This window comes from Pseudomonas sp. M2 (assembly GCF_015751845.1).
Classification (GTDB): Bacteria; Pseudomonadota; Gammaproteobacteria; order Pseudomonadales; family Pseudomonadaceae; genus Aquipseudomonas; species Aquipseudomonas putida_E.
The window spans coordinates 4235420-4348239 of the sequence record NZ_JADOUD010000001.1; the positions used below are offsets into that span (position 1 = coordinate 4235420).

Consider the following 112820-nt stretch of genomic DNA (forward strand, 5'->3'; position numbering starts at 1 on the left):
CACTGGCCGCAAGCCGTGCGCGGCCTTTTCAGTGCGGTACCTGCCAGCCGCCCCCAAGCGCCTTGTACAGCGCCACGCTGCCCTGCAGGCGGGCCAGGCGCAACTGCGCTTGCTGGTCCTGGGCCAGGTAAAGCGTGCGCTGGGTTTCCAGCACGGTCAGCAGGGTCTCGGCGCCAGCCCCATAGCGCTGTTGTGCCAGGTCGAAGGCCTGGCGTGCCTGCAACACTTCCTCGTCCTGCCACAGCCGTTGACGCTCCACACCCTCAATGGCGTTAAGGGCTTTTTCAACATCGGCAAAGCCGGCGAGGATGCTGCTGCGATAGTTTTCCAGCAGTTCGTCCTGCTCGGCTTCGGCCAGCGCGCGTGAGGCGCGCAGCCGGCCGTTGTTGAAGATGGGCGCGACCAGGCCGGCGGTGAGTGTGTAGTAGGAACTGTCGAGCACCTGGGCAAAGGTGTTCGCGCCCGTGCCAAGGTTGGCGCCAAGCGTCAGCTTCGGCAGCATGGCCGCCCTGGCCACCTGCACATTGGCGTTGGCGGCGGCCAGGCGCGCTTCGGCAGCGGCGATGTCGGGGCGGCGAGTCAGCAGTTCGCTGGGAACGCCGCTGCCGATTGCCGGCCACTGCACAGTGGTGATCGGTTGGTGGCTGACCGGCAAGGCCTGCACCGGGTCACCGAGCAAGGTGGCGAGGGTGATGCGGCTGTCTTGCCGCTTTTGCTCGAGCAGCGGCACCTGGCGCTCCTGAGCCGCCACCAGGCTACGCTGCTGGGCCAGTTCAAGGCGGGTGGCGGACCCTGCACGCTGGCGGGTTTCGACCAGGTTGAGCACCTCACGTGCATTGCGCAGGTTAAGGCGTGCGATGCGCAGCTGTTCTTCCAGGGCGATGCCTTGCAGGTAGCTGTCGGCAACCGCACTGACCAGGGTCAGCTCCACTGTCTGGCGGTCGAAGCGGCTGGCGTCGAGGCCGTGCAGCGCGCTCGCCCGAGCCGCGCGCAGGCCGCCCCAGAAGTCGAGTTCGTAGCGGGCGGTAAGTTGCAGGCCGAAGGCTGTGTAGGTGGGCTCGCTGCTACTGACGTCCAGCTGGTCAGACCCTTCGCCGTGCAGCAGGCGTTGGCGGCTGCCATCGAGGCCCCCTTGCACCTCTGGCAGCAACGGCGCGCCAGCGATCACGGCGCGGGCCTGGGCCTGGCGTACGCGGGCCGCGGCAGCGGCGAGGTCATGGGCGTTGTGTTGTGCGCGCCTGACCAGTTGGTCCAGCTCGCTGCTGGCGAACGCCTGCCACCAGTGCCCCGATGGCAGTGCGATGGCGGGCGCAGCTGCCTCGCCTTGCCAGTGTTGCGGTGCGCTGATGCCGCTTGAGGGCGCAGGGGGTGTATTGCAGGCGGTGAGGCCCAGGCACAGGGTCAAGAGGCTGATGCGGCTTGGCAATGTCATGGATTATTCGCTGGTAAGGGCTTTGACCGGGTCGAGTCGGGCGGCCTTGCGTGCTGGCATGAAACCGAACACCACGCCGGTGATGGCGGCGCAACCGAAGGCGCCAAGGATGGCGGGCAGGGCGAAGGCGACGGCGACTTCGGCGAGTATCAGCGCGCCGCCGATCAGCAGCGCCAGCACGATGCCGGTCAACCCGCCGACCATCGACAGCATGACCGCCTCGCTGAGGAACTGGCGCAGGATGTCGCGCTGGCGTGCGCCGGTGGCCATGCGGATACCGATTTCACGGGTGCGCTCGCGCACGGTCATGAGCATGATGTTCATCACGCCGATACCGCCGACCAGCAACGAGATCGCAGCGATCGCCCCGAGCATCAGCGACAGGCTGTTTTGTGTGCGTGCCTCGGCCTGGATCAGTGCCGCATCGTTGGTCAGCTCGAAATCGTCCTTGCCTTGATGGCGCTTGCGCATCAGGCGGTGGATCGCTGTTTCTGTCTCGGCGACCCGGGCCGAGTCGGCTGCGGCGATGATCACGTATTCCGGGTCGTGGCTGCCGAACAGGCGCATGGAGGCGGCGGAATAGGGCACCACGATGCGCTCATCGCTCTTCTGGTCACCCGAACTTGCGCCCTTGCCGGCGAGCAGGCCGACGACCTGGAACGGCACGTTGCCGATCAGCAGGTACTGGCCCAGCGCGTCGGTGCCGGGTGCCAGCAGTTTGTCGCGGACTTTCTGGCCGATGACCGCCACGGCAGCGCCACTTCGTTCGTCGGCTTCGCTGAAAAAGCTGCCCTGCACGACCGGCCAGTTGAGGATGGCGGGGAATTCGACGTTGTTGCCGCCAACGTAGAACCTCTGGTTGTTGTTGCCGTGGCGCACCATCAGGTCGCCGCCGATGACCGGCATGACGCGCCGAACCTGGGGCAGTTCGGCGATGGCGGCGACGTCATCGAGGGTGACGATGCCGCCTGGCTCGCGCAGCGTCGGCGGGCGACCGTTGAGGTAGAGGATGTTGGAGCCGAACGCGGCCATCTGTGCCATGACCTGGCGTTTGCTGCCTTCGCCCACGGCCAGCATGACCACGACCGAAGCCACGCCAATGACGATGCCAAGCAATGTCAGGGCGGTGCGGAACCGGTTGATCCACATGACCCGCCACGCTGCCTGCAAGGCCTCGAGCAGCTCGCCTTTCCATGCGCCACGCACGGTCGCGCCGCGGTCCAGGCGCTGGCGCAGGTCATCGGCCTGCAGGCCTTGTTGTGCAGCAGCGGGAGGCTGGTCGCAGGCCGAGTCGCTGATCATCAGCCCGTCGCGGATTTCCACCACCCGGCGTGCCCGCGCCGCCACCTCGCGGTCGTGGGTGATCAGGATGATCACATGGCCCTGGCTGGCCAGCTCGTCCAGCAGGGCCATGACCTCGGTACCGCTGTGGCTGTCCAGGGCGCCGGTCGGCTCGTCGGCAAGGATGATATGGCCGCCATTCATCAGCGCGCGGGCAATCGACACGCGTTGCTGCTGGCCGCCGGACAACTGATGCGGGCGGTTGCCGGTGCGGCTGGCCAGGCCAAGGCGCTCAAGCAGGGCGGCTGCGCGGGCGTGGCGCGCGGCGGGCGGGGTGCCGGCGTAGATGGCCGGCATCTCGACGTTTTCCTGGGCTGAGCCTGAAGGGATCAGGTGGTAGCCCTGAAACACGAAACCAAAGGCTTCGCGGCGCAGCCAGGCCAGTTCGTCACTGCCCAGGTGGGCAACGTCCTTGCCGGCGAACAGGTAGTGGCCCGAGGTGGGGCGGTCGAGGCAGCCGAGGATGTTCATCAGCGTCGACTTGCCCGAACCCGACGCACCGACGATGGCGATGAACTCGCCGGGGTGGATGTTCAGGCTGATGCCGCGCAGTACGTCGACCTTGGGGGTGTCGATACCACCGTAGGATTTGCGGATGTCGCGCAGTTCGATCAGGGGAACGGCCATTCAACCTCCGCTGGCCAGGGGCGCACCGATGACCAGGCGCTCGCCTTCGCTTAGGCCATCGAGCACTTGCGCCCGCAACCGGTCGCTGAGGCCGATGCGCACTGTGCGTTGTTCGACCTTGCCATCCTGGCCCAGTACCTGGGCCAGGCGCAGGTGATCGGCCTCGGTGTCGTCCAGTGCTGCCAGCGGCGCTGTGAGTACCTGGCTGGCCTGGCCGGCGACGAAGAACACCTGGGTGGTCATGTCGGCCATCAACGCTCCATCGGGGTTGTCGACGTCGAGCAGCACGGTGTACTGCACCACCTGGCTGCCTGTCGTACCGGCGATCGCGCTGGCAGGGCCGCCGCCGCCCTGGCTGGTGTGCGCCAGCGGCTTGGGCGGAATCGGCAGGATCTGCCGCACGGTGCTGTTCCAGCGGCGTTTGCCGCCGGCCAGGGTGGTGAAATAGGCGGTCATTCCAGGTTTGACTTTGCCGATGTCGGCTTCGGACACCTGGGCCCACACGGTCATCGGCGAGAGCTTGGCGATTCGCAGAATCAGAGGCGTCTGCTGCTGGGCGTTGAGGGTCTGGCCTTCACGGGCATCCACCGCTACCACGGTACCGTCCATCGGCGCGTAGATGCGTGTATAGCCAAGCTCCGCCTCGTCGCTGCGCAGGTTGGCCTGGGCCTGACGGATCTGCGCCTGGATCATGTCGATGCGGGCCTGGGTGACCTTGAGCTGGGCGTCGGCCGCCTGCAGGTCTTCCTCGCGTGTGGCGCCTGCACCAGCCAGTTCGCGCTGGCGTCGATACTGCTGCGTGGCCAGCAGGTACTGTGCGCGCTGCTCGGCCAGTTGCGCCTTGAGGTTGTCGATCGAGAACCGTCCGGCGTCCAGCCTGGCCTGCTGGGTAGAGGGGTCGATCTCTACCAGCAACTGCCCCGTGTGCACCTGATCGCCAGCCTCCACGTGCAGCTTGCGGATCTGCCCGGAGGCCTGGGCGCCTACATCCACATACCGTCGTGGCTGCAGTGTACCCAGGGCGGTGACGCTGCTTTCGATGTCCGCGCGGGCGACTGCGACGGTACTCACGGGCAAGGCGCCCAAAGGGAGCACCTTCCAGGCCAGAAGGCTGCCAAGGGCCAGCAAGCCGAGGCTGCCGGCCAGCAGCTGGCGGCGGGTGTTGGGTATGCGTCTCATGCGGACTTCCAGCCAAAGGGTGGCCACACGCAGCCAGGTCAAGGTGCGCACGGAGGTGCCAGTTAAACGAAGGCGCGCGGGGCGGATTTAGATGGGCTGGCGCTGGGGGGAGGAGAGTTGCTGAGAATCATTATAATTTGTAAGATCCCACACTGATATCACATGACCCTGTCCGAGCCTGTCAGGACGTACCCCAGGTGCCGTCGTGGAACATTACTATCGCGAATTGGTGAGCTTCCTCTCCGCGCGCCTGGGCAGCCGCCAGGCCGCTGAAGATGTGGCTCACGATGCCTATCTGCGGGTGCTCGAACGCACCGGTACGCAGCAGATCGAGCACCCGCGCGCGTTCCTTTACCGCACGGCGCTGAACCTTGTGATCGACCGTCATCGCCGCCACCTGCTGCGCCAGTCCGAACCGCTGGAGGTGCTGGACCTGGACGAGCGCTGGCACACCCCGGCCCCCACCCAGAACATGCAGTTGGACCAGCGCCTGGCGCTGATGCAAAAAGCACTCGATGAATTGAGCCAGCCCTGCCGTGACAGCTTCCTGTTGCGCAAGCTCGAAGGCCTGTCGCATCAGCAGATCGCCGAGCACCTGGGCATCTCGCGCAGCCTGGTGGAAAAGCACATCGTCAACGCCATGAAGCACTGCCGCGTGCGCATGCGCCAGTGGGAATCCTGAAAACCGGTGGTGTGCCGGTGAAAATTCTGTGTGCTGGCAACTTGATTTCTAACTGTTTCAAGACAACTATCTAGATTGACCCCGCCAGGCGCCGCCCTGGTGGTTGCCTGTTACTGGCGCAGTTTGGTCAGGGAGTGTGTCCCTATTCACCTGACTGCCCAGGTCCGACAATGACCAACAAGACCCTGCGCATCCTGATCGCCGACGAGCATCCGTCCCAGCGCTTGCAGCTGGAGAGGCTGCTCAATGGCCTGGGCTATTACCGGATTGCCCCGGTGGACTCCTTCGACGAGCTGCAGCGCCTGGTGCACTGCGCGCTGCAGCCGTTCAACCTGCTGGTGGGCAATATCGAACTGGCCAGCCATGCAGGTGTCGACCTGGCGCGCTTTTGCCGGGTGAGCACGCAGATTCAGCATGCCTTGCTGTATCACTCGCGGCATCTGAAGGTCCCAAGCGTGCCGCAGACCGAGCGCCAGGCGGTGAATGTGAGCCTGCCGCAGGTGCCGGACAACGAGGCCCTTGAGTCCTTCATGGCGCTCATCGATGGCCCAGTGGTGGTCGGCAAGCTGGCCTTGCCGTCCGGCCTTTCCAGTAGTGGCCCGCCGGCCTACCCGCGCAGGAACTTCGCCCACACGGTCTTCAGCCGATAGCCGCAGCGGACGGGGCAAGGGGGCAGCTATTTGCTATCCTCTTGCCCTTTGCCGATTTGCGGACCTGTGCCATGACTGCCATCGATACCGCTCGCCCGCCCCGGTTCAGCCGTGGCGACCACCGGACCCTGGGCCTGGCGGCGCTGGGCGGCGCGCTGGAAATCTATGATTTCATCATCTTCGTGTTCTTCGCCCTGACCCTCAGCCAGCTGTTCTTCCCACCCGAAATGCCTGAGTGGCTGCGCCTGCTGCAAAGCTTCGGGATTTTCGTCACCGGCTACCTGGCGCGGCCGCTGGGTGGCATCGTCATGGCGCACTTCGCCGATCACCTGGGCCGCAAGCGGGTATTCAGCCTGAGCATCCTGATGATGGCGCTGCCGTGCCTGCTGATCGGGGTGATGCCGACCTATGCCGAGATTGGTTACGCGGCGCCGCTGATCTTGCTGGCGTTGCGCATTCTGCAGGGCGCTGCGGTCGGTGGTGAGGTGCCCAGTGCCTGGACATTCGTTGCCGAACACGCACCGCAAGGGCGGCGGGGTTACGCCCTGGGCTTCCTGCAGGCCGGGCTGACCTTTGGCTATTTGCTGGGGGCACTGACCGCGACACTGTTGGCCCAGGTGTTTACCGCCCAGGAAATCCTCGATTACGCCTGGCGTTACCCGTTCCTGCTTGGCGGGGTATTTGGTGTGATCGGCGTGTGGTTGCGCCGTTGGCTGAGTGAAACACCGGTGTTTCTGGCCTTGCGCGAGCGCAAGGAGCAGCCGGTGAAGTTCCCGCTGCGACGGGTGCTGGGCGAGCATCGTGGGGCGTTGATCCCGGCTGCGCTGCTGACCTGCGTGTTGACGTCGGCGGTGGTGGTGCTGGTGGTGATCACACCGACGGTAATGCAGCAGCGCTTCGGCATGACCGCCGCGCACACGTTCGCCCTGAGCAGCGTAGGTATCGTTTTTCTCAATATCGGTTGTGTGCTCGCCGGGCTGCTGGTCGATCGCCTGGGCGCCTGGCGGGCGCTGATGATCTACAGCGTGCTGCTGCCGCTGGGTATCGGTGCCTTGTATGCGAGCCTCGTGGGCCAGTGGGGCATGACGTGGCTGGCTTACGCGTTGGCTGGGCTTTGCTGTGGTGTGGTGGGTGTGGTGCCGTCGGTAATGGTCGGGCTGTTCCCGGCCCAGATCCGGGTGTCGGGCATTTCCTTTACCTACAACGTGGCCTACGCCTTGTGGGCCAGTACCACGCCGTTGGCGTTGATAGCGTTGATGCCGTGGAGCCCGTGGGTGTGCGTTGGCTTTTGTCTGCTCATGGGCGCGGTGGGGCTGCTCACGGCCCTCTACTTTGGCCGCCGGGAACCTTTGGCATTCGCGGCCGAGCCCATGCCGCTCATGTGCGGTGACAAATGAACGGGTAACGCCTGGCGGGCAGTGAGGCAGACTTCCGGGTGGGGGCTATTGGAATAACCTATTAGCCAAATTTAACCTGGAAGGTTAATTTCTCATGGAAAAGAGAACGCCTCATTGTTCGCTGGAGCGGATCAGGGCCTTGGTCAGCGCTGGGCGCATCAGCCCGACAACCGCCTCTTTGCGGGGCGCCCAGGCACTCGGGATGGATTACCCGGACATGCTCGAGATAATCAACGGTCTGGAGCGCAGAGACTTTCACAAAAGCATGACATGTCACGGTGATTACCGCGTATGGCAGGACGTTTATCGCCCCCTTACGGGCAAGGGATACGTGTACCTGAAACTGTCTGTGGTGGATGACGTGCTCATCGTGTCTTTCAAGGAGTTGTAATCATGAAGTGTCCAGTTTGTGGGGGGGCGGAGCTTGCACCTGATACCCGGGACATGCCCTATCGATACAAAGGTGAAGCGACCGTTATCCCAAATGTCAGTGGCGGATACTGTACAGCCTGTGGGGAGGCGGTTCTCAGCCATGATGAAGCGATGCGCATCAGTACTTTGATGTCCGCATTCAATCGCCAAGTCAATGCCGCGGCAGTGGACCCCGACTTCATTGTCGCTGTGCGCAAGAAATTCGACCTCGACCAGCGTGAAGCCGGCGAGATCTTTGGCGGTGGGGTCAATGCGTTCTCTCGCTACGAAAATGGGAAAACCAGGCCGCCGGTTGCTCTGGTCAAACTGTTCAAGCTGCTCGACCGTCATCCGGAGTTGTTCGAGGAAGTCCGTACGGCCTGAGGCAGCCCTGAACGAGAAAGCCCCCGGGCCGTGAGGCCAGGGGGCTTTTTCTTGCTGCAAGGGCCGGGCTTACATGTTCGGGTAGTTCGGCCCGCCAGCGCCTTCAGGGGTAACCCAGGTGATGTTCTGGGCCGGGTCCTTGATGTCGCAGGTCTTGCAGTGCACGCAGTTCTGCGCGTTGATCTGGAAGCGCTTGCTGCCGTCTTCCTGGCTGACCACTTCGTACACGCCCGCCGGGCAGTAACGCTGGGCTGGCTCGTCGTACAGCGGCAGGTTGCTGGCGATCGGGATGCTCGGGTCGGTCAGCTTCAGGTGGCAGGGTTGTTCCTCTTCATGGTTGGTGCTGGAGAGGAACACCGAGCTGAGCTTGTCGAAGCTGAGCTTGCCGTCTGGTTTTGGGTAGTCGATCTTTTTCGAGTCGGCCGCAAGCTTGAGGCAGGCGTAGTCCGGCTTGGTGTCGTGCAGTGTGAAAGGCAGCTTGCCAGCGAACCAGTTCTGGTCGATGTAGTTGAACGCACCACCGAGGATCGGGCCGAACTTGTGCAGCGCCGGGCCGAAGTTGCGGCTGGCGAACAGTTCTTCATGCAGCCAGCTGGCTTTGAAGGCGTCGACATAGGTAGTAAGCGCATCGCCGCCTTCGCTGCCAGCGATCAGCGCATCGGCCACGGCTTCGGCCGCGAGCATGCCGGACTTCATGGCGGTGTGGCTGCCTTTGATCTTGGCGAAGTTCAGGGTGCCCAGGTCGCAACCGATCAGGGCGCCACCGTTGAACACCATCTTGGGCAGCGAGTTCAGGCCGCCCTTGCAGATGGCGCGGGCGCCGTAGCTGATGCGTTTGCCGCCTTCGAGGTACTGCTTCATCACGGGGTGATGCTTGAGGCGCTGGAATTCGTCGAAAGGCGACAGGTAAGCATTGCTGTAGGACAGGTCGACGATCAGGCCGACCACCACCTGGTTGTTTTCCAGGTGATAAAGGAACGAGCCGCCGGTGTTTTCAGCGCTCATCACGTCCAGCGGCCAGCCGGCGGTGTGTACCACCAGGCCTTGTTCGTGCTTGGCCGGGTCGATTTCCCAGATTTCTTTCAGGCCGATGCCGTAGTGCTGGACGTCGGACTCGCTGTCGAGGTTGAAGCGCTTGATCAGTTGCTTGCCGATATGGCCGCGGCAACCTTCGGCGAACAGGGTGTACTTGGCGCGCAGTTCCATGCCCGGGGTGTACAGGCCGTCCTTCGGGTTACCCTCGCGGTCGACACCGAGGTCACCGGTGACGATGCCGCGGACCACGCCGTTTTCATCGAACAGCGCTTCCTGGGCGGCGAAGCCCGGGTAGATTTCCACGCCCAGGTTCTCGGCCTGCTGGGCCAGCCAGCGGCACAGGTTGCCCAGCGAGATGATGTAGTTGCCCTGGTTGTGCATGGTCTTGGGCACGAACAGGTCAGGGACCTTGGTCGAGTTGCCGGCGTCCTTGAGCACGTAGATGTCGTCGCGCTTGACCTCGGTGTTGAGCGGTGCGCCGAGTGCTTTCCAGTCGGGGAACAGCTCGTTCAGGGCGCGGGGCTCGAACACTGCACCGGAGAGGATGTGGGCGCCGACTTCGGAGCCTTTCTCGACCACGCAGACGCTGATCTCGCTACCGGCTTCGGCGGCCTTCTGCTTCAGGCGGCAGGCGGCTGACAGGCCTGCCGGGCCAGCGCCGACGATGACCACGTCGAATTCCATGTATTCGCGTTCCACTGGTTCTCTCCTACTCATCAAGGCTCGTGCTGTTGCTTTGTCTTATGGGTGTGGCGTGATCATGCGCGCCGCGCTTCACGGGAGCGGAGCTGTAGCGGCACAGAGGATGGACTACACCGTTTTGTCTTGGCCGCGCATTATATCTACACCACTTGGCGGGTCCAATACAAACGTTTGTTTGAATTTGCCGCAGGCCAGTAAAATCAAAGGAACGCGGCTGGAGGGTGACCGATTTGCCGTATTGACCGGATTGGGTGTTGCGGTCAAGATACGAGCGGTTTTACGTTCGCCGTAGGCTCATCGCCGGGCGCAGGTACACCTCTAAAGACCAGGTGTGGGGTAAGGCTTTCGGGCCAAAACACGGTTTGTAGTGGAGTTTACACGCCACCACAGGAAATGACCCGCGGGTATTTGCCGCAAGAGTCTCAACAGGACTGATCGGTCACCGTGAAGATTGCACCTCGCGCATCGTTTTCAGAGGTGCCCTTGTACCCACGCGCATCGCAGGGCTTAGCCCCAGGCGACTATCTATTCACCGGAGAGTAACGAGGAATCCATGAAGGTTCTTGTAGCTGTCAAACGAGTGGTCGACTACAACGTCAAGGTTCGCGTCAAAGCGGACAACTCCGGCGTCGACCTTGCAAACGTCAAGATGTCCATGAACCCCTTCTGCGAAATCGCCGTGGAAGAAGCCGTGCGCCTGAAAGAGAAGGGCGTGGCAAGCGAGATCGTCGTCGTCTCCGTCGGCCCGGCCACTGCTCAGGAGCAGTTGCGTACTGCCCTGGCCCTGGGCGCCGATCGTGCCATCCTGGTCGAAGCTGCTGACGAACTGAATTCCCTGGCCGTGGCCAAGGCGCTCAAAGCCGTTGTCGACAAAGAACAGCCGCAGCTGGTGATCCTCGGCAAGCAGGCCATCGACAGCGACAACAACCAGACCGGCCAGATGCTGGCGGCGCTGACTGGCTACGCCCAGGGCACCTTCGCCTCCAAGGTTGAACTGGCTGGCGACAAGCTGAACGTCACCCGTGAAATCGATGGCGGCCTGCAGACCGTATCGCTGAACCTGCCAGCGATCGTCACCACCGACCTGCGCCTGAACGAGCCGCGCTATGCGTCGCTGCCGAACATCATGAAGGCCAAGAAGAAGCCGCTGGAGACCCTGACTCCAGACGCGCTGGGCGTATCGCTCGCCTCCACCAACAAGACCTTGAAAGTCGAAGCGCCTGCTGCCCGCAGCGCGGGTATCAAGGTCAAGTCGGTGGCCGAACTGGTCGAGAAGCTGAAGAACGAAGCGAAGGTAATCTAAATGACTATCCTGGTTGTCGCTGAATACGAGAACGGTGCCGTAGCCCCGTCCACCCTGAACACTGTCGCCGCAGCCGCCAAGATCGGTGGTGATGTGCATGTGCTGGTCGCTGGCCAGAACGTCGGTGGCGTTGCCGAATCCGCTGCCAAGATCGCTGGCGTTGGCAAGGTACTAGTTGCCGACAACGCAGCCTACGCCCACGTCTTGCCCGAAAACGTCGCGCCGTTGATCGTCGAGCTGGCCAAGGGTTACAGCCACGTACTGGCCCCGGCCACCACCAACGGCAAGAACATCCTGCCGCGCGTTGCCGCGCTGCTGGACGTCGACCAGATCTCCGAGATCATTTCGGTTGAATCCGCCGACACCTTCAAGCGCCCGATCTATGCCGGTAACGCCATTGCCACCGTGCAATCGAGCGCTGCTGTGAAGGTGATCACCGTGCGTACCACCGGCTTCGATGCTGTGGCCGCCGAAGGTGGCTCCGCTGCCGTTGAAGCGGTAGGCGCCGCGCACGATGCCGGTATCTCCGCCTTTGTTGGCGAAGAACTGGCCAAGTCCGACCGTCCAGAGCTGACCGCTGCCAAGATCGTCGTTTCCGGTGGCCGCGGCATGGGCAATGGTGACAACTTCAAGCACCTGTACAGCCTGGCCGACAAGCTCGGCGCTGCCGTGGGTGCCTCGCGCGCTGCGGTCGACGCAGGCTTCGTACCCAACGACATGCAGGTCGGCCAGACCGGCAAGATCGTTGCCCCGCAGCTGTACATCGCCGTCGGTATCTCTGGCGCGATTCAGCACCTGGCCGGCATGAAGGACTCCAAAGTGATCGTTGCGATCAACAAGGACGAAGAAGCGCCGATCTTCCAGGTGGCCGACTACGGCCTGGTCGCTGACCTGTTCGAAGCGGTTCCGGAGCTGGAAAAGCTGGTCTGATCCGCCTGCTTCACTTATAAAGAAGCCCGGCCCTTGTAACGAGGGCCGGGTTTTTTTATGCGGGCAAGGAGTGAAGGATGGCGTTTCGTGAAGCAGGCAAGGTGCTGGTGTGCACGATGGCGATGCTTTCACCGCTGGCGATGGCGGCTGGCAAGTGTGAGCGTCTGGTGGCGACTGGCAGCCCGGATGCTCCACCTTACTCCTGGCAAGACCCGAAAGACCCGAAACACCTGATTGGCGCCAACGTCGATCTGTTGCGCAAGGTGGCCGGGGAGCTGGGGCTGAAAGTGGAAGTCCTCAATGCCGGCAGGCGCGATCAGGCGCTGGAAGAGGTGCGCAGTGGGCGCATGGATCTGTTGCTCGACACCCCCCTGCAGGTGGAGCAGTTGACCGCACTGGATTACATCCACCCGCCCTTGCAGCTCAATGAATACCTGGTCTGGACGCGGCATGATGCTGACGTGGAATTCAACGGCCCCGCGGATCTGGCCAGATACCAGGGTAGCCTGTCGGAGCGCGCCCGCCTGACCCCGGCTTTCAGTGCATTCGCCAAGGCGCAGTTAAAGCTGGTACCGGCGCAGAACCTGACCCAGGCATTCCAGAAGCTGGTGCTGGGCCAGGTCGACTACGTGCTGGCTGGGCGTTACTCGGGCATGGCCATGACCCAAAGCCTGGGTATGAGCAATGACCTGATCGCCCGCGGCCTGCCGGTCGACCGGCCAGGGCTGTACTTGGCTGTGTCGCACAACTCGGCTTGCAATGACACCTGGTTGCGTGGGCAACTGGCAAAAAAGCTGACAGAATTGCCGATCTCTGGTGCGTCTGAAGCCGTGCTGCAACGTAATGTCGAGCGCTGGAAAGCGCAGATGGACGTGCAGGCGGACGCCCCCAAACAGTAGGAAGAGTGCGTGAGAACCCAATCACTGATCCTTGCCGTGGCCATGCTCGGCCTGGCCGGCTGCGCCAACGACCCGGCGCCCAATGAACAGATGCGTATTTCCGAGCAGGCGCTGGAACAGGCCAAGGCGGTCGGTGCCACCGACCAGGTCGAGGCGCTCAAGCTTGCCGAAGACAAGCTCGCCCGAGCCAAGAGCGACATGCTGACCGAGGACTACCGCAACGCCCGCATGCGTGCCGAGCAGGCCGAACTCGACGCCCGCCTGGCCGAGGCGCGCGTACTGAACCAGAAGAGCGAGGAGCAGCTTGACGTATTGCAGTCGCGGGTCAAGCGCTTGCGCAAACAACTGGAGATGCAGCCATGAAGTGCTTCAAATCCATGGCGGCGTTGGCATTGCTGGCGCTGGCTGGCGGGCTGCAGGGGTGCGCCAGTCAGCGCAGTGCAGCGGCGCTGGACGATGCTTCCGTGGCCTTCCAGAAGGTCAAGGATGATTCCGCTGTGCTGCGCAGCGCACCGCGTGATGTGATCCGCGCCGGTGAGTCGCTGGCCCGCGCCGAGCGCTTGTCCAGTTACATCGGCACCGGCAGTGACGTGCGCCACTATGCGTATCTGAGCCAGCGTTACAGCGAAATTGCCGGTGAGCACGCGAAGTTGGCGCTGAGTCAGGAGCGTCTGGCCAAGCTCGACCTTGAGCGTCAGCGCCTGCAGCTGGCCCTGCGCGAGGCCAAGCTGGCCAGCGTGCAGCAGCAGGGTGAATGGGTGGAAGCGCAGATTGCGGCGCTGGCCTCGCAGCAGGCTGATCGCGGGCTGGTGATGACCTTGGGTGATGTGCTGTTCGACACTGGTCGTGCGGACCTCAAGAATTCGGCCAGTCGCACGGTGCTCAAGCTGGTCCAGTTCCTTCAGCTCAACCCGCGCAGGGTGGTGCGGATCGAGGGCTATGCCGACAACACCGGCGCGCCGGAAGATAACCTCAAGCTGTCGCGCGACCGGGCGCAGGCAGTGGCCGACATGCTGGTCGACCTGGGTGTCGACGAAAAGCGTCTGCAGGTTGAAGGGTATGGCGATCAGTACCCGATCGAGGCCAATGCTTCGGAGCGGGGCAGGGCGCAGAACCGCCGGGTGGAGATCGTCTTCTCCGATGACAAGGGCAGGCTTGCTCCGGCACGCTGACCGCTGGCGCCTCTTCGCGGCTTGAGAAGAGGCGCGCTGGTTAACCCTTTCGATAGCGGCCACGCCACTGTAATGTCGACTATTGTGCAATCTGTCCCAGTACACTTTGCAACTGTTACGGTATCCTCTACCGTAAGTGAGTCGTACAAGAACAATGAGCCGTCCGCGCGTCGAGATATCGCCATGACCAACCTGCTGCTGTATCAGCGTATCGCCCAGCAACTGGCCGATGACATCCGCCGTGGTGTCTATCAGCCAGGCGAGCGCGTGCCGTCCGTGCGCAAGATGAGCGCCCAGCTCAACGTCAGCCATGCCACGGTACTGCAGGCCTATGCCAATCTCGAAGACCAGGGGCTGATCCGCGCCCGGCCGCAGTCTGGCTACTACGTGCACCAGACCCCGGCGTTGACTGCGCAGACGCCGGATATTGCCAGAGTCGAGCGCCCTGGCCTGGTCACCCGCGCGAGCATCATCCAGCAGGTGCTGACCGAGGCCCGTCGTGATGGCGTGTTTGCGTTCGGCGCCGCCGTTCCTCATGTCGACTACTTGCCGGTGCGGGCCTTGCATCAGCAGATTGCCAAGGTCACCCGTTTTCACAGCCCGCGTGCTTTCAGCTACATGTTCAGCCCGGGCTTCGAGCCGTTGCGCCGGCAGATCGCTATCCGCATGCGTGATGCGGGCGTGCTGGTCGATCCCAGTGAAGTGATCGTTACCCATGGCTGTGTCGATGCCCTGCAAATGTCACTGCGCGTACTGACCCGCCCGGGGGATCTGATTGCTGCGGAGTCGCCCACCTATTACGGCCTGCTGCAGCTGGCTGATTTGCTCGGGCTGAAGGTGATCGAGATCCCCAGCGACCCGTCCACCGGCATCAGTCTGGAAGCGCTGCAACTGGCGGCCAATCAATGGTCGATCAAGGCGCTGGTACTGACCACACGCCTTAGCAACCCGCTGGGCGGCACTATCCCCGAAGAGCGGCAGAAGCAGTTGTTGCGCCTGGCTTCGGACTTCGACATCCAGATCGTCGAGGACGACATCTATGGCGAGTTGATGTTCGAGCAGGGCAAGACCAAAGCGCTCAAGGCATTCGACCGGCTGGACCGTGTGATCTACTGCTCGAGCTTTTCCAAGACATTGTCACCTGGCGTGCGCGTTGGCTGGATGGTAGCGGGGCGATACCAGGACGAAATCCAGCGGCTGCAGACCTTCACCACCCACTCGGCCTGCAGTGTCACGCAGATGGGGGTGGCGGCTTACCTGGAGAACGGTGGCTATGATCGCCACCTGCGGTATATCCGCCAGGAGTACCGCAAGAACCTCAGTGCCTACCAGTTGGCGGTGCAGCAGCACTTCCCTGAGGGTACGCAGATGACCCGGCCCACGGGGGGCTTCATTCTGTGGGTCAGCCTGCCGGGGCGGGTCAACACTCAAGAGCTGCATGTGCGTGCGCTGGAGCAGGGGATCAGTATCGCCCCTGGGCTTATCTTCAGTAATACCGAGCAGTTCAACCACTGCATCCGTCTCAACTGCGGTATTCCATGGAACAAGGAAGCCGAACGGGCGGTGATGACGCTGGGCATGCTGGCCCAGCAATTGTGCAGGGAGTCTGTAACTGCGCTTTTGTAAGGCTTGCCAGGCGCAGGCGGAACAGAGAGCATACGCACTCTTGAAGCCTGCCTATCGATGTCCATGAAACTGTTGCGTCGTATTGCCCTGGTTTTTTGCCTCACGCCAGTGTGTTTGACCTCTGGTGTGGTCCACGCTGCGCAGCCTGCCAAAGCGGACAACGCCAAGGCGTCGCCTGCGCACAAGCCAGCCAGCAAGGCGGCAACCCAGCAATTGCCCGCGGCGCACCTGGATCTGAGCCTGCCTGCCGAGATGGTCAACCAGCTTGAGCCCAGCGTCGGCAGTTCGGCCGTGCGCCGAAAACCCTTGCTGCCGGCCATGTTTACGGACAAACCGCACGCCGGTGACAGCCCGTTCCAGCTCAATGGTCGCTTGATCAGCAACGAGATGCAGCTGCAGTTGCGCAATGACAGCCGGCGTGATGTGGAAGGGGCGGCGATCGAGTTTGAGTTCCGCCAATAGCCTGGGCGAACTGACTGCCGGGTCACTGCAGATTTCATCGGGCCAGCAATTTCAAACGTATGTTTGAGCGGTTAGTATCCAGGGACGTTCGTCCCGTTTTGTTTCAGGGAGTCCTGATTTTATGAAATGCCGTGAGGGTTGCGGTGCCTGCTGCATCGCCCCGTCCATCACTTCCGCAATGCCGCGCATGCCAGACGGCAAGCCGGCTGGCATGCGCTGCCTGCACCTGACCGCCGACAACCTCTGCGACCTGTTCGGCAAGCCCGAGCGGCCGGCGGTCTGTGGTGGGTTCAAGGCGGATATCGAGGTGTGCGGCAATGATCGCGACGAGGCAATCAGGATTCTCGGTTGGTGGGAGCAGATGACGGCGGCGTGACAAGGCTGGATCTTCGACAACAAGGATAAAGATGATGAGATCGTTCAAGCGTATTGCACTGCTATGTGGCGTGGGCTTGCTGATGGCGCCGGCCGCCTGGGCCGAGAACTGGCAAGTGGCCAAGGACGAGGAGGGGATCAAGGTCTCTCTCAGTGAAGTGCCGGGTTCCAAGTACAAGGCCTACCGTGGTGTGACCTTGATCAAGGCGCCTTTGGCCAAGGTGCAGGCATTGCAGGAAGACGTGGCAGGCGCATGCACCTGGATACATGAGTGCAAGTCTCAGAAGCTGCTCAAGCATGAAGGTGATCAGAGCTGGACCTACACCCAGTTCAACACGCCTTGGCCGGTAACGCCGCGCGATTCGGTGTTGCATGTCACTAACGTCAAAAGCGCTGATGGCAGCCTGACGCGTAACCTCAAGGAAGAGCCGACCTATTTGCCCGAAGAGAAGGGGTATGTTCGGGTGGCGAAAGTCGAAGGCTTCTGGAAGTTGGTGCCCAAAGGGGAGAGTACAGAAGTGACCTATCAGGTACATACCGAGCCGGGTGGCAGTGTGCCTGCGATGGTAGCCAACAAGTTTGTAGTGGATGCGCCGTTCAATACCCTGAAAAGCTTGCGTGAGCGGGCAGAGAAGAACTGAAGCCAGGGCAGGGGCAAAGCAATGAAAAAGGCTGCCCGAGGGCAGCCTTTTGCGTTCGGCTTCAAAAGCTTACTTGCGGTCCTTCAGCTCAACGATGTCACGCGGCAGTTCGCCGGTGTACAGCTGGCGCGGGCGGCCAATCTTGTACGGGCTGGAAAGCATTTCTTTCCAGTGCGAGATCCAGCCCACGGTACGTGCCAGGGCGAAGATCACGGTGAACATGCTGGTCGGGATGCCGATCGCCTTCAGGATGATGCCCGAGTAGAAGTCGACGTTCGGGTACAGCGAGCGCTCGATGAAGTACGGATCGGTGAGCGCGATCTCTTCCAGGCGCATCGCCAGTTCCAGCTGCGGGTCGTTCTTGATGCCGAGTTCGCCCAGGACTTCGTCGCAGGTTTTCTTCATCACGGTGGCGCGCGGGTCGCGGTTCTTGTACACGCGGTGACCGAAGCCCATCAGCTTGAACGGGTCGTTCTTGTCCTTGGCCTTGGCGATGTACTTGTCGATGTTCGAGACATCGCCAATTTCATCGAGCATGGTCAGCACGGCTTCGTTCGCACCGCCGTGGGCAGGGCCCCACAGTGCGGCGATACCGGCGGCGATACAGGCGAACGGGTTGGCACCCGAAGAGCCGGCCAGGCGGACGGTGGAGGTGGAGGCGTTCTGCTCGTGATCGGCATGGAGGATGAAGATCTTGTCCATTGCCTTGGCCAGCACCGGGCTGATCGGTTTGATCTCGCACGGGGTGTTGAACATCATGTGCAGGAAGTTTTCCGCGTATGACAGGTCGTTGCGCGGGTACATCATGGGCTGGCCCATGGAGTACTTGTAAACCATCGCGGCCAGGGTCGGCATCTTGGCGACCAGGCGCACCGCGGAAATTTCGCGGTGTTGCGGGTTATTGATGTCCAGCGAGTCGTGGTAGAACGCCGACAGGGCGCCGACTACGCCGCACATTACGGCCATCGGGTGGGCGTCGCGGCGGAAACCGTTGAAGAAGGACTTCAGCTGCTCGTGAACCATGGTGTGGTTCTTGACGGTGCTGACAAACTGGGCCTTCTGCTCGGCGTTGGGCAGTTCGCCATTGAGCAGCAGGTAGCAGGTTTCCAGGTAGTCCGATTGCTCGGCGAGCTGCTCGATGGGGTAGCCGCGGTGCAGCAGTACGCCCTTGTCGCCGTCGATGTAGGTGATCTTCGACTCGCACGAAGCGGTCGCCATGAAACCAGGGTCGAAGGTGAAGTGACCAGTGGCCCCCAACCCGCGGACGTCGATTACATCAGGACCAACGGTGCCGGTTAAAATGGGCAGCTCGACGGGGGCAGCGCCCTCGATGACCAACTGCGCTTTTTTGTCAGCCATGTGGCCTCCTATTAATGCTTGAAATCATCAGACAGACCCCCCACGCAGGGCCCGCACCACTATAGAGAAGTAAATTCGAATGTCAATTTGCCTAAAGGCTGGTTGAAACCCGCTCTGAGGCCTGATTTTTCACGAAATTCTCGCCCATTTACGCCTTTTGCTCGCTAAAGGCAATGCGCTATTTGGGCTACCCCGTCACGTTGTCATAAGCAGCCTAACTGTCTATACTCGGCACCCGACCGCCAGGGGCTTGCAAGCCCGAACTGCTGGGGGTCGCCGTTCCCTGGGTGGTGGGTACCTGACCAGTACACTTACCAACAACTTTGCCCTGATTCGCTAGGGGCTCTTCAGTGTGAAAAAAGCCGTGAAAAGCCAACGACCTGTAAACCTAGACCTAAGGACCATCAAGCTCCCTGTCACAGCGTACACGTCCATCCTGCACCGTATCTCCGGCGTCATCCTGTTCCTCGGCCTTGCCATCATGCTTTATGCACTGGGCAAGTCGCTGGGTTCCGAGGAAGGCTTCGGTGAGGTGAAGGCGTGTCTGACCAGCCCGCTGGCCAAGTTCGTGACCTGGGGCCTGCTATCCGCCCTGCTTTATCACCTCGTGGCAGGTGTGCGTCACCTGATCATGGACATGGGTATCGGTGAGACGCTGGAAGGCGGCAAGCTGGGCTCGAAAATCGTGATCGTCATCTCCGTGGTGCTGATCGTTCTGGTGGGAGTTTGGGTATGGTAACCAATGTCACGAACCTGTCGCGTTCGGGCCTCTATGACTGGATGGCGCAGCGCGTCTCGGCGGTCGTTCTCGCGGCTTACTTTCTCTTCCTGATCGGCTACGTGGTCGCCCACCCAGGCATCGACTACACCCAGTGGCATGGTCTGTTCTCCAATAACGCGATGCGGATCTTCAGTCTGCTGGCCCTCGTTGCCCTGGGCGCTCACGCCTGGGTCGGCATGTGGACCATTGCAACCGACTACCTGACGCCAATGTCGTTCGGCAAGTCGGCAACTGCGATTCGTTTCCTGTTCCAGGCGGTATGCGGCGTTGCGATGTTCGCTTACTTCGTCTGGGGTGTGCAGATTCTCTGGGGTATCTGATCCATGGCTAGCATTCCAACCATTTCCTTCGACGCCATCATCATCGGTGGCGGCGGCGCCGGCATGCGCGCAGCGCTGCAGCTGGCCCAGGGCGGTCACAAGACTGCCGTGGTCACCAAGGTCTTCCCGACCCGTTCGCACACTGTTTCCGCCCAGGGCGGCATCACCTGCGCCATCGCTTCGGCCGACCCGAACGACGACTGGCGCTGGCACATGTACGATACCGTCAAAGGTTCCGACTACATCGGTGACCAGGACGCTATCGAATACATGTGTCAGGAAGGCCCTGCTGCGGTCTTCGAACTGGACCACATGGGCCTGCCGTTCTCGCGTACCGAAACCGGCCGCATCTATCAGCGTCCGTTCGGCGGCCAGTCCAAGGACTTCGGCAAGGGTGGCCAGGCTGCACGTACCTGTGCTGCTTCCGACCGTACCGGCCACGCCTTGCTGCACACCCTCTATCAGGGCAACCTGAAAGCGGGCACCACCTTCCTGAACGAGTACTACGCTGTTGATCTGGTGAAAAACCAGGACGGCGCGTTCGTGGGTGTGATCGCGATCTGCATCGAAACCGGCGAAACCCTGTACATCAAGTCCAAGGCCACCGTATTGGCCACTGGCGGTGCGGGCCGTATCTACGCCTCGACCACCAATGCCCTGATCAACACTGGTGACGGTGTCGGCATGGCCCTGCGTGCCGGCGTGCCGGTGCAGGACATCGAAATGTGGCAGTTCCACCCGACTGGCATCGCCGGCGCTGGTGTACTGGTCACCGAGGGTTGCCGCGGTGAGGGTGGTTACCTGATCAACGCCCACGGCGAGCGTTTCATGGAGCGTTATGCTCCGAACGCGAAAGACCTGGCTGGTCGTGACGTGGTCGCCCGTTCCATGGTCAAAGAGATCATCGCTGGCAACGGCGTGGGCCCGAACAAGGACCACGTACTGCTGAAGCTGGACCACCTGGGCGAGGAAGTGCTGCACAGCCGCCTGCCAGGCATCTGCGAACTGTCCAAGACCTTCGCTCACGTCGACCCGGTTGTAGCGCCGGTGCCGGTCGTGCCGACCTGCCACTACATGATGGGTGGTGTTGCCACCAACATTCATGGCCAGGCCATCACCATGGACGCCGAAGGCAAGGATCACATCATTCCGGGCTTGTTCGCCGTGGGTGAAGTGGCGTGCGTATCGGTTCACGGTGCCAACCGCCTGGGCGGTAACTCGCTGCTCGACCTGGTCGTATTCGGCCGCGCCGCCGGCCTGCACCTGGAGAAGGCGCTGAGCGAAGGCGTCGAGTACCGCGATGCCAGCGATACCGATGTCGACGTCGCCCTGAACCGCCTGAACAAGCTCAACGAGCGTACCACTGGCGAAGACGTCGCAAGCCTCAAGCGTGAGCTGCAAAGCTGCATGCAGAACTACTTCGGTGTATTCCGTACTGGCGAATACATGCAGAAGGGTATCGAACAGCTGGCTGGTCTGCGTGACCGCATCGCCAACGTGAAGATCAACGACAAGTCCCAGGCCTTCAACACCGCGCGTATCGAAGCGCTGGAGCTGCAGAACCTGTTGGAAGTCGCCGAAGCTACCGCCATCGCGGCCGAAGCCCGTAAAGAGTCCCGCGGCGCTCACGCCCGTGAAGACTTCGAAGACCGTGACGACGAAAACTGGCTGTGCCACACCCTGTACTACCCGGGTGAGAAGCGCGTGGCCAAGCGTGGCGTCAACTTTGCGCCGAAGACTGTTCCAGCCTTCGAACCAAAAGTCCGGACTTATTGAGGGTGACTGCTATGTTGAAAGTCGAAGTTTATCGCTACAACCCGGATACCGACTCGGCGCCCAAGATGGAGTCGTTCGACGTCGATACCGGCGGCAAGGACCTGATGGTGCTGGACGTGCTGGCGCTGATCAAGGAGAAGGACGAGGGCTTCTCGTACCGTCGCTCCTGCCGTGAAGGCGTTTGCGGTTCCGATGGCATGAACATGAACGGCAAGAACGGCCTGGCCTGCATCACGCCGCTGTCCGGCGTGGTCAAGGGCAACAAGCTGGTTCTGCGCCCGCTGCCTGGCCTGCCGGTCATTCGTGACCTGGTCGTCGATATGAGCATCTTCTACAAGCAGTACGAGAAGGTGAAGCCATTCCTGCAGAACGACACGCCGGCCCCGGCCATCGAGCGTCTGCAGTCGCCGGAAGATCGCGACAAGCTGGACGGTCTGTACGAGTGCATCCTGTGCGCTTGCTGCTCGACTTCCTGCCCATCGTTCTGGTGGAACCCGGACAAGTTCCTGGGCCCCGCCGCCTTGCTGCAGGCCTATCGCTTCCTGGCCGACAGCCGTGACACCAAGACCCAGGAGCGCCTGGCGTCCCTGGATGACCCGTTCAGCGTCTTCCGCTGCCGCGGGATCATGAACTGCGTCAACGTTTGCCCGAAGGGTCTGAACCCAACCAAGGCAATCGGCCACGTACGTAACATGCTGCTGCAAAGCGGCACCTGATTCAAAGCGTTGTAACTGCAGTAAGCCGAGGTGCGGGTGGTGAGCCCGCACTGAGGTAAAACCTGAGCAAGGGCCCAAAAAGCCCGCGCTCGATACCTATGAAGATATGAGACCAGCAGGGGCTTTCCGGGCTGGTACCCGGAAAATCAGCAGGATCCAAGTGGCGTGGTTCAGTCGCTGTGTTCGGACTTTTCCAGGTTTGCTGTGGCTCTCGCCGATCAGTCCCCTAACCGAGGGTGACCAAGCATGCAAGAAAGCGTGATGCAGCGCATGTGGGAAAGCGCCCACCTTTCAGGTGGTAACGCTGCATATGTGGAAGAGCTCTACGAACTCTACCTGCACGACCCTAACGCTGTGCCAGAAGAGTGGCGCACTTACTTCCAGAAGTTGCCCGCCGACGGCAGCACCGCTACCGATGTATCGCACTCGACAATCCGCGACCATTTCGTACTGCTGGCAAAGAACCAGCGCCGCGCCCAACCGGTATCTGCCGGGAGCGTGAGCAGTGAACACGAGAAGAAGCAGGTTGAAGTTCTGCGACTGATCCAGGCCTATCGTATGCGCGGCCATCAGGCTGCCAAGCTCGACCCCTTGGGGTTGTGGCAGCGCCCTGCGCCCGTAGACCTGTCGATCAATCACTACGGCTTGACCAATGCCGATCTTGATACGACCTTCCGTGCCGGCGACCTGTACATCGGCAAAGAGGAAGCGAGCCTACGCGAGATCGTCGAGGCGCTCCAGAAGACATATTGTCGCACCATTGGCGCCGAGTTCACCCATATCGTCGATTCCGAGCAGCGCAGCTGGTTCCAGCAGCGCCTGGAAAGCGTGCGCGGCCGCCCGGACTTCTCCGCCGACGTGCAGGCCCACCTGCTCGAGCGCGTGACGGCCGGTGAAGGTCTCGAGAAGTACCTGGGCACCAAGTACCCGGGCACCAAGCGTTTCGGCCTTGAGGGTGGCGAAAGCCTGATCCCGATGCTGGACGAAATGATCCAGCGTTCCGGCTCCTACGGCACCAAGGAAGTCGTGATTGGCATGGCCCACCGCGGCCGTCTGAACGTGCTGGTCAACACCTTCGGCAAGAACCCGCGCGAGCTGTTCGACGAGTTCGAAGGCAAGAAGATGAACGAGCTGGGCTCCGGTGACGTGAAGTATCACCAGGGCTTCTCCTCGAACGTGATGACCACCGGTGGTGAAGTTCACCTGGCCATGGCGTTCAACCCGTCCCACCTGGAAATCGTCTCCCCCGTGGTCGAAGGTTCGGTGCGCGCCCGTCAGGACCGCCGCAACGATACCGCCGGTGACAAGGTGCTGCCGATCTCGATCCACGGTGACGCTGCCTTCGCAGGCCAGGGCGTGGTCATGGAAACCTTCCAGATGTCGCAGACCCGCGGTTTCAAGACCGGCGGCACCGTGCACATCGTGATCAACAACCAGGTCGGTTTCACCATCAGCAACCCGCTGGACTCGCGTTCCACCGAGTACGCCACCGACGTTGCCAAGATGATCCAGGCGCCGATCCTGCACGTGAACGGCGATGACCCGGAAGCTGTGCTGTTCGTGACCCAGCTGGCCATCGATTACCGCATGCAGTTCAAGCGTGACGTGGTCATCGACCTGGTCTGCTACCGTCGTCGCGGCCACAACGAGGCCGACGAGCCCAACGGTACCCAGCCGCTGATGTATCAGCAGATCAGCAAGCAGCGCACCACCCGTGAGCTGTACGCCGAGGCGCTGATCCAGGCCGGTCGCATCGATGCCGAGCGCGCCCAGGCCAAGATCGACGAGTACCGCAATGCCCTGGACAACGGTCTGCACGTGGTCAAGAGCCTGGTCAAGGAGCCGAACCGCGAGCTGTTCGTCGACTGGCGTCCGTACCTGGGCCACGCCTGGACTGCGCGTCACGACACCCGTTTCGACCTCAAGACCCTGCAGGACCTGTCGGCCAAGCTGCTCGAGCTGCCAGAAGGCTTCGTCGTCCAGCGTCAGGTGTCGAAGATCTACGAAGACCGTCAGAAGATGCAGGCCGGTGGCTTGCCGATCAACTGGGGTTACGCAGAGACCATGGCCTACGCCACCCTGCAGTTCGAAGGTCACCCGATCCGCATGACCGGCCAGGACATCGGCCGTGGCACCTTCTCGCACCGCCACGCGGTGCTGCACAACCAGAAGGACGCCAGCACCTACGTGCCGCTGCAGAACCTGTTCCCGGGCCAGCCGCGCTTCGACCTTTACGACTCCTTCCTGTCGGAAGAAGCGGTACTGGCCTTCGAATACGGTTACTCGACCACCACGCCGAATGCGCTGGTGATCTGGGAAGCTCAGTTCGGCGACTTCGCCAACGGTGCGCAGGTGGTGATCGACCAGTTCATCACCAGCGGTGAGCACAAGTGGGGCCGCCTGTGCGGTCTGACCATGCTGCTGCCTCACGGTTACGAAGGGCAGGGCCCGGAGCACTCCTCCGCGCGTCTGGAGCGTTACCTGCAGCTGTGCGCCGAGCACAACATCCAGGTTTGCGTACCGACCACCCCGGCACAGATCTACCACCTGCTGCGTCGTCAGGTCATCCGTCCGCTGCGCAAGCCGCTGATCGTGCTGACGCCCAAGTCGCTGCTGCGCCACAAGCTGGCCGTCTCGACCCTGGAGGACCTTGCAGAAGGTTCGTTCCAGACCGTGATCCCGGAAATCGACACCCTGGATCCTGCCAAGGTCGAACGCCTGGTGCTGTGTGGTGGCAAGGTCTATTACGACCTGCTGGAAAAACGCCGTGCCGAAGGCCGCGAAGACATCGCAATCGTGCGTATCGAGCAACTGTACCCGTTCCCGGAAGACGACCTGGTCGACATCCTGGCGCCGTACACCAACCTCAAGCATGCCGTCTGGTGTCAGGAAGAGCCGATGAACCAGGGCGCCTGGTACAGCAGCCAGCACCACATGCGCCGTATCCTGGGCCGCCACAACAAGGCGCTGGTCCTGGAATACGCCGGCCGCGACGCTTCCGCCGCGCCAGCCTGTGGTTACGCTTCGAAGCACGCCGAACAGCAGGAAAAACTGCTGCAAGACGCCTTCACTGTCTAACGCCTTCGCGCACCTGAAACCGAATTTAAGGAAACACTGATAATGGCTATCGAGATCAAAGCCCCAACCTTCCCGGAATCGGTTGCCGATGGCACCGTTGCCACCTGGCACAAGAAGCCGGGCGAAGCCGTCAAGCGTGACGAGCTGATCGTCGACATCGAGACCGACAAGGTCGTCCTGGAAGTACTGGCTACCGCCGATGGCGTGATGGGCGACATCGTCAAGGGCGAGGGCGATACCGTCCTGTCCGACGAAGTGCTGGGTTCGATCGTGGAAGGTGGTGCTGCTGCCGCCGCGCCTGCTGCCGCTCCGGCCGCCGCTGCTCCGGCAGCCGTTGCCGCCGATGCCGGCGAAGACGACCCGGTTGCCGCTCCGGCCGCGCGCAAGCTGGCTGAAGAGAACGGCATCGACCTGGCTACCGTTGCCGGTACCGGCAAAGGTGGCCGCGTCACCAAGGAAGACGTGGTTGCTGCAGTTGCCAACAAGAAGTCCGCGCCTGCCGCTGCTCCGGCTGCCAAGCCTGCCGCTGCCGCCCCGGTTGTGGCCGCTGCTGGCGATCGCACCGAGAAGCGTGTGCCGATGACCCGCCTGCGTGCCAAGATCGCCGAGCGTCTGGTTGAAGCCCAGTCCAACATGGCGATGCTGACCACCTTCAACGAAGTCGACATGACCGAAGTCATGGCCCTGCGTTCGAAGTACAAGGACCTGTTCGAGAAGACCCATAACGGCGTGCGCCTGGGCTTCATGTCGTTCTTCGTCAAGGCCGCTACCGAAGCGCTGAAGCGTTTCCCTGCTGTCAACGCCTCGATCGACGGCAACGACATCGTCTACCACGGTTTTGCCGACGTCGGCGTTGCCGTCTCCAGCGACCGTGGCCTGGTGGTGCCAGTACTGCGCAACGCCGAATCGATGAGCCTGGCTGAAATCGAGAACGGCATCGCCACCTTCGGCAAGAAGGCCCGTGACGGCAAGCTGTCGATCGAAGAAATGACCGGCGGCACTTTCACCATCACCAACGGTGGTACCTTCGGCTCGATGATGTCGACCCCGATCGTCAACCCGCCGCAGGCCGCCATCCTCGGCATGCACAACATCATCCAGCGTCCGATGGCCATCAATGGCCAAGTGGTAATCCGCCCGATGATGTACCTGGCGCTGTCGTACGATCACCGCCTGATCGACGGCAAGGAAGCGGTAACCTTCCTGGTCACCATCAAGAACCTGCTGGAAGATCCGTCCCGCCTGCTGCTGGACATCTAATCGCGCAGCTGTAAGCTGCAAGCCGCAAGCTTCAAGCCGAAGCCTGCTGGACTTGCGGCTTGCAGCTTGCCGCTTGAAGCTAAAAAGGAATCTTTTATGACCCAGAAATTCGACGTAGTGGTGATTGGTGCAGGTCCTGGCGGTTATGTGGCTGCCATCAAGGCTGCCCAACTTGGTCTGAAGACTGCCTGTATCGAGAAGTACACCGACGCCGAGGGCAAGCTGGCCCTGGGTGGCACCTGCCTGAACGTAGGTTGCATTCCGTCCAAGGCGCTGCTGGACAGCTCCTGGAAGTACAAGGAAGCCAAAGAGAGCTTCAACGTCCACGGCATCTCCACTGGCGAAGTGAAGATGGACGTGGCCGCGATGGTTGGTCGCAAGGCTGGCATCGTCAAGAACCTGACCGGTGGCGTTGCCACCCTGTTCAAGGCCAATGGCGTCACTTCGATCCAGGGCCACGGCAAACTGCTGGCTGGCAAGAAAGTCGAAGTCACCAAGGCTGATGGCACCACCGAAATCATCGAAGCCGAGAACGTGATCCTGGCCTCCGGCTCGCGTCCGATCGACATTCCGCCGGCTCCGGTCGACCAGAACGTCATCGTCGACTCCACCGGCGCCCTGGAATTCCAATCGGTTCCCAAGCGTCTGGGCGTGATCGGTGCTGGCGTGATCGGCCTGGAGCTGGGCTCGGTGTGGGCTCGCCTGGGTGCTGAAGTCACCGTCCTGGAAGCCCTGGACACCTTCCTGATGGCTGCTGACACCGCAGTGTCGAAAGAAGCCCAGAAGACCCTGACCAAGCAAGGCCTGGACATCAAGCTGGGCGCTCGCGTCACCGGCTCGAAAGTCAACGGCAACGAAGTCGAAGTGACCTACACCAACGCCGAAGGCGAGCAGAAGATCACCTTCGACAAGCTGATCGTCGCGGTCGGCCGTCGCCCGGTGACCACCGACCTGTTGGCCTCCGACAGCGGCGTGAACATCGACGAGCGTGGCTACATCTTCGTTGACGACCACTGCGCTACCAGCGTACCGGGCGTCTATGCCATCGGCGACGTTGTCCGCGGCATGATGCTGGCGCACAAGGCCTCGGAAGAGGGCATCATGGTCGTCGAGCGCATCAAGGGCCACAAGGCCCAGATGAACTACGACCTGATCCCTTCGGTTATCTACACCCACCCGGAAATCGCGTGGGTCGGCAAGACCGAACAAGCCTTGAAGGCCGAGGGTGTTGAGGTTAACGTAGGCACCTTCCCGTTCGCGGCCAGCGGCCGTGCGATGGCGGCCAACGACACCGGTGGTTTCGTCAAGGTCATCGCTGATGCCAAGACCGACCGCGTACTGGGTGTACACGTGATTGGCCCGTCGGCTGCCGAGCTGGTTCAGCAGGGCGCAATCGCAATGGAATTCGGCACCAGTGCCGAGGATCTGGGCATGATGGTCTTCAGCCATCCAACCCTGTCCGAAGCGTTGCATGAAGCAGCGCTGGCAGTGAATGGCGGCGCCATTCACGTGGCCAACCGTAAGAAGCGTTAATTATAAGAAACCACGGCGGGCTGCCCGTCGTGAGTCTTGCGTGCATGACTCACCGCGGAACGTCCGCCGGACCGGATCACACGGGAAAACCCGGGGTCAACGGTCACAGGTGGTGCGGCGCCAGTAATGGCGCAGCGCCGAAGCGCAGTACCTAACGAAGACGGTAAAAAGCATGAATCTTCACGAGTATCAGGGTAAGCAGCTGTTCGCTGAGTACGGCCTGCCAGTTTCCAAGGGTTTCGCTGTCGATACCCCTGAGCAAGCTGCAGAAGCCTGCGACAAGATCGGCGGTTCCGAGTGGGTTGTCAAAGCCCAGGTCCACGCTGGTGGTCGCGGTAAAGCGGGCGGCGTCAAGCTGGTTCGCAGCAAGGAAGACGCCAAGGCGTTCGCTGCACAGTGGTTGGGCAAGAATCTGGTTACCTACCAGACTGATGCCAACGGTCAACCCGTCTCCAAGATTCTGGTCGAATCCTGCACTGACATCGCCAAAGAGCTGTACCTGGGCGCTGTAGTGGATCGTTCGAGCCGCCGTATCGTGTTCATGGCGTCCACCGAAGGTGGCGTGGACATCGAGAAAGTCGCTCACGAAACGCCTGAGAAGATCCTCAAGGCTACCATCGACCCGCTGGTCGGCGCTCAGCCGTTCCAGGGTCGTGAACTGGCATTCCAGCTGGGCCTGGAAGGCAAGCAGGTTCAACAGTTCGCCAAGATCTTCGTTGGCCTGGCCAAGCTGTTCAAGGATCACGATCTGGCCCTGCTGGAAGTGAACCCGCTGGTGATCAAGGCCGACGGCGACCTGCACTGCCTCGATGCCAAGATCAACATCGACGCCAACGCCATGTACCGTCAGCCCAAGCTGAAGACCTTCCACGACCCGTCGCAGGACGACGCTCGTGAAGCCCACGCTGCCAAGTTCGAACTGAACTACGTTGCCCTGGAAGGCAACATCGGCTGCATGGTCAACGGTGCCGGCCTGGCCATGGGTACCATGGACATCGTCAACCTGCACGGCGGCAAGCCAGCCAACTTCCTCGACGTAGGCGGCGGTGCTACCAAAGAGCGCGTTACCGAAGCGTTCAAGATCATTCTGTCCGACAGCAATGTCGCGGCCGTACTGGTCAACATCTTCGGCGGCATCGTTCGCTGCGACATGATTGCCGAAGGCATCATCGGTGCAGTGAAAGAAGTCGGCGTCAAGGTTCCGGTCGTCGTTCGCCTTGAAGGCAACAACGCCGAACTGGGCGCAAAAGTACTGGCAGAAAGCGGTTTGAACATCATTGCGGCAACCAGCCTGACCGACGCTGCTCAACAAGTTGTCAAAGCTGCGGAGGGCAAGTAATGAGCGTCCTGATCAATAAAGACACCAAAGTCATCTGCCAGGGCTTCACCGGCTCGCAGGGTACTTTCCACTCCGAACAGGCCATTGCCTACGGCACCAAGATGGTCGGCGGCGTTACCCCGGGCAAGGGTGGCACCACCCACCTGGGCCTGCCGGTGTTCAACACCGTCAAGGAAGCCGTGGAAGCTACCGGCGCTGACGCTTCGGTGATCTACGTTCCGGCTCCGTTCTGCAAAGACTCGATCCTGGAAGCAGCCTTCGGCGGCATCAAGCTGATCGTCTGCATCACCGAAGGCATTCCTACCCTGGACATGCTGGATGCCAAGGTCAAGTGCGACGAGCTGGGCGTTACCCTGATTGGCCCTAACTGCCCAGGTGTCATCACTCCGGGCGAGTGCAAGATCGGCATCATGCCAGGCCACATCCACCTGCCAGGCAAGGTCGGTATCGTTTCGCGTTCCGGCACCCTGACCTACGAAGCGGTCAAGCAGACCACCGACGCCGGCTTTGGCCAGTCGACCTGCGTGGGCATCGGCGGCGACCCGATCCCAGGCTCGAACTTCATCGACATCCTGAAGCTGTTCCAGGAAGACCCGAAGACCGAAGCGATCGTCATGATCGGTGAGATCGGCGGTTCGGCTGAAGAAGAAGCCGCGGCCTACATCAAGGCCCACGTGACCAAGCCTGTCGTTTCCTACATCGCTGGTGTTACTGCACCTGCGGGCAAGCGCATGGGCCACGCTGGCGCCATCATTTCCGGCGGCAAGGGCACTGCGGACGAGAAGTTCGCGGCCCTGCAGGACGCTGGTGTGAAGACCGTGCGTTCCCTGGCTGACATCGGCAAGGCCCTGGCCGAGCTGACTGGCTGGGAAGCCAAGAAGTAAGTAACACAAAGTAATATGTAGTACCCCCACGCGCACAAAGGCCACCTTCGGGTGGCCTTTGTCGTTGTGCGGCTGTGAAGGCTGCGCCCCCACCTTCGGAAAGTTCGATCACCCTGATCAGGATTTTCAACCAGACATCCGCTCGAATCAGCAATAAATTGTCGTCGAACACGGTCAACCAGACGACAAACATGTACGCACATCGGACAAGCAGCACTGTGCCAGTGCGTTTGGCGGGTAAAACGGTTAATCTACGCGTTCACTTTGTGCCCGTACCCCAAAAGGGAACGACACGCTAAACGGGTCTGGCCTATCAAGCCGGGCAGCATTTCCCTCACTCAAGGGGAAATCCCTTCTCGAATCCCGATTTCAGCAGTGTGGTACTACCCTAAATGAAAGTTTTAAAAGGCCAGGATATCCTGGCGCTTGGCTTTATGACGTTTGCGCTTTTTGTGGGCGCTGGCAATATCATCTTCCCGCCCATCGTCGGTCTGCAGTCCGGGCCGCATGTGTGGATGGCCGCTCTGGGCTTCCTGGTAACGGCTGTGGGCCTGCCGGTCATCACCGTGGTCGCACTGGCCAAGGTCGGTGGTGGCATGGATGCGCTCAGCAGCCCGATCGGCAAGTTCTTCGGCGGCCTGTTGGCGGCGGTATGCTACCTGTCGGTCGGCCCGCTGTTCGCAACCCCGCGCACCGCGACCGTGTCGTTCGAAGTGGGTGTGGCACCGCTCACCGGTGAAAGCCCGTTGGCGTTGTTCCTCTACAGCCTGGTGTACTTCATCGTGGTACTGGCGGTGTCCATGTACCCGGGCAAGTTGCTCGATACCGTGGGCCGTTTCCTCGCGCCGCTGAAGATTATCGCCCTGGCGGTACTTGGCATCGCGGCGTTCGCGCTGCCGGCCGGCACCATTGGTGAAGCACAGCCTGCCTATGCAGCTGCGGCCTTCTCCAAAGGCTTTTCCGATGGCTACCTGACCATGGACACCCTGGGTGCGCTGGTCTTCGGTATCGTGATCGTCAATGCCATCCGTTCGCGGGGTGTCGAGTCGCCGAAGCTGATCACCCGCTATGCCATCATTGCCGGCCTGATTGCCGGTGTAGGCCTGGCGCTGGTCTACATCAGCCTGTTCCGCCTGGGAGCCAGCAGCCATGATATCGCGGCTGGAGCCACCAACGGTGCAGCGGTATTGCACGCCTACGTACAGCACACCTTCGGTTCGCTTGGCAGCGGTTTCCTGGCGGTACTGATCGCGCTGGCCTGCCTGGTGACTGCCGTAGGCCTGACTTGCGCATGCGCCGAGTACTTCAGCCAGATCCTGCCGCTGTCGTACCGTGCGCTGGTGGTGATCCTGGCGGGCTTCTCGCTGCTGATTTCCAACCTGGGCCTGACCAAGCTGATCATGTTCTCGATCCCGGTGCTGACCGCCATCTACCCACCGTGCATCGTGGTGGTAGGGCTGAGCTTCGTCAAAGACCTGTGGAATTCGCCAACACGTATCCTGGCGCCGGTCATGCTGGTGTCGCTGTTGTTCGGCATGGTTGACGCGATCAAGGGCAGCAGCATTGCCCACGTGCTGCCGGACTTCATGGCCCACCTGCCGCTGAGCGATCAGGGCCTGGCCTGGCTGGTGCCGTCGGTGGTGACACTGATGGCGGCTGTGGCGTGCGACCGCATGCTTGGCAAGCCGCGCGAGGCGCTGGCCTGATAGGTTGACGCCTGCCGTTGGCACCGGCCACAAGCCGTAGGGTGCCCGCGAAGGCCGATACACCAAACCCCGCATCCTCAAGGGTGCGGGGTTTTTTATTGCGCCGATGTGCCTTTGCGTGCTTGCAAGCGTCGAAATGCGGTCCCTATCCTTGTCTGCCCTGGCCTTCGGGAAAACTGCATGAATTTCATCCAAAGCAACCTTCACAACGTGTTGGCCCTCTGCTGGTTCGCCCTATGCTGGGGCGGCTATACCCGCTATGCCATCTGGAAGGGCCGCGACACTGCCTGCCTGGCTAGTGTGCTGCATCTGTACCGGGAAGACTGGATGCGCCGCATGCTGCTGCGCGACAACCGCATCGCCGATGCCAGTGTAATTGGCAATCTGGAGCGCAACGCGTCGTTCTTTGCCTCCAGTACCCTGATCATTCTGGCCGGCATCCTGACTGTTCTGGGGGCCTCTGACCGCGCCCTGTCGCTGCTGGCCGACCTGCCTCTGGTGCAGCAGGCCTCGCAAGGCATGTCGGAAATCAAGCTGCTTTGCCTGGCGATGGTTTTCGTCTATGCGTTCTTTACGTTCAGCTGGTGCATGCGCCAGTACAACTTCGCAGCAGTGCTGGTGGGGTCTGCGCCCATGATAGGCGAGCGGCTGGTCAGTGAGCTTGAGCGCAAGGCTTTCGCTTCACGGGCGGCGAGGGTGTTGTCGCTGGCGGCCAATCAGTTCAACTTTGGCTTGCGGTCTTATTACTTCGGCATGGCCATGCTCACCTGGTTCATCAGCCCGTGGTTGTTCATGGTCGTGAGTGTAGGAGTGGTATTGATCCTGTATCGCCGGGAGTTCCACTCCGATGTGCTGGAAGTGATGGTGTTCACGCCAACGGAAAGTGCGCCTACCGAGACCAGCAAGGAAGGCCTCGGTACAAACACATGAAACGTTTAACCTATAACTGGCAGGCACAAAAAAACCCGACAATGTCGGGTTTTTTTGTGCGTCGCGATTACTGCTTGGCAGGCTCAGCCGGTGCAGTAGCCGGAGTTGCCGGAGCGGCTTCTTCAGCAGCCTTCTGCTCGGCTTCAGCCTGATCTTTGGCAGCTTCGGCGTTTTCCTCGGCGGCGTCGTTCATTTTATCCTGAGCTTCGCCCATTTTTTCCTGGGCTTGCTCGGCATGTTCCTGTGCGTCTTGGGCTTTGTCTTCGCTCGCTTTATCGCAAGCAGCCAGGCCCATGGCAGCAGCCAGCATCAGAGCAAAAGCAAATGGTTTACGCATTGGGTGTTTCTCCTTGGTGGAATAAGTGACTTGTTCCTTCGAGTTCAGCCATGCGGCAATAGTTCCGTATCAGTTACAGATATATAACACCGCATCGCGGATAGACTTTTTATCACACTTATGCAGATGTCGCAGGCGCCAGTGGCTGTGAAGAGGAGTGTACCGATGACCGATTCAAGCTTGATGGCCATGGCCGAGCGTTTCTTGTCGGCACTGAAACATTGTCAAGTGTTGCAAATGCGCGTGGAGCATGCGGACGCCGATGGCATGACGCTGCTCTTGCCCTGGTCGCCAGCCATCGTTGGCAACCCGCAGACCGGCGCAGTGCATGGTGGTGCCCTGACCACGCTGATGGACACCACCTGCGGGATGGCCACCCTTTGCGTGCTGCCGAGCTTTGAAGTATGTCCAACGCTGGACCTTCGTATCGACTACATGCATCCGGCAGAGGCGGGAAAGCCCATCTATGGTCATGCCCAGTGCTATCGGGTCACCCGAGACGTGATTTTCACCCGTGGCATGGCCTATCAGGACGACCCCGCCCAGCCGATCTGCCAGGTTGTCGGTACCTTCATGCGCCTGGGGCAGGAGGTCAAGGGCGGCATCCGGTTCGGCAAGGGGCTGAAGGAGGGCGGGGCATGATTCCACAAGACGTACGTCGACAGCTCAACGCGGCGCATGCCGTGGGCGATTACCAGCCATTGCTGGCGTTGATACCCTACGCCAGCCTGATCGGCATCACCTGTGAGCGCCAGGGCGATGACCTGCTGTTCCGCTTGCCGGCCAGCCCGGACAACATCGGCAACCCGTTGCTGCCGGCCATTCATGGCGGTGTGATTGCTGGGTTCATGGAGCTTTCTGCCGCCTTGTATCTGCTGATCTACAGCGAGAGCGCCAGCATCCCCAAGATCATCGATTTTTCCATCGACTACCTGCGCGCCGGGCTCTTTCGCGACACTTACGCGCAGTGCCAGCTCTGGCGCCAAGGCCGGCGGGTGACCAATGTGGCGATCACCGCCTGGCAGGGCGATCGACAATCGCCGATCGCCACTGCCCGTGCGCATTTCAAGATTGAGCCCCAAAAGCCCTTGAAATCGTCGGGGCTGCCCCCATCTGCATGACATCCGCCATTAATGCATGCCGATTCGGCTGCCGGCGCCCACTGCCATCAGATCGGAGTTTTGAAGACCATGAGTGTGGAAACACAAAAGGAAACCCTGGGCTTCCAGACCGAGGTAAAGCAGCTGCTGCACCTCATGATTCACTCGCTGTACTCGAACAAGGAAATCTTCCTGCGTGAGCTGATTTCCAACGCTTCCGACGCCGCCGACAAGCTGCGTTTCGAAGCCCTGGCCAAGCCAGAGCTGTTCGAAAACGACGCCGACCTGAAAATCCGCCTGAGTTTCGACAAGGACGCCGGTACCGTGACCCTCGAGGACAACGGCATCGGCATGAGCCGCGAAGATGTGATCACTCACCTGGGTACCATCGCCAAGTCCGGCACGGCCGACTTCATGAAGAACCTCACCGGTGACCAGAAGAAGGATTCGCACCTGATCGGCCAGTTCGGTGTGGGCTTCTACTCTGCCTTCATCGTGGCCGACAAGGTCGACGTGTTCAGCCGTCGCGCCGGCCAGCCGGCTGCCGAGGGCGTGCACTGGTCGTCCAAGGGCGAGGGCGACTTCGAAGTTTCCACCGTCGAAAAACCACAGCGCGGTACCCGTATTGTCCTGCACCTGAAGAAGGACGAGCAGGAATTCGCCGATGGCTGGCGCCTGCGTAACGTGGTCAAGAAGTACTCCGATCACATTGCCCTGCCGATCCAGCTGCCCAAAGAGCAGGCGGCGGCCGAAGGTGAAGAGCAGCCGGCCGAAGAATGGGAAACCGTCAACCGCGCCAGTGCCCTGTGGACCCGCCCGCGTACCGAAATCAAGGACGAGGAATACCAGGAGTTCTACAAGCACATCGGCCATGACTTCGAAAACCCGCTGGCCTGGAGCCACAACAAGGTCGAAGGCAAGCTCGAATACAACTCGCTGCTGTACGTGCCGGCCCGCGCGCCGTTCGATCTGTACCAGCGTGAAGCGCCGCGCGGCTTGAAGCTGTATGTGCAGCGCGTGTTCATCATGGACCAGGCCGAGTCGTTCCTGCCGCTGTACCTGCGCTTCATCAAGGGTGTGGTCGACTCCAATGACCTGTCCCTGAACGTCTCCCGCGAGATCCTGCAAAAGGATCCGATCATCGATTCGATGAAAACTGCGCTGACCAAGCGTGTGCTGGACATGCTGGAGAAGCTGGCGAAGAACGAGCCTGAGCAGTACAAGGGCTTCTGGAAGAACTTTGGTCAGGTGCTGAAGGAAGGCCCGGCCGAAGACTTCGCCAACAAGGAGAAGATCGCCGGCTTGCTGCGCTTTGCCTCCACCCATGACGAGAGCGGCGAGCAGAGCGTCTCCCTGGCCGATTACCTGGCGCGCGCCAAGGAAGGCCAGGACAAGGTCTACTACCTCACCGGCGAGTCGTACGCGCAGGTCAAGAACAGCCCGCACCTGGAAGTCTTCCGCAAGAAAGGCATCGAAGTGCTGCTGCTGACCGATCGCATCGACGAGTGGCTGATGAGCTACCTCAACGAGTTCGACGGCAAGGCCTTCGTCGATGTCGCGCGTGGCGACCTGGACCTGGGCAAGCTGGACTCCGAAGAGGACAAGAAGGCCCAGGAAGAAGTCGCCAAGGAAAAAGAAGGCCTGGTCGAGCGCTTGAAATCTGCGCTGGGTGAGAGCGTCGCCGAAGTGCGTGTGTCGCACCGCCTGACCGATTCGCCGGCAATCCTGGCCATCGGTGAGCAGGACCTGGGCCTGCAGATGCGCCAGATCCTCGAAGCCAGCGGGCAGAAGGTGCCGGACTCCAAGCCGATCTTCGAATTCAACCCGACTCATCCGCTGATTGAAAAGCTGGACAACGAGCAGAGTGAAGACCGCTTTGCCGAACTGTCGCACATCCTCTTCGATCAGGCGGCCCTGGCGGCCGGTGACAGCTTGAAGGATCCGGCGGCGTACGTTCGTCGTCTGAACAAGCTGTTGGTCGAGCTGTCTGCTTGAGTTGATGCATCGATAAGCCCGCTTCGGCGGGCTTTTTTAATGGTGAATGCCCAAGGAGTGCTTGATGAGCAAGGTAATCGTCGAATCGCTGGTTTATCACCTGTCCGGCAAGGCCTATGAAAGCCGTCTGGTGTATGAGCCAGGTGCGTTGGGGCGACCGGGCCTGGTGATGGCGCCGAACTGGATGGGCATTGGCGAAGGTGCCGAGCGCATCGCCAAGGAAGTGGCCGAAAAAGGCTATGTGGTGCTGATTGCCGACCTGTACGGGCAATCGGTGCGTCCGTCCAATGCTGACGAAGCCGGGACGGCGATGATGCCGTTGAAGAATGACCGTGGCGAATTGCGCAAGCGCATGAAGGAGGCGTTGGCGCAGCTGCTGGCACAGTCGAAGGCGTTACTGGAGCCTGGCAAGGTGGCAACCTTCGGCTTCTGCTTTGGCGGCTGCTGCGCCCTGGAGCTGGCCCGTACCGGTGCAGACCTGAAGGCTGCGGTGTCGTTCCATGGCACGCTGGATACCCCGAACCCTGAAGATGCCAAGCACATCAAGGGCTCGGTGCTGGTGCTGCACGGCGCATCCGACCCGCTGGTGCCGAGGGAGCAGCTGCCGGCCTTCGAGGAAGAGATGAATGCGGCCAAGGTGGATTGGCAGCTGCTGAGCTATGGCGGCGCGGTGCACTCGTTCACCGACCCGAATGCCAATGTGCCGGGCAAGATGCAGTATGACCGCAGGACCTCGGAGCGGGCGTTCCGCTCGATGCACAATTTGCTCACTGAAGTGTTCCAGCGCTGACGGTGCAGTGGGGCCGCAAAGCGGCCCCACTTTAACGCGGTAGCTCGATCCGCGAAGTCTCCCCCGGCACCACCGGCCAATCGCCGGCAGCCCATTTCGCCCGGGCGTGTTCGATCAGTTGCGGATCACTGGCCACGAAATTCCAGTTCATCCGCCGTGGCCCATCCAGTGGCTCGCCGCCGATCAATACCAGCTGGCATTCACCCTCGGCATACAAGGCAATCTCTTCGCCCTCAGGCAGCACCACCAAGCTGCACGCCTCGACTTCCTCATCATTCATCATCAGCTCGCCGTCGAGCAGATACAGCGCCCGTTGCGCATGCTCATCAGGTACCACCAGCGTGGTCGCCGATTGCATCTGCACATGCGCGTAAAGGGTAGGGGAGAGGACTGGCACCGGCGATTCCAGGCAGAAACCGCTACCTGCAATCATGCAGATGCGTACCCCCAGGTTATCGCTCACTGGCAGGCTGGCCGCGGCGTGATGGCTATAGCTCGGTGCGCCTTGCTCGAGCGCGCGGGGCGACGCCAGCCACACCTGCAGCCCATGCAGGCGCGAACCGTGTGCCAACGCCTCGGCCGGGGTGCGTTCGACATGCGCCACGCCGCTGCCGGCCGTCATCCAGCTCACATCGCCAGGCAACACGCGCTGATTCGAGCCCAGGCTGTCCTTGTGCAGGATCGCCCCTTCGAACAGGTAGGTCAGCGTCGACAGGCCGATATGCGGGTGCTGGCGAATATCCATGCCGTGGCCCGGCGCATAGTCGGTCTCGAGCATGTGGTCGAAGAACACGAACGGGCCGACGCTGCGGCACTGCGCCGACGGTAGTGGGCGCAGGATCGGTTGGCCCTCGACCGACTCGGCGCGCGGGCGGATCACCAATGGGCTGCTCATGCTGTGCTCCAGGCGGCGGGAAATAGCACCAGCATAGCGGTTTGCCGTGCATGGCTGAACCGCTGGCTTGGCCGCCAGGTCTACTCTGTTCATACACAGAGAAGGATGCTGCCCATGATCGCCAGAGCGCTGGCCTGCCTGCTGTTGAGCGCAACGTTGTGCCAGGCGGCACAGGCGCGTGATTACCGCTACAGTGACGCCCACCTGCACTATGTGGACTTCTTTCAAGAGACCGAGGGTATGGCTGCCCTGATCAAGGCCATGGATCAAGCGGGTGTCGAGCACTCGATGATTTCTGGCATTCCGGTGGCCAAGAAATGGCACGAGGATGAGCCCAAGCGGCCGCGCTATTACGCCGGTGACGATGCCGACGCCTACTGGTACAGCGCCACCGATACCTACGTGGCGGCGGCGCTGCAGAAGCTGCCGGCCGAGCAGCGCAAGCGCTTTCATCCTTTCCTGACCGGTTTCAATCCGGTAGACAAGAATGCGGTCAGCCATATCGAGCGCATGCTCGATCTCTACCCTGGCCTCTGGCAGGGCATAGGTGAAGTATTTACCCGGCACGACGACCTTACTGCGCTGACCAGCGGTGATACGCCGCGCGCCAACAACGAGGCCATGACCCGTATCTATCACCTGGCAGCCGAACGCGACATGCCGGTACTGCTGCATTCGAACATCACCTCCAAGCGTGAGCGCAACCCGCTTTACCTGGCCGAGATCGAGGAACCGCTGCGCAATCATCCGCATACCCGGTTCATCTGGGCGCACGCGGGCACGAGCATGGAGATTCATCGGCATCAGACGCAGATGGACTTTCTATTGCCGGTGCTGACGCGCCTGCTCAACGACTACCCGAACCTTTACATCGACTTGTCGTGGACTGTGCTCGAGCCCTACCTGCTGGATGACAAGGGTGTGCCGCGCAAGGAGTGGCTGGCGCTGGTCGAGCGCTTCGCGCAGCGGTTCATGCTTGGGTCTGACGTGGTGGGCAAGTTTGGCAGCGTGGGGGAGCAGATGCACAGCTTCAAGCCGTTTCTGGATGCCTTGCCGGAAGGGGTGGCGAAGCAGGTGGCGCGGGACAACTTCCTGGCGGTCTTGCCCAAGGCTCGCTGACGGTCTGCCCGAACGCTACGCGGCACAGGCAAACACAAAAGAAAACGCCCCGAACCAGTCGGGGCGTTTTCATTTACCGCATCAAGGCATTACTTGCCAGTCCAGCGCTTGAGCACCAGGGTGGCGTTGGTGCCGCCAAAGCCGAAGCTGTTGCTCATGACCGTATCGATCTTGGCGTTTTCTTCGGTTTTGCGCAGGATCGGCAGGTCAGCGACTTCCGGGTCCAGCTCGTCGATGTTGGCGGAGCCGGCGATGAAGTTGTTCTCCATCATCAGCAGGCAGTAGATCGCCTCGTGGACGCCGGCAGCACCCAGCGAGTGGCCCGACAGGCTCTTGGTCGAGCTGATCTTCGGTGCCTTGTCGCCGAACACGGCGCGAACACCTTTGATTTCGGCAACGTCGCCGACCGGAGTCGAGGTGCCGTGGGTGTTCAGGTAGTCGATCGGGGTGTCGACAGTGGCCAGTGCCTGCTGCATGCAGCGAATGGCACCTTCGCCGCTTGGGGCAACCATGTCGTAGCCGTCGGACGTCGCGCCGTAGCCGACGATTTCGGCGTAGATCTTGGCGCCACGGGCGAGGGCGTGTTCCAGTTCCTCGACCACGACCATGCCGCCACCGCCAGCGATGACGAAGCCATCACGGTCGGCGTCGTAAGCGCGCGAAGCCAGTTCCGGAGTATCGTTGCGCTTGGTCGACAAGGCGCCCATGGCATCGAACAGGAACGACTGGCTCCAGTGCTCTTCTTCACCGCCACCGGCGAAGACGATGTCCTGCTTGCCCCACTGGATCTGCTCCAGGGCGGTGCCGATGCAGTGTGCCGAGGTGGCACAGGCCGACGAGATCGAGTAGTTCAGGCCCTTGATCTTGAACGGGGTGGCCAGGCACGCCGAAACGGTGCTGCCCATGGTGCGGGTGACGCGGTAGGGGCCGACACGCTTGACGCCTTTCTCGCGCAGGGTGTCCAGCGCTTCCATCTGGTTCAGGGTCGAGGCGCCGCCGGAGCCAGCCACCAGGCCGGTACGCGGGTTGGAAACCTGCTCTTCGGTCAGGCCGGCGTCCTTGATCGCGTCCTGCATCGCCAGGTAGGCATACGCCGCAGCGTGGCCGACGAAGCGGTAGACCTTGCGGTCGATCAGTTCTTCGAGGTTGAGGTCGATGGAGCCGGAAACCTGGCTACGCAGCCCCTGTTCCTTGTATTCCGGGTTGTAACGGATACCCGGACGGCTGTTGCGCAGGTTTTCGGTGACGGTAGCTTTGTCATTGCCCAGGCACGATACGATGCCCAGACCAGTGATAACGACGCGGCGCATGCGAATAACCCTTAGAAATTGTCAGTGGAGGTGAACACGCCGACCCGCAGGGCTTCGGCAGTGTAGATCTCGCGGCCGTCAACGCTGACCGAGCCATCGGCGATGGCCATGTTCAGCTTGCCCTTCAGGACGCGCTTGATGTGAATGTTGTAGGTGACTTTCTTGGCAGTAGGCAATACCTGGCCAAAGAATTTCACTTCACCCGAGCCCAGGGCGCGGCCACGGCCAGGCAGGCCCTGCCAGCCCAGGAAGAAGCCAACCAACTGCCACATGGCGTCAAGGCCCAGGCAGCCCGGCATTACCGGGTCGCCTTCGAAGTGGCAGGCGAAGAACCACAGGTCCGGGGTGATATCCAGCTCGGCGACCAATTCACCTTTGCCGTACTTGCCGCCTTCTTCGCTGATATGGGTGATGCGATCGACCATCAGCATGTTCGGCGCGGGCAGTTGCGCATTACCTGGGCCGAACAGCTCACCGCGACTGCAGCGCAGCAGGTCTTCCCGAGTAAAGGCGTGTTGTTTGGTCATGCGAGCTCCTCAATAACCCCCTGTGGCAGGGGATGAATCTTCCCGGCCAACCCGGCATCAGTCCGGGCGGCAGCCTACAGGTAGACTATTGCGTTGTGGTGAAAGTCACAGCGCACCTGGCGAAAGAAGTACAGGTGTGCACTGAAACGTCTATTTTCAGGGCCGATGAAGGTCCTGTCCAGTCCTTAAGACTGCCGCACTTTAGCATTTATCGCCAGTCGCGGCTGTCCGGCCGGGTAACCAGCGTTGCAACACCTGCTGCAGGTCAGTGCGGCGCAACGGTTTGCTCAGGTAATCGTCCATGCCGGCGGCCATGCAACGTTCCCGGTCACCCTGCAGGGCGTTGGCGGTCAAGGCGATGATCGGCAACTGGCCGCCGTTGGGCAGCAGGCGTATGCGTCGGGTGGCTTCATAACCATCGACCTGCGGCAGGCGGCAGTCCATCAGGATGGCAGCAAAGTGCTGCTGGCTGACCTTTTCCACGGCCTGGATGCCGTCATGGGCCACGCTGACCTCCAGCCCCAAGCTGCGCAACATGGCTTCGATGACGCTCTGATTGACCGGGTTGTCCTCCACCAGCAGGATCCGTTCGCCTTTGGCGAGCGGTGTGTGAGCCGCCAGCGCGCCGGGCAATGTCGCAGGCGCAGGGCTCGCCAGGGCTAGCGGCATTTCCAGGGTGAAGGTCGAGCCCAGCCCTTCGTGGCTTTCGCCACGCAGCTTGCCGCCCATGCGTTCAGCAAGGGTGCGAGCGATGGACAGCCCCAGGCCAGTACCGCCATAGCGCCGGGAAATCGAGCTGTCGGCCTGCTGGAAGGCGACGAACATCATTTCCAGGCGTTCGCTGTCGATGCCGATGCCTGTGTCGCGCACGCTGCACGTGAACCACAGCGTCTGACGATCGAGCGCCTGCCAACGCGCTTCGACCTGCACCTGGCCGCGTTCAGTGAACTTCAGGGCATTGCCGACCAGGTTGAGGAGGATCTGGCGGATGCGCGTCGGGTCGCCCACCACCTGCAGCCGCTCGCTCTGGGCCGGTAATTGCAGTTGCAGATCCAGGCCCCGTTGTTGTGCGCTGTGCTGGAAGGACTGCACGCTGCTGGCGATCAGCTCGCCGAGATTGAAGTCGATATGCTCCAGTTGCAGCGTGGTGCGTTCGATCCGTGAGAAATCGAGAATGTCGTTGATCACCTTGAGCAAGTGCCCGGTGGATTCGCTGGCCACAGCCGTGTACTCGGCCTGCTCGCTGGTCAACTGGGTGGTTTCGAGCAGCTGCAGCATGCCCAGCACGCCATTCATGGGGGTGCGCAGCTCGTGGCTCATCATCGCGAGGAATTCCGACTTGGCGCCGTTGGCCTGCTCGGCCTCCTCGCGGGCCTGGATCAACTGGGCAATGGCCTGTTTCTGTTCTGCGCTGGCCTGTTCCAGTGCGCTGGCCAGGTTGTTGATGTGGCGTGCCAGGTGGCCCAGCTCGCTGTCGTCGACCACCGGCAGCGGGGTGTTGTAGTCACCTTGCTGGATGGCCTTTACCGCATGGCCCATGTCGCTGATCGGCTTTGCGAGGCTCATGGCCAGGCGCCGTGCGAGCAGGAAGGTGAACAACAGGGCGAACAGCGCCAGGATGCCAGCCTTGATAACGATCTCCTGTTGGCGCTGGCTGAAGGCGTCGTCCGACATGCCGACGATCACCCGCCCCAGATAATCGTCCCCGATCGCCGGCGACGGCGCTTTGCCCTGCTGCAGGAAGTCGTTGTCCAGGCGTATTTGCTGAAGCCGGATCGGCGCCTGGAACACCTCCACGCGTTGTGCCCGGTTAGCGCTCTCGTCTGACTGCTCGACGTACACCAGGATGTGGTTGCGGCTGTCCTGCACTTCCAGAAAGCGCACGTGGGGGATGCTCAGGGTGGCGCGCATCAGGCCTTCGAGCACTTCGTTGTTACCCGAGATCACACCGTACTCGGACGCTGGAGCCAACTGATTGGCGATCAGCTGACCGGTATGGTTGAGCTCCTGGCGCAAGTCCTGGATGCGCACGAAGGTGAAGAAGCTGATCAGCAGCAATGTCAGCAGCAGCGCAGGGCCCAGGCTTATGATCTGCGTACGGGTGTGGATATCCCAGCTCAGGCGTCTAGTCATGGGGTGGGTTCTCCTTCAGCCAAAACCTTGGCAGTGGCGTTCGGATCGATCGGTTCAAGGCCCAGGGCGCGAGCCACCTGCTGGTTGCCGCTGACCCCGAAACGTGCGGGGTAGAGGCTGCGCGGCCATTGCGCTGGCGGGCGGTCGAGCAGTTGGTCGAGCACCGCCAGCCAGTCCTCCTGGTCGCTGTAGGTACTGGCCAGGGCACCGGCGCGGACAAAGCCGGCGTTCGGGCCGATCAGCGCCATCTGCCGGCCGTAGGTGCTGAGCAGCAGGTTCTTGGCGGTCTTGGAGTTGTAAAGGTCGGGGTCTTCCAGGCCCAGTAGCACGTCGCTATTGCCCAACAGATCCAGCAGCGGCCGGCTGTCGCGCGGGTCCGGCCATTGCTGGGCGACGATTTCCAGCCCCAGTGGCCGGGCTGCCTGGCGTAGTTCATCAAGCAGAAAATGGCTGTGTTCTGCGTACAGCACGCCGATGCGTTGGGCCTGCGGCAACAGGTAGCGGGCCAGGCGCAACTGGCGGGCCAGGGGCGGGTCACTCCACAGCAGCGTCAGGTACGCCGGTCGCGACTTTCCCAGGCGCTGCTCGGCCTGCACGCGGCTGATGCGCATGGCCAGGGCCGCCGGCCCTTTGCTTTCGGCCAGGCGCCACTCCAGTGCGGCGCTGTCAAGCAGCACCAGGCGCAGGTCGGCCTTGAGCTTGCCTGGGCGCGGCAGTTCGGCGACGGTCTGAAACCGTACCTGATCTTGGTTGCGGCGGCTTTCGAGGGCCGCGACAAAGCTACGGATGCCGGGCTGTTCCTCGCCACCGACCAACAGGATTTCGCTGGCGGACAGCGAGCCTAATGGCCAAAGGCAGAACACCAGCAGGCGCAGCAGGCGGGCCATCAGAACTCCAGCTCCGCGCTGACGCTCAGGCGGTGACGGCTGTCATAGCGGTTCTGGAGGGTGGTGGTCGGCTCGTCGTCCAGGCGCTGCTGCCACAACGCAGCCAGCTCAAGGGTGCTGCCCTCGATCCGAAAGCGTTTGGCCAGACGCAGGTCGAGGCGCTCGTAGCGATACTGGTTAAGGGCATCGTCGCCGTAGTAGAACAGCGCACTGGACCAGCCATCACCCCATTCGCGCATCCAGCCCGCCGAGCCGCTGTTGCGGGCGGTGTTGGCGCTGTCGGCGGGGTTGCTGGCCCAGGCATCGACATAGGCATATGTGAAACGCAGGCGGTCGCGCCGGGTAGGGCGCCAGTCCAGCTGTGCCTCGCTGCCGCTGAATCGGGCCTTGTTGGCGTTACTGGCGATGTACTGGTTGTTCCTCAGGGGCTCGCTGATCATTCCGGTGATCTCGTCGTAGAACAGTTTCACATCCATGTTCAGGTCGATAGCAGTGAACTGGCCGTTGTAGCCCAGCTCGCGTGAACGCATGCGTTCCTGGTCGAGGTCGCCCGGGCCGCGGGTCTTGACGAAATACTCGCCGTTCTGCTGGCCGAACGCAGTAGGGGTCAGGTTCTTGACCGTGTAGCTCCAGTTGACGTTGTTTTCGAACATGTCCGGCGAGCGCACTGCCTCGGAGTACACCGCACGCAAGCCGTGGCGCGGGGTGATCAGGTAGTTGACTGCCATGCGCGGGGAAAGCGAGCTGCCGGACAGTTGCGAGTCTTCGAACATCGCGCCGCCCTGCAGGATCCAATGATCGTCCGCGCGCCACTCCAACTGGCCGAAGAGGCGCCAGGTCTGATCGTCCAGGCCGCCGTCGAAATACGTCTGTGAGTCGGCGCGGTCATAACGGTAGTTCATGCCGCTGAGCAGGCGCAGGTTGTCGGTCAGGCTCAGGGTATCCTGGATTTCCAGGTCGTAGCGGGTTTCACGGGTGCTCTGGTCGACATCGCCGCACACCACGTTGCTGCCGCCCTGGTTGTTCCACTGGTCCTTGATGGCATCGACCAGCGCCTGCTCTTCGGGGTTGCTGCTGTTGGGCGGGTTGTTGGCGCCGCGGGCGACCTGCTCGGCAAAATTCGGGTTGAGCTGCCACAGCCGGGTCAGTTCCGGGCTGAACGACAGCGCTGCGTCGCAGGCGCGCCAGACCTGCTGGCGGTCGAAGTGCTGGGCCGAGCCCTGCACGTACAGGCTGTGGTCAGGGTTGAAGTCGATGTTCCAGCGCACGGAGCCTGCGTAGTCCTTGGCGTTGACGTCGGCGTTGTTGCCGCTTTCGGTGACGAAGGGGAATACGGGCTGGTAGGTATAGGGCCGCTGGTTGCTGCCCTCTTTGGCTGCCAGTTGCCATTCCAGGGTCTGATTTGTCGCGAGGCTATGGCTGACGCTGAGGTTGAAGCGGTTCAGGCGGCGGCTGTCGCGGTAATCCTGGCCAAACTGGTTTTCATCGAAGCCGTCATCTTTCTGGCCCGACACCGACAGGCGCAGATCACCGCCGTCCCAGCCGAAGCCGTGGCTGAGGTAGTAGTCATCGATGCCATCCTGGCCGCGGGTCAGCTTCATGCGCGTGCCATGGCTGTCCGCCGGATTGCGGGTGAGAATGTTGACCACCGCCATCAGTGCATTGGCGCCGTAGCTGACGGTGTTGGGGCCGCGGAATACCTCGATGCGTTCGATGTCCTCCAGCGCCACCGGGATGTCGCTCCAGTCCACCGTGGCCAGGCCCGCACGGTACACCGAGCGGCCGTCGATCAGCACCTGCATGCGCCGGGCTTCGTTGACGTTGGTGCCGTGGTAATTGACGGTTGGCTGGTTGCCGGCGCCGTAGCCGATCATCATCCCCGGCACCAGGCGCAGCAGTTCGGGGATGTCGCGGGCGCCGCTGGCACGGATCAGTTCGCTGTCGAGCACGGTCATGCTGCCCGGCACGGCGGCCGGGGATTGTTTCAGCCGCGTGGCGGTCAGAACCTGTGGCAGGTCGGCGTTGTCGATGAACAGGTCGTCGGCCACGGCCGGGCTGCCGAGCAAGGCAGTCAGCAGCAACAGGCGAGGGTAGGGAGGCGTGCCATGGAACACGATACGGCCTTGTATCAGAGTTGAAACAGGCATGTTAACTGACCATGGGGGTTTTGCCAGCCACAGGCAGCAAGCTGCAAGCTACAAGAAAACCTTGTGGCCAATGAGGGCGCTGTGTCTTGCAGCTTGCAGCTTGCAGCTTGCCGTATAATGGCCCGGTCGCCACTTAACTTATGGCTTTAACGGATTGAATATGACTGAACAGCAACCTGTTGCAGTTCTGGGAGGCGGCAGCTTCGGCACCGCCGTGGCGAACCTGCTGGCGCAGAACGGCGTGCCGGTACGCCAATGGATGCGTGACCCTGAGCAGGCCGAGGCCATGCGCGTCAATCGCGAAAACCCGCGCTACCTCAAAGGCATCCGTCTGCATGACGGCGTCGAGCCGGTCAACGACCTGCTGGCCACGTTGCACTACAGCGACCTGATCTTCGTCGCGCTGCCCTCCAGCGCCTTGCGCAGCGTTTTGGCCCCGCATGCCGGGTTGCTGCGCGGCAAATGCCTGGTCAGCCTGACCAAAGGCATCGAAGCGCAGAGCTTCAAGCTGATGAGCCAGATCCTCGAAGAGATCGCGCCCGATGCGCGAATCGGTGTGTTGTCCGGGCCAAACCTGGCCCGCGAGATCGCTGAGCATGCGCTCACCGCTACCGTGGTCGCCAGTGAAGATGAAGACCTCTGCCAGCGCGTGCAGGCGGTATTGCACGGGAGTACCTTCCGGGTCTACGCCAGCAGCGACCGCTTCGGTGTCGAGCTGGGTGGGGCTCTGAAGAACGTCTATGCGATCATTGCTGGCATGGCCGTGGCGCTGGGCATGGGCGAAAACACCAAGAGCATGCTGATTACCCGTGCGCTGGCCGAAATGACTCGTTTCGCCGTGAGCCAGGGCGCCAACCCCATGACCTTCCTCGGCCTTGCCGGGGTCGGCGACCTGATCGTCACCTGTTCTTCGCCCAAGAGCCGCAACTACCAGGTCGGTCACGCCCTGGGCCAGGGCTTGACGCTGGAGCAGGCGGTCAGTCGCCTGGGCGAGGTGGCCGAAGGGGTCAATACCCTCAAGGTGCTCAAGGCCAAGGCTGAAGAGGTCCAGGTCTACATGCCGCTGGTAGCAGGGCTGCATGCCATCCTCTTCGAAGGCCGCACGCTGAACCAGGTGATCGAGCGCCTGATGCGCGCCGAGCCCAAGACCGACGTCGACTTCATTTCCATCAGCGGTTTCAACTGAGCCTTTAGCGGCTTTGAACAGAACAAGGAGCGACACATGAACGATACCCCTGAGCGCGCCCAGCGCGAGTCGATCATCCTGCGCGTGCTGTGGATGCTGGTGTTTCTGGTGGTGTGGCAACTGGCCGAGCTGCTGCTCGGCGGCCTGGTGCTGGTGCAGCTCATCTACCGTCTGATCTACGGCGCACCGAGCGCCAGCCTGATGAACTTCGGCGACAGCCTGAGCCAGTACCTGGCGCAGATCGGTCGCTTTGGCACCTTCCATACCGACAGCAAGCCGTGGCCTTTCGCAGACTGGCCCACACCGCGTGCGCCGGAAGGCGAAGCGCCGCATGCCGTTGCCCCTGCACCCCACCCGGTGCGCGATGAGGAGCCCAAACTGTGAAGCTGTGGGTATTGCGCCACGGTGAGGCAGAGCCCAGGGCCAACACCGACGCCGAGCGGCGCCTGACTGCCCACGGCCGCGAGCAGGTGCTGCACAGTGCTGCGCATCTGCTCGGCCAGCCGCTGCAGGCCATCATTGCCAGCCCCTACGTGCGTGCTCAACAAACGGCCGCCCTGGTGCATGACACCCTCGGTTTCGCCGAGCCGGTGCGCACCGTGCCCTGGCTGACGCCCGACAGCAATGTGCAGGAGGTGATCGCTGAACTCGAACGCCTGGGGCTTGAGCACGTATTGCTGGTCAGCCACCAGCCGTTGGTGGGTGCGCTGGTCGGCATGCTGGAGCATGGCCACGCGCAACAGCCTGCGCCTTTGAGCACCGCCAGCCTGGCGCAGCTTGAAGGCGACTGGCCGCTGGCGGGGCTGATGACCCTGCAGGCCCTGCAGCACGCCCCTTGATTGATCGGCAACGGGCGTTTGCGCCTGTTGCCGTGCCCCAGCCGATTACTCGCAGCCCGGCTTCGTCAGCGCCTGGTGACCTGATCGCCCTCGCCGATGACCTTTACGGACGTTGCCGAGCGCCCGCGGGATGCCGACAATGGGCCATCATCCTCGTACCGGACCAGGTGCCATGTCGCAGCAGATCTTCTTCGCCCATGCCAACGGCTTTCCGTCGGCCACCTACGGCAAGCTGTTCGCGGCCCTGGCGCCGGATTACCAGGTGCAGCATCTGCCCCAGCATGCCCATGACCCCCGTTTTCCGGTGAATGAGAACTGGCAGAGCCTGGTGGATGAGCTTTTACACCACCTGGCCAGGCAGGATCAGCCGGTGTGGGGTGTCGGCCACTCGCTGGGTGGTGTGCTGCACCTGCATGCAGCCCTGCGGTGTCCTGCTTACTACCGCGGTGTGGTCATGCTTGACTCACCGGTGCTGACCCGCGCCGATCAGTGGTTGCTGCGCACCGCCAAGCGCTTTGGCTTCATTGACCGCATCACCCCTGCAGGCCGCACGCTGGGCCGGCGCGAGGCGTTCAGCGACCGCGCCAGCGCACGGGACTATTTCGCCAGCAAAAAGCTGTTCCGGCATTTCGACCCCGACTGCCTGGAAGCCTACCTCGAGCATGGCCTGCAAGACATGGAGCAGGGGGTACGCCTGCGCTTCGATCCGGCTACCGAAATCAGCATCTACCGCAGCATCCCTCACGCAAGCCCGGCCCCTGCGCGGCAGCTTCAGGTGCCACTGGCGATGGTGCGGGGTGAGCGCAGCAACGTGATTCGTCGCCACCACACGCTGGCTGTGCGCGGCATGCCCAAGGGCGAGTACCACAGCGTACCCGGTGGGCACATGTTCCCCCTGGAGCGGCCGACGGACACTGCCAGCCTGATCAAAGGCCTGTTCGACCGCTGGGGCCAGGCATGAGTGCCCACGTGGAGGAAGTCCGCCTCAGCCTGGGTCATATCGAGCTGGCTGCTCACCTGTTCGGCCCCGAAGACGGCCTGCCGGTGATCGCCCTGCATGGCTGGCTGGACAATGCCAACAGTTTTGCCCGCCTCGCACCGCAATTGAAAGGCCTGCGCATCCTCGCCCTGGACCTTGCCGGGCATGGCTACTCGCAGCACCGCCCGCCAGGCGCCGGCTATGCGCTGGCCGACTACGCCCATGATGTACTGCGGGTTGCCGAACAACTGGGCTGGCAACGGTTTGCCCTGTTGGGGCATTCGCTGGGGGCGATCATTTCTGTGCAGCTGGCCGCCGCCCTGCCAGAGCGGGTCAGCCATCTGGCGCTGATCGACGGCGTCATCCCGCCGACCGGCGCCGAAGCGGATGCCGGCGAGCGCCTGGGGTTGGCGCTGCAAGCCCAGTTGCGCCTGGATGGCAAACGCAAGTCGGTCTACAAGACCCTGGAGGAGGGCGTGCAGGCGCGCATGAAGGGCATGGTCGCGGTCAGCCGGGACGCTGCCGAGTTGCTCGCCCAGCGCGGCCTGATGCCGGTGCCTGGCGGTTACAGTTGGCGCAGTGACAGCCGCCTGACGTTGCCATCGCCGGTGCGCTTGAGCCATGCCCAGGCCATGGCCTACGTGCGCCGGGTGAACTGCCCGGCGTGCCTGGTGGTGGCGGCCGACGGCATGCTGGCGCGCCACGCTGAGCTGCTGCAACAGCTACCCTTTGAACAGAAGGTGCTGCCCGGTGGCCATCATCTGCACCTGAACGATGAACACGGCGCGGCCCTTGTCGCAGACTGTATCAATCGCTTCTTTGGCTTTGCTTGACTTGAGCCGGACAAGTGTCGAGGCTTGGCGGGTTGAACAGGGAGACAACCATGCAACTGCCAGACATCCTGGAGCTTCATTACGGCGCTCGCCGCCGCGCGGGTCGCCGATGAGCGTGCCCGTCATGATTCGTACTGCCGGCGCCTGCCTGGCGCTCGTAAGCCCGCTGCTGTGGGCCGGCGCCCTGCCCGTGCCCGTGGATGCCAAAGTGGTCGAACAACGCCCGGCAGTCGAGCAGGAGCGGGTCTACCCAATGGGCCCGCTACGCAAGATCAGCGGCCGTCTGCGCGTGGATGACAAGGTCGAGAGCCGAGGGCAGGTAAGTTCCATCACTTACGAACTGCCGGCCGAGCGTACGGCTCGTGAAGCCTTCACCAGTGCCCGCGAAGCGTTGCAGCGCGATGGCGGTTACCCATTGTTCTGGTGTCAGGGCCGCGATTGTGGCGAAGCCAGCCTGTGGGGCAATGAGGTATTCGGCAGCGCGCGGCTCAATGGCGGTGACGAGCAGCAGGCGTTCATCCTCCTGCGCCGCTCCGCCAAAGAGGCAGACACCCTGGTAGCGCTTTACAGCGTTACCCGCGGCAACCGCCGCGCCTACCTACACGTGGAAGAGTTCGTCGCCAGCAGCCCGCTGGGTGAACTGATGCCTACGCCGGCTACGGTGCTGCGCGAAATGCGCGACACGGGCAAGCTCGACTACCCCGACCTGGCTGTGCCGCAACCTTCCTGGGTGACCTTGTTGGGTCGCAGCCTGAACCTGGACAGCACGTTGCGTGCAAGCCTCAGCGGTCCCCAGGCTGAGGTCTGGCGCGAGCAGCTGGTCAGGGCCGGTGTACGCAGCAACCGGCTCGAAGTCGGCAATGCCCCCACCGATGGCCTGCACCTGGAACTGATCCGTTGAATGAGCGCCACCATGGCCAACAATGATCGCCTGCTGATCCAGATTATCCTGCTGACCTTGCTCGGCGCTGCGTTGTGGGTGATGGCACCTTTCATTTCCGCGTTGTTGTGGGGGGCTATCCTGGCGTTTGCCAGCTGGCCGCTGATGCGCCTGCTGACACGCGCACTGGGTGGGCGTGAAACACTGGCGGCAGGCCTGCTGACCTCGGCCTGGATACTCATCGTGGCCTTGCCGTTGGTGTGGTTGGGCTTCAACCTCGCCGACCATGTTCGGGACGCCACCGCCTTCGTGCGCGACGTGCAGGTCGATGGCTTGCCTGATGCCCCCGCGTGGCTGGGCGGCATTCCCCTGGTCGGTGAACGCCTGGTCAGCGGCTGGCAGTCTCTCGACCAGCAGGGCGCCGCGCTGATCGCGTCGGTCAAGCCTCACCTGGGCCAGGTCGGCAACTGGTTGCTGGCACGCAGTGCGCAGATCGGCAGTGGTGTGCTGGAGCTGACGCTGAGCCTGGTCTTCGTGTTCTTCTTCTATCGTGACGGCCCGCGCCTGGCGGCGTTCGTCCTGCGTTTGCTGAACCGCCTTGTAGGTGAGCGCGCCGAGTATTACCTGGAGCTGGTGGCGGGCACCGTGCAACGGGTGGTCAACGGGGTGATCGGTACTGCGGCGGCACAGGCACTGCTGGCCTTGATCGGCTTCCTGATCGCCGGTGTGCCGGGGGCCATCGTGCTGGGCCTGGTCACCTTCATGCTCAGCCTGATCCCCATGGGGCCGCCACTGGCGTGGATACCCGCAACTGCCTGGCTGGTATGGCAGGGTGAGTACGGCATGGCGGTGTTCCTGGGTATCTGGGGCACCTTCGTCATCAGTGGCGTGGACAACGTGCTCAAGCCTTACCTGATCAGCAGGGGCGGCAACCTGCCGCTGGTGATCGTGCTGCTCGGGGTGTTTGGCGGTTTGATTGCCTTTGGCTTCATTGGCCTGTTCATCGGGCCAACCCTGCTGGCGGTAGGGTATAGCCTGCTGCTGGACTGGAGCCGCAACGCCGGGCAGCCAACGCCACAACGTTAACCTTGCGTCGGCCCGGGCGGGCTTGCCCTGCGCATGGGCCGGTGCAGGTAACACGACAAATCTGATCTTTACGCATTCTTTATTTCCAGCCCCACCCCTCGATCTCGCCCCTTTACGCCCCTCCCTTGGACAATTCCCCCAAAGCGGCCCAAGCCGTAACCAGGGGAGATCCACACATGAACATGCTCGACGGGCTGTCACTGCTACTGGCAGTGGCGTTGGCGGTTTACCTGCTGATGGCGCTGCTGCGCGCCGATCGCAGCTAGGGAGCGGCCATGCACAGTTATGACTTCGCGTTGCTGCTGGCGTTTTTCGCCATCGTGCTGCTGCCGGCACCCTGGCTCGGGCGCTTCTACTTCAACGTCATGGAGGGCCAGCGGACTTGGCTGACGCCGCTACTTGGGCCGGTGGAGCGGGGCTGCTATCGGCTGGCCGGCGTGCGCGCCGATCAGGAACAGAACTGGAAGCAGTACGCCCTGGCGCTGCTGGCGTTCAACCTGGCCGGTTTCGTGCTGCTCTTCAGCGTACTTTTACTGCAAGGCTACCTGCCGCTCAACCCGCAGCACCTGCCCGGCCAGGAATGGTCGCTGGCTTTCAACACTGCGGTGAGTTTTGTCACCAACACCAACTGGCAGGCTTACAGCGGTGAAGCCTCGGTCAGTTACCTGAGCCAGATGCTCGGCCTGACCGTGCAGAACTTCGTAAGCGCCGCTACCGGGCTGGCCGTGCTGGTCGCCTTGTGCCGCGGCATCTCCCGGCGCTCGACCAGCAGTATTGGCAACTTCTGGGTCGACATGACCCGTGCCACCCTTTACGGCCTGCTGCCGTTGTGCCTGGTGCTCGCGCTGCTGCTGGTCTGGCAGGGTGTGCCGCAGACCTTCGCCGACTACGCCCACGCGGTGACCCTGCAAGGTGCTGACCAGACGATACCGCTCGGCCCTGCCGCCAGCCAGATCGCCATCAAGCAATTGGGGACCAACGGCGGCGGCTTCTTCGGCGTCAACTCGTCACACCCGTTTGAGAACCCAACGGCCTGGAGCAACCTGTTCGAGGTGGCTTCGATCATCCTGATCCCGGCCGCCCTGGTCTTCACCTTCGGCCATTACGTCAAGGACCTGCGCCAAAGCCGCGCGATTCTGGCCTGCATGCTGGGCCTGTTCCTGATTGGCGGCGCGACCGCGCTGTGGTCGGAGCACCAGCCCAACCCGGCGCTGGACAGCGCGCAGGTTCAGCAGAGCGCACCCCTGGAGGGCAAGGAAAGCCGCTTCGGCACGACCGGCTCGGTGTTGTGGACGGTGACCACCACCGCAGCGTCCAACGGGTCGGTCAACGCCATGCACGACAGCCTCAACCCGCTTACCGGCATGGTCGCCATGGTCAACATGATGGTCGGCGAGGTGATCTTCGGCGGCGTTGGCGCGGGGCTCTACGGCATGTTGCTGTTCGTGCTGATCGCGGTGTTCCTGGCAGGCTTGATGATCGGCCGCACCCCGGAATACCTTGGCAAGAAACTGCAGGCCCGGGAAGTGCAACTGTTGGTGGCAACCTTGCTGGTGATGCCGGTCGGCGTGCTGGTGCTTGGTGCCATCGCCGCCAGCCTGCCGGGCCCTGCCGGCGCGGTCAGCAACCCAGGTGCACATGGTTTCAGCCAGTTGCTGTACGCCTACACCTCGGGCGCCGCGAACAACGGCTCGGCGTTCGCCGGGTTCGGTGCCAACACCGTGTTCCACAACGTGATGATCGGCCTGGCCATGCTCATCGGCCGCTTTGGCTACATCCTGCCGATCCTGGCCTTGGCTGGCAGCCTGGCCGCGAAGAAAAGCGCGCCGCAAGGGCTGAACAGCTTCCCTACCCACGGCCCGCTGTTCACCGGCCTGCTGCTGGTGACCATCCTGCTGGTGGGCGGCCTGACCTTCCTGCCGGCCCTGGCCCTTGGGCCAATCGCTGAACACCTGAGCCTGGGTTTCTGAGGAACCGACCATGAACATGCCCATTCCTGAAGTGAACGCCCGGCACAGCGCCAAGGACCAGACCCGCTTCACTGCGCTGTGGCGCCCGGCGCTGGTGCAAGCATTCGTCAAGCTTGACCCGCGTCAGCTCAAGCGCTCGCCGGTCATGCTGGTGGTCGCGCTGACCGCCGTCCTGACCACCGTGCTGTGCTTTGCCCCCGGCAGTGACGTGAGCACCGGCGTTGCCGTGCAGATCGCGGTGTGGCTGTGGTTCACCGTGCTGTTCGCCAACTTTGCCGAAGCCCTGGCAGAAGGCCGCGGCAAGGCCCGCGCCGACAGCCTCAAGGCCGGCAGCCAAGGGCTGACCGCAGAGCGCCGCATGCGCGACGGCACGTTCGAGACCGTTGCCGCTGCACAGTTGCGCAAGGACGACGTAGTCCGTGTCGTGGCCGGTGAGATGATCCCGGGTGATGGCGAGGTGCTCGAGGGCATCGCCGCGGTCAACGAAGCGGCCATCACCGGTGAGTCTGCGCCGGTGATTCGCGAATCCGGCGGTGACCGCTCGGCCGTCACTGGCAATACCCGGTTGGTTTCCGACTGGTTGCTCATTCGCATCACCAGCAACCCTGGCGAGTCGACCCTGGACCGCATGATCGCCCTGGTCGAAGGCGCCAAGCGACAGAAGACGCCCAACGAAATCGCGCTGGACATTCTGCTGATCGGCCTGACGTTGATCTTCCTGATCGTAGTGGTCACGCTGCAGCCATTCGCCCACTTCGCCGGCGGCAGTCTGCCACTGATTTTCCTGGCTGCACTGCTGGTGACGCTGATCCCGACCACCATTGGTGGCCTGCTCTCGGCCATCGGCATCGCTGGCATGGATCGCTTGGTGCGCCTTAACGTGATCGCCCGCTCGGGCCGTGCCGTGGAGGCGGCCGGTGACGTGCACACGCTGATGCTCGACAAGACCGGCACCATCACCTTTGGCAACCGCCGTTGCAGCGCCCTGCATGCAGCCACCGGGGTGACCGCCAAGGAGCTGGGCGAGGGCGCCTTGATCGCGTCGCTGGCCGATGACACGGCCGAAGGCAAGTCGATCGTCGAGTACCTGCGCCAGTTGCATGACTTCGTCGAGCCGGGCGTGGGGCAGTTCGACGCCATTGCCTTCAGTGCCGAGACACGCCTGTCGGGCATCGATTTCCAGCAGCATCGCTACCGCAAGGGCGCCGTTGATGCCGTCCTCGCCTTCGTCGGCATGCAGCGCCTGGAAATGCCGCTGGCGCTGGCCCGCGAAGTTGAACGCATCGCCCAGAGTGGTGGTACGCCGCTGCTGGTGTGCGTGGACAAGCGCCTGCTCGGTGTGATCCACCTCAAGGACGTGGTCAAGCCTGGCATCCGCGAACGCTTCGCCGAGCTGCGCAAGCTGGGTATCCGCACGGTGATGGTGACCGGCGACAACCCGCTGACGGCCGCGGCCATCGCCGCCGAGGCCGGCGTGGATGACGTGCTGGCCGAAGCTACGCCGGAGAAGAAGCTGGCGCGCATCCGCCAGGAGCAGAACGACGGCCGCCTGGTGGCCATGTGCGGCGACGGTGCCAACGACGCCCCGGCCCTGGCCCAGGCTGACGTGGGCATGGCCATGAACGACGGCACCCAGGCCGCGCGCGAAGCCGCCAACATGGTAGATCTGGACAGCGACCCGACCAAGCTGCTGGACGTGGTCCAGGTCGGTAAAGAGCTGCTGGTGACCCGTGGCGCGCTGACCACGTTTTCCATCGCCAACGACGTGGCCAAGTACTTTGCCATCCTGCCGGCGTTGTTCGCCGCCATTTATCCGCAACTGGGCGTGCTCAACCTGATGCAGCTGGCCAGCCCGCAGAGTGCGATCCTCTCGGCCATCGTGTTCAACGCGCTGATCATCATCGTACTGATCCCCCTGGCGCTGCGTGGCGTGCGCGTGCAGGCGGCCAGTGCTGCCCATCTGCTGCGGCGCAACCTGCTGATCTACGGCCTTGGCGGCATCATCGTGCCATTTGCCGGGATCAAGCTGATCGACCTGTTGCTCAACGCTTTGCACCTGGTCTGAGGAGGCCACCATGAACACATATGTACGCCCGGCGCTGAGCCTGATCCTGTTGTTGGCGGTGGTCACCGGCGCGCTGTATCCGCTGGCGGTGACCGGTGTTGCCCAAGTGGTTTTTCCGGAACAGGCCAATGGCAGCCTGGTCCGCGATGAGCAGGGCCAGGTGCGCGGCTCGGCACTGATCGCCCAGGATTTTCAGGGGGATGGCTGGTTTCATTCGCGGCCTTCGGCGGGGGCTTATGCCACCGTGGCCAGCAGTGCCAGCAACCTGTCGCCAAGCAACCCGGCGCTGGCTGAACGGGTAGCGGGCGATGCCGCGAAGCTGTATCAGGCAGGGCAGGGGCCGGTGCCCCAAGCCTTGCTGACCACCTCGGGCAGCGGCCTGGACCCGCATTTGCCACCGCAGGCCGTGGCCTACCAGATTCCGCGGGTGGCGGCGGCGCGCCAGATACCGGTAGAGCGCTTGCAAGCCCTGCTGGAAGGGGCCACCCTCCACCCATTGATCGGGCCGCCTGTGGTCAACGTTCTGGCTCTTAACCAGGCCTTGAGCAAATTGGCGCGATGAAGCAGGCCCGGACAATGCCGATCGTGGCACCACTGAAGGATGAAGCATGAGTGACGCAGCCCGCGCAGACGCGTTGTTGGCCAACCTGCCGCGCGAAGGCCGTGGCAGGCTCAAGGTATTTCTCGGTGCAGCCCCTGGCGTAGGCAAGACCTACGCCATGCTCCAGGCCGCCCACGCCCAACAGCGCCAGGGCGTGCAGGTACTGGCAGGCGTAGTCGAAACCCACGGTCGTGCCGAAACCGAATCACTCCTCTCAGGCCTCGCCCAGCATCCTCTGCTACGCAGCGAATACCGGGGTGTCACCCTGGAGGAAATGGACCTTGACGGCCTGCTGAAAGCCGCCCCCGGCTTGGCCCTGGTCGATGAACTGGCCCACAGCAACGCCCCGGGCAGCCGCCACGCCAAACGCTGGCAAGACGTTCAGGAACTGCTGGCCGCCGGGATCGATGTGTACACCACGGTCAACGTCCAGCACCTGGAAAGCCTCAACGACAAGGTGCGCGACATCACTGGCGTGCACGTGCGTGAAACGCTGCCGGACTGGGTGCTGCAGGAGTCTTTCGAGCTGGTGCTGATCGACCTGCCGCCACGCGAGCTGCTCGAACGTCTGCGTGAGGGCAAAGTCTACGTGCCCGAGCAGGCTCGGGCTGCGATCGATGCCTATTTTTCCCAGACCAACCTCACCGCGCTGCGTGAGCTGGCCATGCAGGCCGCCGCCGCGCAGGTCGATGCCGACCTGGCCCACGGCTACCGTCAGCGTGGGCAAGAGGCGCCGGCCCTGCGCGGGCGTCTGCTGGTGGGTGTCGATGGTGACGATCAGGCCGAACGCCTGGTGCGCCATGCCAGCCGGGTTGCGCAGCGTCGGCATTTGCCCTGGAGCCTGGTGCATGTGGACAACGGGCGGCTGCGCGACGAAACCGCACGGCAGCGTTTGCAGGCGGCTCAACAACTGGCTGAGCGCCTGGGCGGGGAAGTGGTGCTGCTGCGCGCAGGCGAGGTGGCACGCACGCTGATCCAGCATGCCGGCGAGCGCCGAGCCAGCCTGGTGCTGGTAGGTCAGTCGCGGGACCGCCTGCGTCGTCGACTGTTCGGCGCAGGCGTGGCTGCGCGGTTGCTGCGCGAAAGCCACGGGCTTGAGATCAACGTGCTTGACCGCGATGCCCAGCCGGCACCGACAAGTTCGGCCGCGCGGCGGGTGTGGGTATGGCGCCACTATCTGTTGGCACTGGCCGCGACCGTGCTGGCGACGGGGTTGTCCTGGGTGGTGTCGAGCGTGTTGGCGCTGCCCAATATTTCGCTGGTGTTCCTTGCCGCCGTACTTCTGGTTGCGGTGCGCAGCAGCCTGGGCCCGGCCTTGGCCTGTGCTGCCTTGTCATTCCTGACCTACGACTTCCTGTTCATCCCGCCGAATTTTTCCTTCAGCATCCAGCGCGAAGAAGACGTGCTGACGCTGGTGTTCTTCCTGTTCATGGCTGCGCTTACCGGCAACCTCGCTGCGCGTCAGCGCCGGCAGTTGCAGGCCCTTCGCGAAACCCAGGCGCAGACCAACCAGCTGCTTGACCTGTCGCGACGGCTTACGGTCGCCACCGACCGGCAAGCCGTATTCAACGCCGCCGGCCAGCACCTCAATGGCTGGCAGGACGTGCACGTGTGCCTGCTCGAACGCAATCCCGAAGGGCAGTTGCACGTGGCCAGCGGCCAGGCCCAGGCCCTGAGCGACAACGAACGCGCCGCCGCCGAATGGGCCTGGCAACATGGGCAGGCCGCCGGCCATGGCAGCGACACCCTGCCTGATGGCCGATGGTGGTGGTGGCCGTTGACCGTCGACGATCATCCCTTGGCCATGCTCGGTGTCCGCCCCCAGTCCGGCGAACCTCTCAGTGCCCAGCGGCGCCGGCTGCTCATGGCGCTTGGTCAACCGCTGGCCCAGGCCCTCGCCCGGGCTCGCCTGGCCGAACAACTGGAAGCCGCCCGTCTGCACGGCGAGACCGAGCAGTTGCGCAGCGCGTTGCTGGCCTCTGTCTCCCACGACTTGCGTACTCCGCTGACCGCCATGCGTGGCAGTATCGACAGCCTGCTGGCGCTGGGCAAAGCCATCCCCACCGAAGACCGCCGCGAACTGTTGGAGGGTACCCGCAACGAAGCCGAACGCCTTGACCGCTATATCCAGAACCTGCTCGACATGACCCGTCTGGGCCACGGCGGCCTCAAGCTGGCCCGCGACTGGGTCGCTCCGGCCGATATCGTCGGCAGTGCCCTGAACCGCCTACGCGTGGTGCTCGCGCCCCTGCGGGTGCACACCGAGGTGCCCGCCGAGTTGCCGTTGCTGTTCGTGCACGCCGCGCTGATCGAGCAGGCGCTGATCAACGTGCTGGAAAACGCAGCGCGCTTTTCGCCCGCCCAGGGCCGCCTCGAACTGCAGGTGTCGGTGCACGACGAGCAATTGCGGTTCGCGGTCAGCGACCAAGGGCCTGGCATCCCCGTGCCTGAACGCGAGAAAATCTTCGACATGTTCTACACCGCGGCCCGCGGCGACCGAGGCGGGCAGGGCACCGGCCTGGGCCTGGCGATCTGCCAGGGCATGATCGGCGCCCATGGTGGGCAGATCCTGGTCAGCGAAGGCATCGATGGCCATGGCACCTGCATCACTTTATGCTTGCCGCTGCCCCCACAACCCGAAGCCGAAAGCGAAACCCCATGAGCCAGTCCGCCACCCTCCTGGTCATCGACGATGAACCGCAGATCCGCAAGTTCCTGCGCATCAGCTTGGCCTCTCAGGGCTACAAGGTGATCGAGGCGGCCACCGGTAGCGAAGGGCTGGCTCTGGCTGCCTTGGCCAAGCCTGACCTGGTGGTGCTTGACCTCGGTTTGCCTGACATGGACGGGCAGCAAGTGCTGCGCGAGTTGCGCGAGTGGAGTGCAGTGCCGGTAATGGTGTTGTCGGTGCGCGCCAGTGAAGTGCAGAAGGTCGATGCGCTGGATAGCGGGGCCAATGACTATGTGACCAAGCCGTTCGGCATCCAGGAGTTTCTGGCCAGGGTGCGCGCGCTGTTGCGCCAGGTGCCCCAAGCGGGTGGGAGCGAGGTGACCGCGAGTTTCGGGCCTTTGACCGTGGACTTCGCGTTTCGCAAGGTGACGCTTGAGGGCGCTGAGGTGGCGCTGACCCGCAAGGAATATGCGTTGCTGGCGCAACTTGCCGGGCACCCGGGGCGGGTGATTACCCAGCAGCAGTTGCTCAAGGATATCTGGGGCCCGACGCACGTGGAGAACACCCATTATCTGCGGATTGTAGTGGGGCATTTGCGGCAGAAGCTGGGGGATGATCCAACCGCACCGCGGTTCATCATTACCGAGGCCGGGGTGGGGTACAGGCTGGTTGCGCCTTCCTGCTAGGGCCATTGCCGGTCAAGCTGCACCTTTGTTGTTGCACACCATGAGACGCCCTCCCTTGCGCCCTCTCCTCTGAATGGTCGCAGCCATCAGCCAACTGAGCGTTCTCGCTCAGCAACATCGCCCCCATTTACGCTTCCGTGTCAGGCGTTGCCTTAGGGCAACGCCGTTCTTTTCTTTGTACGCCAATTTTATTTTGTACAGGTATGCAGCCGGGAATTTGCCGTATTCACGGCGAATAAGTCTTTGCTAAGAATAAAAAATTGTACAACGCTCTGGATTTGTACAGGTTTTGTCGGTACTGTTGATTTCCTCGCAGGAGCGCGGAACGTTCAAAGGAGTGATGAAGTCTCAGTAATGGCCCATAGCCATAACCTTGTTGCCATTCCGATAGGGGCAGGTGAAATGAACATGAATGTCGCCCCTATGCCGTCCAATGAAGAGCAGCGCTTGGCTGCGGTCGCCGAATGGTGTGTTGCGCACCAGGACTGCAGCACCGAACTGCGCACACTGGTCGAATGGGCCGGCCGTTACTTCAATGCGCCGATGTGCCTGATCTCGATCGTCAGCGAGTGCCAGCAGTGGTTCATGGCCAAGACCGCATTGGAGGCCGACAGCACGCCGCGGGATGTGGCGTTCTGTGCCCATACCATTCTTCAGGCGCAGCCGCTGGAAGTACTGGATGCGACGCAGGACCCGCGCTTTGCCGAAAACCCGCTGGTCACCGGTGCACCCGGCATTCGCTACTATTGCGGCGCTCCGCTGTTGGTGGACAAGCAGGTCGCGATTGGCAGTTTCTGCATCATCGATACGGTCCCGCGTGAGGCCATGGATGATGCTCAGCGCGGGATGTTGCAGGCGTTCGCAGACATGGCAGTGCAGATCATTGCCGGTATACGCCATCGAAATTTCTACGACCAGCCGACCGGGCTGTTCAATCGGGTAAAACTTGAATGCGACGTGCAGACGCGCCTTGAACGCCATGATGCCCTGACCGTGGTGGTGTTCGACATCATGCCGGCGCAGGTGCTTACGCACATGATCAAAGTGTTGGGCTACAACTTCGCCCACGACCTGACCCTTCAGGTGAAAGACCTGATCGTCAGCCAGCTTGACCCGGACCTTGCGTTGTACAAGATCAGCCCCACCCGGTTTGCCGTCATCGTGCATCAGCACCCTTTGGCAATGTGCGCGCGGGTAATCGGTGCGCTGAGCGACCCTGTGCAGTGTCATCAGATTCCCGTGCTCCTGGACGCCGCGGTCGGTATTTCGCCGGTCACCCGCTGCGACGACGATGGCAGCCTTGACTGGTTGCGCCGTGCGGTCGGCGCCGCTGACGCAGCCCGTGGCAACCCTGGCCGCTGCGCGCACTATCAGCCGGAGGTGGACGCCGCGCAGCGCAGGGCATTCTCCCTGTTGACCTCACTGGGGGCGGCGCTGCAGAGCGATGACGAGCTCAGCCTGCACCTGCAGCCGCGAGTCGAACTGCAAGGCCATACCTGCAACAGCGCTGAAGCGCTGTTGCGCTGGCGTCATCCGCAATTGGGGGATATTTCCCCTGCCGAGTTCATCGCCCTGGCCGAGAAAACCGCGCTGATAGCGTCGATCAGTCTGTGGGTGATGCGCGCGGTGTTGAACATCCTGCAACACGCTCAGGCGCCAGACTTGCGCATCAGCATGAATGTCACCGCGCGCGACCTGGAGAGCGCGGCATTCATGGACACCTTGCTTGCCGAGCTCCAGCACAGGGCCATCGCGCCGTGGCGCCTGCAACTGGAGTTCACCGAAAGCGTGCTTATCGAGCATCCCGAAGAAGTACGGCGGCAATTGCTGCGTGCACGTCAGGCCGGGATCGACATCGCCATCGATGACTTTGGTACCGGTTATAGCAACTGGGCTTACCTCAGCCGCATTCCTGCCACCCTAGTGAAACTGGACCGCTCGTTGATCCAGAAAGCCACGCACAGTGCCAAGGACCTCCTATTGGTGCAGTCGCTGGTGGGGTTGGCTAACCAGCTCGGTTACCAGGTTGTGGCCGAAGGCATCGAAACCGCTGAACAGCTCACCTGTGCCAAGGCCTGGGGTTGTACCCAGGCGCAGGGCTATTACCTGGCAAGGCCCATGCCGCTGGCCGCCTTCCAGACGTGGTACTGCAACAACCGGCTCCGCTGGTCGCAGATTTGACTTATTCGTCGCTATTCTCAGCAGGTGCCAGCATGTTCAACCGGCAATTGAAAACCACGCTCGCCGAGCGTGAACGCGAACTGGAAAGCCTTCGGCAATGCCTGGAGCAGATAGAGCAGGCGGGTTTTTTTCTGCGGCTCGACGCCGATTGGCGGATCGTCGACTGCAACATTTCCAGTGCTGCTGCGTTCGGCGTCACTGTGGATGCCTTGACCGGCACTTACCTGAGGCAGTGGCTTCCCGCTGAGGCCTTGCGCGGGTTGGCCAGCGCGCTTGCCAATGGTGTGCCGCTGCACGATGACATGAGCCTGAATGCGGCCAATGGCAAGTCGGCGTGGTGGCGCCTGGGCTGGTATCCGCGGTTGGATGCACAAGGGCGGGTATGCGAGGTCCGCGCATACGGGCGCGACGTGTCCAAAGAGGTCGGGCTGGCTCGGGAGAACCAGGCGCTGCTCGACGCGTTGTTGCGCTCCAGCGCGGTCATCCAGTTCGATCTGGCAGGCAATGTGCTGGCCGCCAATGACACCTTCCTGGCGGGCATGGGATACCGTCTCGATGAAGTGGTGGGTAAGCATCACAGGATGTTTTGCTGCGCAGAAGATACCGCCAGCCCGGCATATGCAGAATTCTGGCGAACGCTCAATACCGGCCGCTACGTCACCGGCCGTTTCCGCCGCCTGGACCGGCACGGGAACGAAGTGTGGCTGGAAGCGAGTTACAACCCGGTGAATGATGCGCAGGGAAAATTGGTGCGGGTGGTCAAGTTCGCCTCGGTGGTTACCGCACAGGTCCAGCGCGAAGAGGCCATCAAACAGGCCGCGCAGATGGCGCTTGAGGTGTCCCGCAATACCGTTGGCGGAGCGTCTGAGGGCGCGGCGGTGGTGCAGCAAGTGGAGCAGACCATGCAGGGCATGACCCGGCAACTGCAATCGGCCGGCACGACGATCACTGCACTGGGCGAGCAATCGGTGTTGATCAGTTCGATCGTCCAGACCATCGGCGGCATCGCTGCGCAGACCAACCTGCTCGCGCTCAATGCAGCCATCGAAGCGGCCCGCGCCGGCGAGCAGGGCAGGGGGTTTGCCGTGGTTGCCGACGAAGTGCGAAAGCTGGCGGCGCGCACCAGCATGGCTACCGATGAGATCGTCTCGGTGGTGGCGCATAACCAGACGCTCGCCAGCCAGGCCGTTGGCGAGATAGAAACCAGCCGGGATCACGCCACGCAGAGCCTGCAGCTTGCTTCGCAGGCAGGTGAGGCGATTGGCGTGATCTTGCAGGGCGCGACGGGTGTGGTGAACGCTGTAGAGCGAGTGAGTCAGGATTTGCGTTGAACCGGGCCAGCGTACTGCTTACCGGGCATCGCTCGATATCAGCGCGGTAAATGGTGGCAGACGATGCGCAGTTCCCCCTCTAGATTCGTGTGGCGTGCTGGAAGCCCCGAACAACAATAACGAGGGACCTGACTATGCCGACCGCCATCCAAGCGAATAACGCCTGGCGCATCCTGTTCTTGCTGTTCCTTGCCAACCTGTTCAATTTCTTCGACCGCACCATACCCGCCATCATCATCGAACCGATTCGCCTGGAGTGGCACCTGAGCGACTTCCAGATCGGCCTGATCGGCACTGCCTTCACCCTGGTCTATGCCATCGCTGGCCTGCCGTTGGCACGGCTGGCCGACACCGGCTCGCGCAGCCGGCTTATGGGCTGGGGCCTGATGGCATGGAGCGGGCTGACGGCAGTCAACGGCATGGTCGGCAGCTTCTGGAGCTTTCTGCTGGTGCGCATGGGGGTGGGCATCGGTGAAGCCAGCTATGCGCCCGCCGCCAATTCGCTGATCGGTGACCTGTTCCCTGCCGAGCGGCGGGCAAGGGCGATGGGTATCTTCATGCTTGGCCTGCCGTTGGGCCTGTTGCTGGCCTTCTTCACCATCGGCGCCATGGTGCAGGCCTTCGGCAGCTGGCGCGCACCGTTCTTCATCGCCGCTGTGCCGGGTGTGGTGCTGGCACTGTTCCTGTTCCTGATCCGCGAACCCGCACGCGGTGCGGCAGAAACCGTAGCCGTCTCCCAGGCTCCACTGGACCGGCCGCTGCGCCGCGTACTTCACGTACCTACCTTCGCCTGGCTGGTGCTCGCCGGCCTTACGTTCAATTTTGCTTCGTACGCCTGCAACTCGTTCATGGTGCCCATGCTGCAGCGGTACTTCGAGCTGCAACTGCAACAAGCCGCAGTGGCCACCGGGGTCATAGTCGGTGTGACCGGCCTGGTAGGCCTGACCCTTGGTGGCTGGGTGGCCGACAAGGTGCATCAGCGCTTTGCCAACGGCCGGCTGATGTTCGCCGTGCTGAGCATGCTGGTCGCCACGCTTGCCACCGCTTGGGCGCTGCACGCCGGGCGGATCGAGCTGGGCCTGTTCGTGGCGTTGTTCGGCGTGGGCTGGCTGTTCTCGTACAACTTCTACACCTGCGTGTACACCGCCATCCAGGACGTGGTGCAGCCCCGCCTGCGCGCCACGGCCATGGCGCTGTATTTCGCCGGGCTGTATCTGCTTGGCGGTGGATTAGGGCCGGTGGTGGTGGGCGGGCTTTCGGACCATTTCGCCGTCGCTGCCATGGACGCAGCGGGGGAGGTGGTGATGAGCGAGGCGTTCAAGGCCCAGGGGTTGCACGACGCGATGTACCTGATACCGGTGGCACTGATGTTGACCATGGTGTTTCTGCTGGCCGCGTCGCGGTGTTTCAGCCGCGATGCGCAGCGCATGCGGGAGGGGATGGTGGCTGACAGCGAAGCACTGGAGGGCCGCGCTGTCCAAGCCTGAGTAACATTGGCCGCGATTGGTTTCTGAGGGTGGCCAACGCTCAGACGTGGCGCCACGTCTGAGCGGCAAGGCCGTTCCGAAAGGCTGTCATGACAGCGTCAGCATCAGAAACTGGCTTTGACCGATACCATGAAGTTGCGTGGCTCACCGTAATAGTTGCCGAAGGTTTCGGTGCCGATGCTGGCGTAGTAGCGCTTGTCGAACAGGTTGTTACCGTTGAGCGCTACCGACCAGGTGTCATCGATGCGATAACCGATACGCCCATTCCAGATCGCATAGCCCGCCTGGTCGATTTTTTCGCCACTGGCGGGCGAGACGCGGAAGTTGTCGCTTTGCGCGTTGACCCCGGCACCGATAGACAACCGCTCTAACGCGCCGCTCAGGGTGTACTCGCCCCACAGGCGCAACACATGCCGAGGCACGTAGCTGTTGAACGCCGCTCCGTTCAGGCTGCTGTCGATGTCGTCCAGGGTCTTGGTCTGGGTGTAGGTGTATCCCGCAAGCAGTTGCAGGCGCTCGATGATTTCCCCACTGAGCTCCGCCTCGAAACCTTGCGCACGTACCCTGCCGGCGTTGACGTAGCAGTAACCATCGGATGACGGGCATGACGAGTTGTAATCGGTCTGCGCCTGGTCTTTCTGAATAGTACGGAACAGGTTGAAGGCGCCGTTCAGTCGCCCCTCCAGCCAGGCCCCCTTGATCCCCAATTCATAGCTCTGGCCCACAAGCGGCTTGAGCGCGGAACCGTCTTCAGACCGGTAGTTGCCTTGCGGAGTGAAGATGTCCGAGTAACTGGCGTAAGCGGTAAGGTTTTCGTTCAAGTCCAGCAGTACCCCGGCGAAGGGCGTGACCTGCCCGGTCTCGCGGGTGCTGGAATGCTCCGACGTACCGGTGTTGATAAAGTCGGAGTCGGTCGTGGAGGTGTACCAGCTCACCCGGCCGCCAACCACCAGGGTCAGTGGGTCGGCCAGTTTCAAACGCAGGGTCGAGTAGAGGCCTTTTTGTGTAGTCTTGGACTTCACCGGCCCGCCGCGAGATGAGTTGTCGATGAAGTAGCTGTCGTCGGGCTCAGGGATGAACTTGTCGGGGTTGAATACATTCTGGCGCTGCGGCAGAAAGGCCACTGAGTAGAAGTCGTCCTTGTTCGAACGGCTCGCATTCATGCCTAGCACCAGTTCATGTTGTTGGCCAAACGCATCGAATGTGCCATCGACGTAGGCGTCCAGGCCGTAATCGACCTGGTCGTAGTCATACATGCTGCCCAGCATGCCAGTGGTATTGGTACCGGGCGTCACTGCACCTGAGGCAAACGCGTACTTGATGTCCTGGGTGTTCTTCGTATAGACGCTGGCAACCTTGAGTTTCCAGTCTTCGTTAAGCTGATGGGACACATCACTGAACACGGTGGTGCGCTGGCTGCGCCAGGTGTTCCATGAGGGGTCCAGGCAGGTTGAGCGGCTCAGCTTCAAGTCGCTGCGATCGCGGTAGCGCGGCAGGCCACCCCAGCATGGGTTGGCATCCACGTCTTCATAGGCAACGCCCAGCCCCAGGGTGGTGTCGGCATTCAGATCGAAGTCGAGCGCACCGTAATACACCTGATCTTTGCGGTTGGCGTCGTCCACGAAATAGTGGCGGCTTTGTTCGGCGATCACTGCCCGGCCGCGCAGAGTGCCGGATGCGTTCAGCGGGCCGCCGGTGTCCAGTTGCCCGCGGTAGTTGTCCCAACTGCCGCCGGACAGGGTGATGTCGGTATGCGCAGCTGCCCGGCCGCGCTTGCGCACGAAATTCACCCCGCCGGCAGTGCCGCCGGAGCCTTTCATCATGCCCGCTGCGCCGCGCAGCACTTCGACCCGGTCGTAGTACGCCATGTCGCTGCTGAAACTGTCGGCCTGGACATAGAGGTTGCCCATGTCCAGCGGCACACCGTCGTACTGATACTGGCCCGACATGCGGAACCCGCGTGAATAGAAGTATTTGCCACCCATGGTCGAGTCGTACACGGTAATGCCGGGCGTCTTCTCCATGACCTGGTCGATGGTGTACAGGTTCTGGTCGTCCATCATCTTGCGGGTCATTACCGTCACCGACTGTGGCGTCTCTTTGAGCGAGTGCTCACCTTTGCCTATGGTGACCGCGCCCGTGGTGTACGAGCCGCTGTTCTCTGTCGTGGCGCCCAGCACCTGGCCGGTGATGTTGGTGGCACCAAGTTCCATTGCCGAACCAGCGGAAGGCACTTCCCGCAGTACATAGGTGCCGTTGGACTGCGCCTGGGCTTGCAGGCCGCTGCCGGCCAGAATCCGGCTAAAGCCTTCAATGACACCGAAGGTACCTTTGAGCCCCGAGGAGCTAAAGCCGTCTGTTTGCCTGGCATCAAACGAAATCGCCGCCCCCGCCGCGCTGGCGAAGTGGCCAAGGACTTCGGTCAGGCTGCCACCAGGGATGTCGAACGACCGCACTGCGCTGTGCTGGGCCGCCACGGCTGCCTCGACCGTTGCTGTGGACCAGGCTCCGACAGTGGTTACTGCCAGCAGCGCGACTTTTACCGCGGTCGCCAGACGACCACGCTTGAATACCTCAGACATCCTAATCCCCCCCTGAAAATGATCGATGACACCCAATGGGGGATGAGCCGAACGATGCGTAAGAAAAGTGCAAAAAAGAATTTTTTAATTACTGAGGCGGGACGACAGGAGGCGACACATTGACCCAGAAACGGCTGTAACGCGTGACGCGTAATGAAAGCCCGCTTTCCAGCGCAGCCAACGCCAGGTCGGTGTCATCGATTGGGAACGCGCCAGAGACCCTCAGTTGCGCAATACGCGGATCACAGCGCAGCACGCCGGTGCGGTAGCGCGACAGGTCGGAAAGCAGTTCGACCAGGGGGCGATCAATGGCAATGATGCTGCCGTGTTGCCAGGCTCCCACCGTAGCGTCATTACGCCGTAGCTGCCCCACCGTGAGGTCGGTGAAGGCGATGGATTGCCCGGCCTCAACGCGCACTGTCAATGCGCTGCTGGACGCTCTGACTTCTACCGCTTTCTCCAGGACTGCCACCTCACCGCCCAGCGCTTGTGTGCGAACGATAAAGCGCGTGCCCAGCGCCCGGACCTCGCCATGTGTGGTGCTTACCTTGAATGGCCGCTGTGCTGGGTCGTTAGCGGTCGATACCAGAATTTCACCGCGAAGCAGTTCCAGCACCCGTTGCTGGCCGTCGTACTTGAGGTTTACAGAGGTGTCGGTGTTCAGCAGCAGTGAACTGCCATCGGCCAAACGAAAGGTACGGCGCTCACCCACTGCGGTGCGGTAATCGGCAAACAGCTGTTGCGAGCTGTTGCTACGCCACCCCAGCCAGCCCAGCGAGGTGGCTGGCACTAATACCAATACGCTGCGTAACAGCTGCCGGCGGGAACGTGCGGCACCACGCAGGGCGGGTGCGGCCAGCGCACCCGGCACGCTTGCCATCTGCTCCCCCACAGCGGTCATCCGCTGCCAGGCTTGGCGATTGACCGGGTCGGCAGCCAGCCAGTCGTTCCAGGCGCTGCGATCGGCGTCGGTGGCGATGCCAGACTGCAGCCGCGCGTACCAGCGGGCTGCTGCACTGATGGCCTGCAACTCGGCGGGCGAAAGGCTCATGCCAATTGCATCTGCATCAAACAGCAATGCTCCATTGCCTTTGCCATGTAGTTGTTGACGCTGCGCACGCTGATGTTCAGCTGCTCGGCAATCTGCGGGTAGGTCAGCCCGTCGAATTGCGACAGCATGAACACCTGCCTGACCTTCGGCCCCAGCCCTTGCAACAGGCGATCGATTTCTACCAGTGCCTGCAACATGATCGCCTGCTCTTCCAGCGACGGGTGCTGTGCTTGCGGCAAGGCTGCCAAGGTTTCCAGGTATGCCTGTTCCAGTGAGCGCCGACGAAACAGGTCGATCAGCAAGCCCTTGGCGATCCTCGACAAGTACGGGCGCGGCTCGCGAATGTCCAGTGCGCTGCGTGCCTTGATCACCCGCACGAACGTATCCTGCGTCAGGTCCGCGGCATCGAATGCGTTGCCAAGCCTCTTGCGTAGCCAGCCATTGAGCCAGCTGTGATGCTCGCAATACAGGTGATTGACGGCGCTACGCAGAGAGAGGTCGTTGGCGGGCATTTTGGATGGAATGGTTCGCGATTGGTAATGAATCTTATTGTCGTGCGTGGTGGAGGTGTTTGCAATAGCAAAGGTTTGCCCGAAGGCTACGCCTTTCGCGCCTTAGGCCCACGGGCGTTGTCGTACACCGTGACAAGCACGTAGGCCACCTTCCTGATTGCTTTGCCAGAGGCTTTTAGCTGGTAAAACAGCTCCTCCAGGGATTCGAACTCATGCATCAAGGCTATTATCAGAGCCGAGACGGGCGATCTAGGCGGCAGCGAAACAGCCTGCTGCTCCGTGCTCTGGGCGCACAACCTCTGCCTTGATACGGGTAAAACCATCAGGCCCTGGAAGGCAGTCACCGTTCAGTGTCATGACGCAAAAACGCCGCCTCCAGCAGTTGCTGCGTATAAGCATGCTGGGGTGAATGGAAGATCTGCTGAGCCTCGCCTTGCTCCACAACATGCCCCTGCTTGATCACCATCAGTTGGTGACTCAACGCTTTGACCACGGCAAGGTCATGGCTGATGAACAGGTAGGTGAGGTTGTACTTGTGCTGCAAGTTGCGCAGCAATTCCACCACCTGCCGCTGCACCGTACGATCCAGCGCAGACGTCGGCTCATCCAGCAGAATCAACGCCGGCTTGAGCACCAGCGCCCGGGCGATGGCGATACGTTGACGTTGCCCACCCGAAAACTCATGCGGGTAGCGGTGGCGCGTGCGTGGGTCCAGGCCTACCTCTTCCAGCGCCGCGATAATTGCCGCTTCCTGTTCTGCGGCTGTACCAATCTTGTGAATCCGCAGCCCCTCACCAACGATATCCGCCACACACATACGTGGGCTGAGGCTACCAAAGGGGTCCTGAAACACCACTTGCATCTCACGTCGCAGTGGCCGCACCTGCTTCTGGTTCAAGCCTTCCAGCGCCTGGCCATGGAAGCGGATGCCCCCCTGGCTCGAAATCAGGCGCAAGATCGCCAGCCCCAGCGTCGACTTGCCAGATCCCGACTCACCCACGATCCCCAGTGTCTGCCCTTGCGGCAAGCTGAAGTTGATCCCGTCCACCGCCTTCACATGGTCAACCGTCTTGCGCAGCAAGCCTTTCTTGATCGGGAACCATACCTTCAGGTCGTTCACTTCCAGCAGCGGTGCGCCAACCGGGTTATGTGCCGGCAAGCCGCTGGGCTCGGCATTGATCAGCATCTGTGTGTAATGGTGCTGCGGCGCACTGAACAGCGTCGCGCAATCGGCCTGCTCGACAATCTGCCCACGCTGCATCACGCAAACACGGTGGGCAATGCGCCTTACCAGGTTCAGGTCATGGCTGATCAGCAGCAATGCCATGCCCAACCGCGCCTGCAGTTCCTTGAGCAGCTCTAGAATCTTCAACTGCACGGTCACGTCGAGCGCAGTGGTGGGTTCATCGGCAATCAGCAACTCCGGCTCATTGGCCAGCGCCATGGCGATCATCACCCGCTGCCGCTGGCCACCGGACAGCTCGTGGGGCAGGGCCTTCAGCCGCTTGCGCGGCTCGGGAATGCCCACCAGCTCCAGCAACTCCAGCGTGCGCGCAGTGGCTTGCTTGCCGGTGAGGCCCTTGTGCAGCAGCAGGATTTCGTTGATCTGCTTTTCGATGCAGTGCAGCGGGTTCAGCGAGGTCATCGGCTCCTGGAAGATCATCGCGATGCGGTTGCCGCGAATCTTCTGCATGGCCTTCTCACCTTGCTGCAGCAGGTCCTTGCCTTCATAGCCGATGCTGCCGCTAGGGTGGCGTGCCAGCGGGTAGGGCAGCAGGCGCAGAATCGAGTGGGCGGTAACGGACTTGCCCGAACCGCTCTCGCCGACCAGCGCCAGGGTCTCACCCTTGCGGATGTCGAAGCTGATGCCATCGACCACACGGTTGACCTGTTCGCCGGTAACGAACTCCACCGCCAGGTCGCGCACTTCGATCAGGTTCTGTTCACTCATCTCACTTCCTCGGGTCGAAGGCATCGCGGGCGGATTCGCCGATGAATACCAGCAGGCTCAGCATGATCGCCAATACGGCAAAGGCGCTGATGCCCAGCCATGGCGCCTGCAGGTTGGACTTGCCTTGGGCCACCAGTTCGCCCAGCGACGGCGCGCCCGGTGGCAGGCCGAAACCGAGGAAGTCCAGGGCGGTCAGGGTGCCGATGGCACCGGTGAGGATGAAGGGCATGAAGGTCATGGTTGAAATCATGGCGTTGGGCAGGATGTGCCGGTACATGATCGCGCCATTGCGCATCCCTAGGGCACGGGCGGCGCGCACGTACTCGAGGTTGCGCCCGCGCAGGAACTCGGCACGCACCACGTCGACCAGGCTCATCCACGAAAACAGCAGCATGATGCCCAGCAACCACCAGAAGTTGGGCTGCACGAAGCTGGCAAGGATGATCAGCAGGTACAGCACCGGCAAGCCGGACCAGATCTCCAGAAAGCGCTGGCCGGCAAGGTCCACCCAGCCACCGTAAAAGCCCTGCAGGGCACCGGCGATGACGCCGATGATGGAACTGAGGATGGTCAGGGTGAGGGCGAACAGCACCGAAATGCGGAAGCCGTAGATCACCCGCGCCAGTACATCGCGGCCCTGATCGTCGGTGCCCAGCAGGTTGTCCGCCGAGGGTGGCGCAGGGGCGGGTACGCGCAGGTCGTAATTGATGCTCTGGTAGCTGTACGGGATCGGGGCCCACAGCACGAAGCTGTCTTTTTTGGCCAGTAGCTCCCGGATATACGGGCTCTTGTAGTTGGCCTCCAGTGGGAACTCGCCGCCGAAGGTGGTTTCCGGGTAGCGCTTGAAGGCCGGGAAAAACCACTCGCCGTCGTAGCGCACGGCAATCGGTTTGTCGTTGGCGATCAGCTCGGCGCCCAGGCTCAGGCCGAACAGGATGAGGAACAGCCACAGCGACCACCAGCCGCGTCGGTTGGCCTTGAAGCGCTCGAAGCGCCGACGGTTGAGAGGGGACAAGGCCATGTCAGTGCTCCCGGCTGGCGAAGTCGATGCGCGGATCGACCAGGGTGTAGGTGAGGTCGCCGATCAGTTTCACCACCAGCCCTAGCAGGGTGAAGATGAACAGGGTGCCGAACACCACCGGGTAGTCGCGGTTGATGGCCGCCTCGAAACTCATCAGGCCCAGGCCGTCGAGGGAGAAAATCACCTCGATCAGCAGGGAGCCGGTGAAGAAGATGCCGATGAACGCCGAAGGGAAGCCCGCGATCACCAGCAACATGGCGTTGCGGAACACGTGGCCGTACAGCACCCGCGAGCGGCCCAGGCCTTTGGCTTTGGCGGTGACCACGTATTGCTTGTTGATCTCGTCGAGGAAGCTGTTCTTGGTCAGCAGGGTCATGGTGGCGAAGTTGCCGATCACCAGGGCGGTGATCGGCAGCACCAGGTGCCAGAAGTAGTCGAGCACTTTGCCGGTGGTGGACAGCTCGTCGAAGTTGTTCGAGGTCAGGCCGCGCAGCGGGAACCAGTCGAAGTAGCTGCCGCCGGCGAACAGCACGATCAGCAGGATGGCGAACAGGAACGCCGGGATGGCATAACCGACGATGATCGCCGAGCTGGTCCAGACGTCGAAGTGGCTGCCGTGGCGCACCGCCTTGGCGATACCCAGGGGGATCGACACCAGGTACATGATCAGCGTGCTCCACAGCCCGAGCGAAATCGACACCGGCATCTTCTCGGCGATCAGGTCGATGACCTTGGCATCGCGAAAGAAGCTCTCGCCGAAGTCCAGCTGGGCGTAGTTCTTGACCATGATCCATAAACGCTCGGGGGGCGACTTGTCGAAACCGTACATGCGCTCGATTTCGGCGATCAGCGCAGGGTCGAGGCCCTGGGCACCGCGGTAGTTGGAGCCGGCCACGGAGACTTCGGCGCCGCCGCCGGCAATCCGGCTGGTGGCACCCTCGAAGCCTTCGAGCTTGGCGATCATCTGTTCCACCGGGCCGCCGGGGGCGGCCTGGACGATGATGAAGTTGATCACCAGGATGCCGAACAGGGTCGGGATGATCAGCAGCAGGCGACGCAGGATGTAGGCCAGCATGTCAGTTGGCCTCTTGCGCAGGCGCTTCGGACACGGCTGGCGTCACCTCGGGCTTGATCCACCAGGTGTCGATGCCGATGTCGTACTTGGGCGAAACCTTGGGGTGGCCGATGTGGTTCCAGTAGGCCACGCGCCAGGTCTTAATGTGCCAGTTGGGGATCACGTAGTAACCCCACAGCAGCACGCGGTCCAGGGCGCGGGCGTGGTTGATCAGGCTCTGTCGGGAATCGGCGTTGATCAGCGCTTCGACCAGTTGGTCGATGGCCGGGTCCCGCAGGCCCATGAAGTTGCGGCTGCCGGGGTTGTCGGCAGCGGCACTGGACCAGAACTCGCGCTGCTCGTTGCCTGGGGAGCTGGACTGCGGATAGCCACTGACGATCATGTCGAAGTCACGCGAGCGCAGGCGGGTGATGTACTGGGAAACGTCGACGCGGCGGATGTTCAGGTCGATGCCAAGGTCGGCCAGGTTGCGTTTGAACGGCAGCAGGATGCGCTCGAATTCGGTCTGGGCCAGCAGAAACTCGATGGACACCGGTTTGCCGTTCTTGTCGACCATCTTGTCGTCGACGATCTTCCAGCCAGCGTCCATCAGCAGCTTGTAGGCCTGGCGCTGCTGTTCGCGGATCATGCCGCTGCCGTCGGTGACCGGGTTGTGGAAAGCCTCGCTGAACACCTGTTCGGGGACCTTGCCGCGCATAGGCTCGAGGATTTTCAGCTCGTCAGGCGAGGGCAGGCCCTGGGCGGCCATTTCGGAGTTTTCGAAGTAGCTGCCGGTGCGGGTGTAGGCGCCGTTGAACAACTGCTTGTTGGTCCACTCGAAGTCCAGCAGCAGGCTCAGCGCCTGGCGCACGCGGATGTCCTGAAACACCGGTTTACGCAGGTTGAAAATGAAACCCTGCATGCCTGTGGGGTTGCCGTTGGGCAGCTCTTCCTTGATCAGGCGGCCATCGCGTACGGCGGGAACGTTGTAGGCGGTGGCCCAGTTTTTCGCGCTGGTCTCAAGGCCATAGTCGAACTGGCCGGCCTTGAGTGCTTCCAGCGCGACGGTGTTGTCGCGGTAGGAGTCGAAGGTCATGGCGTCAAAGTTGAACTGGCCGCGGTTGAGCGGCAGGTCCTTGGCCCAGTAGTCCTTGACCCGCTCGTAGCGGATCGAGCGGCCGGGCTTGACCTCGGTGATCTTGTACGGGCCGCTGCCGAGCGGGATTTCCAGGTTGCCGCGGTTGAATTCGCGGCCTTCGTACCAGTGCTTGGGCAGCACGGGCAACTGGCCGAGGATCAGCGGCAACTCGCGGTTGTTCTTGTGCTTGAAGGTGAACAGCACGCGCAGCGGGTCTTCGGCGACGACTTGGGCGACATCGCCATAGTACTGGCGGTACAGCGGTGCGCCGTCCTTGATCAGGGCGTTGAAGGTGAACACCACGTCTTCGGCCCGCATCGGGTGGCCGTCGTGGAAGCGCGCCTCGGGGCGCAGGTAGAAGCGCACCCAGCTGTTGTCCGGGGCCTTTTCGATCTTGCCGGCAACCAGGCCGTACTCGGTGAACGGCTCGTCCAGGCTCTGGCGCATCAAGGTGTCGTAGATGGCGCTGAGGTTTTCGGCGGCCACCCCTTTGTTGATGAACGGGTTGAGGCTGTCGAAGCCGCCGAAACTTGACTGGCGGAAGGTGCCGCCCTTGGGCGCGTCGGGGTTGACGTAGTCGAAGTGCTTGAAGTCGGCCGGGTACTTCGGCGCTTCATCATAAAGGGTCAGTGCGTGTTGTGGCGCGGCCATTGCCGGTAGGCTCAGGCAGGCAAGCAGCAGGCTGCCTGCCAGCTGGCGCAGGCGGTATGTTGGCATCATTGGGCTTTCTCCGAAGTCTTTAGCCACCAGGTATTCAGCCCCAGGGTATAGGGCGGTGTGGTGACGAAACCGAACCGGTTGCGGTAGGCCAGGCGGTGATTGTCGAGATACCAGTTGGGGATCATGTAGTACTGCCAGGACAGCACGCGGTCCAGGGCGCGGGCGGCGGCGACCTGGTCATCGCGGGTGCGTGCGGCGAGCAAGGTGTCGAGCAGGTGGTCGACCACCGGATCCTTGACCCCAGCATAATTTTTGCTGCCCTTGGTCGCAGCCTGGCTGGAATGGAAGTACAGCCACTGCTCAAGGCCGGGGCTCAAGGTCTGGCTCAAGGTCATCAGAATCATGTCGAAGTCGAACTGGTCCAGGCGTTGTTTGTACTGGGCACGGTCCACGGTGCGCAAGCGCGCATCGATGCCGATGCTCGCCAGGTTTTCGACATAAGGTTGCAGGATGCGTTCGAGGTTGGGATTCACCAGCAGCAGCTCCATGCGCAATTGCTGGCCTTGTGCGTTCACCAGGCGCTGGCCGTCGAGCTTCCAGCCGGCGCGACCGAGCAGGCTCAGCGCCTGGCGCAGGCTCTGGCGGTCGATGCCGCGGCCATCGGTGTGGCTGACCTGATAGGGCTGGGTGAACAGCTTTTCCGGCAATTGGTCACGGAACGGCGCCAGCAGCAGCCACTCCTTGCCCGTGGGCAGGCCGCTGGCGGCAAACTCGCTGTTGGGGTAGTAGCTGGTCGAGCGCCGGTAGGCGCTGCTGAACAGGGCGCGGTTGGTCCACTGGAAGTCGAGCATCAGGCCCAGCGCCTGGCGTACCCTGGCGTCGCTGAAGGTGGCCCGGCGGCTGTTCATGAACAGCCCCTGGGTCTGGGTCGGGATGCGATGGGGGATCTGGGCCTTTATCACCTCGCCACGGCGCAGTGCCGGGAAGTTGTAGCCGTTGGCCCAGTTCTTTGCCTGATGCTCGATATAGATGTCGAACTCGCCTGCCTTGAAGGCTTCGAACGCGACTGTGGCGTCCCGATAGAACTCGTATTCGATGCGGTTGAAGTTGTACTTGCCGCGGTTTACCGCCAGGTCCTTGCCCCAGTAGTTCTTTACCCGCTCGAACACCAGGCGCCTGCCGGGCTGCACCTGAGTGATGCGGTAGGGGCCGCTGCCAAGCGGCGGCTCGAAGGTGGTGGCCTTGAAATCGCGGTTTTGCCAGTAGTGTTTGGGCAGCACCGGCATCTCGCCCAGGCGCAGGATCAGCAGCGGGTTGCCAGCGCGCTTGAACACGAAGCGGATGCGCAGCGGGCCAAGGATATCCACGCGCTGCACTTCCTGCAGGTTGGTGCGGTAGATCGGGTGGCCGTCCTTGAGCAGCGTGCGGTAAGAGAAGGCGACGTCTGCAGAAGTGATCGGTTTGCCGTCATGCCAGCGCGCTTGCGGGCGCAGGTTGAACACCACCCAACTGCGGTCCTCGCTGTACTCCACCGAGCGGGCGATGAGGCCGTAACTGGAGGTGGGCTCGTCCCCGGAAGGGTCATACATGCCGGTGCCGACCATCAGTGTTTCGTTGAGCTCGTTGACACCGTACTGCAGGAAGTTCGGCGTTGTGACCGGGCTAGAACCCTTGAAGGTATAGGCGTTGAGCGTGTCGAAGGTGCCCAATGCCATGGCGCGCAAGGTGCCGCCCTTGGGCGCTTGCGGGTTGACCCAGTCGAAGTGGGTGAATGTGGCTGGGTACTTGAGCGTGCCGAACTGCGCGTATCCGTGGCTTTCGCTCACCATCGCGGCTGCGGGAAAGCTCAAGGCCAGGCTGAGTGACAGCAGGAGGGGACGTATCAAGTCGGCATCCGATCCAGAGGCGTTGGGCTTTGGTCGGGCTACAGTAACAGCTTGGCGGGGTTGGAAAAAGGGTGTGTCTGGAAGGAGATCAAGGGGCTGCGGAGCAGCCCCGGGTTGCCATCAGTGCCCCAGGTAGACGGTCAAGGTCTGGCCTGGCTTGAGGGCGTGCCCGCTGCGCGGATTCCAGCGCTTGAGGTGCTTCATCTCAACATTGAAACGTTTTGCCACCAGATACAGCGAGTCACCCTTGCGGACCTTGTACTGGGTAGAGCGCTTGGAGGATGCCGCCACCCGGTTGCCTGCCGCACTACCACCACGCAGTGCCAACACCTGGCCGGCCTTTACACGGCTACCCGATAGTTTGTTCCAGCGCTGGATATCCTTGACCGAAACCCGGTTGGCCCTGGCAATGGTGCTCAGGCTGTCGCCGCGCTTTACGCGGTAACTGCGCGCTCTGGCAGGTGCCTTGGCTTCGGCCACGGCGCGTGCGAACACGGCTTTGTTCGGCTGCAGGCTGACCAGTTGTTCAGGCTTGAGGTTGGACAGGCTGTCGGACAGCAGTTGCGCCTTGGCCGTCGGTACCAGCAATTGTTTGGGCCCATCCACGGTCATGCGCTTCTTGAATGCCGGGTTGAGCTGGATCAGTTCGTCTTCGTCGATGTTGGCGAAGGCGGCTACCCGCGACAGGTCCAGGCGGTCCTTGATGGCGACAGCTTCGAAGTAGGGCTCGTTGGCGATCGGGTTGAGGTTCACGCCGTAGGCTTCGGGGGTCAGGACCACCTGCGACAGGGCCAGCAGCTTGGGCACGTAGTCGCGCGTCTCCTGTGGCAGTGGCAGGTTCCAGTAATCGGTGGGCAGGCCGAGTTTCTCGTTGCGCTCGATCGCCCGGCTGACGGTGCCTTCACCGGCGTTGTAGGCAGCCAGTGCCAGCAGCCAGTCGCCGTTGAACATGTCGTGCAGGCGGCTCAGGTAATCCAGCGCGGCGTTGGTCGACGCGGTGATGTCGCGGCGACCATCGTAGAAATTGGTCTGGCGCAGGTTGAAGTGGCGCCCGGTAGAGGGGATGAACTGCCACATGCCTGCAGCATGGGCGCGCGAGTAGGCCATGGGGTTGTAGGCGCTTTCGATCGCCGGCAACAGGGCCAGTTCCAGCGGCATGTCGCGTTCTTCCAGGCGCTCGACGATGTAGTGCAGGTACAGGCTGCCGCGCTCACCGGCGTTTTCGAGGAACGAGGGGTTGCTGGCGAACCACAGCCGCTGCTGCTCGATGCGCGGGTTGACGTCGATGGTGTCTTGCAGGGCGAAGCCCTGGCGCATGCGCTCCCACACATCCTGCGGCGCCTGCTCGGCGGGTTTGACCGCGAGCGGAACGGGTTTGTGTTTGATCCGCGCCTGGTAGCTGTGCGCGCGAACGCTGTCGGATTCGTCGAGCTGACGGGTGCTCTGGCAGCCCACCAGGGTGGCGGCCAGCGCCAGCGCACTGATTTGGGCCAGGCGCGTCAGGGCGACTGAATGAGCGGTTCTGCGGCTACGGGAAGACATCGGCGGGGACGGGTATCCGGGCAAAAAATTTCGGCGATTCTAGAAACCGCATCCCGCCGGGTCAACCTTCGAGCACATGTTGCGATATATCTTCAGGTTATCAGAAGGTGTCCTTCCAAGACCTCAAGGCAGCAAAAACAGCGACATGCGTGGTGTTTGAATGTCCCTTCCATTCGTCAGCTTTTTGTTTAACTAATGTTTCAGAGGTACGCAGAAAGGGGTTGGTCAGCCGTTCCAGGCCGATGGTTGATGGCAATGTGATGCGATTTTCGGCGCGCAGCCGGGTAACATCATCGAAACGTTGCAGAACGTGCGGGTTTTGTGGCTCCACGGCCTTGGCGAAGCGCAAGTTGCTGAGGGTGTACTCGTGGGCGCAGTACACCTCGGTACGCTCCGGCAGCGCGGCCAACCTGGCGAGGGCAGGCTGCATCTGCTCTGGCGTGCCTTCGAACATCCGCCCGCAGCCAGCGGCGAACAACGTGTCGCCACTGAATAGCACCGGTGTCGCAGGTTGGTCGCTGAAGAAGGCGATATGACCCAGCGTGTGCCCCGGTACTGCCAGAACCTGGAAGGTCACGCCCACCGCGGTCACTTCGTCACCTTCGTCCAAGGCAAGGTCGCGGCACGGAATACGCTCGTTGGCCGGGCCGCTGACCCGCGCACCGGTCAGTTTTTTCAGCCGCTCGACACCGCCCACGTGGTCATTGTGGTGGTGGGTGACCAGAATATCCTCCAGCACCCAGTCGGGATTGGCGGCCAGCCATGCCTCCACGGGGGCGGCATCACCAGGATCGACCACCGCGCAGCGGCGTTTGGCAGTATCCTGTAACAACCAGATGTAGTTGTCGGAGAAAGCGGGGAGAGCATCGATCTGTATCATGGTGCGGATCCGTATCGCCTAGCGTGGCACATGAGGCCATCTTAGCCGCGATGGCGCGGTGCGAGAACCTTCGAGGGAGAGCGCAAATGACCGACCAACCCTTTGCCCAGGCCGACCCGGCCTGGATCGAGCTGATCAGCCTGGCCCGTGACTGGTTCCACGGCCCGCTCGGCCAGCTGATGCTCAAAGAAGAGGAAAAATTGTTGGAGGAGGAGCTCGGGCGCTTCTTCGGGGGTTACCTGGTGCATTACGGCCCCTGCGCCGAGGCTCCGCCCAGCGCCCCCCAGGTACAGCGCAACGTGCGTCTGGGCGCGCCGCTGCCGGGGGTGGAGATCGTCTGCGAGGAGCAGGCCTGGCCCTTGAGCGAGCACGCTGCCGACGTGGTGGTGCTGCAGCACGGCCTGGACTTCTGCCTGTCGCCCCATGGCTTGCTGCGCGAGGCCGCCAGTGCCGTCCGCCCCGGCGGGCATCTGCTGATTGTCGGGATCAACCCCTGGAGCAGTTGGGGCATACGCCACTTTTTCAGCCACGGCGCGCTGCGCAAGGCCCGCTGCATCTCGCCGTCACGGGTCGGCGACTGGCTCAACCTGCTGGGCTTCGCGCTGGAGAAACGCCGCTTCGGGTGCTATCGTCCGCCGCTTGCCTCACCGGCCTGGCAACAACGCCTGGCGGGCTGGGAACGGGTAGCAGGCGGTTGGCAGAGCTCCGGTGGCGGTGTTTACCTGCTGGTAGCGCGCAAGATGGTGGTTGGCCTGAGGCCGCTGCGCCAGGAGCGCCGCGAACCGATGGGCAAGTTGCTGCCTTTGCCATTGGCCAAGGTCAACCGCACCGCGGTCAGCCCGGATACCGAAAAGCACTGAACATGAGTGGTACATGAGCGATAGCGTCGAGTTGTATACCGATGGTGCCTGCAAGGGCAATCCAGGCCCTGGTGGCTGGGGGGTCCTGTTGATCTACAAGGGCGTCGAAAAGGAGCTGTGGGGCGGCGAACGCGAAACCACCAACAACCGCATGGAACTGATGGCCGCGATTCAGGGCTTGATGGCGCTCAAGCGCGAATGCGAGGTGGTGTTGACCACCGACTCGCAGTACGTGATGAAGGGCATCAACGAGTGGATGGTCAACTGGAAGAAGCGCGGCTGGAAGACCGCCGCGAAGGAGCCAGTGAAGAACGCCGACCTGTGGCAGCAGCTCGACGAGCAGGTCAACCGCCACAAGGTCACCTGGAAGTGGGTGCGCGGGCACATCGGCCACCCCGGTAACGAGCGCGCTGACCAATTGGCCAACCGTGGCGTCGACGAGGTACGCGCCAAACGTTGAGCTGCGGTACAATCCTCGGCTTTGTAACTGATGCAAGTTGGAGCGCCCCGCGTGGAGCAGCAGCAAGATAAACGCCTGGTCATTCTCGATACCGAAACCACCGGCATGCCGGTCAGCGAAGGCCACCGGATCATCGAGATCGGCTGCGTCGAAGTCATTGGCCGGCGCCTGACCGGTCGGCACTTCCACGTCTATCTGCAACCGGACCGCGAGAGTGACGAGGGCGCGATCAATGTCCACGGCATCACCGACGCGTTCCTGGTCGGCAAGCCGCGCTTCGGCGATGTGGCCGAGGAATTCTTCGAATTCATTCAGGGCGCCACGCTGGTCATCCATAACGCGGCGTTCGACGTCGGCTTCATCAACAACGAGTTCGCCCTGCTCGGTCAGCGCGACCGCGCCGACATCTCGCAGCACTGCACCATCCTCGACACACTGTTGCTGGCCCGCGCCCGGCACCCGGGGCAGCGCAACAGCCTTGACGCGCTGTGCAAGCGTTACGATATCGACAACTCCGGCCGTGAACTGCACGGCGCGTTGCTCGACTCGGAGCTGCTGGCTGATGTCTACCTGGCAATGACCGGTGGCCAGACCAGCCTTTCGCTGGCTGGCAATGGGGCGGACGGCGACAATGAAGGGCAGGGCAGCGGTGGCAGCGAGATCCGCCGGATTACCGGGCGTGCGCCTGGGCGGGTGATCATGGCCACTGCCGAGGAACTGGAGGCGCATGCAGAGCGCCTGGCGGCTATCGCCAAGTCGGCGGGCGGGCCGTCGATGTGGCAGGTATTGACCGAAACGCCTGCCGGTTGATGCTGAGCCTGCCCTGGCCTTATCGCCGCAACCTGGCTCCCACAAGCTCTTTACTGAACTGCAAATTCGCGTAGGCACCGGCGTGCCTGCGACAGGGCCGTACTGAGAGCACCAGGCTCTACTACCCTGTGAAAGACGCTCTGTCCTTCGGAGGTTGCAGCCTGATGTACAAGGACCTCAAGTTCCCCATCCTCATCGTCCACCGTGCCATCAAGGCCGACAGCGTTGCCGGCGAGCGCGTGCGGGGGATTGCCGATGAACTGCGTCAGGACGGCTTCGCCATTCTCGCCGCGGCAGACAATGCCGAAGCCCGTCTGGTCGCGGCCACCCACCACGGCCTGGCCTGCATGCTGATCGCCGCCGAAGGCATTGGCGACAATACTCACCTGTTGCAGAACATGGCCGAGTTGATCCGCCTGGCCCGCCAGCGTGCTCCTGACCTGCCAATCTTCGCCCTGGGCGAACAGGTCACCTTGGAAAACGCTCCCGCCGAAGCGATGAGCGAGCTCAACCAGCTGCGCGGCATCCTTTACCTGTTCGAGGACACCGTGCCGTTCCTCGCCCGCCAGGTAGCACGTGCCGCACACAACTACCTCGACGGCTTGCTGCCGCCTTTCTTCAAGGCTTTGGTACAGCACACCGCGCAGTCCAATTATTCCTGGCACACACCCGGCCATGGCGGTGGCGTGGCCTACCGCAAAAGCCCGGTGGGCCAAGCCTTCCATCAATTCTTCGGCGAGAATACCTTGCGCTCGGACTTGTCCGTCTCGGTGCCGGAACTGGGCTCGCTGCTCGATCACACTGGCCCTTTGGCAGCGGCCGAAGCCAGGGCGGCGCGCAACTTTGGCGCCGACCATACCTTCTTCGTGATCAATGGCACCTCCACCGCCAACAAGATTGTCTGGCATGCCATGGTCGGCCGTGATGACCTGGTGCTGGTGGACCGTAACTGCCACAAGTCGGTGGTCCATGCCATCATCATGACCGGCGCCATTCCCATCTACCTATGCCCCGAGCGCAACGAACTGGGCATCATCGGGCCGATCCCGCTCAGCGAATTCAGCGCCGAGTCGATCCAGGCCAAGGTGCTGGCCAACCCCTTGGCCAAGGGGCGCGAACCGCGCATCAAGCTGGCGGTGGTGACCAACTCAACCTATGACGGGCTGTGCTACCACGCCGGGCTGATCAAGCAAGCTCTGGGCAGCAGCGCGCAGGTGCTGCACTTCGATGAAGCCTGGTTCGCTTACGCGGCGTTTCATGAGTTCTTCACGGGGCGCTATGCGATGGGTACGGCCTGCACCGAGGGCAGCCCGTTGGTGTTCAGCACGCACTCGACGCACAAGCTGCTGGCGGCCTTCAGCCAGGCGTCGATGATCCATGTACAGGACGGCGCCCAGCGGCAACTGGACCGAGATCGCTTCAATGAAGCCTTCATGATGCATATCTCGACGTCACCGCAGTACAGCATCCTGGCTTCTTTGGATGTGGCTTCGACCATGATGGAGGGGCCCGCGGGGCGTTCGCTGCTGCAAGAGATGTTTGACGAGGCACTGAGCTTTCGTCGCGCCCTGGCTAACCTGCGTGCACATATCGCGGCCACCGATTGGTGGTTCAGTATCTGGCAGCCGCCTGGGGCAGAAGGCGTCGATCAGCTCGCTGCGCAGGACTGGCTGCTGCAGCCTGGGGCGCAGTGGCATGGCTTTGGCGAATTGGCGGGCGATTATGTGCTGCTTGACCCGTTGAAGGTCACCCTGGTGATGCCGGGGTTGCGTGTCGACGGCGTGTTGGACGAGCAGGGCATTCCGGCGGCAGTGGTCAGCAAGTTTCTCTGGGAGCGCGGGTTGGTGGTGGAGAAGACCGGCCTTTACAGCTTCCTGGTGCTGTTCTCGATGGGCATTACCAAGGGCAAGTGGAGCACGCTGCTGACCGAGTTGCTGGAGTTCAAACGCCATCATGATGGCAATACTCCGTTAAGCCAGTGCCTGCCGAGCATCGTTGCAGTCGACACGGCACGCTACCACGGTATCGGCCTGCGCGACCTGTGCAACCAGCTGCATGACTGCTATCGCGTCAATGCCACGGCCAAGCAGCTCAAAGGGTTGTTCAGTCGCTTGCCGGAAGTGGCGCTCAGCCCGGCCCGGGCATATGACCATATGGTGCGCGGTGAGGTGGAAGCGGTGCCGATAGAGGCATTGCTCGGCCGTGTCGCGGCAGTCATGCTGGTGCCCTATCCGCCGGGCATACCCTTGATCATGCCGGGGGAGCGGTTCACTGAAGCTACCCGCTCGATCCTCGACTACCTGGCGTTTGCCCGCGCCTTCAACAGCGGTTTTCCCGGCTTTGTCGCCGATGTGCACGGCCTGCAGAGCGAAGCCGGAAGCTATACGGTCGATTGCGTCAAGGAATGCGAATGATCTCGACGCCGGTCTGTACCAGTTCAAAACGGTCTTCACCCAAGTGGTTGACTCGGTCGCCGATGGCCAGGCGATAGGTGGTGACCGGTGCGCCCTGTACGCTGCCGTCGGTCTGCAGGGTGGACTCTTGGAACTCGTGGACGGGGTAGATACGGCCTTCGGCGTCACGGGCGTGGAATTGGCCGACCATTACTGCTGCCATTTAAGTGAAAACCTCTGAATTGCGTAGGAAATGTCTGCAGGAATAGACCGTGGATGGTACCTGGAAGTTTTCTGGTGGAGGAAAAAAACCTAAGCGCCGAGCAATGGTCATCTATAACTACAACGTCTCTTAACCCAGCAAAGGTTGGAAATCGCCATGAGCCAGGTGTATTCGGTAGCGGTCGTCGTCGGCAGCTTGCGCAAGGATTCGTACAACCGCAAGGTGGCCCGTGCCCTTTCAGAGCTGGCACCGTCCAGTCTTGCCTTGAAAATCGTCGAAATCGGCGATCTGCCACTGTACAACGAGGATGTCGAGGCTGCGGGTGTGCCCGAGCCGTGGAGGCGCTTTCGCGACGAGATCCGGCGCAGCGACGCGGTGCTGTTCGTCACCCCGGAGTACAACCGCTCTGTACCGGGCTGCCTGAAAAATGCCATCGATGTGGGCTCACGTCCCTATGGGCAAAGCGCCTGGGGTGGCAAACCTACGGCGGTGGTGAGCGTCTCGCCCGGTGCCATTGGCGGGTTTGGGGCCAACCATGCCGTGCGCCAGTCGCTGGTGTTTCTCGACATGCCGTGCATGCAGATGCCCGAAGCTTATATCGGTGGGGCGGCTAGCCTTTTCGAGGACAGTGGCAAGCTCAATGACAAGACCCGGCCGTTTCTGCAGGGTTTCATCGACAAGTTTGCCTCCTGGGTGAAGCTGAACCGGGCGGTTTGAGCCGGCCTTGTCGTCGGTAAGCCGGCCCCACAGCTACCCCACCGTTCGTGAAAACGGCGGGGTAGCTGTGGAAGCCGGCTTGCCGGCGAAAGCTGCAACACAGATCGGTCAGAACGCCTGCGGCATCTCTCCCTTGGCCAACCGCCGGTTGATATCGGCGACCACCTCGGGCAGTTCATTGATGGTGTCGATCAGGTAGTGCGGGCGTGACCCTGCGAACAGCGCATGAATGCGCTTGCGCTCACTCTCCAGCTTCTCAGCGCTCAACGCCTGGTACCCCTCCCAGGTCAGCCCGAGCGCGTTGCCCGAGCACACCAGAGCCACGGTCCACATGCCGGCACGGCGGCCTTCGAGGATGCCCGGCACGGTGTCGTCGACCTTGACGCAGGCCGCCACGTCGTCGATGCCCAGGGCGATCACGTTGGCCAGTGCCTGTGCCGGCCACGGGCGGCCGTTCGGGGTTTCGTCGGTGGCCACCACATGATCGGCGACATAGCCGTTCTGGGCCGCCAGCTCCACCACCTTGTCCATCACCACTTTCGGGTAGCCCGAGCATGAGCCGATTTTCAGGCCGTCCCGGCGCAAGCCGGTGAGGGTGTCCAGAGCACCGGGAATCAGCGCCGAATGCACGGCGATCTTCTCGATCTGCAGCGGCATGAAGCGGTTATAGATGGCAGTGACGTCCTCGTCGGTCGGCGTGCGGCCGAACACGTTGCGATAGCGTTCGGCAATTTCCGGCACGTCACATAGGGTGCGAATATGGTCCCACTTGCCCATGCCCATCGGGCCGCGGGCTTCTTCGATGGAAACCTGGACGTCGAACTCGGCGAAGGCTTCGACGAAGATCTGGGTCGGGGCGAAAGAGCCGAAGTCGACCACGGTGCCGGCCCAGTCGAGGATGGCGGCTTGCAGCTGGGTGGGGTTGCTGTAGTTCATGTGCGCTATTTCCTGAAATCGGATGGGCAGAGGGTCAGATGTCCAGTACTTCCATTTCCCGCAGCACGTCGGCCACGGCATTCACAGCGGCTTGCATGCCGTCCGGCCCGACCACGCCGATGCAGCCGACGCGGAAGGTCTCGACCTGGGTCAACTTGCCGGGGTAGAGGATGAAGCCCTTGGCCTTGACCCGTTCGTAGAAGTCCTTGAACTGGTAACGGGCGTTATTCGGGGCGTGGAAGGTGACGATGATCGGCGCCTGGATGTCGGCTGGCAGGAAGCTGCGCAGGCCGATGGCGGCCATGCCGTCGAGCAGGGTCTTGCAGTTGTCGGCGTAGCGCTGGTGGCGCGCCGGCAGGCCACCTTCTTCGGCGTACTGCTGCAGCGCCTCGTGCAGGGCAGCAACCACATGGGTGGGCGGGGTGAAGCGCCATTGGCCGGTTTTGGCCATGTAGGCGTGCTGGTCGTGCAGGTCCATGGCCAGCGAGTGGGCATTGCCCTCGGCGGCGGCCAGTGCGGTTTTCTCGGCGAAAACGAAGCCCATCCCGGGGACGCCTTCCAGGCATTTGCCGGACGCGGCGATCAGTGCCTCGAAGGGGATTTCGCGGGCGTCGATCGGCAGGGCGCCGAACGAGCTCATGGCATCGATGATCAGGCGCTTGCCGTGGCGCTTGATCACCTGAGCGATCTCGTGCAGCGGGTTGAGGATGCCGGTGCTGGTTTCGCAGTGGATCAGCGCCACGTGGGTCACGCTGGGGTCCGCCGCCAGCAGGCGGTCGACGTCGGCAGCGGTGGTCGGCTGGTCCTCGGCGGTTTCGAAGGTGCTGAAGTTGCGCCCCAGCACTTTGCAGATTTTCGCCAGGCGCTGGCCGTAAGCGCCGTTGATCAGCACCAGTACCTTGCCATCGCGCGGTACCAGGGTGCCGATGGCGGCCTCCACGGCGAAGGTGCCGCTGCCTTGCAGGGGAACGCAGTGGTGGCTGGCGCTGCCGTCGACGATCCCCAGCAGTTGCTCGCAGACGCTGGCGGTCAGTTGGTTGAAATCACGGTCCCAGGAGCCCCAGTCCATTAGCATGGCTTGTCGGGTGCGCAGGGAGGTGGTCAGTGGGCCGGGGGTCAGCAGGATCGGGGCGTTGCTCATTGCGTGGTTCCTCACAAGCTGCAGGTGGTCAGCCGAAAAAGCTGGCGCTGAAACTACGGGGGCTAGGTTGCAATTGACTAAGCTATCAATCAAATTGTTTGTTGTTATGCCAGCCATAAGTCAGGCCGATAAATATGAACCTGTTCCAGCTTCGCGCTTTCGACGCCGTCGCCCGTGAGGGCAGTTTCACCCGTGCCGCTGCGCGCCTGTTCATCAGCCAGCCGGCGGTGACCGGGCACGTCAAGGCGCTGGAAGAGCACTACCAGATCACCCTGTTACGGCGCACGGCGCGGCGGGTCGAGCTGACCGAGGAGGGTACCCGCCTGGCTGCCATCACCCGGGCGATGTTCGGCCTGGCCGAAGAGGCGCAGGCGATGCTCGAGGCCAATCGCCAACTGCTCACTGGCCGCCTGGAGGTGGCCGCAGATGGGCCGCACCGGGTCATGCCGATGCTGGCGCTATTGCGTGAACGCTACCCGGGCATCACCGTCAACCTGCGCCTGGGCAATGCTCAGGAGACCTTGGCCGCCTTGTTGTCAGAGCATGCCGACGTGGCCGTATTGACCGAAATCGAACCGCGCAAGGGCCTTTACTTGCAAAACCTCTGCGAGTCGCATTTATGCGCACTGCTGCCGGCAGGCCATGCCTGGGCCAGCGGGCAGGGTGACTTGCCACTGGCTGCTTTGCATGAGCAGATCATGGTGCTGCGCGAACCCAGTTCGACCACCCGGCGTACCTTCGACAAGGCGTGTGACCAGGCGTCGGTCAGGCCCAGGGTGTTGCTGGAGCTGGACAGCCGTGAGGCAGTCACCGAGGCAGTGGCGTCGGAGCTTGGGATTGGTGTCGTTTCCTCGACCGAGGTGGCCAATGACCCACGTGTGGTGGCGCGGCCGCTGGCCGGGCACGGTTTGCGCAACCAGCACCTGGTGGGGTGCCTGGAGCGGCGCCGCGAGCTGCGGCTGATCCAGGCGTTCCTGGCCCTGGCTGCCAGCCTGTAATCCAAGGCTGGTGTTTTTTCCATGCGGGCCTAACATGGGCGGCACGCAACAGCCAGGAGGGCCGATGAGCGAGAAAGACACCATCTCCATGCAACTGGTGCGCGAAGCCCTGTTGCAGACCTGCCCGGCGGGTGAGCCGGATGCCGGCCTGCTGGCGCAGGCCGGCATCGACATCGGTCAACTCGACCAGGCTGATGCGCGCGTCAGCGCCGAGGCCTACTCCCGGCTCTGGCGCTTGCTGGCGCAACGCTGCAACGATGAATTCTTCGCCATGGACCCGCGTGGGCTGCGTACCGGAAGCCTGGCATTCCTGTGCCGGGCGAGCATGGCCCAGCCCACCCTGCAGGCTGGCGTGGAAACGGCGTTGGTGTTTCTTTCGCTGATGCTGCAGGACCTGCAACCGGTACTGGTGCGCCAGAAAAGCCTGGCCGAAATCGTCATCGTTGAACCCAATGCTCAGCCTCGGCGTGCGTTCACCTATTTCACCTTCTGGATGATCGTCCACGGCGTCGCCTGCTGGTTGGCAGGGCGGCGTATTCCGATCCTTGCGATTGACTTGCGGTGCGCCGAGCCGCCTTTCTGTGATGACTACCGGGTGATGTTCTCGGAAAACCTGCAGTTCGAACGCCCCTTGACCCGCATGATCATTGCCGGGGACTGCCTTGACATGCCGATGCGCCGCAGCGAGGACGAGCTTCAGCGTTTTTTGGCAGAGGCACCTGGCAACATCCTGGTGAAGTATCGCGACCCTAACAGCCTGGCCCGCCGTATCCGCCAGACGCTGAGCCAGCAAACCCCCAGCCAGTGGCCTGCCGCCGAGCAACTGGCGGCAACGTTGTGCATGTCGGCGTCAACCTTGCGGCGCCGTTTGAGCGAGGAGGGCCAAAACTACCAGGCGCTCAAAGACAGCATTCGCCGCGAGTTGGCGATTGCCTGGCTGGCGCAGCCGCAGCTTGGGCTTGGCGAAATCGCCGAGAGGCTGGGCTTTGCCGACAGCAGTTCGTTCTACAAGGCGTTTCGCAAATGGTTCGGGTGCAATCCGGGGCATTACCGCAGTGTCTTCCTGCAGGTGTAAACCGGCCCTGCACCAGCAATGCTCCGGCGGGCGCTTGGCGCATCGCGAAGGCTGAGAAGCCACGCGGCCAAAACGCTCATTCAGATTGACAGCTTTGGCCATTGCCCAGGTAGGCAGGCGGCGCGAACATCGTCAGACCGATGGTGCACTCCAACAATAAGAACCCAGGAGTCTGACGATGCGCGAGTATGGCGACGCCGTCCTTTCATTCAATCATGCCGAGGCCGCAATGGGCCTGCACGGCAGTCTTGCAGCCCTCAATGCCTGCGTCGAATGCTGTGACCGCCATGTGGCCCAAGGTGGTATCGCCCTGGTCTACGAGGACCGCGAGGGCAATGGCAGGCTCTACACATTCGGGCAGATGCAAGCCATGGCGTCCCGCTTTGCCAATGTCCTGAGGGCCCAAGGCGTGCAGGCCGGTGACCGGGTAGCAGGGCTGATGCCACGCACCCCCGAGTTGCTGGTGACCATCCTCGCCACCTGGCGCCTGGGCGCTGTTTACCAGCCGTTGTTCACTGCCTTTGGCCCCAAAGCTATCGAGCACCGCCTGGAGCAGTCGCATGCCAAGGTGGTGGTCACCGACCGTGGCAACCGCGCCAAGCTGGACGATCTGGCCGTGTGCCCCGTGCCGATCATCGTCGGCGCTGAGGAGGGTGAACTGGACTTCCAGCGCCTGCTCGATGCCGCCCCTGCCGATTGCGAGCCAGTCATGCGCTCGGGCGACGATCCCTTCCTGCTGATGTTCACCTCGGGCACCACTGGCCCTGCCAAACCCCTGGAAGTGCCGCTACGCGCGATCGTCGCGTTCCAGGGCTACATGCGCGATGCCATTGGCCTGCAGCCACAAGACAACTTTTGGAACCTGGCCGACCCAGGGTGGGCCTATGGCCTTTACTACGCGGTCACCGGGCCGTTGTCGCTGGGCCACGCCACCACCTTCTACGATGGCCCGTTCAGTGTCGAAAGCTGCGCGCGGGTGATCGACAAGCTGGGCATCACCAACCTGGCAGGTTCGCCCACCGCATATCGCTTGCTGATCGCCGCTGGCAAGGCGTTCTCAACGCCGGTCCAGGGCCGCCTGCGGGTCGTCAGCAGTGCCGGTGAACCGCTCAACCCCGAGGTGATCCGCTGGTTCGCCGATGAGTTGGGCGTGACCATCCATGACCACTACGGGCAGACCGAGCTGGGCATGGTGCTGTGCAACCACCACGGCCTTGAGCATCCCGTGCGGGCAGGGTCTGCCGGCTTCGCCATCCCAGGTCACCGCATCGTGGTGCTGGACGAGCAGGGCGCCGAATTGCCCGCCGGGCAGCCTGGCATTCTGGCAGTGGATCGGGAGCAGTCGCCGCTTTGCTGGTTCGGTGGCTATCACGGCCTGCCCACCAAGGCCTTCGTCGGCAAGTATTACCTGAGCGGCGATACCGTCGAGTTGAACACCGACGGCAGCATCAGCTTCGTCGGCCGCAGCGACGACGTGATCACCACCTCTGGCTACCGCGTCGGGCCGTTCGATGTGGAGAGCGCACTGATCGAGCACCCGGCGGTGATCGAAGCCGCAGTGATCGGCAAACCGGACCCGGAGCGCACCGAACTGATCAAGGCCTTTGTGGTGCTGGCCAGCGGTGTGCACGGTAGTGTCGAGCTGGAAGAGACCCTGCGCCAGCACGTTCGCCAGCGGTTGTATGCCCACGCCTATCCCAGGGAAATCGAATTCGTCAGCGAGCTGCCCAAGACCCCGAGCGGCAAGCTGCAACGCTTCATCCTGCGCAATCAGGAAGTTGCCAAACAACAAGCGCAACAGGCCACCCCTGCCCGCGCCTGAAAGGAACCCGATCATGCACATCGCCAACAAACACTTTATCGTCAGCGGCGCAGCTTCCGGGCTGGGGGCTGCCACCGCGCAGATGCTGGTCGAGGCCGGCGCCAAGGTCATGCTGGTTGACCTCAATGCCCAGGCCGTCGAGGCCAAGGCCCGCGAGCTGGGTGACAACGCCCGCTTTGCGGTCGCCGACATCAGCGACGAGCAAGCGGCCCAGGCCGCCGTCGATGCCGCTGTAACGGCTTTTGGCAGCCTGCACGGGCTGGTCAATTGTGCGGGCATCGTCGGTGCCGAAAAAGTGCTGGGCAAACAAGGGCCACACGGCCTGGCCAGTTTCGCCAAGGTCATCAACGTCAATCTGGTCGGTAGCTTCAACCTGCTGCGCCTGGCCGCTGCTGCGATGGCCGAAGGCGTTGCCGACGAAAGCGGCGAGCGCGGGGTGATCATCAATACCGCCTCGATCGCCGCCTATGACGGTCAGATAGGCCAGGCTGCCTACGCCGCCTCCAAGGGCGCCATCGCCAGCCTGACATTGCCGGTTGCCCGCGAGCTGGCGCGTTACGGCATTCGTGTGATGACCATCGCCCCGGGTATTTTCGAAACCCCGATGATGGCCGGCATGACCCAGGAAGTGCGCGACTCCCTGGCCGCCGGGGTGCCGTTCCCGCCGCGCCTGGGGCGGCCAGGCGAATACGCGGCGCTGGCCCGCCACATCATCGAGAACAGCATGCTCAACGGCGAGGTGATCCGCCTCGACGGTGCGCTGCGCATGGCTGCCAAGTAAGGAGAGACCCTAATGACCCTCGCCAATGATCCGATTGTCATCGTCAGCGCCGTGCGCACGCCCATGGGCGGCCTGCAAGGCGAGCTGAAAAGCCTTACCGCGCCGCAATTGGGCGCTGCAGCGATTCGCGCTGCGGTCGAGCGTGCCGGGCTGGATGCCGCCAGTGTCGAGCAGGTGCTGTTCGGCTGTGTGTTGCCGGCAGGCCTGGGCCAGGCCCCCGCGCGCCAGGCTGCGCTGGGCGCCGGCCTGGGCAAGCACACCACGTGCACGACCCTCAACAAGATGTGCGGCTCTGGCATGCAGGCCGCGATCATGGCGCATGACCTGCTACTGGCCGGCACTGCCGATGTAGTCGTGGCGGGCGGAATGGAGAGCATGTCCAACGCGCCCTACCTGCTGGACAAAGCCCGTGGCGGCTACCGCATGGGCCACGGCAGGATCATCGACCACATGTTCATGGACGGCTTGGAAGATGCCTACGACAAGGGCCGCCTGATGGGCACCTTTGCCGAGGACTGCGCCCAGGCCGGCGGGTTCAGCCGCCAAGCCCAGGACCAGTTCGCCATCGCCTCGTTGACCCGCGCCCAAGAGGCGATCAGCAAAGGCCGCTTCAGCGCCGAGATCGTTCCGGTACAGGTCAGCGAAGGCAAGGAACAGCGCCTGGTCAAGGACGACGAGCAGCCTCCCAAGGCGCGCCTGGACAAGATCCCTCAACTCAAGCCGGCGTTCCGTGAGGGCGGCACCGTAACTGCCGCCAACGCCAGTTCAATCTCCGACGGCGCTGCGGCACTGGTGCTCATGCGCCGCTCCCAGGCGCAGCAGCGCGGCTTGACGCCCTTGGCTGTGATCCATGGGCACGCTGCCTTCGCCGACGCGCCGGCACTGTTCCCCACGGCGCCTATCGGCGCTATCGACAAACTGATGAAGCGCACTGGCTGGAATCTGGCCGAGGTCGACCTGTTCGAGATCAACGAAGCCTTTGCCGTGGTCACCTTGGCCGCCATGAAGCAACTCGACCTGCCTCACGAGAAGGTCAACATTCATGGCGGTGCCTGCGCCCTGGGGCACCCGATCGGCGCGTCGGGCGCGCGGATCCTGGTAACCCTGCTGTCGGCCCTTCGCCAGAACAACCTACGCCGCGGCGTTGCGGCCATCTGCATCGGCGGTGGCGAGGCCACGGCCATGGCTGTCGAATGTCTGTATTGAGGTGAACCATGCTGGTAACTGACGAGCAACAACAGATCGTCGATGCGGTCCGGGCTTTTGCCCAGGAACGCCTCAAGCCTTTTGCCGAACAATGGGACAAGGAACACCGCTTCCCCTGGGAAGCGATCCAGGAGATGGCCGAACTCGGCCTGTTCGGCATGCTGGTACCCGAGCAGTATGGTGGCAGTGACACCGGCTACGTGGCCTATGCCATGGCCCTGGAAGAAATCGCTGCTGGCGATGGCGCCTGCTCGACCATCATGAGTGTGCACAATTCGGTAGGGTGCGTGCCCATCCTCAAGTTCGGCAGCGAGCTGCAAAAGCAGCAGTACCTTGCACCGCTGGCCAGCGGGTCGATGATCGGTGCCTTCGCCCTCACCGAGCCCCAGGCCGGTTCCGATGCCTGCAGCCTGAAAACCCGTGCGCGGCTGGATGGCGACCACTATGTGCTCAACGGCAGCAAACAGTTCATTACCTCCGGGCAGAACGCCGGTGTGGTGATCGTTTTCGCTGTCACCGACCCAGAGGCAGGCAAGCGTGGTATCAGCGCCTTCATCGTGCCTACCGACTTACCGGGTTACCAGGTGGCGCGGGTCGAAGACAAGCTCGGCCAGCACGCATCCGACACCTGCCAGATCGTTTTCGACAATGTGCGCGTTCCAGTTGCCAATCGTCTGGGCGAGGAGGGGCAGGGTTACAAGATCGCCCTGGCCAACCTTGAGGGCGGGCGTATCGGCATTGCCTCGCAGTCGGTGGGCATGGCCCGTGCTGCGTTCGAAGTGGCCCGTGATTACGCCAAGGAACGTTGCAGTTTCGGTAAACCCTTGATCGAGCACCAGGCGGTAGCCTTCCGCTTGGCGGACATGGCCACCAGAATCGCCGTGGCACGGCAGATGGTGCTGCACGCCGCAGCACTGCGCGATGCCGGGCGCCCTGCGCTGGTGGAAGCGTCGATGGCCAAGCTGTTCGCCTCGGAAATGGCCGAAAAGGTCTGTTCGGATGCCTTGCAGACATTAGGCGGTTATGGCTATCTGAGTGACTTCCCGCTGGAGCGGATCTACCGCGACGTGCGGGTTTGCCAGATCTACGAAGGCACCAGCGACATTCAGCGCATGGTCATTGCGCGCAATCTTTGAAGGAGCAGTCTGCATGGCATTCGAAACCATCCTGTTGGATATCCACGGCAAGGTCGGCCTGATTACCCTTAATCGGCCCCAGGCGCTCAATGCGCTCAACGCGCAGATCGTCAGTGAGATCAACCAGGCCCTGGACCAGCTCGAGCGTGACCCGAATATCGGCTGCGTGGTGCTGACCGGTTCTGCCAAAGCCTTTGCCGCCGGTGCCGATATCAAGGAAATGGCCGAGCTCAAATACCCGCAGATCTACGTCGATGACCTGTTCAGTGATGCCGATCGTATTGCCAATCGCCGCAAGCCGATCATCGCTGCGGTATCGGGTTTTGCGTTGGGCGGTGGTTGTGAGCTGGCGATGATGTGCGACTTCATTCTGGCGGCCGACAACGCAAAGTTCGGGCAGCCGGAAATCAATCTGGGCGTACTGCCGGGCATGGGTGGTACCCAGCGCCTTACCCGGGCCGTAGGCAAGGCCAAGGCCATGGAGCTGTGCCTGACGGGGCGGCTGATGGGGGCTGAGGAGGCGGAGCGTGCAGGCTTGGTTGCGCGCGTGGTGCCACAGGCCGAACTGGTCGAGGAGGCATTGAAGGTGGCTGCCACCATTGCTGGCAAGTCGATCCCGGTGAGCATGATGGTCAAGGAAAGCGTCAACCGGGCCTTTGAAGTCACTCTCAGTGAAGGCGTGCGCTTCGAACGTCGGGTGTTTCATGCGGCGTTTGCAACTCAAGACCAGAAGGAAGGTATGTCTGCCTTCATTGCCAAGCGTGATGCGCAGTTTAAGGACTGCTGACCATGCCGGCAGGTGCAGCGAAACTGCCCCTGCCGGAGATCACGGCTAATGGTTGAAGAAGTACTGCTTGGCCGCAGCCAGGTCGATCGGGCTGCGGTACACCTCGACCGCAGGCCCGGACGCGTCCTTTATGAGGCGGCCCTGTGCATAGCGCTGTTCTGCCGCTTTCAGATGCCCGGCGGTGTAGGCGGTTCGCTCCGCATCAATGTCCGGATAATGGAAATGTGCGAACCAGAGGTCAGTGCCATCATGGCTGATGGCGTATTCTTGCAGGTAATCAGCAGGCCGCCCTGCAACCTTTGCCAGTTGCCGCCTAGGTCCAGTGCTACGGATTAGTACCTGATGATGTTCGAGCAAAAAGCTTAGCTCACCCATCCGTGGCTTTTGCAAAAGCGCTACACGTGTTCGCTGCTCGACCGCCTGCTTCGTCAGCGTAGCCGACACGTCTTCGATGTCTTTTATGATCAGTGCGGCATCTTCACCGTGAGTGCTTTCGTCAGTCTGGTTGTCGCGGGTCAAGCGCAGCTCGATCGCCGCGCGTTGACGGTCAAGTTCATCGCGATGCTGCAGTAGTATCTCCTCGATCTCCACTGGCAGGCAGGTGTCGGCCCTGATGCCTTGCATGACGGCCAGGCTCTTTCTGGCGCTGGCCAGGCGCTTGTTGCTTTCCTTGAACAGTGTTTTGAGCTTCCTGGGGGGCTGAGGCCCCGGCCTGTGCTGCTCTGCAGGAGTAGGCAGCCATTGCTCATTCTCTCGCTTGTAACTGCGTACAACCGCGCCGTCATCGCTGCCAGGAATATCGATGATGGTGTTGTCGTCGGTACGCGGTTGGCCCAGCAGCAACCCATCATCGCGGGTTTCGATAAGGCCGGGCAAATGCTGGCTGAGCTGCCTTACGGAGCTACTTTGGGGCAGCTCGGGGTATTCTGCGAGCTCGCTGACCGTGTTTGTGGTCAACTCCCTGATATCACTACGTAAAGTAATCAAGGCCGGGGGGATCGCAGGCTCGTCGAACTGACTTTGCAGGTTCAGCCCCTGGCGTTTGGCACTTTGCAGATGCTGTACGATATTTTCCAGCAAGCGACGCTTGGCTTCGTCACTGGCGTTGATCCGTTTGTTCAACTGCAACTGCTGGCCGATGGCCAACTCCAGGTTGCCCCATGTACGGTTGAGCCAGTATTGGCCCGCATCGTCCAGTGGCTCCAGCGCCAAGCGGTTGATACAGTTTTCGATGCGCATCAGGCGCCAGTGCAAGGGCGACGATCTGCCTTGCGGGGTTTGCTTCAACTGCTGCAGTTTTTCCACCATCTTCATTGCACTGGGTAGCGAAGGGCTGGCCAGCTGCCGTAGCTGTTCCAGGGTCAGATTGAACGCGGTGGCGTTGTCGAACAGGCTATCGATCAGTGGTGCCAAGTTACCCAGCCGCGTTGCAAGAATGGCCTGGTCCTGCGGTGTCTCCTTGCTTTTGTGCTCGATCATGTCCAACAGATGAGCTCGCTCGGGTTTGTATAGGCGCATTAGCACATCACTGACTTGCAGTTGGCAATTGAGGTGATGATAGAGCGTGCCGGCGCGCTTGGACTTGTAGTCGGCCACAGGCGCCAGTTCATTCAGTTGCTCAAAGCGCTGAATATGTTCATTTACCAACGTTTCAAAGGCCTGCAATTTGGCGAGGCAGTTTTGTAGCACCCTCCGTTCATCTGAACGCTTTGCCAGATCGCGCAATTTGTCCAGATAAGGCAATTGGTCTGCAATGCTCTTAGAGTCGTTCGCCACGCGTTCGATCATCTCCTGAGTCTTCTGTTTACGCGCTTCCCGAAGCTGGGCGATCCGCTTGGAAGGCGGCATGCCGCCACGCAGACGCAGGCGCAGGTCCAGTTGCCAGCGCCCCGCCTCGTCGCGTCTTAGCAATGGTCCTGGTTTCTCATCCTTCTCGCCGCCAACAATACGCAACTGGTCAAGCGTCGTGTCCAACTGAACCTTGAACACCGCGGCCTCGATCTGCACCAGGAGGTGACCGCCATGCACGTACAAGCCACGCATCGGTCCACTCGGAGTCGGCGAGCCGAGCGCCGTTGGTGATACATCTGAACGCAGGGCGGCAAGCGCTCGGGCCTGGTTGTTGTCAAGCCTGAGCGTGGGCTGAGCCCAACTGAAGTCGAGTTGTGCCGGAGTCGGGCGGGTAAGCACCACAGGAGCCGATACTGATACATCAGGTTGGCCAGGCGCATGAAGTGCGTCCAGCGGGTGATCCAGTTCCTGCCGCTTCATGGTATGGGTGAAGATCAGAAAAGCAACATTGACCAACAGTTGGATCCAGTCGCCCGTGTGGTTATCTGCCCCGGCTTGATCACTGGCAACAAACAGGCGAGCGAATGCAGTTTCCATCTGAGCCAGCCAGGCTGCTTCGGCCAGCGGCCCTTCGACAAACGGTAATACGGTGTTGAGCAGCAACCAGCCCAGTTCCTCCCAGCGCTGCCAGCGGGATTGCGCGCTGCTTGCCGATTGCGCCTTGAAGTTGCTCAGGGTCTCCAGCACGCAGGCCTGGTAAATGACACGCGCAGGATTGGCTATGGCGGCTTCGCGCGACAAGGTAACGGGTGCTGGCTTGCCCCACGGTACCGCCCAGTCATCGTCCAGAGGGTGGAACAGGTGTGGTTCCCTGAAGCCACCGTGGGCATAGATGCGCTGGTCCAGCTCAGGCAGGCGATGAAGCACATCATCCTGCAGCTCGCCGGCCTCCCCGATAGCCACCAGTAATGCGGTGCGGTCGGCGTATTCCACTACTGGCTCGCTGTGCAGGGGGCGGTACAGCAGGCAACGTGTGCATTTCAGGGAGTCATCCTCGATGAGCCAGGTGTTGAGCGGATGATCGGCGGCCGCGTCCATCGTTCGCAGCAGACCCAAGGGCCGCAATACCCACGTGCTGTGCTCGTTGGGCAGGGGCGCGAAGACCTGCTCCGTTGCCAGCACTGCCGTCGGCGTGGGCCGACCATGCTCAAGGTAACTGCTCATGATCTTTGTTGGCAGTTGTGTGCTCAGCTGTTTTGCGAACAGTCTTTCGCGGCTGGCGCGCGTCTTCACGTCATCGAGCAGCAGCGCGCGTAACCGCGCAGGGTAGGTGGCACCAATGTCCGCCTCGGTTATCAGGGCGCGCAGTGCCAGCGTGTCGAGCCAGCCAGGTATGGCTTGACCGTCTGTGGTTTCCAATGTGACTTCGCCAGGTCGGAGCAGCCCTAGATTGGCGATGGCCAGCTGTGCCAGGGTAAAGCTGACAGGTTTGATGGCCCCACCGTTGGATATTTCGCCAGGAAGCGGGATCCCGGTCGAGGTAACCTGATGATTGATCACGCGCACAGCTGCTGGAACCAAGGTGGACTCCGGGTGATCACGGCGGATCAGTTCGGCCAGGCGCTCGCAGGCAAACGCCTGTGCGTTTGGCACGCCGCTCAACCAAGTCCTGCCCTCGGCCTGGAAGGTGTTACGAGCGACATCCCTAAGCATCGAGCTATAAACGATCAAGGCCAGGGGCGCTGCATTCTGTATCCAGCGTGGCAACTGGTTGGCTAGCGCTTCCTGGCGGGCCTGGTCTTTGATGCTGCATATATGCGCCATGGAGGTGAGGCGATCCAGGGCGTCGGCAAGCTGCTGCGCGCTGCTTTGGTCATTGAAGGCAGAGGCGGCCAGGTCCATGCCTTCCAGTTGTTGCTGCAGCAGGTTTGCGGCTTGGGCGTGGAACAACTGCCCCTCGGGAGTGCCCAGGTGCACGGTTGGCGGCGACTTGGCCAAGACTGTTGGCCAGTGCCGAGCGATGCCCTCCAGCAACTGTGCGCGCGAAGAAAACGACAGTAGCCGCCCCACTGGGGTAAACAACAGGGTAAAGGGCTGTTGGCCAGGTGCCTCGGCACGTTCGATCAGCAGAGCGCTGGCGAGGAAGGGGTCTTGCTGCCAGTCGGCGGAAAAGTTGCATGCCAGTGTCTTGATGGAAATGCCTTGGCTGCTGGAAAGGGTGAGCAGGTCGGCAGGCCCGGCCGCTCCTTTGGACAAGGACTTGAGTGCTGGTTCTGCAGCGACCAGCCGGTCCTCGGCGCTGGCTTGTTCGGCGGCACTGCGCAGCAGCCCCTGCAGGTGCCGGGCGAGCCACAACCAAGGGGTTTCCCCTTGGTTGTCTGCGTCGCACCAGTAGTCAATGATCGCGCTGCGGTAGGTATCCAGTAGGATGGGCCCGCAGTCGTTCAAGAGCTTTTCGAGCGCATGTAGGTCAACCGGAACGGGGTGAGACGGGTCGACCATATGGTTGCGACAGAGTACGTCCTGCTTTGCAGTCAGGTTGAGTGTTTCGCGCTGGCAATAGCGCTCTACCAGCACCTGGTACAAAGGGCGTATGTAGGCTGTATCCTCCACCTGCCCGAAACTGGCCAATTGCAGGGACAATGGGTCGAGGCGGGTATCCAGGCCATAGTCATGCCAGTGCTCGACCAACAGTCGTGCAGCCACTTCGAACAGAGTGGGGCGGCTTGCGAACCTGTCGGCAACGGCGCAAGGCAATGTGGGGCTGCGTGGGAGTCTGATAGAGGGCGTCATGGCTGGGATCTTTGTGTGAGAAGGGCGCCATGAAACCGTCTGAGGGATGGGTCGGGGCTATACAGATGTACTGCCAGCAGTACCGCGAATCGGCAAACCGCCCCCGTCAGGCGCAAACCACGTCATTTCGCTCAATTACCCCGTCATTGGTGTTGCCCCTTGCGACGAGGGGCCTTAGACTGCCGCCCCCTGCAAAAGAGTGCCGATTGGCGCTTGAAGAATTCTGGTGCCGATGCCCAGGTGTCGGCGACACACGAATCGCCCAAATGCACATTTTTTCATAGAGAAATCGATGACCAAGGAACAGTTGCTGGCCATGTCGGCCGATGACTACATGAACGCTGAACAACTGGCCTTCTTCACTGGCCTGTTGCAGGCGATGAAAGTAGAAACCCATGAACGCATCGAGCTGAGCCGTGCCACTATCGAAAGCCTGGATACCCCGTCGGATCCTGCCGACGTGGCCTCGGTCGAAGAAGAACGTCACTGGCTGGTAAATGCCATCGAGCGTGACCAGCGCCTGCTACCGCAGTTGGAAATGGCCTTGGGCCGTATCGCTGACGAAAGCTTCGGCTGGTGTGACGACAGTGGTGAGCCGATCGGCCTGCAGCGCCTGCTGATCAGCCCGACCACCAAGTACTGCATCGAAGCCCAGGAGCGCCACGAGCAGCTCGATCGCCACCAGCGCCAGATCTGACCGAGCGTTGTGTGCCAGGCCCCACGGAGCGATCCTTGGGGCTTTTTGCGCTTGCTACCTTGTACCGGCCACTTTGTTGCTGCTGGCGCAATACTGCTGTACCAATGTTGGCTTTCTCCGGCGTGTTGGCGGGCGTATCATGGCTCTATCGTTAGGTTGCTAAGTAAATTCCGGAGGGAATGATGAATAGCCGAGTCGATGTGGCCGTGATGATTGGCTCAGGTGTGCCCGCTACCCTGCAGGCGCTGGGCCGCCGAGTATGTTGGGTGGTGCTGGTGAATGGCGAGCGTCGCGGCACTGCGTATGCAACACGTGGTGAGGCGCTGGAGTGTCAGGCGGCCTGGCTTAAACAGCTGGAGAAAGGCCGCGCTGCCTGACTGTGGTTCAGTTTTCGAGGCTACGGGCCAGTTCGCAGGCTTCATGGTGACGACGTCGAAACCCCTTTACTCTGCCGGTAGCGCTTTCAGTGACGTGGAAGAACTCGATGCCGGCAGGTATGACGACGTAACGCGGTATGGAGCGAGAATAAATGCGCTTTGCCTCTCGACGTGTTTCTGTGTTTTCGTGCATATTTCTTTCCCAGTAATGCGCTGATGGATTGCAGAGCCCGTTCTGCCGAAGGGCCTGGCGTTATCTATCGCATCTTTTCTGACGGAATAGTTGTAGGGCATTACGCTTCCCGGTTGGGGAATGTGCCTAAACCCGCCATTTGGGCAAAGTCTGGCAAGCAGGAGTAAAGTTTCCTCCATGCTGTATAGCCAGAAGGCACAGACGTTATGCACATCGCTTCATTACTCTTTTCGCCTATCGAAATGAAAGGGCCGTGCCTCACCGGTGGTGAGTGGGGGCGGATGTTACCGGTTTGAGGATTACTTCATTGGCAGTCAGTACTCTGGATACCCACGCTTTGTTCGCCCTTGGCGATTTGCGCGGTAAGTTGGCCAAGCTGTTTCAGGGCCGCTTCGTTTATGTCACCGAGCAGAACCCTGAAGGCCTCTATATGGCCGAAATCGACACCGAGAGTGCGTTGGTGGTCGATGACAAGCAGCGTTTGGAATTGAAGGTGGGTGACCACTTTCGTGCTGCCGTATTGCCCAGTCGTGAAGGCGGCAAGTTGGAAATGCGCTTTCGTGAGATCAAACTGAACGTCTACGGCGTGGGGGACTATGCCTTTGTCTCGGTGCCGGAGGGTGAAGGTATCGTGTTCCGTGAAGGCCAAGGCGTAATGCTGGTGTTCGCGGCTCAACAGCAAGTCCAAGAGGGCCTTGGCAAGCTGCTCAAGGCCGTGACCGGTAAGGTCGCAAAATGGCGCAAGGGCGAGTTGACCACGTTCAAGGCGAGTGAATGAACGAGGGGCAGGAGGCGGATGGCAGCCGTGCCGCGTTCCATCGACAACATAAGGCCATGGCCGTGGCTCAGGCAGAACGTTTGCTGGCGCGGCGCGATGAGATGCAGGCCGCCTGGTTGACTTGGGTGGCGGCCCAGCTCTATCAATCAGGCCCGCCTCCCTACGTCGCCATGGTGCGCCGGGAGTTGCAGCGGATCACCCAGGAATGAGCGTGCCGCACATCAATTGCCCCCCGCTTGGCCGCTACTGACTTCTTCGGGTACTGCTTCCCCGGACATGCGTTTGCGAAACAGTGCCGCCCTGGCCAATAGTAGCGTAGTGACCGGTAATGTGATCGACAGTAGAACTGGGATCAACCAAGCGTGCAGTACAGGGCCTTGCTTGAGCCATGAGAAGTAGATGATCGAAGCCAAGGCAACGCACCAGGCCCCGATGGTCGAGGCCAGTGCTGGTGGGTGCATGCGCTGGAAATAATCCTTGAGGCGCAGCAGGCCAATGGCCCCGATCAACGCGAACAGGCTGCCGAGCAGCAGCAGGGCAGCGGTAACTAGCTCGAGCCAGAGCGGTAGTTCAAGAACTTCGGTCATTCTATTACCTCACCACGCAGCAAGAACTTGGCCAGGGCAAACGAGCCGACAAAGCCGAAAAGCGCAATCAGCAGAGCACCTTCAAAGTAGGTATCGCTGGCATAGCGGATTCCCAATACCAGCATCATGAGCATGGCCAGGATGTACAGGTAGTCCAGTGCCAGTACCCGGTCCTGGGCGGAGGGGCCGCGAAACAACCGGATCAGCGTCAGGCCCATGGCCAAGGCGAAGATGAACAAGCTGGCGAGCACTGCATAGGCTAGCAGGCCTGTCATTGGAAAATCTCCATCAGCGGTCGTTCATAGGTGTGTTTGAAGTGCTCGATAAAAGCGTTCTCATCCTTGAGGTCGAACACGTGCAGCAACAGGACGCTGCGGTCCAGGGCCAGTTCTGACCAGACGGTACCGGGCACTACGGTAGTGATCATCGATAGTGCCGCCAGGCCGTGGGCGTCGCGCAGGTCCAGCGGGATATGGACAAAGGCAGAGCGAGGCGGATGTTGCCCGGCGCGCAGCACGCGCAGGGCTACTTGCAGGTTGGACTGGATGACATCGATACCCACCCGGCCAATCAGGCTCGCTATCACCAGCGGCCTGCGCACATGGGCGTGCTGGGGGCGCAACGGTGCCATCAGCAGTGGCGCCAGAAAGCCAAGCGCGGCTGCGAGCAGCAGATTACCCGGGCTGACCGAGAGGTTCAGCAGCAACCACAGTATGAACAGTGCTACAGACAACAGCGGTGCGGGGAAAAGTCGGCTCATGGCTGCACCTGTGCGTCGAGCGTGGTCGGGCCAGGGATAGGCTGTACAGCCATTACGGCCCTGATGTAGGTGTCAGGGGTCTGCAGGCTGGCTGCAGTGTCCTGGGTGTAACGTAGCAGCGGCTCGGCTCTGAAGCTGAGCATGATGCACAGGCCCAGCAAAATGACGATCGGCAGGCATTCGTAGTGTCGCAGCGCGGGGGAGGGCCGCTCTTCAGGCTTCCAGAAGCGCTGGATGCCCACGCGGCCGAAAGCGATCAACGAGGCCATGCCGGACAGGATGAGCAGGGCTACCAGCGCCCAGCCGGCTGCTGACAGTGGTTGCTCGGCCGGCACGCCCAACCCCAGTGGGTTGAACAGCGCGCTGATCAAGCTGAGTTTGCCGACGAAGCCGGAGAGCGGTGGCATGCCGATGATCAGCAACGCACAGGCAATGAAACTCAGGCCCAGGAACGCCATGGTCCAGGGAATGATCTGGCCTATGACTGCCTTCTGCTCATCGTCGAGGTTGATGCCTTTGGGTGGGTGCAACGACTCGAGTGGCGAGGGCATGCTGCCTTCTTCGTCCTCCAGTGGTGGCTCATTGGCCGAGCGAGAGCGCTCCACCAGCTCGGCGAGCAGGAACAGTGCACACAGTGCCAGGGTTGAATTGACCAGATAGAACAACGCTGCACCGGTCAGGGCTGGCTGAGCAAAGCCGATCGCGCCAAGCAGGGTGCCTGCCGAAACCAGTATGCTCAGTGCTGCCATGCGCTCCAGGCGTTGTGCGGCAAGTATCGACACGGCTGCGATGGCAAGCGTGACCAAGCCCCCATAGATCAGCCATTGCCCGCCGAAATGCGCCGATGCACCGGCTTGACCCGAGAACAACAGGGACCAGAGCCGTAACACAGCGTACAGGCCAACCTTGGTCATGATGGCGAACAATGCGGCTACGGGTGCGCTGGCCGAGGCATAGGCCGGAACCAGCCAGAAATTCAGCGGCCAGATGCCGGCCTTTGCCAGGAAGGCTATGGCCAGGATTGCCGCGCCCGCGTGCAGCAAACCACGGTCGGCTTCGGGCACCAACGGTACTTTCAGCGCGAGGTCGGCCATGTTGAGGGTGCCGGTTACGCCGTAAAGCATCGCGGCGCCAATCAGAAACAGCGAAGAAGCGAACAGGTTGATGGCAATGTAGTGCAGGCCGGCCCGCACCCGCGCTCGCCCCGATCCGTGCAGCAGCAGGCCATAAGAGGCCGCTAGCAGCACTTCGAAAAAGACGAACAGGTTGAACAGATCGGCTGTCAGGAAGGCACCATACAGGCCCATCAGCTGGATCTGGAACAGTGCGTGGAAGCTGGCGCCGGCGCTGTCCCAGCGGGCGCGAGCGAACAGCAGGGCGCTGATGCCGATGACCCCGGTCAAAGTCAGCAGCAGCGCCGACAGGTGATCAACCACCAGCACGATGCCGAAAGGCGCGGGCCAGTTGCCCGGCAGGTACACACCGATCGATTCCGCCTGGCCCTGGACGCGCACCCACAGCAGCAGGCTGACGGCGATGACCAGGCCGCTGAAGGTGGACAGCAGGTTGAGGCGCGCCTTGAGCAGGCGGTGCTTCTCGCCCAGTATCAGCATCACTGCTGCGGTCAGCAACGGCAGCAGGATGGGGGCGATGATCAGTCGGCTCATCTCACTCATTCATCACGCTCCCGGCCATCCACGTGGTCGGTGCCGGTCAGGCCGCGAGATGCCAGCAGCACCACCAGAAACAGGGCGGTCATGGCAAAGCTGATGACGATGGCCGTCAGAACCAGCGCCTGGGGCAGTGGGTCGGTGTAGTGCAGCAGGTCCTGTGTCACGCCTTCCTTGATGATCGGCTCCTTGCCGATGAACAGGCTGCCCATACTGAAGATGAACAGGTTGACGCCATACGACAGCAGGCACAGGCCCATGATCACCTGATAGGTCCGTGGGCGCAGGATAAGCCACACGCCCGATGCTGCCAGTACGCCGATGGCGACTGCGATGACTTCTTCCATCAGGCGGCTCCTGCTTGGCTGGGTTTGGACGGATTACCCGGGCGGTAGGCTCGCACCGACTGGTGTGCCAGGGCTGTGAGGATCAGCAGGGTCGAGCCGACCACAACGGTGTACACGCCCACGTCGAAGAACAGCGCGCTGGCCACATGCACATCGCCCAGCACTGGCAGGTGCAGGTGGGCGGTATGCGTGGTCAGGAACGGGTAGCCCAGCAGCATGGCGCCGACCCCTGTCAGTGTTGCGCACAATAGCCCGGTGCCCATCCAGCGCAGTGGGCGCAGGCTCATCTGGGCTTCGACCCATTGGGTCCCTGCGACCATGTACTGGAGGATGAATGCCACCGACATCACCAGGCCAGCGACAAAGCCACCGCCAGGCTGGTTGTGGCCCCGCATGAACAGGTACATCGAGATCAGCAGGGCGATCGGCAGCAGCAGTCGTACCAGCACCGCAGGCACCATCATGAAGCCCAAAGCTGTGTCGGTGGCATGGCGCGGGTTGATCAGGTCGGTGACCACGTCGGGTGCAAGCTGGCGCTGCTGAGCTGGCAGTTGCATGCTCTCCTTGGGTGGGCGGAAGCGGCGCAGCAGGGCGAATACGGTCAGGGCGACGGCCACCAGCACGGTGATCTCGCCCAGGGTGTCGAAGCCGCGGAAGTCAACCAGCATCACGTTGACCACGTTGGTACCGCCACCTTGTGGCAAGGCTCGGCTCAGGTAGAACGAGGAAATGTCGTTCGGCGTTGGTCGTGTCAGCATGGCGTAGGACAGCAGCGCCATGCCGCCGCCGACCAGGATTGCCAGCAGCAGGTCGCGCACGCGCCGCATGCGGGCACGGTCGAGGCTGCCGGGCAGCGGTGAGACGCCCTCGATACGCCGCGGCAGCCAGCGCAGGCCGAGCAGGATCAGTACCGTCGTGACAACCTCGACGACCAGTTGGGTCAGCGCCAGGTCAGGTGCGGAGAACCATACGAAGGTGATGCAGGTCATGAGGCCGCAGACGCCAACCATGATCAAGGCGGCCAAACGGTGATACTTGGCTTGGTAGGCGGCGCCAATGGCGCAGGCGATAGCGATCAGCCAAAGGGCGACGAACACGCCTGAGCCCGGTATTTTAGGGCGGTCACCCCAGCTCAGGCCGCTGTACAGCATTGGTGTGAGCCCCGCGAGGAAGGCGGCAAGCACCAGCATGAACAGTTGTGCCTGCAGGCGGCGAGTGGTCAGCAGCCCCTCGATGCGCCGGGCCAGTAACATCAGGTGCACCTGGCCGTGCTCGAACAGGCGCTTGCCATTGAAACGCTCGATCAGGGGGGGATACGGGAACCGCCCTCGGCGCAACTGGTTGCGCAGCAGCAGGTAGAGCACGATGCCGCCGCTCATGGCCACCAGGCTCATGATCAGCGGGGCATTCCAGCCGTGCCAGATGGCCAGGCTGTACTCCGGCAGAGTACCACCCACCACTGGAAGGGCTGCAGCGGCCAGTAACGGGCCGACCGACTGGGCAGGGAAAATACCCACCACCAGGCAGGTAAGCACCAGCAGTTCGACTGGCGCGCGCATCCAGCGTGGTGGTTCGTGAGGTGTGTGAGGCAGGTCTTGGGCTGCAGGGCCAAAGAACACGTCAACGGTGAAGCGCAAAGCGTAGGCAACGCTGAAAGTGCCGGCCAAGGTGGCTATTACCGGCAGCGCGGCCTCGACCCAAGCGGTGGAGCTGATGAACACGGTTTCGGCGAAGAACATTTCCTTGGACAGGAAACCGTTCATCAATGGCACGCCGGCCATCGAGGCGCTCGCCACCATCGCCAGGGTCGCGGTGTAGGGCACCAGACGGATCAGCCCGCTGAGGCGGCGGATGTCACGGGTGCCGCTTTCGTGGTCAATGATGCCGGCGGCCATGAACAGCGAGGCCTTGAAAGTGGCATGGTTGAGTATGTGAAACACGGCGGCCACTGCGGCGAGTGGGCTATTCAAACCCAATAGAAGCGTGATCAGGCCCAGATGGCTGATGGTCGAGTAAGCCAGCAGGCCCTTGAGATCATTCTGGAACATCGCTGCGAAGGCGCCCAGCAGCAGGGTTATGGCTCCCGCACCACCGACGATCCAGAACCACTCCTCGCTGCCCGAAAGCACCGGCCACAACCGTGCGAGTAAAAACACCCCGGCCTTCACCATGGTTGCCGAGTGAAGATAAGCCGAAACCGGGGTTGGTGCTGCCATGGCATGAGGGAGCCAGAACTGGAAGGGGAACTGCGCGCTCTTGCTCAATGCTCCGACCAGGATCAGGGGCAGCAGCACTGGATACAGCGCGTGCTGGCGAATGGTCTCGCCGGCAGCCAGCACTTTGTCCAGGTCATAGCTGCCCACCACATGGCCGAGCAATAACGCGCCGACCAACAGGCACAGGCCGCCGGCGCCGGTAACCATCAACGCCATGTAGGCCCCGCGTCGGGCGTCGGCGCGGTGGTGCCAGTAGCCGATCAGCAGGAACGAGAACAGGCTGGTCAGCTCCCAGAAAAACACCAGCTGGATCAGGTTGCCCGAGATCACCAGGCCGAGCATGGCGCCCATGAACGCCAGAAAGAAGGCAAAGAAGCGTGGTACCGGGTCCTGTGGCGACATGTAGTAGCGCGCGTACAGCGACACCAGGGTGCCTATGCCCAGTACCAGCAGCGAGAATAGCCAGGCGAAGCCGTCCATGCGCAGTACCAGGTTCAGGCCCAGGCTGGGCAGCCAGAGGAACTCCTCGCGGATCACACCGCCGTGGGCAACCTGGGGGTACAGCAGTGCTACCTGGACGGTGCCGACCAGGGCCACGAGCCCAGCCAGGATCGACTCGGCATTACGTGCGTTGTGCGGCAGCACAGCTGCCAGGCAACTGCCCAAGAACGGCAGAAGCAGTAGCACTATCAAGGACATAGCATTCTATTCTGGAAAGGTTTGCCAAGGATCATACGTGCCGCGCAGGTGATCACCAACACGCAAGCTGTCGCAGAATCATACAAACAGGGTGTGACAAGCCGTTTTTTTATAACAGTTTTTTACGAGCATAGCTGTTGTTCACTGCTTTACAGCCCGCCTTCGCGTTCGCCCTCTAGCTTGAGCTCTTCGCTTTCATTGCGTAGGCGTCGAACTTTAAGTTCGCTGACCACCACGGCGATGACGATCAATAGGCCGCCTATAAGCGCCACACCGGGCAGACGCTCGCCGGCGATGCGGCCGACGATGCCCGCCCACACCGGCTCGCCGGCGTAGATGAGCGTGGCGCGGGTTGGCGATACCGATTTCTGCGCCCAGTTCATCGCTACCTGGATCACTGCGCTCATGGCACCCAGCCCCAGTGCACTGAGCAACAATAGCCAAGAGAAGTCGGGGATGCGCTCCTGAGTCGGTACGATCATCAGGAACGACAGCAGAGATGCGGTGGCCAGTTGCACAACGGTGACGCGGCGCACATCGACCTGTCCGGCATACCGGCTGATCAGAATGATCTCGGCGGCGATGGCCACGGCGCTCACCAAGGTCACGACTTCGCCTTCGCTGAAACGCAGGATGCCGCCGTCGGGGCCGGCGAGCAGCATCAGGCCGAGGAACGCCAGGCAGATACCCAGGCTTGGCATCAGCCCTGGACGACGGCCAAGCACCAGCCACTGCAACAGCGGTACGAAGGGCACATACAGTGCAGTAATAAAGGCCGACTGGCTGCTGCTGATGGTTTGCAGACCCATGGTTTGCAGACCATAACCTAGCATGATAGTGGCACCGATCAGCACGCCGGCCTTCATTTCGGTGAATGTCAGCCCAGGCAGCGCGCGTATCGAGACAAGGCCCACGAACAAGGCGGCAGCAGCAAACCTCAGGCCGACGAAGAACATCGGGCCACTCACGGTCATGACGTTGTGCACCAGCAGGAAGGTGCCGCCCCACAGCATGGTGATGAACACCAGTACCACCTCGGCCTTGCTCAGGCGCAAGGATACGGTGGTCTGCTGGCGGTTGATCGGTTGGGTCATTGTCTTGCTTACTCGGAAGTGGCAGCGCACAATCGCCGCAAAGTGGGCAGTATACTGCGCAACCTTTAGAAGTGAGCAATATAGTGCACAAAGATTCCGCGCACCGTGCTTCGGTGCTGCAGCATGTGAGCTTCAACGTTCGCGCCCTGCGCAATGCAGTGGGGATGAGCCAGAGTGCTTTGGCCGAGCGCTCTGGTGTCAGCCGGCGCATGCTGGTGGCGATCGAGGCCGGTGAGAAGAACGTCAGCCTGACTACCCTCGACCTGATAGCCGAAGCGTTGGGGGTTGCCTTCAGCCGGCTGATCCAGGCGCCCGACCTGCGTGATACCAGCCGCATCGACGAACTGGCCTGGGCAGGTGAGCATCCCCAGAGCAAGGCGGTGCTGCTGGCCAGCAGCGCCGCTCGGCGAGAGGTTGAGATTTGGGAGTGGACCCTGGCGCCGGGTGAGTGCTACACCAGTGAAGCCGATGCCGAGGGCTGGAGCGAGCAGATCTATGTGGCTGAAGGGCAACTGACGCTGATCATCGAGCAGATCGAGTACTGCCTGCACGTCGGTCAGTTTCATGTGTTTGCCAGTAACTGCCTCTATGCCTACCGCAACGATGGTGCGGTGCCGACGCGTTTCGTACGCAACGTAGTAATTTGAACGGTCAGTTTTTCAGAAGGTCATCGGTCTTCACCACTTTGGCGTACGCAAAGGCGAGTGCAGCCATCACCGAATCGTGCACCTGGGCCGCCGGTATTTGCTTGCCATTGAACTCAAGAGGCAGGGTGGCGCAGGCATCGTGCGCCACCGTGACTTCGTAGCCAAAGTCAGCTGCTGCTCGCGTGGCGGCATCGACGCACATGTGGCTCATGCTGCCGACTATGGTGAGTGTTTTTACACCTTGGTCATCGAGCTTGCGCTTTAGATCGGTATCAAGAAATGCATTCACCTTGTGCTTGAGCACGACGGGCTCGTCATCCAGCGGCTGGACTTTTGCGTGAATCGCAGCGCCTTGGGAGTCGGGAGTGAAGAACGGCGCGTCTTCGCTTTCGAACTCATGCCGCACATGCACCACAAGGTCGCCTCGCTGGCGTGCCGCGGCCAGCAGCTTTGCCGCATTGTCGGCCGCCGAGTTGGCGCCTTCCAGGGGCCACTTGCCTCCGGGGAAATAGTCGTTCTGGATGTCGATGACGATCAGCGCCTGCTTGCTCATGCTGCCTCCTGGGTCAGTAGCATCGGGTGCCATTAGTTATAGGCGGTGCGCGGGATGAATGCGTAGTTCAGGGCAGATGCGGCCCGGGCCCCTCGCCGGCGAGGTGATCCTGGCGGTTGCGAAGCGGGCAGTCCTTCAGCGACATGCAACCGCAGCCGATGCAGCCGTCAAGTTGATCGCGCAACAGGATCATTTCGCCAATGCGCCGATCGAGGTCTTCGCGCCAGCCTTCGGACAATCGTCGCCAGTCCTCGGCGGTAGGAATGTGATCATTTGGTAGCGTCGCCAGGGCCCTGGCGATGTTGGCCAGCGGGATGCCCAAGCGCTGAGCCATCTTGATCACCGCCACGCGGCGCAGCATCGCCCGTGGGTAACGGCGCTGGTTGCCGGCGTTGCGGGAACTCTGGATCAGGCCTTTGGTTTCATAAAAGTGCAGAGCGGTTACCGCCACACCGCTGCGCGCGGCCAGCTGGCCGACACTGAGCAGCTTTTCGTGGGTGGTCGGCGTATGTCTGGGCATGCGAAAAAGCTCTTGACCTTGAGTTAACTGGAGGTTTTACCCTGCCGATCATCGCGCTGCAAGCGTCCGGAGCAAGGAGACTGCCCATGTTGGCCATGCCGCAACCGCTGTGGTTCACCCAGATGATCGAATATGAAGTGCCTGCCACCCGCCAGGAGGCACTTGCCCACGCATTGGTAATTCGCGCTGAGGAGCTGGCCTCGCGTTTTGAGGGACTGCAAGAAGTCAGCATCCAGGCCAGCGATGACGGTAGCCGCGTATTGCAGTGTCTACAGTGGCAATCACGACAGGCTTGGGTAGCGGCAACTGCGTCTTTTGTCGAAGAGCCCTTCCTCGAAATCGTGCGTCGACATCAGGCGCGCAGCGTCAACTTTGCCGCTTATCAGGCGTTACGAAGCCTGGCGCGGGGTGTCGACGGTGGCCTGCACTGCCAGGTCGGCGCGCCTCAGGCATACCAAGGGGCATAGTGGGGATAGCGGTCCAGGCGCGCGCCTATCACCATCTCGCTGATCCACGATGCGAGGATCGAACTGTAGGCTTTCTGGCTTTGCTCGCTCGATAGTGCGTGGTCGGCGCCGTCGACGATGCGGTGGGTAAGCGAGTGGGCGCTGACGAAAGCCGAACGGTAGCTCATCAGCGTGGTGTGCGGCACATAGTCGTCCTGTTCCGACTCGACCAGCAGCACATCGCCAGCGAACTCCGCGCAGGCAGCCAGGGCGCGATTGTCACCTGGGCCAAGCAGGCGCTGGCGGTAGGCTTTCAGGCGCTGACGGTCCAGGGTCTGTTTGGGCTTGTCCCATTCGTCGTCCCAGTACATCGCAGGTACGCGCAGAGCCAGCCACTTCACTGGGCGGTGCAGGGTCAGCAAGGTGGCTAGGTAGCCGCCATAGCTGCTGCCGATGATGGCGATCGCACAGTTGTCCACCGCGGGGTGGCTGACCAGGCGGTCATAAGCAGCCAGCAAATCTTTGAGGTTCTGCTCGCGTGTAACCGTAAGGCGCTGGCTTTCGGTTTTTTCGTGGCCCCGCAGGTCAAAGGTCATGCACACGCAACCGAGCCCTGTGATATGCCGGGCCCGTGCAAGGTCGCGTTGCTGGCTACCGCCCCAGCCATGTACGAAAAGGATCCCGGGCATCTTGCTTCCGGGGCTGACCAAGGTACCGGCGATGCTGTCGTCGTCGACCTGCAATTCGACGGTTTCACTCTGAATGGCCATACTCGCGAATCCGCGCGTACTTGCAGAATTGTCCGAGTTCACTGTCGTTTCCTTGATAGAAGAGGGTGGCGTCAGTGGGAAGGTTGGGTGTACCGAATATTTCATGGGTGGAGGCTCGCACCCGTTGCAGTGCCGGGTCATCGGCAAAGGCCTGCAGGGCCAGCAGCTCAGCGCTGCTGGCCCCACCCAAACGCCAGGATTGTTCAAGTACGCCACTGCGCAGGTGGCCCTCAGGGTTTTTGCCGCGGGCGATGTCGTAGTTGCGCCGGGAGGCGATGAAGCCTGGGAAGTGCTGCTCGGCTGCATGCTCATAGGTCAGGGCCTGGTTGATGGCAAGGCGCAGGTGGTCCTCCAGTGGCAGTTGCAACAAGGCCTGGTAGTCGCCGCGCACCACCAGCAGGTCGGAGCCTCCGTATACCTCGGTACCTTGGTGGTCCTGGGTCAACTGCTGGGTGCCGAGGTAGCTGCAGGTCAGGCCGGCGACACGCACTTGGCCAACGCTGAAGGTTTCCACTTCACTGAGGTCCTCCTCCAGCACCAGCCCCCACAAGGCCAGGCCCTGATCATCAATGTTGGCCAACAATGGTTCCAGTTCATCCAGTTGAACGATCACCTGTTGCCCACGCCCCGCGCATGCCAGCACCGGCTTGAGCCGTACTGCGCCATCGCGCAGCAGTAACTGCGCGGCCCGCCGGGCATCGGCTTTGCTGAATACGGTGTAACCGCACAGCAGGGCATCGCTGGCCTGGCGGGCGAAGTCGTCAGTCCAGCCTGGGGGGAAGGTGGCATTGGCAGGCAGCGGGTGGGAGATCGCTTTGGTTGCCATATAAGGATGACTGACCAAGCCCCCGAACAGGTCATGTTCCGTTCGGATGCCGAGGTGGGCATAACGTTGCGGGTCGATGAGGGTTTCAGTGGGTAGGTAGTAATAGTGGTCGGCGGCTTTGGGTGGCAGATCAGGGGTTGCTCGCGCGCACCCTAGAAGCTCGGCCAGGCCATCAGCCAGCTTCAGGTGCACTGCGTGTTCGTGCTCAGGGGTGTGATCGCGAGCATCGAGGAGGACGACCCCCGCTTTTGATTCGCAGGTGCTGGGCATGGGCATCAGCCTGTCTGCAATGAATGTACTGATTGTGAAGCCCATGGTTTGGGGAAGTTCAGGTGGAAGCGATCGATGGTTCGTAGTGGCAGGAACCGCTGTTCCTTTGCACGCGCAACGATGGCTTGCAGGCCGCGAGTCAGTCGTCGCGATTGCAGGGTGAGGTTGGCTGTTCCATTATCGTGCATCTGGATCAACCAAG

General features: G+C 62.1%; 101 protein-coding genes. 64 read left to right on the top strand and 37 right to left on the bottom strand.

The genetic code is table 11. The features are described from left to right. Positions 1–28 precede the first annotated feature (28 nt). From IWW33_RS19590 to IWW33_RS19600, 3 genes are read right to left on the bottom strand one after another with little or no spacing between them, the layout of a single operon-like run. Positions 29–1432 (bottom strand): efflux transporter outer membrane subunit, encoded by a 1404-nt coding sequence (locus IWW33_RS19590; protein WP_174142469.1) that lies wholly within the window; start codon positions 1430–1432, stop codon positions 29–31. A gap of 3 nt (positions 1433–1435) precedes the next feature. Then, positions 1436–3400 carry a MacB family efflux pump subunit gene (locus IWW33_RS19595; RefSeq protein ID WP_174142470.1) on the bottom strand — a complete coding sequence of 655 codons (1965 nt, stop codon included), beginning with the start codon at positions 3398–3400 and terminating at the stop codon, positions 1436–1438. Further along, positions 3401–4579 carry an efflux RND transporter periplasmic adaptor subunit gene (locus IWW33_RS19600; RefSeq protein WP_174142471.1) on the bottom strand — a complete coding sequence of 393 codons (1179 nt, stop codon included), beginning with the start codon at positions 4577–4579 and terminating at the stop codon, positions 3401–3403. It abuts the gene before it with no gap. Positions 4580–4784: 205 nt separating this feature from the next. Here IWW33_RS19600 and IWW33_RS19605 point away from each other — a divergent pair, with 205 nt between their 5' ends. The 5 genes from IWW33_RS19605 to IWW33_RS19625 all read left to right on the top strand — a co-directional run bounded on the left by IWW33_RS19605 (position 4785) and on the right by IWW33_RS19625 (position 8103). Next, positions 4785–5261 carry a sigma-70 family RNA polymerase sigma factor gene (locus tag IWW33_RS19605; RefSeq protein WP_046785260.1) on the top strand — a complete coding sequence of 159 codons (477 nt, stop codon included), beginning with the start codon at positions 4785–4787 and terminating at the stop codon, positions 5259–5261. 170 nt (positions 5262–5431) lie between these two features. Beyond that, positions 5432–5911 carry a response regulator gene (locus IWW33_RS19610; RefSeq protein WP_046785259.1) on the top strand — a complete coding sequence of 160 codons (480 nt, stop codon included), beginning with the start codon at positions 5432–5434 and terminating at the stop codon, positions 5909–5911. 71 nt (positions 5912–5982) lie between these two features. Continuing rightward, positions 5983–7308, top strand: coding sequence for an MFS transporter (locus tag IWW33_RS19615; protein WP_115274271.1), 1326 nt, complete (start codon positions 5983–5985; stop codon positions 7306–7308). Positions 7309–7402: 94 nt separating this feature from the next. Then, the gene (locus tag IWW33_RS19620; RefSeq protein ID WP_161872932.1) at positions 7403–7699 is read left to right on the top strand and encodes a type II toxin-antitoxin system MqsR family toxin; all 297 of its coding nucleotides are present in this window, start codon (positions 7403–7405) and stop codon (positions 7697–7699) included. A 2-nt stretch (positions 7700–7701) separates the two neighbouring features. Further along, positions 7702–8103, top strand: a complete 402-nt coding sequence (locus tag IWW33_RS19625; RefSeq protein WP_012315362.1) for a type II toxin-antitoxin system MqsA family antitoxin — start codon at positions 7702–7704, stop codon at positions 8101–8103. Between the two features lie 69 nt (positions 8104–8172). Here IWW33_RS19625 and IWW33_RS19630 read toward each other — a convergent pair whose 3' ends face one another. Continuing rightward, entirely contained in the window at positions 8173–9855 is a 1683-nt protein-coding gene (locus tag IWW33_RS19630) for an electron transfer flavoprotein-ubiquinone oxidoreductase (RefSeq protein ID WP_119687489.1), read from the bottom strand. A 538-nt stretch (positions 9856–10393) separates the two neighbouring features. Here IWW33_RS19630 and IWW33_RS19635 point away from each other — a divergent pair. From IWW33_RS19635 to IWW33_RS19675, 9 genes are all read left to right on the top strand, one after another. Beyond that, the gene (locus IWW33_RS19635) at positions 10394–11143 is read left to right on the top strand and encodes an electron transfer flavoprotein subunit beta/FixA family protein (protein WP_119687488.1); all 750 of its coding nucleotides are present in this window, start codon (positions 10394–10396) and stop codon (positions 11141–11143) included. Continuing rightward, complete coding sequence (locus tag IWW33_RS19640) at positions 11144–12073, top strand: FAD-binding protein (RefSeq protein WP_012315359.1); 930 nt, start codon at positions 11144–11146, stop codon at positions 12071–12073. A gap of 77 nt (positions 12074–12150) precedes the next feature. Beyond that, on the top strand, positions 12151–12972 hold the full coding sequence (locus IWW33_RS19645; protein ID WP_119687487.1) for a transporter substrate-binding domain-containing protein: 822 nt from the start codon (positions 12151–12153) through the stop codon (positions 12970–12972). A gap of 9 nt (positions 12973–12981) precedes the next feature. Beyond that, complete coding sequence (locus IWW33_RS19650) at positions 12982–13335, top strand: DUF4398 domain-containing protein (RefSeq protein ID WP_012315357.1); 354 nt, start codon at positions 12982–12984, stop codon at positions 13333–13335. Then, on the top strand, positions 13332–14144 hold the full coding sequence (locus IWW33_RS19655; RefSeq protein ID WP_174142473.1) for an OmpA family protein: 813 nt from the start codon (positions 13332–13334) through the stop codon (positions 14142–14144). Before IWW33_RS19650 ends, IWW33_RS19655 begins: the two co-directional genes overlap by 4 nt. Before the next feature lie 183 nt (positions 14145–14327). Continuing rightward, positions 14328–15770 carry a PLP-dependent aminotransferase family protein gene (locus IWW33_RS19660; RefSeq protein ID WP_046785252.1) on the top strand — a complete coding sequence of 481 codons (1443 nt, stop codon included), beginning with the start codon at positions 14328–14330 and terminating at the stop codon, positions 15768–15770. Positions 15771–15833: 63 nt separating this feature from the next. Further along, positions 15834–16232 (top strand): hypothetical protein, encoded by a 399-nt coding sequence (locus IWW33_RS19665; protein ID WP_174142474.1) that lies wholly within the window; start codon positions 15834–15836, stop codon positions 16230–16232. 121 nt (positions 16233–16353) lie between these two features. After that, on the top strand, positions 16354–16608 hold the full coding sequence (locus IWW33_RS19670) for a YkgJ family cysteine cluster protein (RefSeq protein WP_012315353.1): 255 nt from the start codon (positions 16354–16356) through the stop codon (positions 16606–16608). Between the two features lie 34 nt (positions 16609–16642). Next, positions 16643–17248, top strand: coding sequence for an START domain-containing protein (locus IWW33_RS19675; protein WP_174142479.1), 606 nt, complete (start codon positions 16643–16645; stop codon positions 17246–17248). A 69-nt stretch (positions 17249–17317) separates the two neighbouring features. Here IWW33_RS19675 and gltA read toward each other — a convergent pair whose 3' ends face one another. Continuing rightward, positions 17318–18607, bottom strand: a complete 1290-nt coding sequence (gltA, locus tag IWW33_RS19680) for a citrate synthase (RefSeq protein WP_115274279.1) — start codon at positions 18605–18607, stop codon at positions 17318–17320. A gap of 352 nt (positions 18608–18959) precedes the next feature. Here gltA and sdhC point away from each other — a divergent pair, with 352 nt between their 5' ends. The 11 genes from sdhC (at position 18960) to IWW33_RS19735 (ending at position 32930) form a co-directional block, all read left to right on the top strand. Further along, positions 18960–19346, top strand: a complete 387-nt coding sequence (gene sdhC, locus IWW33_RS19685) for a succinate dehydrogenase, cytochrome b556 subunit (protein WP_012315350.1) — start codon at positions 18960–18962, stop codon at positions 19344–19346. Continuing rightward, positions 19340–19708: a succinate dehydrogenase, hydrophobic membrane anchor protein gene (sdhD, locus tag IWW33_RS19690; protein ID WP_003254214.1), complete on the top strand. Its 369-nt coding sequence runs from the start codon at positions 19340–19342 to the stop codon at positions 19706–19708. Before sdhC ends, sdhD begins: the two co-directional genes overlap by 7 nt. A gap of 3 nt (positions 19709–19711) precedes the next feature. Beyond that, positions 19712–21484, top strand: coding sequence for a succinate dehydrogenase flavoprotein subunit (gene sdhA / locus IWW33_RS19695; RefSeq protein ID WP_012315349.1), 1773 nt, complete (start codon positions 19712–19714; stop codon positions 21482–21484). An 11-nt stretch (positions 21485–21495) separates the two neighbouring features. Continuing rightward, positions 21496–22200 (top strand): succinate dehydrogenase iron-sulfur subunit, encoded by a 705-nt coding sequence (locus IWW33_RS19700; protein WP_012315348.1) that lies wholly within the window; start codon positions 21496–21498, stop codon positions 22198–22200. Between the two features lie 246 nt (positions 22201–22446). Further along, the gene (locus tag IWW33_RS19705; RefSeq protein WP_012315347.1) at positions 22447–25278 is read left to right on the top strand and encodes a 2-oxoglutarate dehydrogenase E1 component; all 2832 of its coding nucleotides are present in this window, start codon (positions 22447–22449) and stop codon (positions 25276–25278) included. 42 nt (positions 25279–25320) lie between these two features. Further along, on the top strand, positions 25321–26538 hold the full coding sequence (gene odhB, locus IWW33_RS19710; RefSeq protein ID WP_039602468.1) for a 2-oxoglutarate dehydrogenase complex dihydrolipoyllysine-residue succinyltransferase: 1218 nt from the start codon (positions 25321–25323) through the stop codon (positions 26536–26538). Between the two features lie 96 nt (positions 26539–26634). Then, positions 26635–28071: a dihydrolipoyl dehydrogenase gene (lpdA, locus tag IWW33_RS19715; protein WP_039602469.1), complete on the top strand. Its 1437-nt coding sequence runs from the start codon at positions 26635–26637 to the stop codon at positions 28069–28071. Between the two features lie 172 nt (positions 28072–28243). Further along, entirely contained in the window at positions 28244–29410 is a 1167-nt protein-coding gene (gene sucC, locus IWW33_RS19720; protein WP_011534748.1) for an ADP-forming succinate--CoA ligase subunit beta, read from the top strand. Then, complete coding sequence (gene sucD / locus IWW33_RS19725; protein ID WP_003254203.1) at positions 29410–30294, top strand: succinate--CoA ligase subunit alpha; 885 nt, start codon at positions 29410–29412, stop codon at positions 30292–30294. The genes sucC and sucD overlap by 1 nt, the downstream gene beginning before the upstream one ends. Positions 30295–30686: 392 nt before the next feature. Further along, entirely contained in the window at positions 30687–32000 is a 1314-nt protein-coding gene (gene brnQ, locus IWW33_RS19730) for a branched-chain amino acid transport system II carrier protein (protein ID WP_046785248.1), read from the top strand. 180 nt (positions 32001–32180) lie between these two features. Continuing rightward, entirely contained in the window at positions 32181–32930 is a 750-nt protein-coding gene (locus IWW33_RS19735) for a DUF599 family protein (RefSeq protein WP_115274281.1), read from the top strand. Between the two features lie 67 nt (positions 32931–32997). On the opposite strand, the gene IWW33_RS19740 is transcribed toward IWW33_RS19735, so the two are convergent. Next, a complete protein-coding gene (locus IWW33_RS19740) occupies positions 32998–33267 on the bottom strand; it encodes a hypothetical protein (protein WP_012315342.1) in 270 nt (89 codons plus the stop codon). 165 nt (positions 33268–33432) lie between these two features. Here IWW33_RS19740 and IWW33_RS19745 point away from each other — a divergent pair, with 165 nt between their 5' ends. From IWW33_RS19745 to IWW33_RS19760, 4 genes are all read left to right on the top strand, one after another. After that, positions 33433–33909: a PaaI family thioesterase gene (locus tag IWW33_RS19745; RefSeq protein ID WP_174142476.1), complete on the top strand. Its 477-nt coding sequence runs from the start codon at positions 33433–33435 to the stop codon at positions 33907–33909. Beyond that, positions 33906–34388: a PaaI family thioesterase gene (locus IWW33_RS19750; RefSeq protein WP_115274283.1), complete on the top strand. Its 483-nt coding sequence runs from the start codon at positions 33906–33908 to the stop codon at positions 34386–34388. Before IWW33_RS19745 ends, IWW33_RS19750 begins: the two co-directional genes overlap by 4 nt. Positions 34389–34457: 69 nt before the next feature. Continuing rightward, the gene (gene htpG / locus IWW33_RS19755) at positions 34458–36362 is read left to right on the top strand and encodes a molecular chaperone HtpG (RefSeq protein WP_046785421.1); all 1905 of its coding nucleotides are present in this window, start codon (positions 34458–34460) and stop codon (positions 36360–36362) included. A gap of 64 nt (positions 36363–36426) precedes the next feature. Then, positions 36427–37152, top strand: a complete 726-nt coding sequence (locus IWW33_RS19760) for a dienelactone hydrolase family protein (RefSeq protein WP_119687482.1) — start codon at positions 36427–36429, stop codon at positions 37150–37152. A 31-nt stretch (positions 37153–37183) separates the two neighbouring features. Here the strand turns inward: IWW33_RS19760 and IWW33_RS19765 are convergent, their stop codons facing one another. After that, positions 37184–38047: a pirin family protein gene (locus IWW33_RS19765; RefSeq protein ID WP_115274285.1), complete on the bottom strand. Its 864-nt coding sequence runs from the start codon at positions 38045–38047 to the stop codon at positions 37184–37186. 114 nt (positions 38048–38161) lie between these two features. Here IWW33_RS19765 and IWW33_RS19770 point away from each other — a divergent pair, with 114 nt between their 5' ends. Further along, on the top strand, positions 38162–39166 hold the full coding sequence (locus tag IWW33_RS19770) for an amidohydrolase family protein (RefSeq protein ID WP_174142477.1): 1005 nt from the start codon (positions 38162–38164) through the stop codon (positions 39164–39166). Between the two features lie 89 nt (positions 39167–39255). Here the strand turns inward: IWW33_RS19770 and fabB are convergent, their stop codons facing one another. From fabB to IWW33_RS19795, 5 genes are all read right to left on the bottom strand, one after another. After that, on the bottom strand, positions 39256–40476 hold the full coding sequence (gene fabB / locus IWW33_RS19775) for a beta-ketoacyl-ACP synthase I (RefSeq protein WP_012315335.1): 1221 nt from the start codon (positions 40474–40476) through the stop codon (positions 39256–39258). Between the two features lie 11 nt (positions 40477–40487). Further along, positions 40488–41003: a 3-hydroxyacyl-[acyl-carrier-protein] dehydratase FabA gene (gene fabA, locus IWW33_RS19780; RefSeq protein ID WP_012315334.1), complete on the bottom strand. Its 516-nt coding sequence runs from the start codon at positions 41001–41003 to the stop codon at positions 40488–40490. A gap of 201 nt (positions 41004–41204) precedes the next feature. Continuing rightward, a complete protein-coding gene (locus tag IWW33_RS19785; RefSeq protein ID WP_046785241.1) occupies positions 41205–43136 on the bottom strand; it encodes an ATP-binding protein in 1932 nt (643 codons plus the stop codon). After that, a complete protein-coding gene (locus IWW33_RS19790; RefSeq protein ID WP_115274287.1) occupies positions 43133–44023 on the bottom strand; it encodes an ABC transporter substrate-binding protein in 891 nt (296 codons plus the stop codon). The genes IWW33_RS19785 and IWW33_RS19790 overlap by 4 nt, the downstream gene beginning before the upstream one ends. After that, a complete protein-coding gene (locus IWW33_RS19795; RefSeq protein ID WP_174142478.1) occupies positions 44023–46170 on the bottom strand; it encodes a TonB-dependent receptor in 2148 nt (715 codons plus the stop codon). Before IWW33_RS19795 ends, IWW33_RS19790 begins: the two co-directional genes overlap by 1 nt. Before the next feature lie 160 nt (positions 46171–46330). On the opposite strand from IWW33_RS19795, the gene IWW33_RS19800 reads away from it, so the two are divergent. The 16 genes from IWW33_RS19800 (at position 46331) to IWW33_RS19875 (ending at position 64962) form a co-directional block, all read left to right on the top strand. Beyond that, on the top strand, positions 46331–47356 hold the full coding sequence (locus tag IWW33_RS19800; protein ID WP_115274288.1) for an NAD(P)H-dependent glycerol-3-phosphate dehydrogenase: 1026 nt from the start codon (positions 46331–46333) through the stop codon (positions 47354–47356). 36 nt (positions 47357–47392) lie between these two features. Next, positions 47393–47740, top strand: coding sequence for a DUF4389 domain-containing protein (locus IWW33_RS19805; protein ID WP_046785237.1), 348 nt, complete (start codon positions 47393–47395; stop codon positions 47738–47740). Continuing rightward, the gene (sixA, locus tag IWW33_RS19810) at positions 47737–48195 is read left to right on the top strand and encodes a phosphohistidine phosphatase SixA (RefSeq protein WP_046785236.1); all 459 of its coding nucleotides are present in this window, start codon (positions 47737–47739) and stop codon (positions 48193–48195) included. The genes IWW33_RS19805 and sixA overlap by 4 nt, the downstream gene beginning before the upstream one ends. Before the next feature lie 172 nt (positions 48196–48367). Next, complete coding sequence (locus IWW33_RS19815) at positions 48368–49156, top strand: alpha/beta hydrolase (protein WP_115274289.1); 789 nt, start codon at positions 48368–48370, stop codon at positions 49154–49156. Beyond that, entirely contained in the window at positions 49153–50007 is an 855-nt protein-coding gene (locus tag IWW33_RS19820; protein ID WP_115274290.1) for an alpha/beta hydrolase, read from the top strand. The genes IWW33_RS19815 and IWW33_RS19820 overlap by 4 nt, the downstream gene beginning before the upstream one ends. Before the next feature lie 109 nt (positions 50008–50116). Continuing rightward, positions 50117–50908 (top strand): DUF4892 domain-containing protein, encoded by a 792-nt coding sequence (locus tag IWW33_RS19825; protein WP_119687479.1) that lies wholly within the window; start codon positions 50117–50119, stop codon positions 50906–50908. A 12-nt stretch (positions 50909–50920) separates the two neighbouring features. Then, positions 50921–51973 (top strand): AI-2E family transporter, encoded by a 1053-nt coding sequence (locus tag IWW33_RS19830; RefSeq protein WP_042112064.1) that lies wholly within the window; start codon positions 50921–50923, stop codon positions 51971–51973. A gap of 176 nt (positions 51974–52149) precedes the next feature. Then, positions 52150–52239, top strand: a complete 90-nt coding sequence (gene kdpF, locus IWW33_RS19835; RefSeq protein ID WP_039602773.1) for a K(+)-transporting ATPase subunit F — start codon at positions 52150–52152, stop codon at positions 52237–52239. Positions 52240–52248: 9 nt separating this feature from the next. Next, positions 52249–53943 (top strand): potassium-transporting ATPase subunit KdpA, encoded by a 1695-nt coding sequence (kdpA, locus tag IWW33_RS19840; protein ID WP_125924919.1) that lies wholly within the window; start codon positions 52249–52251, stop codon positions 53941–53943. A gap of 16 nt (positions 53944–53959) precedes the next feature. Then, positions 53960–56008: a potassium-transporting ATPase subunit KdpB gene (kdpB, locus tag IWW33_RS19845; protein ID WP_231386472.1), complete on the top strand. Its 2049-nt coding sequence runs from the start codon at positions 53960–53962 to the stop codon at positions 56006–56008. Positions 56009–56018: 10 nt separating this feature from the next. Next, positions 56019–56570 (top strand): potassium-transporting ATPase subunit KdpC, encoded by a 552-nt coding sequence (kdpC, locus tag IWW33_RS19850; RefSeq protein WP_125924917.1) that lies wholly within the window; start codon positions 56019–56021, stop codon positions 56568–56570. 46 nt (positions 56571–56616) lie between these two features. Continuing rightward, positions 56617–59271, top strand: coding sequence for a sensor histidine kinase KdpD (locus tag IWW33_RS19855; RefSeq protein WP_174142526.1), 2655 nt, complete (start codon positions 56617–56619; stop codon positions 59269–59271). Continuing rightward, positions 59268–59963 (top strand): response regulator, encoded by a 696-nt coding sequence (locus IWW33_RS19860; RefSeq protein WP_119687475.1) that lies wholly within the window; start codon positions 59268–59270, stop codon positions 59961–59963. Before IWW33_RS19855 ends, IWW33_RS19860 begins: the two co-directional genes overlap by 4 nt. Before the next feature lie 408 nt (positions 59964–60371). Then, positions 60372–62144: a GGDEF and EAL domain-containing protein gene (locus IWW33_RS19865; RefSeq protein WP_231386171.1), complete on the top strand. Its 1773-nt coding sequence runs from the start codon at positions 60372–60374 to the stop codon at positions 62142–62144. 32 nt (positions 62145–62176) lie between these two features. Further along, positions 62177–63475: a PAS domain-containing methyl-accepting chemotaxis protein gene (locus IWW33_RS19870; protein WP_174142524.1), complete on the top strand. Its 1299-nt coding sequence runs from the start codon at positions 62177–62179 to the stop codon at positions 63473–63475. Between the two features lie 134 nt (positions 63476–63609). Beyond that, entirely contained in the window at positions 63610–64962 is a 1353-nt protein-coding gene (locus tag IWW33_RS19875; protein ID WP_115274297.1) for an MFS transporter, read from the top strand. Between the two features lie 104 nt (positions 64963–65066). Here the strand turns inward: IWW33_RS19875 and IWW33_RS19880 are convergent, their stop codons facing one another. From IWW33_RS19880 to gloB, 10 genes are all read right to left on the bottom strand, one after another. Then, positions 65067–67544 carry a TonB-dependent siderophore receptor gene (locus IWW33_RS19880; RefSeq protein ID WP_174142523.1) on the bottom strand — a complete coding sequence of 826 codons (2478 nt, stop codon included), beginning with the start codon at positions 67542–67544 and terminating at the stop codon, positions 65067–65069. Positions 67545–67632: 88 nt separating this feature from the next. Then, entirely contained in the window at positions 67633–68595 is a 963-nt protein-coding gene (locus IWW33_RS19885; protein ID WP_115274299.1) for a FecR domain-containing protein, read from the bottom strand. Continuing rightward, positions 68592–69107: a sigma-70 family RNA polymerase sigma factor gene (locus tag IWW33_RS19890; RefSeq protein WP_115274300.1), complete on the bottom strand. Its 516-nt coding sequence runs from the start codon at positions 69105–69107 to the stop codon at positions 68592–68594. The genes IWW33_RS19885 and IWW33_RS19890 overlap by 4 nt, the downstream gene beginning before the upstream one ends. Before the next feature lie 340 nt (positions 69108–69447). Then, a complete protein-coding gene (locus tag IWW33_RS19895; RefSeq protein ID WP_115274302.1) occupies positions 69448–71058 on the bottom strand; it encodes an ABC transporter ATP-binding protein in 1611 nt (536 codons plus the stop codon). Position 71059: 1 nt separating this feature from the next. Continuing rightward, positions 71060–72079: an ABC transporter permease gene (locus IWW33_RS19900; RefSeq protein ID WP_046785219.1), complete on the bottom strand. Its 1020-nt coding sequence runs from the start codon at positions 72077–72079 to the stop codon at positions 71060–71062. A gap of 1 nt (position 72080) precedes the next feature. Further along, entirely contained in the window at positions 72081–73154 is a 1074-nt protein-coding gene (locus IWW33_RS19905; protein ID WP_119687471.1) for a microcin C ABC transporter permease YejB, read from the bottom strand. Between the two features lies 1 nt (position 73155). Then, a complete protein-coding gene (locus IWW33_RS19910; RefSeq protein WP_174142522.1) occupies positions 73156–74991 on the bottom strand; it encodes an extracellular solute-binding protein in 1836 nt (611 codons plus the stop codon). After that, entirely contained in the window at positions 74988–76817 is a 1830-nt protein-coding gene (locus IWW33_RS19915) for an extracellular solute-binding protein (protein ID WP_204918484.1), read from the bottom strand. The genes IWW33_RS19910 and IWW33_RS19915 overlap by 4 nt, the downstream gene beginning before the upstream one ends. Before the next feature lie 120 nt (positions 76818–76937). Continuing rightward, a complete protein-coding gene (locus tag IWW33_RS19920; protein ID WP_046785216.1) occupies positions 76938–78359 on the bottom strand; it encodes a lytic transglycosylase domain-containing protein in 1422 nt (473 codons plus the stop codon). Positions 78360–78459: 100 nt separating this feature from the next. Then, positions 78460–79239 carry a hydroxyacylglutathione hydrolase gene (gene gloB / locus IWW33_RS19925; RefSeq protein ID WP_115274306.1) on the bottom strand — a complete coding sequence of 260 codons (780 nt, stop codon included), beginning with the start codon at positions 79237–79239 and terminating at the stop codon, positions 78460–78462. Positions 79240–79325: 86 nt separating this feature from the next. Here gloB and IWW33_RS19930 point away from each other — a divergent pair, with 86 nt between their 5' ends. The 4 genes from IWW33_RS19930 to IWW33_RS19945 all read left to right on the top strand — a co-directional run bounded on the left by IWW33_RS19930 (position 79326) and on the right by IWW33_RS19945 (position 83783). Further along, positions 79326–80099, top strand: a complete 774-nt coding sequence (locus tag IWW33_RS19930) for a methyltransferase domain-containing protein (RefSeq protein ID WP_012315305.1) — start codon at positions 79326–79328, stop codon at positions 80097–80099. Between the two features lie 13 nt (positions 80100–80112). Beyond that, positions 80113–80559 (top strand): ribonuclease HI, encoded by a 447-nt coding sequence (rnhA, locus tag IWW33_RS19935; RefSeq protein WP_012315304.1) that lies wholly within the window; start codon positions 80113–80115, stop codon positions 80557–80559. Positions 80560–80610: 51 nt separating this feature from the next. Then, a complete protein-coding gene (gene dnaQ / locus IWW33_RS19940; protein WP_039602584.1) occupies positions 80611–81369 on the top strand; it encodes a DNA polymerase III subunit epsilon in 759 nt (252 codons plus the stop codon). A 164-nt stretch (positions 81370–81533) separates the two neighbouring features. Further along, positions 81534–83783 (top strand): Orn/Lys/Arg decarboxylase N-terminal domain-containing protein, encoded by a 2250-nt coding sequence (locus IWW33_RS19945; protein ID WP_174142521.1) that lies wholly within the window; start codon positions 81534–81536, stop codon positions 83781–83783. On the opposite strand, the gene IWW33_RS19950 is transcribed toward IWW33_RS19945, so the two are convergent. Next, on the bottom strand, positions 83767–83985 hold the full coding sequence (locus tag IWW33_RS19950; RefSeq protein WP_046785212.1) for a hypothetical protein: 219 nt from the start codon (positions 83983–83985) through the stop codon (positions 83767–83769). The genes IWW33_RS19945 and IWW33_RS19950 overlap by 17 nt on opposite strands. Positions 83986–84141: 156 nt before the next feature. Here IWW33_RS19950 and IWW33_RS19955 point away from each other — a divergent pair, with 156 nt between their 5' ends. After that, a complete protein-coding gene (locus tag IWW33_RS19955; RefSeq protein ID WP_046785211.1) occupies positions 84142–84702 on the top strand; it encodes an NADPH-dependent FMN reductase in 561 nt (186 codons plus the stop codon). Between the two features lie 108 nt (positions 84703–84810). On the opposite strand, the gene phnX is transcribed toward IWW33_RS19955, so the two are convergent. Both phnX and IWW33_RS19965 read right to left on the bottom strand, forming a co-directional pair. Next, on the bottom strand, positions 84811–85638 hold the full coding sequence (gene phnX / locus IWW33_RS19960; RefSeq protein ID WP_115274307.1) for a phosphonoacetaldehyde hydrolase: 828 nt from the start codon (positions 85636–85638) through the stop codon (positions 84811–84813). Between the two features lie 34 nt (positions 85639–85672). Further along, positions 85673–86779: a 2-aminoethylphosphonate--pyruvate transaminase gene (locus IWW33_RS19965; protein WP_119687467.1), complete on the bottom strand. Its 1107-nt coding sequence runs from the start codon at positions 86777–86779 to the stop codon at positions 85673–85675. Positions 86780–86913: 134 nt separating this feature from the next. On the opposite strand from IWW33_RS19965, the gene IWW33_RS19970 reads away from it, so the two are divergent. From IWW33_RS19970 to IWW33_RS20000, 7 genes are all read left to right on the top strand, one after another. Continuing rightward, a complete protein-coding gene (locus IWW33_RS19970; RefSeq protein WP_115274309.1) occupies positions 86914–87777 on the top strand; it encodes a LysR substrate-binding domain-containing protein in 864 nt (287 codons plus the stop codon). A gap of 64 nt (positions 87778–87841) precedes the next feature. After that, positions 87842–88852 carry an AraC family transcriptional regulator gene (locus tag IWW33_RS19975; RefSeq protein WP_174142520.1) on the top strand — a complete coding sequence of 337 codons (1011 nt, stop codon included), beginning with the start codon at positions 87842–87844 and terminating at the stop codon, positions 88850–88852. Positions 88853–89030: 178 nt separating this feature from the next. Then, positions 89031–90674, top strand: a complete 1644-nt coding sequence (locus IWW33_RS19980; RefSeq protein WP_115274311.1) for an AMP-binding protein — start codon at positions 89031–89033, stop codon at positions 90672–90674. A 13-nt stretch (positions 90675–90687) separates the two neighbouring features. Then, on the top strand, positions 90688–91455 hold the full coding sequence (locus IWW33_RS19985; RefSeq protein WP_115274312.1) for an SDR family NAD(P)-dependent oxidoreductase: 768 nt from the start codon (positions 90688–90690) through the stop codon (positions 91453–91455). 12 nt (positions 91456–91467) lie between these two features. Continuing rightward, positions 91468–92661 (top strand): acetyl-CoA C-acyltransferase, encoded by a 1194-nt coding sequence (locus IWW33_RS19990; RefSeq protein ID WP_174142519.1) that lies wholly within the window; start codon positions 91468–91470, stop codon positions 92659–92661. An 8-nt stretch (positions 92662–92669) separates the two neighbouring features. After that, positions 92670–93797 (top strand): acyl-CoA dehydrogenase, encoded by a 1128-nt coding sequence (locus IWW33_RS19995; RefSeq protein ID WP_196914332.1) that lies wholly within the window; start codon positions 92670–92672, stop codon positions 93795–93797. 13 nt (positions 93798–93810) lie between these two features. Then, complete coding sequence (locus tag IWW33_RS20000; protein WP_115274315.1) at positions 93811–94584, top strand: enoyl-CoA hydratase; 774 nt, start codon at positions 93811–93813, stop codon at positions 94582–94584. Positions 94585–94629: 45 nt separating this feature from the next. Here the strand turns inward: IWW33_RS20000 and IWW33_RS20005 are convergent, their stop codons facing one another. Continuing rightward, a complete protein-coding gene (locus IWW33_RS20005; RefSeq protein WP_147405219.1) occupies positions 94630–98373 on the bottom strand; it encodes a DUF6543 domain-containing protein in 3744 nt (1247 codons plus the stop codon). Positions 98374–99460: 1087 nt separating this feature from the next. Here IWW33_RS20005 and IWW33_RS20010 point away from each other — a divergent pair. From IWW33_RS20010 to IWW33_RS20025, 4 genes are all read left to right on the top strand, one after another. Then, complete coding sequence (locus IWW33_RS20010) at positions 99461–99865, top strand: TraR/DksA C4-type zinc finger protein (protein ID WP_043213866.1); 405 nt, start codon at positions 99461–99463, stop codon at positions 99863–99865. Between the two features lie 182 nt (positions 99866–100047). Then, on the top strand, positions 100048–100242 hold the full coding sequence (locus IWW33_RS20015) for a hypothetical protein (RefSeq protein WP_046785199.1): 195 nt from the start codon (positions 100048–100050) through the stop codon (positions 100240–100242). A gap of 500 nt (positions 100243–100742) precedes the next feature. Beyond that, positions 100743–101213 carry a hypothetical protein gene (locus IWW33_RS20020; RefSeq protein ID WP_039602828.1) on the top strand — a complete coding sequence of 157 codons (471 nt, stop codon included), beginning with the start codon at positions 100743–100745 and terminating at the stop codon, positions 101211–101213. Then, entirely contained in the window at positions 101210–101422 is a 213-nt protein-coding gene (locus tag IWW33_RS20025; protein WP_115274318.1) for a hypothetical protein, read from the top strand. The genes IWW33_RS20020 and IWW33_RS20025 overlap by 4 nt, the downstream gene beginning before the upstream one ends. 12 nt (positions 101423–101434) lie before the next feature. Here IWW33_RS20025 and IWW33_RS20030 read toward each other — a convergent pair whose 3' ends face one another. From IWW33_RS20030 to IWW33_RS20060, 7 genes are all read right to left on the bottom strand, one after another. Next, on the bottom strand, positions 101435–101800 hold the full coding sequence (locus tag IWW33_RS20030; protein ID WP_046785197.1) for a Na+/H+ antiporter subunit G: 366 nt from the start codon (positions 101798–101800) through the stop codon (positions 101435–101437). Beyond that, positions 101797–102075: a K+/H+ antiporter subunit F gene (locus IWW33_RS20035; RefSeq protein WP_012315284.1), complete on the bottom strand. Its 279-nt coding sequence runs from the start codon at positions 102073–102075 to the stop codon at positions 101797–101799. The genes IWW33_RS20030 and IWW33_RS20035 overlap by 4 nt, the downstream gene beginning before the upstream one ends. Continuing rightward, on the bottom strand, positions 102072–102560 hold the full coding sequence (locus tag IWW33_RS20040) for a Na+/H+ antiporter subunit E (RefSeq protein WP_046785196.1): 489 nt from the start codon (positions 102558–102560) through the stop codon (positions 102072–102074). The genes IWW33_RS20035 and IWW33_RS20040 overlap by 4 nt, the downstream gene beginning before the upstream one ends. Continuing rightward, positions 102557–104236, bottom strand: coding sequence for a monovalent cation/H+ antiporter subunit D (locus IWW33_RS20045; protein ID WP_115274319.1), 1680 nt, complete (start codon positions 104234–104236; stop codon positions 102557–102559). Before IWW33_RS20045 ends, IWW33_RS20040 begins: the two co-directional genes overlap by 4 nt. Beyond that, complete coding sequence (locus IWW33_RS20050) at positions 104233–104577, bottom strand: Na+/H+ antiporter subunit C (RefSeq protein ID WP_012315281.1); 345 nt, start codon at positions 104575–104577, stop codon at positions 104233–104235. The genes IWW33_RS20045 and IWW33_RS20050 overlap by 4 nt, the downstream gene beginning before the upstream one ends. Further along, a complete protein-coding gene (locus tag IWW33_RS20055; RefSeq protein WP_174142517.1) occupies positions 104577–107492 on the bottom strand; it encodes a monovalent cation/H+ antiporter subunit A in 2916 nt (971 codons plus the stop codon). Before IWW33_RS20055 ends, IWW33_RS20050 begins: the two co-directional genes overlap by 1 nt. A 149-nt stretch (positions 107493–107641) precedes the next feature. Further along, on the bottom strand, positions 107642–108586 hold the full coding sequence (locus IWW33_RS20060) for a DMT family transporter (protein ID WP_174142516.1): 945 nt from the start codon (positions 108584–108586) through the stop codon (positions 107642–107644). 83 nt (positions 108587–108669) lie between these two features. Between IWW33_RS20060 and IWW33_RS20065 the strand changes: the two genes are divergently transcribed. Beyond that, positions 108670–109233 (top strand): XRE family transcriptional regulator, encoded by a 564-nt coding sequence (locus IWW33_RS20065; RefSeq protein WP_174142515.1) that lies wholly within the window; start codon positions 108670–108672, stop codon positions 109231–109233. Between the two features lie 4 nt (positions 109234–109237). On the opposite strand, the gene IWW33_RS20070 is transcribed toward IWW33_RS20065, so the two are convergent. After that, the gene (locus IWW33_RS20070) at positions 109238–109786 is read right to left on the bottom strand and encodes a cysteine hydrolase family protein (RefSeq protein ID WP_174142514.1); all 549 of its coding nucleotides are present in this window, start codon (positions 109784–109786) and stop codon (positions 109238–109240) included. 67 nt (positions 109787–109853) lie between these two features. Beyond that, entirely contained in the window at positions 109854–110306 is a 453-nt protein-coding gene (gene soxR / locus IWW33_RS20075) for a redox-sensitive transcriptional activator SoxR (protein ID WP_046785190.1), read from the bottom strand. Positions 110307–110392: 86 nt separating this feature from the next. Here soxR and IWW33_RS20080 point away from each other — a divergent pair, with 86 nt between their 5' ends. Further along, the gene (locus IWW33_RS20080; protein WP_115274323.1) at positions 110393–110773 is read left to right on the top strand and encodes an antibiotic biosynthesis monooxygenase; all 381 of its coding nucleotides are present in this window, start codon (positions 110393–110395) and stop codon (positions 110771–110773) included. Here the strand turns inward: IWW33_RS20080 and IWW33_RS20085 are convergent. Both IWW33_RS20085 and IWW33_RS20090 read right to left on the bottom strand, forming a co-directional pair. Next, the gene (locus tag IWW33_RS20085) at positions 110752–111522 is read right to left on the bottom strand and encodes an alpha/beta hydrolase (RefSeq protein WP_174142513.1); all 771 of its coding nucleotides are present in this window, start codon (positions 111520–111522) and stop codon (positions 110752–110754) included. The genes IWW33_RS20080 and IWW33_RS20085 overlap by 22 nt on opposite strands. Further along, positions 111506–112624 (bottom strand): DUF3182 family protein, encoded by a 1119-nt coding sequence (locus IWW33_RS20090; protein WP_115275506.1) that lies wholly within the window; start codon positions 112622–112624, stop codon positions 111506–111508. The genes IWW33_RS20085 and IWW33_RS20090 overlap by 17 nt, the downstream gene beginning before the upstream one ends. Between the last annotated feature and the right edge of the window lie 196 nt (positions 112625–112820).

What these genes read in the sequence shown, in the direction of transcription:
- IWW33_RS19590 (WP_174142469.1), bottom strand. Translation starts at nt 1,432, where the DNA reads ATGACATTGCCAAGCCGCATCAGCCTCTTGACCCTGTGCCTGGGCCTC.
- IWW33_RS19595 (WP_174142470.1), bottom strand. Translation starts at nt 3,400, where the DNA reads ATGGCCGTTCCCCTGATCGAACTGCGCGACATCCGCAAATCCTACGGT.
- IWW33_RS19600 (WP_174142471.1), bottom strand. Translation starts at nt 4,579, where the DNA reads ATGAGACGCATACCCAACACCCGCCGCCAGCTGCTGGCCGGCAGCCTC.
- IWW33_RS19610 (WP_046785259.1), top strand. Translation starts at nt 5,432, where the DNA reads ATGACCAACAAGACCCTGCGCATCCTGATCGCCGACGAGCATCCGTCC.
- IWW33_RS19615 (WP_115274271.1), top strand. Translation starts at nt 5,983, where the DNA reads ATGACTGCCATCGATACCGCTCGCCCGCCCCGGTTCAGCCGTGGCGAC.
- IWW33_RS19620 (WP_161872932.1), top strand. Translation starts at nt 7,403, where the DNA reads ATGGAAAAGAGAACGCCTCATTGTTCGCTGGAGCGGATCAGGGCCTTG.
- IWW33_RS19625 (WP_012315362.1), top strand. Translation starts at nt 7,702, where the DNA reads ATGAAGTGTCCAGTTTGTGGGGGGGCGGAGCTTGCACCTGATACCCGG.
- IWW33_RS19630 (WP_119687489.1), bottom strand. Translation starts at nt 9,855, where the DNA reads ATGAGTAGGAGAGAACCAGTGGAACGCGAATACATGGAATTCGACGTG.
- IWW33_RS19635 (WP_119687488.1), top strand. Translation starts at nt 10,394, where the DNA reads ATGAAGGTTCTTGTAGCTGTCAAACGAGTGGTCGACTACAACGTCAAG.
- IWW33_RS19640 (WP_012315359.1), top strand. Translation starts at nt 11,144, where the DNA reads ATGACTATCCTGGTTGTCGCTGAATACGAGAACGGTGCCGTAGCCCCG.
- IWW33_RS19645 (WP_119687487.1), top strand. Translation starts at nt 12,151, where the DNA reads ATGGCGTTTCGTGAAGCAGGCAAGGTGCTGGTGTGCACGATGGCGATG.
- IWW33_RS19655 (WP_174142473.1), top strand. Translation starts at nt 13,332, where the DNA reads ATGAAGTGCTTCAAATCCATGGCGGCGTTGGCATTGCTGGCGCTGGCT.
- IWW33_RS19660 (WP_046785252.1), top strand. Translation starts at nt 14,328, where the DNA reads ATGACCAACCTGCTGCTGTATCAGCGTATCGCCCAGCAACTGGCCGAT.
- IWW33_RS19665 (WP_174142474.1), top strand. Translation starts at nt 15,834, where the DNA reads ATGAAACTGTTGCGTCGTATTGCCCTGGTTTTTTGCCTCACGCCAGTG.
- IWW33_RS19670 (WP_012315353.1), top strand. Translation starts at nt 16,354, where the DNA reads ATGAAATGCCGTGAGGGTTGCGGTGCCTGCTGCATCGCCCCGTCCATC.
- IWW33_RS19675 (WP_174142479.1), top strand. Translation starts at nt 16,643, where the DNA reads ATGAGATCGTTCAAGCGTATTGCACTGCTATGTGGCGTGGGCTTGCTG.
- gltA (WP_115274279.1), bottom strand. Translation starts at nt 18,607, where the DNA reads ATGGCTGACAAAAAAGCGCAGTTGGTCATCGAGGGCGCTGCCCCCGTC.
- sdhD (WP_003254214.1), top strand. Translation starts at nt 19,340, where the DNA reads ATGGTAACCAATGTCACGAACCTGTCGCGTTCGGGCCTCTATGACTGG.
- sdhA (WP_012315349.1), top strand. Translation starts at nt 19,712, where the DNA reads ATGGCTAGCATTCCAACCATTTCCTTCGACGCCATCATCATCGGTGGC.
- IWW33_RS19700 (WP_012315348.1), top strand. Translation starts at nt 21,496, where the DNA reads ATGTTGAAAGTCGAAGTTTATCGCTACAACCCGGATACCGACTCGGCG.
- IWW33_RS19705 (WP_012315347.1), top strand. Translation starts at nt 22,447, where the DNA reads ATGCAAGAAAGCGTGATGCAGCGCATGTGGGAAAGCGCCCACCTTTCA.
- odhB (WP_039602468.1), top strand. Translation starts at nt 25,321, where the DNA reads ATGGCTATCGAGATCAAAGCCCCAACCTTCCCGGAATCGGTTGCCGAT.
- lpdA (WP_039602469.1), top strand. Translation starts at nt 26,635, where the DNA reads ATGACCCAGAAATTCGACGTAGTGGTGATTGGTGCAGGTCCTGGCGGT.
- sucC (WP_011534748.1), top strand. Translation starts at nt 28,244, where the DNA reads ATGAATCTTCACGAGTATCAGGGTAAGCAGCTGTTCGCTGAGTACGGC.
- sucD (WP_003254203.1), top strand. Translation starts at nt 29,410, where the DNA reads ATGAGCGTCCTGATCAATAAAGACACCAAAGTCATCTGCCAGGGCTTC.
- brnQ (WP_046785248.1), top strand. Translation starts at nt 30,687, where the DNA reads ATGAAAGTTTTAAAAGGCCAGGATATCCTGGCGCTTGGCTTTATGACG.
- IWW33_RS19735 (WP_115274281.1), top strand. Translation starts at nt 32,181, where the DNA reads ATGAATTTCATCCAAAGCAACCTTCACAACGTGTTGGCCCTCTGCTGG.
- IWW33_RS19740 (WP_012315342.1), bottom strand. Translation starts at nt 33,267, where the DNA reads ATGCGTAAACCATTTGCTTTTGCTCTGATGCTGGCTGCTGCCATGGGC.
- IWW33_RS19745 (WP_174142476.1), top strand. Translation starts at nt 33,433, where the DNA reads ATGACCGATTCAAGCTTGATGGCCATGGCCGAGCGTTTCTTGTCGGCA.
- IWW33_RS19750 (WP_115274283.1), top strand. Translation starts at nt 33,906, where the DNA reads ATGATTCCACAAGACGTACGTCGACAGCTCAACGCGGCGCATGCCGTG.
- htpG (WP_046785421.1), top strand. Translation starts at nt 34,458, where the DNA reads ATGAGTGTGGAAACACAAAAGGAAACCCTGGGCTTCCAGACCGAGGTA.
- IWW33_RS19760 (WP_119687482.1), top strand. Translation starts at nt 36,427, where the DNA reads ATGAGCAAGGTAATCGTCGAATCGCTGGTTTATCACCTGTCCGGCAAG.
- IWW33_RS19765 (WP_115274285.1), bottom strand. Translation starts at nt 38,047, where the DNA reads ATGAGCAGCCCATTGGTGATCCGCCCGCGCGCCGAGTCGGTCGAGGGC.
- IWW33_RS19770 (WP_174142477.1), top strand. Translation starts at nt 38,162, where the DNA reads ATGATCGCCAGAGCGCTGGCCTGCCTGCTGTTGAGCGCAACGTTGTGC.
- fabB (WP_012315335.1), bottom strand. Translation starts at nt 40,476, where the DNA reads ATGCGCCGCGTCGTTATCACTGGTCTGGGCATCGTATCGTGCCTGGGC.
- fabA (WP_012315334.1), bottom strand. Translation starts at nt 41,003, where the DNA reads ATGACCAAACAACACGCCTTTACTCGGGAAGACCTGCTGCGCTGCAGT.
- IWW33_RS19785 (WP_046785241.1), bottom strand. Translation starts at nt 43,136, where the DNA reads ATGACTAGACGCCTGAGCTGGGATATCCACACCCGTACGCAGATCATA.
- IWW33_RS19790 (WP_115274287.1), bottom strand. Translation starts at nt 44,023, where the DNA reads ATGGCCCGCCTGCTGCGCCTGCTGGTGTTCTGCCTTTGGCCATTAGGC.
- IWW33_RS19795 (WP_174142478.1), bottom strand. Translation starts at nt 46,170, where the DNA reads ATGCCTGTTTCAACTCTGATACAAGGCCGTATCGTGTTCCATGGCACG.
- IWW33_RS19800 (WP_115274288.1), top strand. Translation starts at nt 46,331, where the DNA reads ATGACTGAACAGCAACCTGTTGCAGTTCTGGGAGGCGGCAGCTTCGGC.
- IWW33_RS19805 (WP_046785237.1), top strand. Translation starts at nt 47,393, where the DNA reads ATGAACGATACCCCTGAGCGCGCCCAGCGCGAGTCGATCATCCTGCGC.
- IWW33_RS19815 (WP_115274289.1), top strand. Translation starts at nt 48,368, where the DNA reads ATGTCGCAGCAGATCTTCTTCGCCCATGCCAACGGCTTTCCGTCGGCC.
- IWW33_RS19820 (WP_115274290.1), top strand. Translation starts at nt 49,153, where the DNA reads ATGAGTGCCCACGTGGAGGAAGTCCGCCTCAGCCTGGGTCATATCGAG.
- IWW33_RS19825 (WP_119687479.1), top strand. Translation starts at nt 50,117, where the DNA reads ATGAGCGTGCCCGTCATGATTCGTACTGCCGGCGCCTGCCTGGCGCTC.
- IWW33_RS19830 (WP_042112064.1), top strand. Translation starts at nt 50,921, where the DNA reads ATGGCCAACAATGATCGCCTGCTGATCCAGATTATCCTGCTGACCTTG.
- kdpF (WP_039602773.1), top strand. Translation starts at nt 52,150, where the DNA reads ATGAACATGCTCGACGGGCTGTCACTGCTACTGGCAGTGGCGTTGGCG.
- kdpA (WP_125924919.1), top strand. Translation starts at nt 52,249, where the DNA reads ATGCACAGTTATGACTTCGCGTTGCTGCTGGCGTTTTTCGCCATCGTG.
- kdpB (WP_231386472.1), top strand. Translation starts at nt 53,960, where the DNA reads ATGCCCATTCCTGAAGTGAACGCCCGGCACAGCGCCAAGGACCAGACC.
- kdpC (WP_125924917.1), top strand. Translation starts at nt 56,019, where the DNA reads ATGAACACATATGTACGCCCGGCGCTGAGCCTGATCCTGTTGTTGGCG.
- IWW33_RS19855 (WP_174142526.1), top strand. Translation starts at nt 56,617, where the DNA reads ATGAGTGACGCAGCCCGCGCAGACGCGTTGTTGGCCAACCTGCCGCGC.
- IWW33_RS19860 (WP_119687475.1), top strand. Translation starts at nt 59,268, where the DNA reads ATGAGCCAGTCCGCCACCCTCCTGGTCATCGACGATGAACCGCAGATC.
- IWW33_RS19865 (WP_231386171.1), top strand. Translation starts at nt 60,372, where the DNA reads ATGAATGTCGCCCCTATGCCGTCCAATGAAGAGCAGCGCTTGGCTGCG.
- IWW33_RS19870 (WP_174142524.1), top strand. Translation starts at nt 62,177, where the DNA reads ATGTTCAACCGGCAATTGAAAACCACGCTCGCCGAGCGTGAACGCGAA.
- IWW33_RS19875 (WP_115274297.1), top strand. Translation starts at nt 63,610, where the DNA reads ATGCCGACCGCCATCCAAGCGAATAACGCCTGGCGCATCCTGTTCTTG.
- IWW33_RS19880 (WP_174142523.1), bottom strand. Translation starts at nt 67,544, where the DNA reads ATGTCTGAGGTATTCAAGCGTGGTCGTCTGGCGACCGCGGTAAAAGTC.
- IWW33_RS19885 (WP_115274299.1), bottom strand. Translation starts at nt 68,595, where the DNA reads ATGAGCCTTTCGCCCGCCGAGTTGCAGGCCATCAGTGCAGCAGCCCGC.
- IWW33_RS19890 (WP_115274300.1), bottom strand. Translation starts at nt 69,107, where the DNA reads ATGCCCGCCAACGACCTCTCTCTGCGTAGCGCCGTCAATCACCTGTAT.
- IWW33_RS19895 (WP_115274302.1), bottom strand. Translation starts at nt 71,058, where the DNA reads ATGAGTGAACAGAACCTGATCGAAGTGCGCGACCTGGCGGTGGAGTTC.
- IWW33_RS19900 (WP_046785219.1), bottom strand. Translation starts at nt 72,079, where the DNA reads ATGGCCTTGTCCCCTCTCAACCGTCGGCGCTTCGAGCGCTTCAAGGCC.
- IWW33_RS19905 (WP_119687471.1), bottom strand. Translation starts at nt 73,154, where the DNA reads ATGCTGGCCTACATCCTGCGTCGCCTGCTGCTGATCATCCCGACCCTG.
- IWW33_RS19910 (WP_174142522.1), bottom strand. Translation starts at nt 74,991, where the DNA reads ATGATGCCAACATACCGCCTGCGCCAGCTGGCAGGCAGCCTGCTGCTT.
- IWW33_RS19920 (WP_046785216.1), bottom strand. Translation starts at nt 78,359, where the DNA reads ATGTCTTCCCGTAGCCGCAGAACCGCTCATTCAGTCGCCCTGACGCGC.
- gloB (WP_115274306.1), bottom strand. Translation starts at nt 79,239, where the DNA reads ATGATACAGATCGATGCTCTCCCCGCTTTCTCCGACAACTACATCTGG.
- IWW33_RS19930 (WP_012315305.1), top strand. Translation starts at nt 79,326, where the DNA reads ATGACCGACCAACCCTTTGCCCAGGCCGACCCGGCCTGGATCGAGCTG.
- rnhA (WP_012315304.1), top strand. Translation starts at nt 80,113, where the DNA reads ATGAGCGATAGCGTCGAGTTGTATACCGATGGTGCCTGCAAGGGCAAT.
- IWW33_RS19945 (WP_174142521.1), top strand. Translation starts at nt 81,534, where the DNA reads ATGTACAAGGACCTCAAGTTCCCCATCCTCATCGTCCACCGTGCCATC.
- IWW33_RS19950 (WP_046785212.1), bottom strand. Translation starts at nt 83,985, where the DNA reads ATGGCAGCAGTAATGGTCGGCCAATTCCACGCCCGTGACGCCGAAGGC.
- IWW33_RS19955 (WP_046785211.1), top strand. Translation starts at nt 84,142, where the DNA reads ATGAGCCAGGTGTATTCGGTAGCGGTCGTCGTCGGCAGCTTGCGCAAG.
- phnX (WP_115274307.1), bottom strand. Translation starts at nt 85,638, where the DNA reads ATGAACTACAGCAACCCCACCCAGCTGCAAGCCGCCATCCTCGACTGG.
- IWW33_RS19965 (WP_119687467.1), bottom strand. Translation starts at nt 86,779, where the DNA reads ATGAGCAACGCCCCGATCCTGCTGACCCCCGGCCCACTGACCACCTCC.
- IWW33_RS19970 (WP_115274309.1), top strand. Translation starts at nt 86,914, where the DNA reads ATGAACCTGTTCCAGCTTCGCGCTTTCGACGCCGTCGCCCGTGAGGGC.
- IWW33_RS19975 (WP_174142520.1), top strand. Translation starts at nt 87,842, where the DNA reads ATGAGCGAGAAAGACACCATCTCCATGCAACTGGTGCGCGAAGCCCTG.
- IWW33_RS19980 (WP_115274311.1), top strand. Translation starts at nt 89,031, where the DNA reads ATGCGCGAGTATGGCGACGCCGTCCTTTCATTCAATCATGCCGAGGCC.
- IWW33_RS19985 (WP_115274312.1), top strand. Translation starts at nt 90,688, where the DNA reads ATGCACATCGCCAACAAACACTTTATCGTCAGCGGCGCAGCTTCCGGG.
- IWW33_RS19990 (WP_174142519.1), top strand. Translation starts at nt 91,468, where the DNA reads ATGACCCTCGCCAATGATCCGATTGTCATCGTCAGCGCCGTGCGCACG.
- IWW33_RS19995 (WP_196914332.1), top strand. Translation starts at nt 92,670, where the DNA reads ATGCTGGTAACTGACGAGCAACAACAGATCGTCGATGCGGTCCGGGCT.
- IWW33_RS20000 (WP_115274315.1), top strand. Translation starts at nt 93,811, where the DNA reads ATGGCATTCGAAACCATCCTGTTGGATATCCACGGCAAGGTCGGCCTG.
- IWW33_RS20010 (WP_043213866.1), top strand. Translation starts at nt 99,461, where the DNA reads ATGACCAAGGAACAGTTGCTGGCCATGTCGGCCGATGACTACATGAAC.
- IWW33_RS20015 (WP_046785199.1), top strand. Translation starts at nt 100,048, where the DNA reads ATGAATAGCCGAGTCGATGTGGCCGTGATGATTGGCTCAGGTGTGCCC.
- IWW33_RS20025 (WP_115274318.1), top strand. Translation starts at nt 101,210, where the DNA reads ATGAACGAGGGGCAGGAGGCGGATGGCAGCCGTGCCGCGTTCCATCGA.
- IWW33_RS20030 (WP_046785197.1), bottom strand. Translation starts at nt 101,800, where the DNA reads ATGACCGAAGTTCTTGAACTACCGCTCTGGCTCGAGCTAGTTACCGCT.
- IWW33_RS20035 (WP_012315284.1), bottom strand. Translation starts at nt 102,075, where the DNA reads ATGACAGGCCTGCTAGCCTATGCAGTGCTCGCCAGCTTGTTCATCTTC.
- IWW33_RS20040 (WP_046785196.1), bottom strand. Translation starts at nt 102,560, where the DNA reads ATGAGCCGACTTTTCCCCGCACCGCTGTTGTCTGTAGCACTGTTCATA.
- IWW33_RS20045 (WP_115274319.1), bottom strand. Translation starts at nt 104,236, where the DNA reads ATGAGTGAGATGAGCCGACTGATCATCGCCCCCATCCTGCTGCCGTTG.
- IWW33_RS20050 (WP_012315281.1), bottom strand. Translation starts at nt 104,577, where the DNA reads ATGGAAGAAGTCATCGCAGTCGCCATCGGCGTACTGGCAGCATCGGGC.
- IWW33_RS20055 (WP_174142517.1), bottom strand. Translation starts at nt 107,492, where the DNA reads ATGTCCTTGATAGTGCTACTGCTTCTGCCGTTCTTGGGCAGTTGCCTG.
- IWW33_RS20060 (WP_174142516.1), bottom strand. Translation starts at nt 108,586, where the DNA reads ATGACCCAACCGATCAACCGCCAGCAGACCACCGTATCCTTGCGCCTG.
- IWW33_RS20070 (WP_174142514.1), bottom strand. Translation starts at nt 109,786, where the DNA reads ATGAGCAAGCAGGCGCTGATCGTCATCGACATCCAGAACGACTATTTC.
- soxR (WP_046785190.1), bottom strand. Translation starts at nt 110,306, where the DNA reads ATGCCCAGACATACGCCGACCACCCACGAAAAGCTGCTCAGTGTCGGC.
- IWW33_RS20080 (WP_115274323.1), top strand. Translation starts at nt 110,393, where the DNA reads ATGTTGGCCATGCCGCAACCGCTGTGGTTCACCCAGATGATCGAATAT.
- IWW33_RS20085 (WP_174142513.1), bottom strand. Translation starts at nt 111,522, where the DNA reads ATGGCCATTCAGAGTGAAACCGTCGAATTGCAGGTCGACGACGACAGC.
- IWW33_RS20090 (WP_115275506.1), bottom strand. Translation starts at nt 112,624, where the DNA reads ATGCCCATGCCCAGCACCTGCGAATCAAAAGCGGGGGTCGTCCTCCTC.